General features: G+C 65.0%; 75 protein-coding genes, 2 other RNA genes and 6 pseudogenes (1 of these 83 only partly in view). 50 read left to right on the top strand and 33 right to left on the bottom strand.

Features of this window, described 5'->3' with window-relative positions; genetic code table 11:
* The first annotated feature begins 186 nt into the window (after positions 1–186).
* Positions 187–1,158 (top strand): hypothetical protein, encoded by a 972-nt coding sequence (locus ACCQ00_RS20780; RefSeq protein ID WP_039569895.1) that lies wholly within the window; start codon positions 187–189, stop codon positions 1,156–1,158.
* On the top strand, positions 1,158–3,827 hold the full coding sequence (gene plsB, locus ACCQ00_RS20775; protein ID WP_372354024.1) for a glycerol-3-phosphate 1-O-acyltransferase PlsB: 2,670 nt from the start codon (positions 1,158–1,160) through the stop codon (positions 3,825–3,827). The genes ACCQ00_RS20780 and plsB overlap by 1 nt, the downstream gene beginning before the upstream one ends.
* 4 nt (positions 3,828–3,831) lie before the next feature.
* Here the strand turns inward: plsB and ACCQ00_RS20770 are convergent.
* Positions 3,832–3,905: non-coding RNA, sX9 sRNA (locus tag ACCQ00_RS20770), on the bottom strand.
* Positions 3,906–4,164: 259 nt separating this feature from the next.
* On the opposite strand from ACCQ00_RS20770, the gene ACCQ00_RS20765 reads away from it, so the two are divergent.
* On the top strand, positions 4,165–5,145 hold the full coding sequence (locus tag ACCQ00_RS20765) for a zinc-binding dehydrogenase (RefSeq protein ID WP_039569891.1): 981 nt from the start codon (positions 4,165–4,167) through the stop codon (positions 5,143–5,145).
* 409 nt (positions 5,146–5,554) lie between these two features.
* Here the strand turns inward: ACCQ00_RS20765 and ACCQ00_RS20760 are convergent, their stop codons facing one another.
* A complete protein-coding gene (locus ACCQ00_RS20760) occupies positions 5,555–5,758 on the bottom strand; it encodes a YdcH family protein (protein WP_019300484.1) in 204 nt (67 codons plus the stop codon).
* 152 nt (positions 5,759–5,910) lie between these two features.
* On the opposite strand from ACCQ00_RS20760, the gene ACCQ00_RS20755 reads away from it, so the two are divergent.
* Together ACCQ00_RS20755 and ACCQ00_RS20750 are read left to right on the top strand one after the other, a co-directional pair.
* A complete protein-coding gene (locus ACCQ00_RS20755; RefSeq protein WP_039569889.1) occupies positions 5,911–6,483 on the top strand; it encodes a hypothetical protein in 573 nt (190 codons plus the stop codon).
* Positions 6,484–6,556: 73 nt separating this feature from the next.
* Positions 6,557–6,775: a DUF262 domain-containing protein gene (locus tag ACCQ00_RS20750; RefSeq protein ID WP_372354023.1), complete on the top strand. Its 219-nt coding sequence runs from the start codon at positions 6,557–6,559 to the stop codon at positions 6,773–6,775.
* 103 nt (positions 6,776–6,878) lie between these two features.
* Here the strand turns inward: ACCQ00_RS20750 and ACCQ00_RS20745 are convergent, their stop codons facing one another.
* Complete coding sequence (locus ACCQ00_RS20745; protein ID WP_022557821.1) at positions 6,879–7,862, bottom strand: IS5-like element ISXfu1 family transposase; 984 nt, start codon at positions 7,860–7,862, stop codon at positions 6,879–6,881.
* A 135-nt stretch (positions 7,863–7,997) separates the two neighbouring features.
* Here ACCQ00_RS20745 and ACCQ00_RS20740 point away from each other — a divergent pair, with 135 nt between their 5' ends.
* Both ACCQ00_RS20740 and ACCQ00_RS20735 read left to right on the top strand, forming a co-directional pair.
* The gene (locus ACCQ00_RS20740; RefSeq protein WP_236493575.1) at positions 7,998–8,795 is read left to right on the top strand and encodes a DUF262 domain-containing protein; all 798 of its coding nucleotides are present in this window, start codon (positions 7,998–8,000) and stop codon (positions 8,793–8,795) included.
* Positions 8,796–8,851: 56 nt separating this feature from the next.
* Positions 8,852–9,322, top strand: a complete 471-nt coding sequence (locus ACCQ00_RS20735) for an MAE_28990/MAE_18760 family HEPN-like nuclease (protein ID WP_236493576.1) — start codon at positions 8,852–8,854, stop codon at positions 9,320–9,322.
* A 227-nt stretch (positions 9,323–9,549) separates the two neighbouring features.
* Here ACCQ00_RS20735 and ACCQ00_RS20730 read toward each other — a convergent pair whose 3' ends face one another.
* The 5 genes from ACCQ00_RS20730 to ACCQ00_RS20710 all read right to left on the bottom strand — a co-directional run bounded on the left by ACCQ00_RS20730 (position 9,550) and on the right by ACCQ00_RS20710 (position 13,745).
* The gene (locus tag ACCQ00_RS20730; protein WP_372354022.1) at positions 9,550–10,818 is read right to left on the bottom strand and encodes an XVIPCD domain-containing protein; all 1,269 of its coding nucleotides are present in this window, start codon (positions 10,816–10,818) and stop codon (positions 9,550–9,552) included.
* Positions 10,819–10,895: 77 nt separating this feature from the next.
* Positions 10,896–12,122, bottom strand: coding sequence for an IS256-like element ISXax1 family transposase (locus ACCQ00_RS20725; RefSeq protein WP_011345585.1), 1,227 nt, complete (start codon positions 12,120–12,122; stop codon positions 10,896–10,898).
* A 42-nt stretch (positions 12,123–12,164) separates the two neighbouring features.
* The gene (locus tag ACCQ00_RS20720) at positions 12,165–12,698 is read right to left on the bottom strand and encodes a hypothetical protein (RefSeq protein WP_236493379.1); all 534 of its coding nucleotides are present in this window, start codon (positions 12,696–12,698) and stop codon (positions 12,165–12,167) included.
* Between the two features lie 5 nt (positions 12,699–12,703).
* On the bottom strand, positions 12,704–13,480 hold the full coding sequence (locus ACCQ00_RS20715; RefSeq protein WP_237384810.1) for a hypothetical protein: 777 nt from the start codon (positions 13,478–13,480) through the stop codon (positions 12,704–12,706).
* Between the two features lie 22 nt (positions 13,481–13,502).
* Positions 13,503–13,745, bottom strand: a complete 243-nt coding sequence (locus ACCQ00_RS20710) for an XAC0095 family protein (protein WP_372354021.1) — start codon at positions 13,743–13,745, stop codon at positions 13,503–13,505.
* A 280-nt stretch (positions 13,746–14,025) separates the two neighbouring features.
* On the opposite strand from ACCQ00_RS20710, the gene ACCQ00_RS20705 reads away from it, so the two are divergent.
* Both ACCQ00_RS20705 and ACCQ00_RS20700 read left to right on the top strand, forming a co-directional pair.
* Positions 14,026–15,128 (top strand): IS3 family transposase gene (locus ACCQ00_RS20705; RefSeq protein ID WP_099770619.1). Its coding sequence is split into 2 segments (ribosomal slippage): positions 14,026–14,284 and positions 14,284–15,128, totalling 1,104 coding nucleotides; the frame shifts between segments, so codons are not numbered across the junction.
* 343 nt (positions 15,129–15,471) lie between these two features.
* Entirely contained in the window at positions 15,472–15,825 is a 354-nt protein-coding gene (locus ACCQ00_RS20700) for a ribonuclease E inhibitor RraB (protein ID WP_039575212.1), read from the top strand.
* A 57-nt stretch (positions 15,826–15,882) separates the two neighbouring features.
* On the opposite strand, the pseudogene ACCQ00_RS20695 reads toward ACCQ00_RS20700, so the two are convergent.
* From ACCQ00_RS20695 to ACCQ00_RS20670, 6 genes and pseudogenes are all read right to left on the bottom strand, one after another.
* A pseudogene (locus tag ACCQ00_RS20695) lies at positions 15,883–16,248 on the bottom strand (lipocalin family protein); the annotation flags it as partial.
* A 39-nt stretch (positions 16,249–16,287) separates the two neighbouring features.
* A protein-coding gene (locus ACCQ00_RS20690; protein WP_099770635.1) for an IS3-like element ISXac2 family transposase occupies positions 16,288–17,375 on the bottom strand; the annotation gives its coding sequence in 2 pieces (ribosomal slippage) (positions 16,288–17,123 and positions 17,123–17,375; 1,089 coding nt in all).
* A 69-nt stretch (positions 17,376–17,444) separates the two neighbouring features.
* Positions 17,445–17,615, bottom strand: a pseudogene (locus ACCQ00_RS20685) (lipocalin family protein); the annotation flags it as partial.
* A gap of 339 nt (positions 17,616–17,954) precedes the next feature.
* Entirely contained in the window at positions 17,955–18,989 is a 1,035-nt protein-coding gene (locus ACCQ00_RS20680) for a glycoside hydrolase family 43 protein (RefSeq protein WP_039570631.1), read from the bottom strand.
* Between the two features lie 32 nt (positions 18,990–19,021).
* Entirely contained in the window at positions 19,022–20,509 is a 1,488-nt protein-coding gene (locus tag ACCQ00_RS20675; protein WP_372354020.1) for an MFS transporter, read from the bottom strand.
* A 98-nt stretch (positions 20,510–20,607) separates the two neighbouring features.
* A complete protein-coding gene (locus ACCQ00_RS20670; RefSeq protein ID WP_039570637.1) occupies positions 20,608–23,541 on the bottom strand; it encodes a TonB-dependent receptor in 2,934 nt (977 codons plus the stop codon).
* Positions 23,542–24,001: 460 nt separating this feature from the next.
* Here ACCQ00_RS20670 and ACCQ00_RS20665 point away from each other — a divergent pair, with 460 nt between their 5' ends.
* From ACCQ00_RS20665 to ACCQ00_RS20585, 17 genes and pseudogenes are all read left to right on the top strand, one after another.
* The gene (locus ACCQ00_RS20665; RefSeq protein ID WP_017155201.1) at positions 24,002–25,315 is read left to right on the top strand and encodes an MFS transporter; all 1,314 of its coding nucleotides are present in this window, start codon (positions 24,002–24,004) and stop codon (positions 25,313–25,315) included.
* Between the two features lie 9 nt (positions 25,316–25,324).
* Positions 25,325–26,317 carry an endo-1,4-beta-xylanase gene (locus ACCQ00_RS20660; RefSeq protein ID WP_372354019.1) on the top strand — a complete coding sequence of 331 codons (993 nt, stop codon included), beginning with the start codon at positions 25,325–25,327 and terminating at the stop codon, positions 26,315–26,317.
* A 68-nt stretch (positions 26,318–26,385) separates the two neighbouring features.
* Positions 26,386–26,662, top strand: a pseudogene (locus tag ACCQ00_RS20655) (MFS transporter); the annotation flags it as partial.
* Positions 26,663–26,795: 133 nt separating this feature from the next.
* Positions 26,796–27,776 (top strand): endo-1,4-beta-xylanase, encoded by a 981-nt coding sequence (locus ACCQ00_RS20650; RefSeq protein WP_080950334.1) that lies wholly within the window; start codon positions 26,796–26,798, stop codon positions 27,774–27,776.
* Positions 27,777–27,816: 40 nt separating this feature from the next.
* Entirely contained in the window at positions 27,817–29,235 is a 1,419-nt protein-coding gene (gene uxaC, locus ACCQ00_RS20645; RefSeq protein WP_039570644.1) for a glucuronate isomerase, read from the top strand.
* 84 nt (positions 29,236–29,319) lie between these two features.
* A complete protein-coding gene (gene galB, locus ACCQ00_RS20640; protein ID WP_039583763.1) occupies positions 29,320–32,091 on the top strand; it encodes a beta-galactosidase GalB in 2,772 nt (923 codons plus the stop codon).
* Between the two features lie 47 nt (positions 32,092–32,138).
* Positions 32,139–33,323, top strand: a complete 1,185-nt coding sequence (locus ACCQ00_RS20635) for an endo-1,4-beta-xylanase (RefSeq protein WP_039570651.1) — start codon at positions 32,139–32,141, stop codon at positions 33,321–33,323.
* Between the two features lie 211 nt (positions 33,324–33,534).
* A complete protein-coding gene (locus ACCQ00_RS20630; RefSeq protein ID WP_039570654.1) occupies positions 33,535–34,572 on the top strand; it encodes an SMP-30/gluconolactonase/LRE family protein in 1,038 nt (345 codons plus the stop codon).
* 522 nt (positions 34,573–35,094) lie between these two features.
* Positions 35,095–35,542, top strand: a pseudogene (locus ACCQ00_RS20625) (DUF2147 domain-containing protein).
* An 80-nt stretch (positions 35,543–35,622) separates the two neighbouring features.
* On the top strand, positions 35,623–36,540 hold the full coding sequence (locus tag ACCQ00_RS20620) for a TorF family putative porin (protein WP_039570659.1): 918 nt from the start codon (positions 35,623–35,625) through the stop codon (positions 36,538–36,540).
* A complete protein-coding gene (locus ACCQ00_RS20615; protein ID WP_039570663.1) occupies positions 36,540–38,186 on the top strand; it encodes a xylulokinase in 1,647 nt (548 codons plus the stop codon). Before ACCQ00_RS20620 ends, ACCQ00_RS20615 begins: the two co-directional genes overlap by 1 nt.
* On the top strand, positions 38,173–38,853 hold the full coding sequence (locus ACCQ00_RS20610) for a class II aldolase/adducin family protein (protein ID WP_039570665.1): 681 nt from the start codon (positions 38,173–38,175) through the stop codon (positions 38,851–38,853). The genes ACCQ00_RS20615 and ACCQ00_RS20610 overlap by 14 nt, the downstream gene beginning before the upstream one ends.
* Positions 38,854–38,864: 11 nt before the next feature.
* Positions 38,865–40,313 (top strand): aspartate aminotransferase family protein, encoded by a 1,449-nt coding sequence (locus tag ACCQ00_RS20605; RefSeq protein ID WP_017155212.1) that lies wholly within the window; start codon positions 38,865–38,867, stop codon positions 40,311–40,313.
* A 4-nt stretch (positions 40,314–40,317) separates the two neighbouring features.
* Entirely contained in the window at positions 40,318–40,959 is a 642-nt protein-coding gene (locus tag ACCQ00_RS20600) for a hypothetical protein (protein WP_039570668.1), read from the top strand.
* A 78-nt stretch (positions 40,960–41,037) separates the two neighbouring features.
* Positions 41,038–42,180, top strand: coding sequence for an MFS transporter (locus tag ACCQ00_RS20595; RefSeq protein ID WP_039570671.1), 1,143 nt, complete (start codon positions 41,038–41,040; stop codon positions 42,178–42,180).
* A gap of 102 nt (positions 42,181–42,282) precedes the next feature.
* Positions 42,283–43,719 carry an aldehyde dehydrogenase family protein gene (locus tag ACCQ00_RS20590; RefSeq protein ID WP_039570674.1) on the top strand — a complete coding sequence of 479 codons (1,437 nt, stop codon included), beginning with the start codon at positions 42,283–42,285 and terminating at the stop codon, positions 43,717–43,719.
* A gap of 211 nt (positions 43,720–43,930) precedes the next feature.
* Positions 43,931–44,677 (top strand): TetR/AcrR family transcriptional regulator, encoded by a 747-nt coding sequence (locus tag ACCQ00_RS20585; protein ID WP_039570677.1) that lies wholly within the window; start codon positions 43,931–43,933, stop codon positions 44,675–44,677.
* A gap of 131 nt (positions 44,678–44,808) precedes the next feature.
* Here ACCQ00_RS20585 and ACCQ00_RS20580 read toward each other — a convergent pair whose 3' ends face one another.
* From ACCQ00_RS20580 to ACCQ00_RS20570, 3 genes are all read right to left on the bottom strand, one after another.
* Positions 44,809–45,831, bottom strand: a complete 1,023-nt coding sequence (locus ACCQ00_RS20580; protein ID WP_039570679.1) for a Kelch repeat-containing protein — start codon at positions 45,829–45,831, stop codon at positions 44,809–44,811.
* Positions 45,832–46,381: 550 nt separating this feature from the next.
* Positions 46,382–46,891 carry a hypothetical protein gene (locus tag ACCQ00_RS20575; protein WP_039570712.1) on the bottom strand — a complete coding sequence of 170 codons (510 nt, stop codon included), beginning with the start codon at positions 46,889–46,891 and terminating at the stop codon, positions 46,382–46,384.
* 218 nt (positions 46,892–47,109) lie between these two features.
* On the bottom strand, positions 47,110–47,268 hold the full coding sequence (locus ACCQ00_RS20570) for a DUF2256 domain-containing protein (protein WP_080576160.1): 159 nt from the start codon (positions 47,266–47,268) through the stop codon (positions 47,110–47,112).
* Positions 47,269–47,410: 142 nt separating this feature from the next.
* Between ACCQ00_RS20570 and ACCQ00_RS20565 the strand changes: the two genes are divergently transcribed.
* From ACCQ00_RS20565 to ACCQ00_RS20555, 3 genes are all read left to right on the top strand, one after another.
* A non-coding RNA gene (locus ACCQ00_RS20565) (sX9 sRNA) lies at positions 47,411–47,485 on the top strand.
* Positions 47,486–47,644: 159 nt separating this feature from the next.
* Entirely contained in the window at positions 47,645–48,055 is a 411-nt protein-coding gene (locus ACCQ00_RS20560) for a hypothetical protein (RefSeq protein ID WP_039570715.1), read from the top strand.
* 424 nt (positions 48,056–48,479) lie between these two features.
* On the top strand, positions 48,480–48,869 hold the full coding sequence (locus tag ACCQ00_RS20555) for a bleomycin resistance protein (RefSeq protein ID WP_017155220.1): 390 nt from the start codon (positions 48,480–48,482) through the stop codon (positions 48,867–48,869).
* Positions 48,870–48,951: 82 nt separating this feature from the next.
* Here ACCQ00_RS20555 and ACCQ00_RS20550 read toward each other — a convergent pair whose 3' ends face one another.
* The 6 genes from ACCQ00_RS20550 to ACCQ00_RS20525 form a co-directional block, all read right to left on the bottom strand.
* Positions 48,952–50,424, bottom strand: a complete 1,473-nt coding sequence (locus ACCQ00_RS20550) for a mannitol dehydrogenase family protein (protein WP_039583760.1) — start codon at positions 50,422–50,424, stop codon at positions 48,952–48,954.
* A 221-nt stretch (positions 50,425–50,645) separates the two neighbouring features.
* Complete coding sequence (locus ACCQ00_RS20545; RefSeq protein ID WP_039570685.1) at positions 50,646–53,354, bottom strand: glycoside hydrolase family 3 protein; 2,709 nt, start codon at positions 53,352–53,354, stop codon at positions 50,646–50,648.
* Between the two features lie 2 nt (positions 53,355–53,356).
* Positions 53,357–55,033, bottom strand: a complete 1,677-nt coding sequence (locus tag ACCQ00_RS20540) for a glycoside hydrolase family 43 protein (RefSeq protein ID WP_372354018.1) — start codon at positions 55,031–55,033, stop codon at positions 53,357–53,359.
* 23 nt (positions 55,034–55,056) lie between these two features.
* A complete protein-coding gene (gene manD / locus ACCQ00_RS20535) occupies positions 55,057–56,316 on the bottom strand; it encodes a D-mannonate dehydratase ManD (RefSeq protein ID WP_039570691.1) in 1,260 nt (419 codons plus the stop codon).
* A gap of 11 nt (positions 56,317–56,327) precedes the next feature.
* A complete protein-coding gene (locus ACCQ00_RS20530; RefSeq protein ID WP_039570694.1) occupies positions 56,328–58,292 on the bottom strand; it encodes a sialate O-acetylesterase in 1,965 nt (654 codons plus the stop codon).
* The gene (locus ACCQ00_RS20525) at positions 58,289–60,484 is read right to left on the bottom strand and encodes an alpha-glucuronidase family glycosyl hydrolase (protein WP_039570698.1); all 2,196 of its coding nucleotides are present in this window, start codon (positions 60,482–60,484) and stop codon (positions 58,289–58,291) included. Before ACCQ00_RS20525 ends, ACCQ00_RS20530 begins: the two co-directional genes overlap by 4 nt.
* A gap of 176 nt (positions 60,485–60,660) precedes the next feature.
* On the opposite strand from ACCQ00_RS20525, the gene ACCQ00_RS20520 reads away from it, so the two are divergent.
* Positions 60,661–61,734 carry a LacI family DNA-binding transcriptional regulator gene (locus ACCQ00_RS20520; RefSeq protein ID WP_014091472.1) on the top strand — a complete coding sequence of 358 codons (1,074 nt, stop codon included), beginning with the start codon at positions 60,661–60,663 and terminating at the stop codon, positions 61,732–61,734.
* A 214-nt stretch (positions 61,735–61,948) separates the two neighbouring features.
* Here ACCQ00_RS20520 and xylA read toward each other — a convergent pair whose 3' ends face one another.
* Positions 61,949–63,286: a xylose isomerase gene (xylA, locus tag ACCQ00_RS20515; RefSeq protein WP_017165529.1), complete on the bottom strand. Its 1,338-nt coding sequence runs from the start codon at positions 63,284–63,286 to the stop codon at positions 61,949–61,951.
* Between the two features lie 496 nt (positions 63,287–63,782).
* Between xylA and ttcA the strand changes: the two genes are divergently transcribed.
* The 3 genes from ttcA (at position 63,783) to ACCQ00_RS20500 (ending at position 66,846) form a co-directional block, all read left to right on the top strand.
* The gene (gene ttcA / locus ACCQ00_RS20510; RefSeq protein WP_039574700.1) at positions 63,783–64,700 is read left to right on the top strand and encodes a tRNA 2-thiocytidine(32) synthetase TtcA; all 918 of its coding nucleotides are present in this window, start codon (positions 63,783–63,785) and stop codon (positions 64,698–64,700) included.
* Between the two features lie 63 nt (positions 64,701–64,763).
* Entirely contained in the window at positions 64,764–65,669 is a 906-nt protein-coding gene (locus ACCQ00_RS20505) for a recombination-associated protein RdgC (protein WP_007974628.1), read from the top strand.
* A 391-nt stretch (positions 65,670–66,060) separates the two neighbouring features.
* Positions 66,061–66,846, top strand: coding sequence for a YgjP family zinc-dependent metalloprotease (locus ACCQ00_RS20500; RefSeq protein WP_039574693.1), 786 nt, complete (start codon positions 66,061–66,063; stop codon positions 66,844–66,846).
* Between the two features lie 6 nt (positions 66,847–66,852).
* Here ACCQ00_RS20500 and ACCQ00_RS20495 read toward each other — a convergent pair.
* From ACCQ00_RS20495 to hemH, 3 genes and pseudogenes are all read right to left on the bottom strand, one after another.
* A pseudogene (locus ACCQ00_RS20495) lies at positions 66,853–67,484 on the bottom strand (hypothetical protein).
* Between the two features lie 189 nt (positions 67,485–67,673).
* A complete protein-coding gene (locus ACCQ00_RS20490) occupies positions 67,674–68,525 on the bottom strand; it encodes an alpha/beta fold hydrolase (protein WP_039574691.1) in 852 nt (283 codons plus the stop codon).
* 2 nt (positions 68,526–68,527) lie between these two features.
* Positions 68,528–69,493: a ferrochelatase gene (gene hemH, locus ACCQ00_RS20485; RefSeq protein ID WP_039574690.1), complete on the bottom strand. Its 966-nt coding sequence runs from the start codon at positions 69,491–69,493 to the stop codon at positions 68,528–68,530.
* 153 nt (positions 69,494–69,646) lie between these two features.
* Here hemH and ACCQ00_RS20480 point away from each other — a divergent pair, with 153 nt between their 5' ends.
* From ACCQ00_RS20480 to ACCQ00_RS20460, 5 genes are all read left to right on the top strand, one after another.
* Positions 69,647–70,555 carry a lipid-binding SYLF domain-containing protein gene (locus ACCQ00_RS20480; protein ID WP_017154679.1) on the top strand — a complete coding sequence of 303 codons (909 nt, stop codon included), beginning with the start codon at positions 69,647–69,649 and terminating at the stop codon, positions 70,553–70,555.
* Between the two features lie 72 nt (positions 70,556–70,627).
* The gene (gene tatA, locus ACCQ00_RS20475) at positions 70,628–70,855 is read left to right on the top strand and encodes a Sec-independent protein translocase subunit TatA (RefSeq protein WP_003484969.1); all 228 of its coding nucleotides are present in this window, start codon (positions 70,628–70,630) and stop codon (positions 70,853–70,855) included.
* 15 nt (positions 70,856–70,870) lie between these two features.
* Positions 70,871–71,497, top strand: coding sequence for a Sec-independent protein translocase protein TatB (gene tatB, locus ACCQ00_RS20470; protein WP_022560375.1), 627 nt, complete (start codon positions 70,871–70,873; stop codon positions 71,495–71,497).
* Positions 71,494–72,231, top strand: a complete 738-nt coding sequence (tatC, locus tag ACCQ00_RS20465; protein WP_039574683.1) for a twin-arginine translocase subunit TatC — start codon at positions 71,494–71,496, stop codon at positions 72,229–72,231. Before tatB ends, tatC begins: the two co-directional genes overlap by 4 nt.
* Before the next feature lie 54 nt (positions 72,232–72,285).
* On the top strand, positions 72,286–72,993 hold the full coding sequence (locus tag ACCQ00_RS20460) for a hypothetical protein (RefSeq protein ID WP_236493339.1): 708 nt from the start codon (positions 72,286–72,288) through the stop codon (positions 72,991–72,993).
* Here ACCQ00_RS20460 and ACCQ00_RS20455 read toward each other — a convergent pair.
* Positions 72,959–73,858 (bottom strand): BPSS1780 family membrane protein, encoded by a 900-nt coding sequence (locus ACCQ00_RS20455; protein WP_017154682.1) that lies wholly within the window; start codon positions 73,856–73,858, stop codon positions 72,959–72,961. The genes ACCQ00_RS20460 and ACCQ00_RS20455 overlap by 35 nt on opposite strands.
* Positions 73,859–73,917: 59 nt before the next feature.
* Positions 73,918–74,670 (bottom strand): glutamine amidotransferase, encoded by a 753-nt coding sequence (locus ACCQ00_RS20450; protein ID WP_017159753.1) that lies wholly within the window; start codon positions 74,668–74,670, stop codon positions 73,918–73,920.
* Between the two features lie 469 nt (positions 74,671–75,139).
* Here ACCQ00_RS20450 and xopAD (ACCQ00_RS20445) point away from each other — a divergent pair, with 469 nt between their 5' ends.
* Positions 75,140–83,416: a XopAD/skwp family type III secretion system effector gene (xopAD, locus tag ACCQ00_RS20445; RefSeq protein WP_372354017.1), complete on the top strand. Its 8,277-nt coding sequence runs from the start codon at positions 75,140–75,142 to the stop codon at positions 83,414–83,416.
* A 327-nt stretch (positions 83,417–83,743) separates the two neighbouring features.
* Complete coding sequence (xopAD, locus tag ACCQ00_RS20440) at positions 83,744–91,396, top strand: XopAD/skwp family type III secretion system effector (protein ID WP_082322708.1); 7,653 nt, start codon at positions 83,744–83,746, stop codon at positions 91,394–91,396.
* Between the two features lie 418 nt (positions 91,397–91,814).
* Here xopAD (ACCQ00_RS20440) and ACCQ00_RS20435 read toward each other — a convergent pair whose 3' ends face one another.
* Complete coding sequence (locus tag ACCQ00_RS20435) at positions 91,815–93,629, bottom strand: GspE/PulE family protein (RefSeq protein ID WP_039583926.1); 1,815 nt, start codon at positions 93,627–93,629, stop codon at positions 91,815–91,817.
* A 90-nt stretch (positions 93,630–93,719) separates the two neighbouring features.
* On the opposite strand from ACCQ00_RS20435, the gene glyQ reads away from it, so the two are divergent.
* The 3 genes from glyQ (at position 93,720) to ACCQ00_RS20420 (ending at position 98,656) form a co-directional block, all read left to right on the top strand.
* Complete coding sequence (gene glyQ / locus ACCQ00_RS20430) at positions 93,720–94,628, top strand: glycine--tRNA ligase subunit alpha (protein WP_017156064.1); 909 nt, start codon at positions 93,720–93,722, stop codon at positions 94,626–94,628.
* A gap of 201 nt (positions 94,629–94,829) precedes the next feature.
* Positions 94,830–97,067: a glycine--tRNA ligase subunit beta gene (gene glyS / locus ACCQ00_RS20425; protein ID WP_039567318.1), complete on the top strand. Its 2,238-nt coding sequence runs from the start codon at positions 94,830–94,832 to the stop codon at positions 97,065–97,067.
* The gene (locus ACCQ00_RS20420) at positions 97,067–98,656 is read left to right on the top strand and encodes a tetratricopeptide repeat-containing sulfotransferase family protein (protein ID WP_039583924.1); all 1,590 of its coding nucleotides are present in this window, start codon (positions 97,067–97,069) and stop codon (positions 98,654–98,656) included. Before glyS ends, ACCQ00_RS20420 begins: the two co-directional genes overlap by 1 nt.
* A 253-nt stretch (positions 98,657–98,909) precedes the next feature.
* Here the strand turns inward: ACCQ00_RS20420 and ACCQ00_RS20415 are convergent.
* A pseudogene (locus ACCQ00_RS20415) lies at positions 98,910–101,599 on the bottom strand (TonB-dependent receptor plug domain-containing protein).
* Positions 101,600–101,829: 230 nt separating this feature from the next.
* Between ACCQ00_RS20415 and ACCQ00_RS20410 the strand changes: the two are divergent.
* From ACCQ00_RS20410 to ACCQ00_RS20390, 5 genes are all read left to right on the top strand, one after another.
* Complete coding sequence (locus ACCQ00_RS20410) at positions 101,830–103,611, top strand: autotransporter assembly complex protein TamA (protein WP_039567327.1); 1,782 nt, start codon at positions 101,830–101,832, stop codon at positions 103,609–103,611.
* A complete protein-coding gene (locus ACCQ00_RS20405; RefSeq protein WP_372354016.1) occupies positions 103,608–107,462 on the top strand; it encodes a translocation/assembly module TamB domain-containing protein in 3,855 nt (1,284 codons plus the stop codon). The genes ACCQ00_RS20410 and ACCQ00_RS20405 overlap by 4 nt, the downstream gene beginning before the upstream one ends.
* Before the next feature lie 271 nt (positions 107,463–107,733).
* Positions 107,734–108,162, top strand: a complete 429-nt coding sequence (locus ACCQ00_RS20400; protein ID WP_039567305.1) for a hypothetical protein — start codon at positions 107,734–107,736, stop codon at positions 108,160–108,162.
* Positions 108,163–108,171: 9 nt separating this feature from the next.
* The gene (locus ACCQ00_RS20395) at positions 108,172–108,621 is read left to right on the top strand and encodes a type II 3-dehydroquinate dehydratase (RefSeq protein WP_039567302.1); all 450 of its coding nucleotides are present in this window, start codon (positions 108,172–108,174) and stop codon (positions 108,619–108,621) included.
* Complete coding sequence (locus ACCQ00_RS20390; protein ID WP_005914565.1) at positions 108,602–108,829, top strand: hypothetical protein; 228 nt, start codon at positions 108,602–108,604, stop codon at positions 108,827–108,829. The genes ACCQ00_RS20395 and ACCQ00_RS20390 overlap by 20 nt, the downstream gene beginning before the upstream one ends.
* A 322-nt stretch (positions 108,830–109,151) precedes the next feature.
* Here ACCQ00_RS20390 and ACCQ00_RS20385 read toward each other — a convergent pair whose 3' ends face one another.
* Together ACCQ00_RS20385 and ACCQ00_RS20380 are read right to left on the bottom strand one after the other, a co-directional pair.
* Entirely contained in the window at positions 109,152–110,882 is a 1,731-nt protein-coding gene (locus ACCQ00_RS20385; RefSeq protein ID WP_039567299.1) for an outer membrane protein assembly factor BamB family protein, read from the bottom strand.
* Positions 110,883–111,707: 825 nt separating this feature from the next.
* Positions 111,708–112,292, bottom strand: a complete 585-nt coding sequence (locus ACCQ00_RS20380) for a gluconokinase (RefSeq protein ID WP_039567297.1) — start codon at positions 112,290–112,292, stop codon at positions 111,708–111,710.
* A 156-nt stretch (positions 112,293–112,448) separates the two neighbouring features.
* Here ACCQ00_RS20380 and ACCQ00_RS20375 point away from each other — a divergent pair, with 156 nt between their 5' ends.
* Together ACCQ00_RS20375 and ACCQ00_RS20370 are read left to right on the top strand one after the other, a co-directional pair.
* On the top strand, positions 112,449–113,831 hold the full coding sequence (locus tag ACCQ00_RS20375) for an MFS transporter (RefSeq protein WP_039567294.1): 1,383 nt from the start codon (positions 112,449–112,451) through the stop codon (positions 113,829–113,831).
* A gap of 2 nt (positions 113,832–113,833) precedes the next feature.
* A protein-coding gene (locus ACCQ00_RS20370) for a GH36-type glycosyl hydrolase domain-containing protein (RefSeq protein WP_039567292.1) crosses the window boundary here: on the top strand, positions 113,834–115,343 show its 5' portion. It continues 890 nt past the right edge of the window; the window shows 1,510 of its 2,400 coding nt (coding positions 1–1,510); it begins with the start codon at positions 113,834–113,836; the stop codon falls past the right edge of the window.

The following is a 115,343-nucleotide window of genomic DNA, read 5'->3' as shown; positions in this document are numbered from 1 at the left end:
TTCGCTGGACAAGTTTGTCCGAATAAGACATCAGCAGCCAATGTCGGACACTGGTCGACAACGTGCCAGGAACTACGAAAACGTAACATCTGCACACCATACCGCGGCGCACGGTTCGCGCCCGCCTTGCCGCCAATGCCTCCAGACAGCAAGATGCGCCGATCGATCAGGGGGAACATCGTGCGCATGTCGCTACCTACCGTCCGTGCAGGGCGGTTCCACTTCGCCGCGTGGCTGCTGCTGGCCGCGCTGTGCGTGAGCGGCTGCCAGCGCAACCAGACCGCGCCAGCACTGCCCGGCGCCAAGGCCGAGCCGGCCGCGGCGATGCAGGCGATGACCCTGCCGCTGCGGCGCAATGATCTGGTGGCGTATGCCCGTATTCGGGTCACGCCTGCGCAATACACCCAGCTGGAAGCGGCCTGGCGCAGCGGTGCCAGCCGTTGGCCGCTGACCGAGCTGCCGCTGCCCAATGAAGTCGGCGCGCTGCTCGGGTCGTTGTCGACGCCCGATGCCGAACGCCGCCTGCAGCAGGCCTTCGATGCGCAGCTGGCCGGCCAGGCCCAGGGCATCGCGCAGGCGGCGCAGTCGCTGGGCCAGTTCGGCGTGCAATACCTACGTAGCCGCAACGACTACCAGCCCGAGCAGCGCGCCCATTACGTGCAGTTGGTCGACGCCTTGAGCGCGTGGGCCGCCACCGCGCCGCTGGCCGATCGCCCCCGCGCCAAGGCCAGCATCGCCGACCTGGTGACCGCCGCGCGCGCCACCGGCATCACCTCCGACGCCGACCTGCAGCGGCTGGGCATGGAAGAAAGCCTGCGCCGGCTTGGGCCGTTCTGGGAAACCTGCAAGAAGGTGCTGGAGCGCTACGACCTGTCGATCGACAGCAGCCTGGACGCGCTGCGGACCGGCTTGATCAAGCAGGACGCCGACACCGCCCAGGTACGGCTGCGCTATCCGCTGGCCGCCCACGATATCGATCTGAACGTCGCGCTGATCAAGCGCGAGGGCCACTGGTACCAGCTGCAGACCCAGAACGAAGTGCAGGCGCTGCTCGATGCCCAGGCCGCGCCCTTACCCAGCGCCACTGCAGTGCCCGACACCGCAGCGGCCGCGCCGGTGAAGCCTGCCGACACCGGGCAACGCCCGGCTGGGCGATAATGACCGTGATGCCAGAACAGAATCCCCTGCCGTTCCCGGACGGCCAGCCCAGCCCGCCCAGCACTGCCGCAGCCGACACCACCGGCGCCACGACGGCGGCATTGCCGCTCGCCGAGCCGGTACCGCCAGCGGTTGCGCCCTCGATCGCCCCTGGCGTTGCCGCTGCGCGCAGCGCCAAGCGCCCCTGGTGGGCGCGCCTGCTCGGCCGCCTGGCAGACCCCTGGCTGAGCCTGACCATCGAGCCGGACCAGCCCGGTCGCTACGACGACGGCCGCCCGGTGGTGTACGTGCTGGAAGACTACGGCATGTCCAATGCGCTGATTCTGGACAAGGCCTGTCGCGAAGTCGGCCTGCCGTCGCCGCTGGTGCCGTTGCCGGGCGACCCGCTGGAGCGCAAGCGTGCCTACCTGGCGCTCTCACGGCGCAGCAGCAGCAATTCGCTGATTCCCGAGCAGCGTGGCGGCAAGACCCATTCCGATTCGCTGGCCAAGTTGCTGCAGGCGCACCGCGTGCGCGCCGACCTGGACGTGCACCTGGTGCCGGTATCGATCTTCGTCGGCCGCGCGCCGGACAAGCAGAGCGGCTGGTTCGCGGTGCTGTTCTCCGAAAACTGGGCGCTGGTCGGACGCTTCCGCCGCCTGCTCTCGGTATTGCTCAACGGCCGCACCACCATCGTGCGCTTCGCCCCGCCGATTTCGCTGCGCCAGACCATGGCCGAGGGACTGCCGCCCGAGCGCACCTTGCGCAAGTTGCAGCGCGTGTTGCGCACGCACTTCCGGCGCATCCGCGAAGCGGTGATCGGCCCGGACCTGTCTACCCGCCGCTTGCTGGTGGACCAGGTGCTGGCCGCCGAGCCGGTGCGCGAAGCCATCGCCATCCAGGCCAAGCGCGACAACAGCAAGCCGGTCGATGCCTGGCGCAAGGCGCATGCCTACGCCTGGGAAATCGCCGCCGACTATTCCAGCCCGGTGGTGCGCTCGGCCAGCTTCCTGCTGACCCACGTGTGGAACCGCATCTACGCCGGCGTGCTGGTGCATCACCTGGACAAGCTCAAACAGGCCGCGCCCGGGCACGAAGTGGTGTACGTGCCCAGCCACCGCAGCCACATGGACTACCTGCTGCTGAGCTATCTGCTGTACGAACGCGGCATCGTGCCGCCGCACATCGTGGCCGGCATCAACCTCAACCTGCCGGTGGTGGGCACGCTGTTGCGCAAGGGCGGCGCGTTCTTCATCCGTCGCTCGATCAAGGGCAACGCGTTGTATTCGGCCGTGCTCAGCGAATACGTCGCCCAACTGGTGGCCGGCGGCTATTCCATCGAATACTTCGTCGAAGGCGGGCGTTCGCGCACCGGGCGTTTGCTGCAGCCCAAGGGCGGCATGATCGCGATGACGCTGCGCGCGTATCTGCGTCAGCCGCGCAAGCCGGTGCTGTTCCAGCCGGTGTACATCGGCTACGAAAAGTTGATGGAAGGCAACAGCTACCTGGACGAGCTCACCGGCCGGCCGAAGGAAAAGGAATCCATCTGGGGCCTGCTGTGGTCCATCCCCAAGGTGCTCAAGCAGAACTACGGCCAGGTGGTGGTGAACTTCGGCGAGCCGATCGCGCTCAACGACGTGCTGGCCAAGCACGCGCCCGATTGGGACGGCCAGCCGCTGCCGGAAGACGAAAAACCCACCTGCCTGGCACCGGCGGTGGACATGCTGTCCACGCAGATCCAGACCCGCATCAACTGCGCCGCCGACGTCAATCCGATCAACCTGCTGGCGCTGGCCTTGCTGTCCACGCCCAAGCACGCGATGGGCGAGGCCGACCTGATCGCGCAGATCGAGCTATGCAAGAAGCTGCTGGCCGAAATGCCGTACTCGGACCGCGTCACCGTCACCCCGCATACGCCGGCGCGCATCATCACCCATGCCGAAGAGATCAACGTGCTCACGCGGGTGTCGCACCCGCTGGGCGACGTGCTCAGCGTCAGCGGCGATACCGCGGTGCTGCTGAGCTACTTCCGCAACAACGTGCTGCACCTGTTCACCGCGTCCTCGTGGGTGGCGTGCTGCTTCCAGAACAACCGCCGCATGAGCCGCGCCGGTCTGTTGCGCCTGGGCCGCACGGTATACCCGTTCCTGCAGGCCGAGCTGTTCCTGCCGTGGAGCGAAGACCGCTTTGCCGAGCGCATCGAACAGACCATCGACATGTTCGTGCGCGAAGGCCTGCTGCTCAACGTCACCGACGACGACGGCGGCATCCTGGCACGCAACACCGGGCAGACCGACGAAGTGTTCCGCCTGCGTGCGATCGGCCATTCGCTGCAACAGGCCTTCGAGCGCTATTACATCGCCATTTCGGTGCTGGTGAAGAACGGCCCTGGCGTGCTCGGTGCCGGCGAACTGGAAAGCCTGTGCCAGCAGGCCGCGCAGCGATTGAGCCTGTTGTATGCACCGGCCGCGCCGGAGTTCTTCGACAAGACCCTGTTCCGCGGCTTCATCCAGAAATTGCGCGAGTTGCGCCTGGTGTGGCCGGACGAAAACAGCAAGCTGATGTTCGACGAGCGCCTGGATGCCTGGGCAAAGGACGCCAAGTTCATTCTCGGCCGCGAACTGCGCCACACCATCGAACGGGTCAGCCCGGCGGCGGCCAAGCCGGACGTGGTGGTGCCGCCGCAGTAAGAGCGACTGACAAGACGTAGCGAGCAGTCGTCGGGTGGGTGTGGACGGCGCGCAGGAACCGGGGCGCACGTGGTACATGCCTTACCGGGCACCGGCCGCGCCCGCCTGGGGGCTGCCCAGTCGTTTTGCTGGATGCTCTAAGCCGTTGGCGAATGCCTTCACGTCTTGCAGGGCGCGTGGGTCGCGTGGCGAGGCGTCTGTAGACGAGGCGCCGGCCGCCTTCACGTAACGGTTCCGTTCGCTTCATCGGGCGCTTGCAGCGCTCCCGTTAGCATCGCGGTTTCTTTCACTGTGATCGGCTGCGTTGCACCACCGGCGTGGCCGACAGGAGACTTGCATGCGCGCAGCCATCCACACCCAGTTCGGCGACCCGTTCAAGGTGCTCGAACTTGGCGAACGTCCCACACCGCAACCCGGCAAGGGTCAGGTCCGCATCGCGATGCGGCGTTCGCCCATCCATAACCATGACCTGTGGACGGTGCGCGGCAACTACGGCTACAAGCCCACATTGCCGGCGATCGGCGGCAGCGAAGGGTCGGGCGTGATCGATGCGCTGGGCGAAGGCGTCCAGGGCCTGCAGGTCGGTCAGCGTGTGGTTGCTGCCGGCGTGCACGAGAGCTGGGCCGAGTACTTTCTGGCCGAGGCAACCGGTGTCGTTCCGCTGCCCGATGCACTGGATGACGACCGCGGCTGCCAGCTCATCGCCATGCCGTTGAGTGCATTGATGCTGATCGAATTCCTGCAGGTCAAAAAGGGCGATTGGATCGTGCAGAACACGGCCAACGGCGCGGTAGGCAAGACCGTCGCCATGCTGGCGGCGGCACGCGGCATCAACGTGATCAATCTGGTGCGTCGCGATGCCGGCGTGGACGAACTCAAGGCGTTGGGCATCGGCAATGCGGTGTCGACCGCGCAAGACGGTTGGCAAGACAACGTGCGCGCGCTGGCCGGCGATGCGCCGATCGTGCGCGCAATCGACTCGGTCGCCGGCAAGGCGGCAGGCGAGCTGATGGGGCTGCTTGCCGAGGGCGGCGAGTTGATCTCGTTCGGCTCAATGACCGGCGACCCGCTGGAGATTGCCAGTGGCGATGTGATCTTCAAGCAGGCGACCGTGCGCGGCTTCTGGGGCAGCAAGGTCATGGCCGCCACCAAGTCCGAGGACAAGCGCCGCATGATCGGCGAGCTGTTGAAGGCCGCGCTCGACGGCAGCCTGGCACTGCCGGTGGAAGCGGTGTTCGATCTGGCCGATGCCGCCAAGGCGGCGGCCGCCAGCGCCGAGGCCGGACGCAGCGGCAAGATCCTGTTGCGCGCCGGCTGAGCGCTGCACGCAGGAGTCTGATTGGCTCGCCTTGGCGCTTCCTTCTCCCGCTTGCGGGGGAAGGTGCCCGAAGGGCGGATGGGGGCAAACGCAGTGAGCGTTGGTCAACGTCTGCGGGCGCCCAGTCAGGTGCTCACGTGTGCGCAGCGCCACGCCAACGGCATGCTTGGCTCAACCAGCGATGGCCTGCCCCCGCACCCCATCGCCACTCGCATGTCACGCGGTCTCCGTCCCACCAGTCAGTCTGCTCACCGCCAATGCAGGAGCGCGCCGGAGCGTGCCTGGCCGTGCGGGTAACGCCTCATCGCGCCCAGGTGCGCTCCTACGCAGGGGTGTTGGCGCGCGCAGCAGGCAGATGCGGTGATCAGCGCACGGCCATCACCAAGCGAACGCAAACGCAGGCATGGCCTCACGCCGGCTCGTCGGGCACCAGTTCCATTTCCAACCGCGTAATGCAGTCCTTGAGGTGCAGCTTGCGCTTCTTCAACCGCTTCATCTGCAGCTCGTCGTCCAGGTTCGCGGGCACGCGCTGAATCTCCTCGTCCAACGCGCGGTGGGCGCGTCGCAACTCGGCGATCTGCTCGACGATCTCGGCGGTTGACAGGGTTTCCACCCTCCGAGCATACACAACCCCGGGCTGCGCGCGTCACCCACGCTTGCCAAGCGGCCCGTGGCTGCGACAATGCCCGCGCGCTGCGGGGAAACGGCGGCGCGCCCCGTCCATCATTGCCGCGCGGCTACGGCCGTCGAGAAAGGAGTCTTACGATGCGTCTGTATTCGTCCCTGCTGGCCATGGGCCTGCTCACCGCCGCCAACCTGGCCAGCGCCGCCGACGTCGCCAAATACGACGGTTTTTTGTGCTGCAACCTGCGCACCGACGGCAGCTGGATCAGCGACAGCAACTACGCCGAAGACGGCAAGCGCGTGCTCCCGGTGGGCACCCCGGTCAGCGTCACCGGCTTTGGCCGCAACCGCGTCAACCTCAAGATCGCCGGCGAAAAGCAGTCCATCGGCAACGATTACAGCCGCGACCTGGACAACACCGCCTTCGCTGCGCGCTACGTCGTCACCGCCGACCCCAAGCTCAAGCTCGCCACCTTCCCGCCCAAAATTCGCCAGGCCATTGCCGACGGCAAGCTCACCGGCGGCATGACCCGCGAGCAGGTGCTGATGGCGGTCGGCTACCCGATCAGCAGCGAAAACCCCAATCTGGACGCCTCGCTGTGGCGCTACTGGCGCGACAGCTTCTCCGAGTACCAGGTGCAGTTCGGCCCCAGCGGCAAGCTGGTCAAGGTGACCGCCGATCCGCAGGTGATGAATTTGATCTGGGTACATTGAATGGTCTAAATTTTTGTTGCACTCTGCATGAAAATTTATAAAACCTATAGTTTAAACTAAAAAAAGAGGCTTGATGCAGATGGCAGATACTGACTTTTTGGATAGAGAAATCAGAACAACGGCAGTAGACTTCTCTTTCGGAGAGCTGCTCAATCTGCATAATACTAAAGAAATAGTTATTCGCCCAGAATATCAGCGATTGTTCCGTTGGACGATTGAGCAGCGTTCTCGTCTTATAGAATCGATAGTGCTAGGGCTGCCCATTCCTCCGATCTTCTTAAGGATGGTCTGATCAATGCGGCCAGAGGATGCGTCGACCCGCATCGGTAGCGCTGACTACGCTCACACCTTCGGTTTTTCGCTGTTTCCAGCGCATTCTCGGGGCGTTCTCCCCATTACAGGCACAACTTCCCAACGGCAGGCATCAACTGCTTCCGCTTCAGCCACAGGTTCGACAGCGCAAAGAGCGTCAGCACCTGCGCGGTGTTTTTGACCAGGCCGCGATAGCGCACCTTGGCATAGCCAAACTGGCGCTTGATCACCCGAAACGGATGTTCCACCTTCGCACGCAGGCTGGCCTTGGTGTGCTCCCAGCGCTTGGCCAACTTCAGTTCGCGCTTGTTCTTGATCTGCTTCAGCTTCGAGGGCTTCTCCGCGATCAGGTAGCGTAGCTTGCGCTTGCCCTTGATCTCATCGCGCTTCTCAAGCCCGGTGTAGCCGCTGTCCCCACACACCGTGTCTTCCTTGCCATGCAGCAGCTTGTGCGCTTGCGTGATGTCCGCCACGTTGGCTGCCGTGCATTCCACGTGGTGCACTAGGCCGGATTCATCATCCACTCCAATGTGCGCCTTCATCCCGAAGAAGTATTGGTTGCCCTTCTTGGTCTGGCGCATCTCCGGATCGCGCTCACCGTCCTTGTTCTTGGTCGAACTGGGCGCAGAGATAATCGTGGCATCCACAATCGTCCCGCCGCGCAGGCTCTGACCCTTGCGCGACAGATGCGCGTTCACCCGATTGAACAGCTTGCGCGCCAAATCGTGCTGCTCCAGCAGATGGCGAAAGTTGAGAATCGTCGTCTCGTCCGGCACCTCATCCAGCCCGCCGATCTTGGCGAAACGGCGCATCGACACCGTGTCGTACAAGGCTTCTTCCGCCGATGGATCGCTCAATGCATACCACTGCTGCAAAAAGTGGATGCGCAGCATCGTCTCCAGCCGATACGGCTGTCGTCCCGGTTGCCCCGACTTCGGATAGTGCGGCTCGATCAGCCCCAGCAGCTCCTTCCACGGCACGACCTGCTCCATCTCGGCCAAAAACACCTCACGCCGCGTCCGCTTGCGCTTGCCGTCGTACTCCGCGTCGCCGAAGGTCAGCTGCATCGAAATCGTCTACTCGGGTCGATGATCGATTGTGGCAGATCAGGACGGATTGTTCAGAGTTTCCTTAATAGAGGGTCAGTCTGGGATTCTTGAGTTGATTGATGACTGCAGAGAACAAGTTCCGTCCTGCAGTTTTTGGATCACGCCGCTATTAACGAGCCAGAACTTAGGCTTGCAGGTTGCGACATAGTTAATGAGCTTAATTCAAAGGTATTCTCGGATCTGCCATTAACTGTGCGGTTGAAGATAATAAGGTCTCCAATTAGGGCGACAATCATTAATAAGTCGGGCGACGCTTTTGTAAAATATGAAATGTTCAAACGACTTAATACCGGCGGCTCTTTGCTATCGTCTCAGGAGATTCGGAATTGTAGCTCCCGCATGGTCGAGGGCGGAGATCTATTTTATGATGCTATACAAGAGATGGCCAAGTACCCATCTTTTGTGAAAACCATACAGCGTCTTCCTGACACTTTTAGAGAGAAGCGCGCTGATGAGGAGCTTGTCCTTAGGTTCTTCGCCGTTACGCTATTTCGCGACCACTACCATGGAAACATTGAGGAGTGGCTCGATTCGATTATGGAATCGATATTGTTCAGAAAAGTCAAATTCGATCTGCCAAATCAAAAGTCCTCGTTTGAGAAAGTGTTCGATCTTATCGCAGAGAAGCTTGGAGATAGCGCATTTACGAGATTCACAGAAGACGGTTTGCCAACTGGCCGGCTTGCTCCCGCTTATTATGAAGCGACTGCCTGTACTTTCTCGGATTGTTACAGTGCAATTAAACCCATGAGTGGAGGAGAGGTTAAGAAAAGGCTGATTGCTGCATATACAGATCAACTATTCCTGGACTCAAATGGCCCTGGCGCTAACACGATTCCAAAACTGGAGCAGAGAATTAGGGTGGTTTCTAAACACTTTCTCGATCAATGAGCGTTTTAAGCGCGCTCACTAATGATCTAGACTGGCGAGAGACTGAGATTGCGTCTATGCGAATCCTTCTCTCGTCGGGATCAGCCACGCCATCGCAGCAAACCGTTCTACTGAGAGCGGCTTGGGCATTGCTTTACGCTCACTACGAGGGATTTTGTAAGAACGCATTAGTTATATTTTTTGACGCAGCATGCAAATCAGGGGTGCTGGGTGAAAATCTTCCAAAACCTACGAGGTTATTTGCATTAGCTTCTACACTTAGAAAGCTAAGAAGTCTGCCTGATCACAAAGTTCTGGAAGAGCTAGAAAATTTTGTCCCTTTATACCTCAGAAAAACACCTGTTTTTCCGGATGTAGACACCAAGTCGAATTTATGGCCAAATGTGTTAATAGAGTTAATGGAATCTGCAGACCTATGTGCCGACAAAGTTATAGAAAATAGATCCAAGCTTCATGCTCTTGTGGCTAGGCGAAACAAAATTGCCCACGGTGAGAATAGCATCATCCCGGAATTATCCATATTATAAATCTTATGAGGATGCGGTTTACGAAGTTATCTACGACCTCGCTTATCAAATTGAAGCTAGATTGCAGGGAGCACCCTATGTTTCATTCATCTGAATTTATTGAAGTATGTAGCCTTATTAAAAGGTGCGCCTAAATAACAAAGTGGTTGTTGTCTTCGAGTTGACGAGATTGTCAATTTTTATAAATGCAGGATGGCTGGCAATTCAATTCATGGCCGATCGCATAATCACATCGACCGAGCTTGTGTTGATTGTGTTTGCATGGTCTCTTGCTGTTGAGTCTGCATGATCTCCTGTGCTTTTGTTTGCTGCATCACTTCCACTTGCGCGAGGCGCTGATCCGCAGGAACAGAAAGCGCTTCTTGTGTCGTCATGTGCGCTCGATGCGCGGCGGGATCGGGGGAGTGATGGCCTTCCCGCCAAATATGCATGATTTCTCCACCAGCAAGTTTTTCGGTTGGCGTATTGAACGCAAACTTCAGATCGTCTTTTGATGTAAAGCCCTTTTCTGCGGCCATGAGCAGCAAGCTTGCGCTTAGCCGTTCGCTGCTCTCGTCCCACACCTTGCCGGCTTGTTGATCAAGGCTGCGAACACCACTACGGATTTTCTCCAGCAGCTCATTGTCTGGTTGCTCTTTCTTGCCGGGCGGCATGAGCCCCGGTAGCCGAGGATCGATGTCGGGAATCGGGCTGATGTGCTGGTGAGTGCCCTGCGTATGCTGCAACAGCCCGCGGGTTGGTGGATTTGTACTGGTGTCCCAATACACCTGTGGCGTGGCGGTGGTGCCTGGGGGCAGGGTGATGCCGTTGTGTTCCAATAGATCTTCTCTGAAGCGTAGGCGCTGCATATCAAGCTGCATCTGCGGGGGAATTCCGCCGACCGGATGTGCATACGCCCTGTCGAACGCAATGGCACGGCTGACAGCACCGGCTCCGTAATAGTTGGGGTAGTCCGAGTCACCGTGGAATCCGATGCCTGTTGTTTGGCGTGTCGAAAGTCCCGGCGCGCCTTGGGGCGGTTTGTCGAAGTAGTAAGTTGCCTGCGCAGAAATATTCTGCGGCGTCATGGGAAGCGAACCGTCTTGGTTGAACGTGATTCCCGGCCGTGCCTGGGTCTGCTTTGCGTTGGTCGGACTAGCCTCGATAAAGTCATCCAGGCGAGCGTTTCCGAGGTTTCTCATTGTGTTCAGATCGACAGCCGGATTGGTTTGCCGTTCCCGGTCAATCAAGGCATTCCATCCTGCAATCTGAGCTTTAGCCTCATCTTCCCTGGCGCTGTTGATCAGGTTTTCAACTGGGGACGTGTAATCGTTGACTGGATTGTTGTCTTTCGCAATCGTTGTCACCGCTGCATCGAATTTTCTGTACGAGGAGGCCATGCTCACTTGATTGAAAGCATGTTGTGTCTCATGGCCTAGAACAAATGTTAGGTCATTGGCATTTAGCTGATTAAATTGCCCTTTGGACTTCCCAACCGTGATTGGTGGAATGCTCATGGTCTTGTTTGTTGGATTGAATGTTCCGCCTGCCACAGTGCGAGCGTGTGCAGAATTTTGTGTAACCGTGGTTTGGGTTACCGCTGAGGAAGTCGCCCCTCGAACTGGATCGTAAAGCGGTTCAGCGCAGCCTTCCAGTCGCGGATCGGCAGCGTCCATTTCTTGGTGATGTTGCGCAGAGCCAGGTAGAACAGTTTCATCAAGGCTTCGTCGCTGGGGAACGCGCCGCGGTTCTTGGTCAGCTTGCGCAGGCTCATGTTGACCGACTCGATGGCGTTGGTCGTATAGATCACCTTGCGGATCTCCGGTGGGTAGTCGAAGAACGGGATCAGTCGTGACCAATTGCGCCGCCATGACTGGCTGATGGGCGGGTACTGGGCGTCCCACTTGGCCTCGAACTCGGTCAGTGCCTGCTCGGCCTCCTCGACGGTGGCGCAGGCGTAAATGCGCTTGAGATCGGCGGCAACCTCGGCGCGGCGTTTCCACGAGACGTAGTTCAGGCTGTGCCGCACCATGTGCACGATGCACAGCTGCACGGTGGTCTGCGGGAACACCGCCTCGATCGCCTCGGGAAACCCCTTCAGGCCATCGACGCAGGCAATGAAGATGTCCTGCACCCCGCGGTTGCGTAGCTCCGTCACGACTTGCAGCCAAAACTTGGCACCCTCGGCCTGCGCCAGCCATAGGCCCAGCACTTCCTTCTCGCCGCCCATGGTGATGCCGATGGCCAGGTACACCGCCTTGACCCGCACCGCGCCCTCGCGCACTTTGACGTGGATGCAGTCCAGATAGACGATCGGATAGACCGGATCCAGTGGCCGCGCCTGCCACGCCTTGACCTCCTCGACGACCGCATCGGTGACTGAGGAAATCAGACTCGGCGACACCTCGGTGCCGTACATCTCCTCCAGGTGCGACTGGATCTCGCGCACGGTCATGCCGCGCGCGTACAACGACAAGATCTTGTCATCGAAGCCGGCCCAGCGGGTCTGGTGCTTGGGGATCAGCTGTGGCGCGAAGCTGCCGTGGCGATCACGCGGAATCTCGATCGGCAGCTCGCCGAACTCGCCCTTGAGCGTCTTGCGGCTGCGTCCGTTGCGCGTGTTGCCGGCCGCGTTGGCGACCGGCTCATGCTTGTCATGACCGAGGTGTTCGGTCATCTCCGCGTCCAGCGCCCGCTCCACCAACCGCTTGGTCAGCTGCTTGAGCAGGCCGTTCTCGCCGATCAGATCCTCGGGTTTGGTGTAGTTGACCAACAGGCTGCTAAGCAGCTCGTCGGGTACCTCATGTGTGCGTGGGCTCATGGTGTCTCCGGGTTAGGTGGCAGTCTCCTGCCTGTGGCCCGGTTACACAAAATCTAGGACACGCCCCACAGTGCCGCTGAGAGGTGAAAAATTCTCAAGCAACATCGGGCTTTTCGGGTCCTTGCTGTCAATGGCGGTCGTGACGGCGCGCTTCATCTCGCTGGCCAACGTCGGCGAACTATTGATCGTCGCCTGCAGATTGGTAACCATATCTTGCGTTACAGGCTGGCTTTGCTGGTTTGCATCCATGTACGAACTATTTGCAAAACGCATACCCATCTCTTGCAGCCGGAGCGAACCACGCAAGTTCGTTGTCGGCGCAGATCCTGGCTCAAAAGCCGGTAGGGTGACAATTCCGGATGCCTTGTCGTAGGAGCCTGTTAACGGTTCGGAGCCGCCAACGCCTGGCACAAATGCTTTCAGATGACCGCTGGCTGCTTCCTGATTGAGTCTCTGTGTGAGGTCCGGATCAGAAGCAATAGTCGCGCGTAACTGCGATTCTTGGTCGGGACTGACATCTGACCGACCCGCGAATTGCGTCAAGATGGACTGCAACTGAGTGTTGGCGTTTGCCATTATCGTTAATCCTCAAACTTGTACAGACGTATCGACCTGACGCAGTTCTCTCCTGATTTTCTGTTAGGGTCTACGGAGACAGGGTGCCACGGATTGATCTGGGCGCGTATGTTGTCGCGTAAATATTGAAAAGAAATGACCCGTCCAAACTCATTATAAGACCAGTATCCCGTTTCAGTTTTGAATCCTGCGTCCTTCAAGGCCTGGTCGTATTTCTCAAAGACGAGCTCGCAAGGGGGGACGGTTGAAGCGGGGATACTACTCGGCGGGATAAGTTCCAAGGTGACATTGGAGTACCTTGGAAATTTCTCGTCGAAGTTGTAAGTGGTGGCATATGTTGAATAAGGGGATGGTTGATCAAGCATATGGAATCCAGAGTTTTCACCTGAATTTTTGGTGAAGGGCACCTCTAGATACCTTTCAAGAACCAACGGCGACAGCTCGTCGAAATCTTTGACGTCTCTTATCAAGGAGAGCAAGCGGTCCACCAGGACTTGGGGGAGGAGCTCAGTGCGCGTTGTCATCTTTGTTCCTTGAGGTTCTTCAGTCGTCGGTCTGGCAGTTGCACACGACGTTGCCAAGCAGATGAGTGCGATGCCTAACACTGGATTTGCTTTGGATTTCACTGCGCATGCTCCCTTCGTTTGCCAAGTGTATTGCTGGAATTCTGGTGCCTGCCAGTGTTCGGTAAATTTGCTTTCTCTGTCACAAGAGTTATAGCTTGTAAAAGCAGGAAAAAGTAACCGAGATAACGGTGTAGCGATTGCTGTTGCTTGCGTCACAGGCATGCTATGACGAAGGACATCACTCTGTCATGTCGCCAGGCACTGTGGTCTGCAGCAGTACATTGCTCAATTGCTCAGCCACCATGTCGAAGCAAAACGCCAACGCATCCATTTGTATGGAAAGCCCATTGCCGCCTGAGGTATTCGACATGCAGCGAGGACGCGCCAGCGCGGCCAGAAAGCGTAGATGATCACGCGTCTGCAGTAATCGAAGCTGCGCATCTTCCGGCAGCAGGTAATACCCGAACAGAGACTGCTCCATGCTCGACTCTCCGGAGAGGCTCCCGCCGCACGATGCGGCGGGATGCCGGGAGGTTAGCAACCGCAGATAGCCGGCGGGCTTATTTCCCTTGCGGGTGTTGTATTCGCCGCCCTCCCGACGCGGAAACGCCGAGTATGTGCCCAGACATTCAGGCACAAAAAACTACCGCTTTACGGGGGTGGGCACCGCTATCTGTGGAGTTGCTACGCTCCCGACGTCCCCCCGATTTTGAGTAGCACCGCAGTTTGGAGTCCAATTCCCTACCCCGAGGAGATTGGACGTGAAGAAGCGCTTTTCCGAAGAACAGATCATTGGCTTCCTGCGCGAAGCCGAAGCGGGCGTGGCGATCAAGGACCTGTGCCGGCGCCATGGCTTCAGCGAGGCCTCTTACTACCTGTGGCGCAGCAAGTTCGGCGGGATGAGCGTGCCCGATGCCAAGCGGCTCAAAGACCTTGAAACGGAGAACGCGCGGCTGAAGAAGTTGCTGGCCGAGCAGCTGTTTGAGAACGATCTGATCAAGGATGCGCTGCGAAAAAAGTGGTGAGCGCGCCGGCGCGTCGTGCGCTGGTGCGCGAGTGGATGGGGTGCGGTGCCAGCGAGCGCCGCGCCTTGGCAGCGATCGGCATGAGCGCCAGCGCGCTGCGCTACTGCCCACGCGAAGATCGCAACGTTGAGCTGCGCGAGCGCATCGGTGCGTTGGCGCATCGCCATCGCCGTTATGGCGTGGGCATGATCTATCTCAAACTGCGACAGGAAGGCCGCATCGTGAACTACAAGCGTGTGGAGCGGTTGTACCGCGAGCAGCAGCTGCAAGTCCGCCGCCGCAAGCGCAAGAAAGTCCCGGTAGGCGAGCGTCAGCCGCTGCTGCGGCCATCGCAGGCCAACCAGGTATGGTCGATGGACTTCGTGTTCGACCGCACTGCCGACGGTCGGGTGATCAAGTGTCTGGTGATCGTGGACGACGCCACGCACGAAGCGGTCGCCATCGAGGTGGAGCGCGCAATAGCGGGCCATGGCGTGACGCGTGTGCTGAATCGGCTCGCCATCCGCCGCGGCTTGCCGCAGGTGATCCGCACGGACAACGGCAAGGAGTTTTGCGGCAAGGCGATGGTGGCCTGGGCGCATGCGCGTGGCGTGCAGTTGCGACTCATCCAACCCGGCAAGCCGAATCAGAACGCCTACGTTGAATCGTTTAACGGCCGCCTGCGCGACGAATGCCTCAACGAACACTGGTTCCCGACACTGCTGCATGCACGCACCGAGATCGAGCGCTGGCGCCGCGAATACAACGAGGAGCGACCCAAGAAAGCAATTGGCGGCATGACGCCCTCCGCGTATGCCCAACAGTTGGCCAACGCCGCTATCATCAACCCCGGACTCTAAACCTGGCCGCTACTCAGGGCGGGGGGACGTCGCTCCGTGCAAGAGTGTGCTACCGATGCATGCGGGCAGGCAAGACGCAGGCCTGGAATTCTCGCGCTCCATGGGTCATCAATGGCATGCCTCAAAAGTTTATGTCACGAATTGCATAAATTCCGGATCTCCGGAAAGCAGCGAGAATTAATATCTCAGTCAGGTCGTCGATGAGTATCGATGGCGCAAAAAATAGGTCGCTAAAGCTACCGTCTGTAGTTGACTTTATGGCCGCGACTTAGTTGGGGCACCATACAGGCCGAGGCGGTAAACTTCTTCACCCGCCCACAAAGCGTCGCGGAGCGAATCAACTATGCAGCGAAATCTGGACCTGTATCCCAAAGACGACAACGGCGACACGCTCTGGCATATCGCACAGCAAGGTGTCGACCTTTCAAAGCCGCGGGAAATCGCTTTTTCAGTGGTCTTCCCCAGCAAGGAATCGGCGCTTGAGTTCTCGGTCAAGATGCTGCGTTTCGAACAGAAAGTCCGCTGCTGTCATTACCCGGAAAATACGGCGTTTCCCATGGATGTGACGGTGTATCCGACCATGGTGCCGTCGTACAAGGCGATTTCGGCGTTCGAGGAAGATTTGGCAACCGAAGCCAAGCCGTTGGGCGGCTTGAACGATGGATGGGAATTTTCTGTGGACGCGAAAGACGCCTGAGGCGCTCGACGGGTTCGAGGACCGCACGGCGTGCGGTCCCCGATGGACGCTTTTGCATCAGCGCGCCGACTGCGGCACGCGTCGTAGCGGCGCGACGTCGTAGCCCATCGCCGCGATGAGCTCGACCGCTTGCTGATAGTCGGCATCCGAAACCTGCGGGGTGCGCGCCATGTACCAGACGTAGTCGCGCTTGCTGCGCGCCACGATGGTCTGCGTATACCCCGCATCCCGCCAGGCAATCACGTACTCGGCCTTGAACGGCCAGAAGAACTGCATGCGCCAGAGCGCGCCATTGCCTTCCTTCGCCACCTGGCCGACTGGATGCATCGACTTGAGCGGCGCCTGGAAGCTGCCCTTGCGATACGTGAAGGTGGTCTGGATACGACCATCCGGTCGCAGCGCGTAGCTTTCCACCGCGTCGTAGGGTAATCCCCCCACTTTTAGCGGTCGCCAGAAGTGGAGCTAAGCGGCCATCGCCAACTTCATGGCAGGCGTGATGCCGCCGAGCGCCATATTCGGACGCTCGTGGTTGTACGTCCATAGCCAGCGGGTGGCTTTGTCCTGCACCTGGTCGATGGTGTCGAACAGGGTTTGGGCGAGCCAGGCGTAGCGGATGGTGCGGTTGTAGCGTTCAACGTAGGCGTTCTGCTGTGGCTTGCCCGGCTGGATGTGCTCGACCCGGATACCATGCCGCTGCGCCCAGGACAGCAACGCGCCACTGATGTATTCAGGGCCGTTGTCGCAGCGGATCACGGCGGGCTTGCCGCGCCACTCGATGATCTGCTCCAGCGATCGGATCACACGGGCTGACGGCAGCGACAGATCCACCTCGATCCCCAGCCCCTCGCGATTGAAGTCGTCGAGCACATTGAACAGCCGGAAGCTGCGGCCGTCGGCCAACTGGTCGTGCATGAAGTCCATCGACCAGACCTGGTTGATAGCCTCCGGCACCGCCAGAGGCTCGGGCCGCTCACGCACCAGCCGCTTCCTCGGCTTGATCCGCAGGTTCAACTCCAGCTCGCGGTAGATCCGGTAGACCCGCTTGTGATTCCAGCCAAAGCCCTTCACGTTGCGCAGGTACAGGTAGCACAGGCCAAAGCCCCAGTCGCGATGGGCGGTCGTCAGGCGGACCAGCCAGTCGGCGATCCGGGCGTTCTGCTCGCTGGCCTTGGCCTGGTAGCGGAAGCAGGTCTGGCTCACCGCGAAGGCCTGGCAGGCGTGGCGGATGTTCGTACGCCCGCTCGTGACTGCCGATTGGGCCATCTCGCGTCGCTGAGATGGCCTCACCATTTTTTTGCGAGCGCTTCCTTCAGCAGGTCGGTACTGAGCTGCGCCTCGGCGTACATCTTCTTGAGCCGGCGGTTCTCCTCCTCCAGCTCCTTCATGCGCGCGACCATGGACACGTCCATGCCGCCGAACTTGCTGCGCCACTTGTAGAACGTGGCCGAGCTGATGCCGTGCTCGCGGCACAGCTCCGGCACGGGCGCACCGGCCTGGGCCTGCTTGAGCACGGCGATGATCTGGCTGTCGGTAAAGCGGGACTTCTTCATGGAACCTCCTCGGGAAAGGGGACGAGAAAATTCCACTTCTGGCGTCTGCTAATGGGCGGGGGGATTACCGTAGGCTTTGCGCTCCGGGCGGGTGGGAATATGGGCGATGACGTACCAGTCGCCCATGAAGCGCGGCACATCGACGCTGTCTGCGCGGGGCAGGGCGGCACGCGCCTCGCTGCCACTTGCACTTCCGTAGACCGCCAACGTCAGCAACAACAGCATCGCACCACCTCGCATGGCAACCTCCGCCTGAAAGAACCCGTAGACAGGCCTACGGCGTTGCAGTGGGTCTGGATGCAACCCCATGCGATGCAGTTCCGGACTGGGCGCACGCTGGCTCTTGCCAGTGGGATGACGGTAACGCCCGGTACGTCACGGCGGCGTTCAAGCGCCACGCCGACGCCTGCGCATGCCGGAAACGCGCTCATCGCGCGGTGAGCGCCAGGTCGACGATCAGCCGCAACGACGCTTATGACGCGCTTTGGAAGCGCAGCGATGACAGGACGTGTCGTTCAGCGATGGCGGTCGCGCCATGACGGCTGGCTGGAGTCCAGGCAGCCGGTTGCCCAACGGTACTCACCAAGGCGACACCGCCTCTTCCCCATACGGATAAATCGTCGCGATCGTTCCATCTGCAGCATGCTCCAGCGGTGCCATCTTGATGTTGCGCAGATGTGTCTGGCCGCCCGAGAGCACGCTGTCGTGATAGAACAGATACCACTGCTCCTGGAACAGGCAGATGGAGTGATGCGTGGTCCAGCCGACCACCGGTGCGAGCACCACGCCCTGGTAGGTGAATGGGCCATAGGGCGAGTCGCTGGTGGCGTAGCAGATCTGGTGGGTATCCCCGGTGGAATACGACAGGTAATACCGGCCGGCGTGTTGGTGGACCCAGGGACCTTCGAAGAAGCGGCGGGCGTGGTCGTCTGCGCATAGCGGGGCGCCGTGTTCGTCGAGGATGACGACTTCGCGGCTGGGTTCGGCCAGTTCGGTCATGTGCGCGTGCAGGCGCGCCACGCGTGGGCCGAGGGCGGGTGCGTCGCCCACCGGTTCCTGATGCGTCTGCGCATAGGCATTGTCGCGATAGTGCTGCAGCTGGCCGCCCCAGATGCCGCCGAAGTACAGGTAATGCGCGCCGTCGTCGTCGGCAAGCACGGCCGGGTCGATCGAGTATGTCCCGGCGATGGGCTGCGGTTCGGCGACGAACGGGCCTTCGGGACGATCGCCCACCGCCACGCCGATCTGGAACATGCCATCGGCGCGTTTTGCGGGGAAGTACAGATAGGTCTTGCCGTTGCGTTGTGCCGCATCCGGTGCCCACATCTGCCGCTGCGCCCAGGGCACATCGCGCACATGCAGCACTTGCCCGAGATCTTCCACCGCTGCACCCGGGTGCGCCATGCGCAGCACGTGGTAGTCGGCCATGTCGAAATGCGAGCCGTCGTCGCTGAAGGCCACGCCGGCATCGAGGTCGTGCGAGGGATAGATATACAGCGCACCGTCGAAGACATGTGCCGATGGGTCGGCGGTGTAGAGGTGGGTCACCAGCGGTGCGGAAATGGCGGTGCGCGCCAGCGCCTGCAGATTAGCGGCTTGCAGTTCATCGGACATGCGCGTACCTGTGCATGAAGTGGGAGGGGAGGTCAGACAGTGGCGAGCGGGGCGGCCTGTCGGCGCACGCCCAGTTCGTGTTCGATGCGGGCTTCCAGCGTCTTGTCGATTTCGTACAGCGCCAGCAATGCGGTGCCGAGCAGGAACGGAAGCGAGGCGTACACGCTGATGGCCAGGCGAATGCCGTTGGTGACCGCCGCGCCTTGCTGCGGCAGCGCGGCGTCATAGCCATAAAACGCCAGGATGCCGGCGACCAGTGCGCCGCCCACGCTCAGCCCGATCTCCAGGCCGCACAACATCGCCGAGAAGATGATCGCGGTGGCGCGGCGGTGGTTCTTCCACTCCGAGTAGTCGGCCACATCGGCGATCATCGCCCACAGCAACGGAATGGTGATGCCGTAGAAATATCCGTGCAGGACGTAGGAGGCGAACACCCAGCCGATCGCATTCGGTGGGTACAGATAGAACGCCAGCAGGAACAGCGTGGAGATCAGCAGCGCGCCGCCGAACACATTGCGCTTGCCATAGCGGTCGGCCAGGCGTTTGGAAAAGCCGATGCCCACGATCATCGCCAGGATGCCGCCGGCGCTGAACACGCTGAATGCCGAAGTCGGTGCGTCCTGTGGCCACTGCAACGCGCTCATGCCGGCGCCGGTCAGGACGCTGTTGATGCCGGCGATGAAGCGGTTGAAGCCGGCATGGTCGAGAAACTGCGTCAACGCATTCGCGTCGAGGTAGTACTTGAAGTAGTAGATATACATCCCGCCCTTCATCGCCAGATTGATGAAGACCAGGATGGTGAGCGCCAGCATCACCAGCCAGGGTTTGTTGCGGACCAGGTCGGTCAGGTCCTGGCGCACGCTATTGCGTTGTTCGCTGATCGGCAGCACCCGCTCGCGCGTGGTGAAAAAGGTGATCAAAAAGCACAGCGTGCCGATCGCAGCGAACAGCGCCATGGTGTTGCGAAAGCCCTGCGCCTTGTCGCCATTGCCCAGGATCAGCACCAACGGCAGCAACAGCACCTGGATGATGAACTGCGCAAAGGTCACTGCCAGAAAGCGATACGCCGACAAGCTGTTGCGCTGCTCCATGCTGCCGGTGAGCACGCCGCTCAAGGCCGAATACGGCAGGTTGTTGGCCACGTACACCAGCATCAGCAAGGTGTAGGTGGCAAAGGCGTAGGCGATCTTGCCCTGCTCGCCGAGCGTGGGCGTATTGAAGGCGGCCAGCGACAACGCCCCGAACGGCAGTGCGGTCCACAGGATCCACGGGCGGAACTTGCCCCAGCGGGTGCGGGTGCGATCGGCCAGGATGCCGATGACCGGCGTAAACACGAATGCGCCCAGCATGCCGACCACAAAGATCAAGGTCGCTGCCACGCTTGCAGGAATGCGGAACACATCGGTGTAGAAGAACGCCAGGAAAGTGACCAAGGTCTGGAAGATCAGGTTGGCGGCCAGGTCGCCCAGGCTGTAGCCGATCTTTTCGCGCAAGGAGAGCTGCTGTGACCGATCGTTCATGAGGTGGGGCGGACTCGAAGAATGCTGCGGAAAACGCCGCGGCGCGCATTGCGCCACCGGTCGCCGCTGGGAGGAACGGCGACCGGTGACGACAACACTCAAAAGGTACCGCGGATGCCGAGCATGACGGTGCGCCCGGGCTCGTACAGGTCGTAGGTGGCGTTGGGCCAGGCGAAGGTCGTGCGCAACGGTTCGTTGGTGATGTTGGTGACGTTGAGCGTGATCTGCGGCTTGGACGGCAGCCAATCCAATGCGTAGCTCGCCGACATATCCAGCTGGCCGCGCGCGTCGGCGTTGAGGCGCGCATACGGAATGCCGTTCTGGTTGGCGCCGGAGATCACCATGTCGTCGTTCCAGGTGTAGGACAGGCGGATCGAGGCGGCATTCTTTTCCCAGTAGACGGTCCCGTTCCAGAGATTGGGTGCGACACCGACGGCCACCGCCGGCACGCCTTCGCCTTCGGACTGCTGGTTGACGTGGGTGTAGTTGAGGCTGAAACCCAGGCCGTCGAACAGCTTGTCCAGCGGTTGGACCCAGATGGCTTCGGTGCCGCGGATATTGAGCACGCCATCGGCGTTGACCTGCGTCTGCACATCCACGGTGGCTGCGTTGGGGCCGCCGCGCTGAGCCAGGCCGGCCTGCTGGATCGGCAACAGGGTGTCGTAGTTCACGCCCAGGTCGTTGAACGGAATGCGGCGGATGCCGTTGACGGTGAAGCCGGTGATGCGCTTGTTGAACAGGGTCAGGCCCACATAGCCTTCGCCGCCGGTGTACCACTCGCCGCCGAAATCCACGTTGGTCGACAGGTACGGCTTGAGGTTCGGATTGCCCTGCGTGGCGGTCTGCGCGGAAGGGTCGCTGAAGTTGGTGTTGGGCAGCATCGCGCTGGGATCGGGGCGGGTCAGCGTGCGCGAGCTGGACAGGCGCAAGACCACCTTGTCGGCCACGTCCCAGGCCACGTTGAACGAGGGCAGGGTTTCCTTGTAGTCCGAATCCAGCACCTGCACGCTGCGCACGCCATTGATGGTGACCGGGCCGGTAATGGTCTGGTCGGTGGTCACGTAGCGCACGCCGGCGTTGAAGCGCATGGTGCGGTTCCAGACATCGGCTTCCGCATTGGTCTCGATGTAGAAGCCCAGATTTTTTTCGCGGATGCCGCCGGTCGAAGCGCCGGTGTTGGCCGAGTTGCTCTCCGGTGCGGAATCGCGCAGCGCGTAGTAGTTGGTGTCGGCCAGGAAGCGGGAGAAATCGGCCGTGATGAAGCCGCCTGGGCCGGGTTTCAGATAGCTGGCCAGGGCCGAGTTCGGGATCGCCGAGCCGGCGCCGCCATTGCACACGTTGCCGCCATTGCCGCGGCACACCACCTGTTCCCACGCGGTGCTGTTGTCGAAGCCACGGATGGTGCGCTCGGCCATGTCGTAGGACGCGCCGATCTTGACGTTGCGCTTGTCCTCGCCGAACTGCAGGTCGGCGCGCGCGCCGCGCGTTTCGGTCTGGCGCTTTTCGTTCTGGATATTGACCCGGCCGCCGGTCCAGCCCCAGCCCAGGTTGGGGTCGTTGAGATCGAGCGGGCTGGTGATGCTGGGGCGGTCGCCGCCTTCATTGCGGTAGTCCACGGTCGTGAACGGCGAGGTGACCAGGATGCTGGGCGATTCGCGTGCCAGCCAGCTACGGGTGGCATTGGCCTGCACATTGAGCTTGATGTCCTGCTCGGCGCCAAACAGCAGTTCCGCACCGGGATTGACGCTCCAGAACTTGACGTTTTCGTGGTACGGGCGCGCTTCCAGAAAGTACTGCGCGTTGGCGAAGGTGGCGCTGGTCACCACGTTGTTCTGATCCAGCTGCATGCCGAGCGGGATCATGTTGCCGTTGCGGCCGATCAGATTCATGCTGATCCGCTCGGTGGTGCGCTCGGCTTCGGAGTACAGCGTGTCCAGGTAAAAATGCATGCTGTCGGAAGGGCGCCATTCCAGCGACATCACCGACGCATCGCGGTCGCGATCGCCACTCATGTAGACGCTGCGGCCCAGCCGCGGGATCAGCGCATCGCTGATCTGGTCGATGCTCAGCCCCGGGTTGCGCGCCAGCAGCCAGGCGGCGTCGATGGTTTCGCCGGTGGTGAGGCCGCTGCCGGCAGTGGCGGGCACCGTGTCGGGAATGCGCCAGTTGCCGCCGCCATTGACGTTGCACGCCGCCGGTTGGTTGGTGGCTGGCGTGCCTGCCGGCGGCGCGAGGCCGCACTGGGTGTAGGTGAGGCCGGGGTTGGTCCAGCCCACGCTTTCGAAACCGCGCACGCCGAGTTTGCTGCGGACCGACGCCACGCCGAACAAAGCGCCGAAGGTGCCTGCTTCATTGGTCCAGCTGCCCATGAAGGCCCCGCGTGGGGTGGTTTTTTCGCTGGTGCTGTTCCAGTCGGCCTGCGCCTGATAGGTGAAGTGCACGCCGGGGCGATCGAATGGGCGCGCGCTGCGCATGTCCACGACGCCGGAAACGCCACCTTCGAGCATGCTCGCGGTGGGTGTCTTGCTCACCGTGAGCTGGGTGAAGAATTCGGTGGGGAACAGATTCAGATCGACTTCCCGGTTCTGGTTCTGCGCATTCAGGCCGATCGAGGCGGTGGCGATGCTGGCGCCGTTGAGCGTGGTCTTGGTGAAGCTGGTGCCCAGGCCGCGGATGGCGATATTGAGGCCTTCGCCATTGACGTCGCGCGCCAGCTGCACGCCGGGAATGCGGTTGAGCGACTCGGCGATATTCATGTCCGGAAACTTGCCGATGTCTTCGGCGAACACCGTGTCGGCAAAGCCGACCGAATCGCGCTTGGCGTCGGTGGAGAACTGGATGCTGCGCCGGTAGCCGGACACGGTGACGGTATCCAGCTGGGTCACCGCATCATTATTGCCGGCAGTGGCGGGTGGGGTTTGCGCCGTGCCCTGGGCATCGGCGGACTGTGCCCAGGCGGCAGTGCCGGACATGCCCAGCAGGATGGATCCCAACGCGCAGGACAACGCGGTTCGTGCGTAGCTGTTCTTCACCGTAATCCCTTCCCTAACAGGTAGCAGATGTCCCACGCATCGCCCCTGCGCAGGGAGTGTCGCTGCCGCTGCGCGGCGCGACGATGGTGCGATGGGGGAGACGGACGATCAGTGCATTTGATGTTAGCGCTAACAAATTCGGAACATCACGCTGCAGGGCAGCATGGAAGCGTGGACGTGTCGGCAAGCCGCCGGCCAACCCGCGCCGTCGCGACAGAGGCGCTTGCGTACGGGGGCGCAGTGCTGCACTGCGCGATGGATTTATCGCGATGCCGTGGTAATGGTAGCGCTATCATCCGTGGCGCAAGGCCACCTTCGTGCAGGTGCAGTGGTCGATGAATCGAACCGAAGAACACGCCAGCGACGGGCCCGGCCGGCACCTGACGGGTGCACGCACGCACCACATCGGCCAACCCGTGCAACACGCCGGCGCGCTGGCGCGCCTGCACAGGCCACGCGCATGAGCGAGCTGCCCGCCGCGGCGCCGGAGGCTGCATCGGCAAGACTCGGCCGGGTGCGCTGGCGGGTCTGCGCCTTGCTGTTGGCCGCCACCACCATCAACTACGTGGACCGCCAGGTATTGGGCGTGCTGGCGCCGTTCCTGCAGACCCAGATCGGTTGGAACGAAATCCAGTACGGCTATATCGTCACCGCATTCCAGGCGGCGTATGCGCTGGGCTTGCTGTGCAGCGGTGCGGTGATCGACCGCTTCGGCACTCGGCTCGGCTATGCGCTCGCGATCGGCCTCTGGAGCCTGGCGGCGATGGGGCACGCCCTGGCCACCAGCGTGGTGGGGTTTGCGATTGCGCGGTTTTTCCTGGGCCTGGGCGAATCGGGCAACTTTCCTGCAGCGCTCAAGACGGTGGCCGAATGGTTCCCGCGCCGTGAGCGCGCGCTGGCCACCGGCATCTTCAATTCCGGCTCCAATATCGGTGCCATCGTCGCCCCATTGCTGGTGCCGTTGATTGCCACCGCCTGGGGCTGGCAGGCGGCGTTCCTGTTCACCGGCGTGCTCAGTGCCACCTGGTTGGCGGTGTGGTGGTTCAGCTATCACCCGCCGGAGCAGCAGCCCCGGTTGTCTGCCGCAGAACTGGCGCATATCCGCAGCGATGCGCATGAGCCGGTGCAGCGCCGGCTGTCCTGGTTACAGGTGCTGCGGCATCGGCAAGCCTGGGCGTTTGTGCTGGGCAAGTTCATCACCGACCCGATCTGGTGGTTCTTCCTGTTCTGGCTGCCGAAGTTTCTGCATGCCGAATATGGCTTGAGCCTGCTGCAATTGGGCGTTCCCCTGATCGTGATCTTCGTGCTGGCCGATATCGGCAGCATTGCCGGTGGTTGGGTGGCCGGACGTTTCATCGCGCGTGGCTGGAGCGTCAATCGCGCACGCAAGAGCGCGATGCTGATCTGCGCGGTTTCGGTGGTGCCCATCGTCTTTGCCGCACGCGCCGACAACCTGTGGCTGGCGGTCGCGCTGATCGGGTTGGCGACCGCCGCGCATCAGGGCTGGTCGGCGAACCTGTTTACGCTGCCTTCGGACATGTTTCCGCGCCACGCGGTCGCCACCGTGGTGGGCATCGGCGGCTTTGCCGGTGCGGTGGGCGGCATGTTGATCGCCACCTTCATCGGCTTCCTGTTGCAAGCCACCGGCAGCTATGTGCCGGTGTTCCTGATGGCAGGCTCTGCCTACCTGCTGGCATTGGCCGTCGTGCACACGCTGGTGCCGCGGCTGGAGCCGGCGCAGTTGCCTGCCGATCCAGCGCCGACATCATCCTGAGGTGAGCTTATGCATATGCGCGCAGTAACACTGGGGCTGTTGATGGCGGCGAGCATGGCTGCGCCAGCACACGCGGCACCGCTGGCAGCGACCGCGTCCAAGTTCCTCGGAAGTGCGTACGGCGCGCAGCAGGCACCGGGGTTTGCGCAGTACTGGAACAAGCTCACCCCGGAAAACGGCGGCAAATGGGGCAGTGTGGAGGCCGTGCGCGACCAGATGGACTGGAGCACGCTGGATGCGGCATACCGGTTCGCGCAGGCCAATCAGATGCCATTCCAGATGCATGTCATGGTGTGGGGCAACCAGCAGCCGGAGTGGATCAAGACCTTGCCGCCGGCCGAGCAGCGCCGCGAGATCGAGCAATGGTTTGCCGCCGTTGCGCAGCGCTACCCGGATATCGCGCTGCTGGAGGTGGTGAACGAGCCCCTCAACGACCCGCCCAGCAAGGCCGATACCGGCGGCGGCAATTATCTGCAGGCGTTGGGAGGCAGTGGCGACAGCGGCTGGGAATGGGTGCTGCAATCGTTTCGGCTTGCGCGCCAGCATTTTCCGCACACCAAGTTGATGATCAACGACTACAGCATCACCAATAGCGCGCAGGCGACGCAGAAGTATTTGCAGATCGTGCGGCTGCTGCGGGGTGAGAAGCTGGTCGATGCCATCGGTGTGCAGGAGCATGCCTTCGAGACCACGTCAGAGGTGACGATGTCGGTGCATCGCGACAATCTGGATGCATTGGCCGCCACCGGCCTGCCGATCTACATCACCGAGTTCGATCTGGACGGGCCGACCGATGCGCAGCAACTGGCCGACTACAAGCGGGTGTTCCCGCTGTTCTGGGAACACCCGGCCGTGCATGGCATCACCTTGTGGGGCTTTCGGCCCGGCTTGTGGCGCAGCAAGGAAGCGGCGTATCTGATCCGCGCCGACGGCACCGAACGTCCCGCGCTCACGTGGCTGCGCGATTACGTTGCGGCCCATCCCGGGACACCTGCACCATGACAATGGCCGATGCGCGCCGCGCTCACAGAGGTTTGCGTGGTGTCCCGGCCTCGTGCCGATGGCTTCACGTTGGCGCGCGGGCTGCATGCACTACGTGGCTGGTCGTCGTGCTGATCGGGCTGACCACTGCCGCACGACAAGGCTATTGGGCGTGTCTTTTGACGCCGCTGTCCGACCCGCCTGCCTGTCACGCAGGTGCAACAGTCGCCGGCCTCGGCGGCATGGCGATCGCCCTTTTCATTGGTTTCGTTTTGCAGGCCATCGGCAGCGACATTCCGATATTTTTTTGCGGCGGGTGCGGCCTACTTCCTGGCGCTGGCGGTGGTGCACCGCCTGGTGCCACGGGGCAGCCGGCGCGAGTGGAGCAACCGGCCTAGACGCGGTTCACAGGTGTCTGCGCACTTTGGCGTCGATCCGGCGCACGTCAGCGTACCTGGCCTTTCCGTGACTGCCTTGCTCACTTATCGAGGATGCAAACATGTTGAAACTCCGTTACCCACTCACGCTTGTGCTGTTGCTGGGCGCTTGTGCGTCCGCTGTTGCCGGGCCGATCGCTGCCGGCAAGCAGCGCGCCCTGGGCAGCGCCTACAGCCCACAGCAAGCGCAGGGCTTCACCAACTACTGGAACGCCGCCGTTCCCGAAAATGCGGGCAAATGGGGCAGCGTCGAAGCGGTGCGCGGCCAGATGAATTGGGGCCCGCTCGACGAGGCCTATCAGCTGGCCAAGCGCAACCATATGCAGTTCCAGTTCCACGTGGGTCTTTGGGGTGCACAGCAGCCGACGTGGGTGCGCACCCTGCCGCCAAACGAGCAGCTTGCTGCGATCGAGCACTGGTTTGCCGCGATTGCGCAGCGCTACCCCGACATCGATCTGATGCAGGTGGCCAATGAGACGCTGCCGAACCACAATCAGCCCGACAACCGTAACGCCAATTCGGGCAATTATCTGCAGGCGTTGGGCGGTACCGGGGCGACCGGCGTGGACCGGGTGCTTGAGGAATTCCGCCTGGGACGCAAGTATTTCCCGCATACCAAGCTGATGATCAACGACTACGGCATCACCGGCGATACCGCCGCTGCCAAGCAGTATCTGCGGACCATCCAGCTGTTGCAGCAAGAACACCTGATCGATGCGATCGGCATCCAGGGACACTCCTTCGAGACGTCCTATGCATCGGTGTCGGTGCAGCGCGGCAACCTGGACCTGCTGGCCACCACCGGGCTGCCGATCTACATCACCGAGTTCGACCTGGACGGGCGTACCGATGCAGAGCAGTTGGCCGCTTACCAGCGCATCTTCCCGCTGTTCTGGGAGCACCCGGCCGTGCGTGGGGTGAACCTGTGGGGCTTCCGTCACGGTCTGTGGCGCGACAGCGAAGGTGCGTATCTGATTAATTACGATGGCAGCGAACGCCCGGCATTGACCTGGCTACGCAGCTACGTTGCCAGCAAGCCCTGACCAGGCTTCCTCCTCACTGTCCATAGGGCTGATATCGATCATGCGTTCTTCCGTGTTGTCCTTGCATCCCGATCGTTTGCTGCCGGCCGATCCCGGCACGCGCGCGATCGCCCGCCGCCTGTACGCACAGGTGGCAACGCTGCCGATCATCAGCCCGCATGGCCACACCGACCCCGCCTGGTTCGCCACCAATGCAGCGTTCGCCAACGCGACCGAACTGTTGTTGGTGCCGGACCACTATGTATTCCGCATGTTGTACAGCCAGGGCATCGACCTCGATGCCCTAGGCATCCCGCGCGCAGATGGCACCCGCGCAGCAGTCGACCCGCGGGCGGCATGGCGCGTGTTTGCCGAGCACTACGCGTTGTTGCGCGGCACGCCGTCGGCACTGTGGCTCAATCATGTGTTCCACGACGTTTTCGATTTGCGTGTCCGCCTCGATGCCGGCACCGCCGATCACTATTACGACCACATCACCGCCGCGCTGCAAACGCCGGCATTCCTGCCGCGTGCGCTGTTCGAGCGCTTCAATATCGAGGTGATCGCCACCACCGAATCGCCGCTGGATCGGCTGCAGCACCACGCGGCCATTGCCGCCAGCGGTTGGCAGGGGCGGGTGGTGACGGCGTATCGCCCTGACCCGGTCGTGGACCCGGAGCACGAGCAGTTTGCCGGCGCGCTGGAGCAGTTCGGCGCGCTCACCGGTGAGGACGTGCTGACCTGGGACGGCTACCTGCGTGCGCATCGGCAGCGGCGCGCGTTCTTTGCCGCGCATGGCGCCACCTCGACCGATCACGGGCACCCCAACGCCGCGACCGCCGATCTGTCGCCGGCGCAGGCGCAGCGCCTGTTCGATACGGTGGTGCGCGGTGCGGCCACGCCGGAGCAGGCGGAATTGTTTCGCGCGCAGGTGCTGACCGAAATGGCGGCGATGAGCCTGGACGACGGCCTGGTGATGCAGCTGCATCCGGGCTGCTTCCGCAATCACAACCGGCAGCTGTTCGAGCGGTACGGACGCGACAAGGGTGCCGATATTCCGATGCGCACCGACTATGTGCATGCGTTGAAGCCCTTGCTGGACCGGCATGGCAACGATGCACGCTTGCGCCTGATCGTATTCACCCTGGACGAAACCAGCTACAGCCGCGAGCTGGCGCCATTGGCCGGGCACTATCCCTCGTTGCTGCTCGGCCCGGCGTGGTGGTTCCATGATGCGCCGGAAGGCATGTGGCGCTTTCGCGAGCAGACCCTGGCCAGCGCCGGCTTCTACAACACCGTGGGCTTCAACGACGATACCCGCGCATTCCTTTCGATTCCGGCGCGGCACGACGTGGCACGGCGCGTGGACAGCGCCTTCCTGGCCAAACTGGTTGCCGAGCATCGGCTGGACGAGGACGAGGCAACCGAGGTGGCGATCGACCTGGCCTACCGCCTACCCAAGCAAGCGTACAAGCTGTGAGGTGGCGCAAACGGAGGGCGGCAGCGCCGACGTGTGCGCACGCCGCGTGCCTGCATCCCGCGCAGCGGCAGGGTCGGTGAACTGATGCGTGTACATGCGATGCACAACATCACGCGACTACGGCGCGTGGCTGACGCAGCCCGTGCCTGCACGGCCATTATCTTGCTCTGCAGCACATTACCCATCATCGCAGCACCGCACGCTGCCAGCGACGCCTCGCGCGAACGTATTTCGCTCAATGCGCAGTGGCGCTTCCAGCGCGGCGACCCACCCGCAAACCATGAAATCCTGGACTACGATGTGCGGCCACAGGTGGTGCGCAGCGAGGACGGCAAGGTGGCCGATGCGCAGCCGGAGCAAGCGCAGCTCACCGAAGCGTCGGCCGTGCGCGTGCTCAAGCCGTGGATCCTGCCCACCGCCAACGGCTTGATCGCAGACCCGGCTCAACGCCACACACCCCCCCCAGGCAACCCGGGCAGCACGGTGGCGTATGTGCAGCCGCACTTCGACGACAGCGCGTGGGAAACCGTGGACCTGCCGCACGACTGGGCCATTGCCGGGCCGTTCCTGGCAGACGGGCCTTACGGTGGCATGGGCCGGTTGCCGAGCTGGGGCATCGGCTGGTATCGCAAGAGCCTGGACATCCCGGCCAGCGATCGCGGCCGCGCGTTGTTTCTGGATCTCGACGGTGCGATGTCCTACGCCACGGTCTGGCTCAACGGCAACCTCGTCGGCGGTTGGCCGTACGGCTACAGCTCCTGGCGCGTGGACCTGACGCCGTATGCGATTGCAGGCAAGCGCAATCAACTGGTCATTCGGCTGGATAACCCGCCCGAGTCGGCGCGCTGGTATCCGGGCGGCGGGCTGTATCGCAACGTGTGGCTGACCAAGACGGCGCCGTTGCATATCGCGCACTGGGGCACGCAGCTGACCACGCCGTACGTCTCGGCCGATGCAGCGCAGGTGCAGCTGACCGTCACCTTGGATAATGCCGCCCGCAGCGCTGCCCAGGCGCAGGTGAGCACAGCGATCTATCTGCTCGACGATGCCAGCGACCAGCCCAGCGGCGAGGCGGTCGCACGCATTCCAGCGCAGCCGATCACCGTCGCTGCCGGCGGCACGGCGCAGCTGCAAGGCAGCACCCGGATCGACGCACCGCGGCTGTGGGGGCCTCCACCCACGCAGCAGCCGCATCGCTATGTGGCCATCACCGAAGTCGGTCAGCAGGGGCGCGTGGTGGATCGCTACGAAACCCGCTTTGGCATTCGCAGCATCGTGTTCGACGCCGACAAGGGCCTATTGGTCAATGGCGAGCACGTGCCGATCCGCGGGGTGAACAATCATCACGACCTGGGCGCGCTCGGCGCGGCGTTCAACAGGCGCGCCGCCGAGCGGCAGTTGCAATTGCTGCAGCAGATGGGCGCCAACGCCATTCGCATGAGCCATAACCCGCCTGCGCCCGAATTGCTCGACCTGACCGACCGCATGGGTCTGCTGGTGGTGGACGAGGTGTTCGACAGTTGGGAGATGAAGAAGACCCCGCTGGATTTTCATCTGGTGTTTGGGCAGTGGCATGCCGCCGATCTGCGCGCGATGCTGCGCCGCGACCGCAATCATCCCTCGGTGATGTTGTGGAGCGTGGGCAACGAGGTTGGCGAGCAATACACCGGCGAACAGGGCGCGGCGATTGCGCGCACGCTGCGCGCCATCGTGCATGCACAAGACCCGACGCGCCCGGCTACGGTGGCGATGAACTACGCCTCGCCCGAGATGCCGCTGCCCGCTGCGCTGGATGTCGTCAGTCTCAATTACCAGGGGGAAGGCATCCGTGATGCAGCCGAGTTCGAGGGTACCGAGCGCATCCGTAAACCGCCGCAATACCCCGCGTTTCATGCACGGTTTCCACACACGGCCATTGTCAGCAGCGAAACGGCCTCGGCACTGAGCAGCCGTGGCGTGTACCTGTTTCCGGTCACTGCCGACAACAGCGCACCGGTACGCGATGGCCGTGGCGGCGATTCTGTGGCGCACCAGGTCAGCGCGTACGAACTGCATGCGGTGGACTTCGGCTCCAGCGCGGACAAGGTGTTCGCTGCGTTGGATCGGCACCCGTACGTGGCCGGCGAGTTCGTCTGGACCGGTTTCGATTATCTGGGCGAGCCCACCCCGTATTACAGCTCGCGCAGTTCGTACTCGGGCATCTTCGATCTGGCCGGCTTCCCGAAGGACCGTTACTGGCTCTATCAATCGCGCTGGCGTCCGGAAGTGCCGGTGGCGCATCTGCTGCCGCATTGGAGCTGGCCAGGGCGCGAGGGACAGGTCACGCCCGTGCATGTGTTCACCTCCGGCGACGAGGCCGAGCTCTTCGTCAACGGCGTCTCGCAAGGGCGCAAGCGCAAGGCGCCACTGCAGTACCGGCTACGCTGGGACGCGGTGGTGTACCAACCGGGCGAATTGCGGGTGCAGGCCTACAAGGACGGCAAGCCGTGGGCCAGCGAGCGCGTGCAGACGGCAGGCCGCGCCGCGCGCATGCAGCTGACGCCGGATCGGGGCAGTATCCGCGGCGACGGACAAGACCTGAGCTTCATCACCGTGCGCCTGCTCGATCGCGATGGCCGTCCCGCACCGACCGCGGGCGACCGCCTGCGCTTCCGCATCGAAGGCCCCGGCGAGTTGGTGGCCACCGACAACGGCGACCCTACCAATCTGGAAACGTTCGCCTCTTCGCAGCGTCATGCCTTCAACGGGCTGTGCCTGGCGATCGTGCGTGCCAAGGCCGGGGCGCGTGGCACGATCACCGTGCATGTGGAATCGGACACGTTGCAAGCCGCACAGACACAGGTGGCGGTGCAGTGATGCGATCCAGTGCAATCGAAACCTGTGGCCTCTCAAAGGACCTGCACATGCACATCAACCGCGCCAACCTCACCAAACGCCTGGGATTGCTGATCGCCGGGCTGAGTGCAGTGTGCACACTGCAGGCCTTCGCCGCGTGCGGGACGCCCGGCAGCTCGCTCAAGCAGGCGTATGCGCAAGGGTTCCTGCTCGGGACTGCCGTCAATGCCGATATCGTCTCCGGCAAGGACGCAGCCGCTGCTGCGCTGGCGGCCTGTCACTTCAATGCGGTCACCGCGGAAAACGTGATGAAGGCCGAAGTGGTGGCGCCGCGTCGTGGCGTGCAGGATTTCAGTGCAGCCGATGCATTCGTGGCCTACGCACGGCGCAATCGGCAGTTCGTGGTCGGTCACACCCTGGTCTGGCACAACCAGACACCGGAGTGGTTCTTCACCACCGCCGATGGTCGGCCCAATACGCCGGCGCAGCAATTGGAGCGCATGCGTGCGCATATCGCAGCGGTGGCCGGGCGCTACACGGGCAAGGTGCAGGCCTGGGATGTGGTCAACGAAATCATCGACGAAGACGGCAGTTACCGTTCGACCAACTGGGTGCAGCGCGTGGGCGACGGCGACACGGTGGTCCGCAATGCCTTCACCTTCGCGCAGCGCTATGCACCGGATGCGCAGCTCTACTACAACGATTTCAATGCATGGCGGCCGGCCAAGCGCGAGGGCATCGTGCGCATGGTCAAGATGCTGCAGCAGGCCGGTGTCCGCATCGATGGCGTGGGCATGCAAGGCCATTGGGGACTGAACTACCCCAGCCTGCGGGATATCGAAGACGCCATCGATGCGTACGCTGCGCTTGGCGTGAAGGTGATGATCACCGAGCTGGACATCGATGTGTTGCCGCTCACCAAGGAAGGCCAGATCATCGGCACCGGCATGGCGCACAAGCAGTTTCAACTGCCGGAATTCAAGCGCTTCCTCGACCCCTATCGGGATGGGTTGCCTGCCGACGTGCAGGCGCAATTGCGCGACCGGTATGCCGAATTGTTTGCGCTGTTCTGGCGCAAGCGCGACAAGATTGCGCGCGTCAGCGTGTGGGGCGTGAGCGATGACATGTCGTGGAAGAACGATTACCCGGTGCCTGGACGCACCAACTATCCGTTGCTGTTCGATCGCAATCATCAAGCCAAACCGGCCTTGGATGCGGTGTTGGCGGTGCCCTCCGCGGCCGCTGCACGCTAGCGGCTGCCGGCCGACGCGCTGCCGACAACCACGCCCAGGTGGCAGGCGAGCACGGCCGATGTTCATGCGGCATGGATGGCTCGACACACCGCATTCCTGCGTGCCGTGCACGTCACAGCTGCATGCGCGCGAAGCGGTGTGGGCCGCGATCGGCAGTTGCCTGCACACGCATGATGGCATCATGCACCCAACCACGAGACAGGACTGACCGATGCGCTTGCCGCCTTATCTGCTGTTGGTCGTGCCGTTGCTGGCGGTGCTTGCTGCTTGCACCAAGCAGACGCCACCGGCGCCGCGTTTTGCCACCATCGGCCAGCTGCAGACATTGGACCGCCGCTTCAGCGATGTGGTGGCAAGCGATGCGCGCATCGAGAAGCTCACCGAGGGCTTCACCTGGTCCGAAGGCCCGGCATGGGTGCGCAACGGCGGCTATCTGCTGTTTACGGATGTGCCGGAAAACAAGCTGTATCGCTGGTCCGAACAGGACGGCCTGTCGGTCTTGCTGTCGCCCTCCGGCTACACCGGCCCGGAGCTGCCCACGCTGCGCGAAGCCGGCGCCAATGGCCTGTATGCCGAGCCCGACGGCACGGTGTTGCTGGCCGATTCCGGCACGCGCATCCTGGCCAGGCTCGATCCGGTCACGCGCAAGAAGACACCGCTTGCGACCACCTTCGAGGGCCACCGCTTCAACAGCCCCAACGATGTCGTGCGGCGCAGCGATGGCGTGGTGTTCTTCACCGACCCGCCCTACGGGTTGAAGGACCTGGATCAATCGCCGGTCAAGGAGCTGCGCTTCAACGGCGTCTATCGCCTGGACACCGATGGCAGCGTGCATCTGCTGGACGATGGCCTGAGCTTTCCCAACGGCATTGCCCTGTCGCCGGATGCGCGCACCTTGTACGTCTCCAACTCCGATCCGCAACGGCCGATCTGGATGGCGTATGCACTGGATGCGCAGGGCGCCGTCACCGGCAAGCGCGTGTTCGCCGATGCGTCCGACCTGATTGCCAAGGATGTTCCCGGCCTGCCCGACGGCATGGCCGTGGCCGCCGACGGCACGCTGTTTGCCACCGGCCCTGGCGGCGTGATCGTCTTCGATCCCGCCGGCCAACGCCTGGGCCGCATCGCCACCGGCGAGGCCGTCTCCAACTGCGCCTTCGGCAACGATGGCCACACGCTGTACATGACCTCGCACGCGATGCTGGCGCGCGTGCGCGTGAAGTCGCTGGGCCTGCAGTTCGCGCGCTAGACGATCGCGGCGACGCCGCGGCATCGCTGCGTGCTGGACACGCACCCGTCTGGCCGCGTGCGTGTCTGACCGCAGCGCCGATCGCTTCGTGCGGCCGCTGCATCGGTTGCGCTGCGCATTGCGCGGCCAGTCGTTGAGCCGCCACGCACCGCAACGGCGCAGATAACCTCAGCATCATGACGCGTGTCCGCACTGCGCTTGCTCGCCCGTCGCGCCACCCTCGCTGCGGCCTCACGGGGCAGGAACACGTTACCCGCGTGCCCGCAGCTCCGACCGCCGGCCGCAGCGCCCGCGAGCCAGGCCTTGCATCTGGCACGCCACCACCGTTAGCGACCGCAACCGTGGTGCGGCGCGTCAAAACAGGCATGCACCGAATCGGTCCGACACCGCGCAGCGCCTGCTGCGCCAAGGCGTGCCGCTGTCCAGGCAATCGCCATGCTTGAGCCTGTTGCAAAAAGGTAATCATCGCTATACGGTAGTTTTCACTACTGTCATGAGCGGGTTGCCCGCAGGGTTGCGGCAATGAACGAAGCTTGCGTTTCCCGGTTGCTGCGCACACTGGCGTGCGTGGTCGTCGCGGCGCTGCCGCTGATGCCTGTGCTGGCGGCAGCGTCCTCGCCGGTACAGGGTCTATGGCTGACTGCGGCCAAGGACGCCGTCATCGCCTTTGCGCCATGTAGCGATGCCGCCGGCGCGATGTGCGGAAAGGTGGTGTGGGACAAGGACGCCGGCACGCCAAAGGACACCTGCGGTGTGCAGATTGCGCGCCTGGAGCGCGACGACAACGGCACCTGGCGCGACGGTTGGGCATTCGATCCGCGCAGCGGCAAGCGCTACAAGCGCCACGCTGCGCAGCAAGGGCGACAGCTTGACCCTGCGCGCGTTCATCGGCGCCGAAGTGCTCGGCGAAAACATGCTGTTCACCCGCGTGCAGGCCTTGCCGTCCACGCCGGTGTGCGCCAGCCACTAGTTGCGGTCAGCGCCACGAGCGCGCAGCACCGACCGCCGCGATCGCGGCGGTTCTCACTCACATCCACCGGGGGACTCCAGATGGCGAAGATCCATGTCGGCGCGGTTGTCGCGTGCGGGTTGCTGCAAGCTGCGGCCTGCCTAACGGCGCAGGCCCAGCAAGCCGACCCGGCCAGCGAGGGCAGCGTGGCGACCTATCAGTTCGACAACCAGATCAAGCTGATGAGCGAACAGCGCACGCGCGGCATCTCCGATTCGTTGCTGCGGCCCTCGGCCAAGTGGAGCACGCAGTTCGTGCATGCCAGCGGACTGGTCGCGTTGCTGGAAGTGGCCGGGGTCAGCAAGAAGCAGTTCGTCAATGGCGACGGCCTGGGCGTCACCCTGGCGGGTGGTTATCGCTTCGGCGATCCGGACCGCTGGCACGCCGGCGTGGGCTTGGCCACCGAGCGATTCCCGGGCGCGCGCTTCATGGCGCCGCATGGCATCGACCTGGAAACCGGCACGCCGACCGACGTGCGCACGACCAACTACAACAGCGATTTTGCGGTGATGGAGCTGGGCTACGGCATCGTCGAAGGGCGCGTGCTGTATGTGGTGTCCAAGACCTACCGCGGTGCCGATACCGGCGGCGTGTGCGGGCAGATCCTGCGCTTCTCGATCGATCCGACCGCCGCATTGCAGTGCTACGCGCGCGGCGAACAGGATTCGCGCGGCACCGTGTTGGCCGACCTCAATACCCAGTTGCCATTGCTGCCTTCGGTGCTGCCGTCCACGACGCTGCGCCTGCATGCCGGCTACCAGAAGCTGGCCAACTTTCGCGAAGGCAACTTCGCCGACTACCAGATCGGCATCACCCATCGGCGTTGGGGCCTGGACTGGAACCTGGACTGGCTGACCACCAACACCAACGCGCATCAGTTGTACTGGGTGCAGGACGGCGAGCGTATCCGCAAGACCGACGGCGATGCGCTGGTGTTCTCGATCGGCTACACGTTCTGATGCGCACGCAAACGCTCGCAGACGATACCGGCGGCAATGCGCCGCTGGTGCTGGCGGTGGATCTTGGAACCTCCGGCTGCAAATGCGCATTGGTGACGCTGGACGGCAAGGTGCTCGCCTGGGCGTTCGAACCTGTGCAACTGCACGTGCAGGGCGTCGCTGCCGAACAGGACCCGCACGCGTGGTGGGACGCGTTCTGCGCCACCGCCGCTGCCGTGGTGCAGGGCGATGCGGCGCTGCGCCGACGCGTGGTGGCCGTATGTTGCTCGACCCAGGGCGAAGGCACCGTCTGCGTGGACCACAACGGGCAGGCGCTCGGGCGCGCCATGCTGTGGCTAGATATGCGCGGCCAGGCGGCCATCGCCCGGCGTTTGCAGGGGCGTTGGCTCACTGTGCGCGGCTACGACCCGTTGCGCCTGTGGCGATGGTTGCGCCTGAGCGGCGGTGCGCCTGCGCGCAGCGGCAAGGACTGCGCCGGCCACATCGCCTATCTGCGCGACCACCAGCCCGTGCGGTATCAGCGCACGCACAAGTTCCTCAACGTGCTCGATTACATGAACCTGCGCCTGACCGGCCGGTTCTGCGCCACGCCCGATTCGATGCTGACCACCTGGGTCACCGACAATCGCGACCCGCACCATATCCGCTACGACGCCGGCCTGCTGGACATGGTCGGGGTGGAGCGCGACAAGTTGCCGGACCTGGTGCCGTCCACTGCGGTGCTGGGGCCGCTGCTGCCGCAGGTGGCCCAGGCGCTGGGGCTGTCGCCGCAGACCGTGGTGGTGGCCGGCGCGATCGACACCTCGGCAGTGGCGGTGGCCGCGGCGGTGGAGGATCACGCCGCGCACCTGTACCTGGGCACCTCGTCATGGCTCGGCGCGCATGTGCCGCGCATGAAAACCGACGTGCGCAGTACGATCGCCGCGGTGCCGTGCGCAGTGGAAGGGCGCTATCTGGCGATCGCCCTGCAGACCACCGCCGGTGCCAACCTGTCCTTCCTGCGCGACCGCATCCTGTTCCATGCCGACGAACTGCTCAGCGACGAGCAGCGCCCGGACGTCTATGAAGTGCTCAATCGCATCGCCGCGCGCGTGCCCGCAGGGTCCAACGGGTTGATCTACATGCCCTGGCTGTTCGGCGAACGCACGCCGGTGGAAGACCCGAGCCTGCGTGCGGGCCTGATCAATCTCTCGCTGATGCATAGCCGCGAGGACATGATCCGCGCGGTGATGGAAGGGGTGGCGTTCAACACGCGCTGGATGATGGAGCCGTTCGCGCGCCTGCTCGGCTGCGACCCAGGCACGATCGCTGCGGTCGGCGGCGGCGCCCAGTCGGACCTGTGGTGCCAGATCATTGCCGATGTCAGCGGCCGGCCGATCCGGCAATTGCACAATCCGATCCAGGCCAACGCAGTGGGTGCGGCCTTCATCGCCGGGGTCGGCCTGGGCCGGCTCGGCTTCGGCGACCTGGCGGCATTGCAACGTCCCCGGCGGGTCTACGAGCCGGATGCGGGCACGCGTGCGCTGTACGACGACCGCTACGCGGTATTCAAGGACCTGCAGCGCACCTTGGCGCCGATCTACCGACGGCTCAATCCCTCCACGCCTGCTCCCGCCCCGGAGGTCGCCGCGCATGTTTGCCCTTGAACAACGCCAGCGCGTGGTCGCGCTGTGCATCGAACTGTCGCGCCGCGGCTATCTGGCCGGCACCGGCGGCAATGTCGCCTTGCGTATCGATGCCGAGTGTTTCGCGGTCACTCCCTCGGCGATCGACTACCTGAGCATGCAGGCCAAGGATATCTGCATCGTCCGCACCAAGGACCTGCACCAGCTCGACGGCACGCGCACGCCGTCGGTCGAAACCGGCCTGCATGCGCAGGTGATGCGGCGGCGCCCGGACGTGGGTTGCAGCATCCACACCCACCAGCCGGTCGCCAGCGCCTGCACACTGCTGGGCGCGCCGTTGGAGGTGACGCAACCGGCGTTGCGCCGGCTGCTTGGTGCACGGATTCCGATCGCCGGCTACATGCCGTCGGGCACCGGCCTGCTGGCCCGCTTGTTGGCCCGGCAGCTGCGGCCCACCGTCAACGCCTATCTGCTGCGCAATCACGGCGTGGTCTGCTGCGGGACCAACCTGGAGGCGGCCGTCACCGTGGTCGAAGCATTGGAACTGGTCGCGCGCAGCCACCTGCAGGCGCAGATCCAGGCACGTGCGGCGCGCGCGCCCGACCTCGCTGCGGGCCTGCAGCGGGTGCTGACGGCGCTGGATTCCAGCCGGCACACGTCCGGCGCGTCCTTCCTTTCCCAGACATGATGGCACCGACAATGAGCGTGACTTCCGCGATTTCGCAATGGCCCGACGTGGACCAGCTGTATCGCCGCTTCGATGCGTTGGTCAAACAGCCGATGCGGCCGGTCCGGCGCGAGGGCATGGACAAGGTGATGCGCTACTTCGAGCAGCGTTGCCAGGGCTCCAAGCAGTTGGGCGACGCCGCGCAGCGGGTGATTCCCGGCGGCGTGCAGCACAACCTGGCGTTCAATTACCCGTTCTCGCTGGCGATGCGCAGCGCCGAGGGCGCCTACCTGACCGACGTCGACGACAACCGCTACATCGACTTCCTGCAGGCCGGGGGCCCGACCTTGCTCGGCTCCAACCCGCCGGCCCTGCGCGCACGCGTCAACCAGGTGCTGGACCAGTGCGGGCCGGTGACCGGACTGCTGCACGAATACGAGGTCAAGCTGGCCGAGCTGGTCTGCGCCAGCATGCCGGCGGTGGAGATGGTGCGCCTGCTCGGTTCGGGAACCGAGGCGGTGATGGGCGCGGTGCGCCTGGCGCGCGCGTACACCCGCAAGCGCTGGATCATCAAGATCGGCGGGGCGTATCACGGCTGGAGCGACCAGTTGGTATACGGCCTGCGCCTGCCCGGCACCGGCCGCATGGAAGCGATCGGCATTCCGCGCGGCGCCACCGCACATACCCAGGAATGCCTGCCCAACGATCTGGACGCGCTGCGCCGCAAGCTGCAATTCAATCGCCTGCGTGGCGGGACCGCTGCGGTGCTGCTGGAGCCGCTGGGGCCGGAGAGCGGCACCCGCCCGGTGCATGCGGACTACAACCGGCAGGTGCGCGCGCTGTGCGACGAGTTCGGTGCGCTGCTGATCTTCGACGAAGTGGTGACCGGTTTCCGGTTGGGTCCCGGCGGTGCGCAAGGCTACTTCGGTGTTGCACCGGACATCACCGTGCTGGGCAAGTGCCTGGCCGGCGGCTACCCGATGGCCGGCGCGATCGGGGGCCGCCGCGAGGTGATGATGAGCCTGGTGGGCGGCATCGGCACGACCGCACGGCGCGCCTTCGTCGGCGGCACGCTTTCGGCCAACCCGCTGTCTTGCGTGGCCGGCTATTACGCGTTGCTGGAAGCCCAGCAGCACGATGCCGCCGGCCGCGCCGGCCGCGCCGGCGATCGCCTGCGCGCCGGACTGGAGGCAATCATCCAGCGCCGCGGATTGCCGTACGTGGTCTACAACATGGGCTCGATCGTGCATCTGCAGACCTCCGGCGTGCTGCTGCTGGACACCGGCAACCTCTACAAACTCTGGCGCGTGCGCAACGAAGCCAAGGCGCGCAAGCACATGATGGAAGAGATGGGCGCGGCGTATTCGGCGCACGGCCTGATCACCCTGGCCGGCAGCCGCATCTACACCAGCATGGCCGACACCGATGCGGTGATCGACGAGGCCCTGAACCGTTTCGACGATGTCTTCGCACTGGTCTGAGCCGATGAACGCCACCGATGCCCTGCGCGACACCTGGCTGCAGACCCGCGAACGGCTGCAGGCCTCCCGCTTGCTCGGCGACGATGAGGCGGCCTTGTCGGTGCGTTGCCCGGGCGCAACGCAGATGTGGATCGGCAGCGCCACTGCGTCGACGCCGCGGCTGCTGGACTGGCGCGAGGATGCCGCGCTGGAGGCGGCACAGCGCCTGCATGCGCAGGTCTATGCGCAGCGTGGCGACGTGGGGGCGGTGGCGTGGTCGGCCGGTGCGTTCGGCCACTGCCTGGCGGAGGTCGGCGGCGTGTTGCCGCAGGTGTTCGACGAACAGGCGCGGCATCTGGGGCCGATGCCGCCGCCGGTGCGCGCGGCCGACGCGGCGGCCGCGCTGGCCAGCGGGATCGGCAACGCCGTGCTGGTGGCGCGGCGGCCGCTGTGCCTGGGCACCAGTGCGCGTCGCCTGGCGCTGAACCTCGGGTTGTTCGAAAAGTGCGCCAAGGCGTATGTGCTGGCGGCGGCCACCGGAGGACCGACCCGGCAGCTGCCGTGGTGGGTGCGTCGCATCGCCAACGGGCGTCTGCGCAAGGACCAGGTGCGTGCGGCGGCCGCATTCGCCGATGGCGCCCTGCCCACCGAAAGCACGGCTTACTGAAGGCACCGCATGCGCAGCCCTCATCCACCCGCAGTGTCCGCCGCGGCCGTTCCCGCCTCGCAGGGGTTGCCGTCCGGTTTGTCGATCGGTTCGATCGCCCTGCTCATCCTGGGCGTGCAGCCGATCCTGCTGGGAACATTGGTCGAGCAGAAGCTGATCACGCTCTCCGGCGTGGGCATCGTGGCGATGGGAGAGATCGTCGCGCTCGGCCTGGGCGTGGCGCTGGGCGATACGCTGTTGCCGCACCGCTGGCAGCGTCAGGTCGCGGTGCTGGCGGCGCTGGTGGCGGCGCTGCTGGATCTGGCCACCACCCAGGCGGTCGGCGACACCGCATTCGTGCTGGTACGCGCCGCTGCCGGCCTGGCGGAAGGGCTGCTGCTATGGGTGGCGACCCTGACCATCGTGCGTGCGGCCAAGCCGGATCGGGTCACCGCGGTGTTCATGCTGACCCAGGCGGTGGCGCAGATCGCACTGGCGAACCTGCTGGCGCTGTGGGTGCTGCCGTCCACCGGCTGGAAAGGCGGCTTCGTGGCGCTGGGCGCGGTGACGCTGTGCGCGGCGCTGCTGGCACCGTTGCTGCCGGCAAGGTTGTCTGCCGTGAGCGCAACCGCGCCGGCGCGCCGCGTGCGCTGGTCGCCGACAACCCTGTTGCCCTTGCTGATTGCCTTCGCGCAGATGGCCGCGACCGGCGCGCTGTGGGCGTACCTGGAGCCGTTGGGGCTGCGCGCCGGCCTGGATGCCGGGGCGGTGCAGGCGCACACCTCGCTGGTGCTGGCGATGCAGATCGTCGGCGCGCTGGCGGCGATCTGGTGGGTGCGCCGGCTCGGTCACGCGCGCACCCTGGTGGTCGGCAGCCTGGTGCTGGCAGCGGTGGCGGCCAGCATGGCGCGCGCGGCGCCGGCCGGCACTGCCGCGTTCACGGTTGCCTGCGTGGGCTTGGGCCTGGTCTGGATGTTCCTGATGCCGTTCCACGTGGGTCTGGCGTTCGGTGCCGACGCGCATGGCCGGGTGGCGGTGCTGGTGCCGGCGGTGCAGTTGCTGGGATCGGCCGCCGGCCCCTTGCTCGCTTCGCTGCTGCTGCAGCACGATGATCCGGCTCCGGTACCGGTGTTCAGTCTGGCCGCCGCATTGCTGGCGGCGGTGCTGGCGGCGGCCGCCGGCCGCGACCAGCGCCGCCGGGCGCCGCCGACCGCAGCGCAGCCGAACAGGGGGGATCGATGATCGACAGCGTGTGCGGGATGGTCCGCAGCGTGCCGGCGCGTCTGGCACGCCGGTCGCGGATGCGTTTGCAGTGTTTGCGCGTGCAGCGGGGGCGTATGCGTCATGCACGCTGACCTGGACGCGTCCGCCGAGGACATCGCGGCAGTCTTCGCCGCCCAGCAGCCGGTGGCCGCGGCCTGGCGCAGCTCCACCGCCGCACAGCGGCGCGAGCGCCTGCGCGCGTTGCGCAGCGCGCTGCTGGCACGGCGGCAGGCCCTGTATGCCGCCTTTGCCGGCGACTTCGGCAAGCCGGCGCTGGAAGTGGAGCTGAGCGAGCTGTTGCCGGTGGTCGACGAAATCGCCGCCGCCATCGCCGGGCTGCCGCGCTGGATGCGCCCGCGCAAGGTGGCGCCCACGTTGCTCACGCTGGGCACGCGCGCGCAGATCGCCTACCAGCCCAAGGGGCGCTGCCTGATCATCGGGCCGTGGAATTATCCGGTTGCCACCGTGCTCGGGCCGCTGGTCTCGGCGCTGGCGGCAGGCAACACCGCCATCCTCAAGCCGTCCGAATTCACCCCGCAGGTCAACGCGGTGCTGCGCGCGCTGCTGGCCGAGGCATTCGACCCTTCCGAAGTGGCGATGGTGCAGGGTGGCGTGGCCACTGCGCAGCGCTTGCTGGCTTGCCCGTTCGACCATGTGTTCTTCACCGGCTCGCCGGCAGTGGGGCGTCAGGTCATGGCCGCCGCCGCCGCCCAGCTGGCCTCGGTGACGCTGGAGCTGGGCGGCAAATCGCCGGCCATCGTCGACCGCAGCGCCAACCTGGAACGCGCCGCGCAGGTGCTGGTGTGGGGCAAGCTGGTCAACGCCGGGCAGACCTGCATCGCGCCCGATACGCTGTTCGTGCATCGCGAGGTCCGCACGGCGCTGCTGCAGCGGTGTCGCGAACTGCTGGCGCAGCGCTACGGCAACAGTGCTGCGGCGGTGGCCGCCAGCCCCGATCTGGCGCGCATGATCCATGTCGGCCATGCGGCGCGCCTGGCGACCCTGATCGATGAAGCGCGCGCGGCCGGTGCCGAGCTGGTGGCCGGCGGCGAGCATGACGTAGCGCAGCGTTTCATCGCCCCGACGGTATTGGCCGATGTCCCGGAACACGCGCGCATCGCGCAGGAAGAAATCTTCGGCCCGGTGCTGCCGGTGGTGACCTTCGACCACATCGACACGGTGCTGGCCGGGCTCGACGCCGCCGCCAAGCCGTTGGCGCTGTACCTGTGGAGCAACGATGCCGCACAGGTCGCCCACGTGCTGGCGCGCAGCAGCTCCGGCAGCGTGGTGGTCAACCACTGCCTGCAGCAGTTCATGCACACCGGCTTGCCGTTCGGCGGCATCGGCCAGTCGGGGATCGGCAGCGCGCATGGCGTGCATGGATTCAAGGCGTTTTCGCACGAGCGTGCGGTGTTGCGCGGCGGCCGCCTGCTGACCGCGCGCGCCTTCTTTCCGCCGTATCGGGGCTGGCAGCACCGTGTGGCCACCGCATTGACCGCCTGGCTGGCCCGCCGATGACGCGTGCGGCACAGATCGCCCGCGACGCAGCGCGTATGATGTGGCCCTGGCAAACACCGGCCGTGCAGGCGCATGGCGTGGCGGTGGCATGGCGCTACTGCAGACGATGGACGCCGCCTGGCCGGCGCGATGCAGTAGCGACGCAACGGCGCAGGTGCAGTCGCGGTGGTCTGGCCGACGCATCACTCCGTGTTCGAGGAATCCCCCGCCCATGTCCACGACCAAGTCCCGTCCGCGCGCGCCGCTCAAGGCGCCCGCGCCCAGGCTGACCGGCAACAAGCTCCCGGCCCAGCATCGCGCGACCGAGACCTACGAACATATCTTGGCGGTGACCGCGCAATTGCTCGGCGATGTCGGCGTGGAACGGCTGTCCACCAATCTGGTCTGTGCGCATGCCGGACTGACGCCACCGGCGTTGTACCGCTACTTTCCCAACAAATATGCCTTGTTGTCCGAACTCGGCACGCGCCTGATGCAGCGGCAGAACGCGCTGGTGCCCAAGTGGATCACGCCGCAGGCGATGTCCGGTTCGCGCGACCAGGTGCAGCAGGCGCTGACCGGGCTGGTGCTGGACACCTACCGGGTGACCAAGGCCACCGAGGGCGGGGTCTGGATCCTGCGCGCGCTGCGTGCGGTGCCGGCCTTGCAGCAGGTGCGGCTGGACTCGCATGCGCAGGTCAGCAAGGCGCAGGTGCGCATGCTCGCCGATTTCTTTCCCGATGCAGATCCGCGCCAACTGCGTCTGGTCAGCCGCATCGTGGTGGACCTGATCTATGCGACCGTGGAGCTGCTGTTCGATGTGCGGCTGAGCAGCCGCGCGGTGGCCGAGACAGTCGGCACGATGATCGCCGGCCACGTCGAGCAGTTGCGCGATGCAACGGCCGACGTGCCAAAAGGCAGTGCTGCGGAGCATCGGCGGCGTGCGTCACAGGCGCGGCGTTCGACACGCGCCGGGTGATGGGCCGGCAGCGACCGCGTCGTCAGGTCAGGGATGGACGCACTTTCAAGGCGCATGGGTAGCTGGCGGGTTGTCATGGGACTGCCTGCAGGCGCTGGATGGCGCGGGCAGGCACGCGCCACAGGCAACGCTCAGGGCACCGGTGGCAGCACCAGCAGATCCTGCAGTTCCGGTCCGCCGCCGCGGTTGCCGCTGCCTGCGGCGATGTAGAGATCCTCGCCCACCTGTGCCGCCTGCGTGCCGTGCCTGCCGCGCGGCAAGGCCGGACCGGTGTCCCATCGCGCGGTGGCCGGGTCGTAGAACTCCACCTCGGCATGGCCGCCGACCTGGGCCGTGCTTTCGCCGCCCAACAGCATGACCCGGCCGTGATACGCGATGGCCGCCGCGCCCGCGCGCGGGGTCGGCAGCGTGGCATCGGCCACCGACCAGGTGGCCTGGCGCAGATCGTAGATATCCAGCTGCGGAATCGTTTGCGACAGCGTGTCGCCGGTGTCGTGCGAAGAGCGGCGCCCGCCGCCCGCGTAGAGCTTGCCGTCGAGCACCACGGCCTGGAAGTGGTCGCGCGCATGCGGTGCATCGGGCAGGCGCGTCCAGCGCTGGGTCCGCGTGTCGAAGGCATCCAGCCAGGGCACATAGCCGCTGTTGTGGCCGCGCGTATTGCCGCCCACCAGATACAGCACTCCGTCGTGCGCGACGGTACCGGCCGAACCGCGGCGGCGATCGGCAGGAATTTCTGCGCCCACCTGCCAGCGGTCGGTGGCCGGGTCGTAGATCAGCAGATGCGTCAACGCCGCTTCGTCGGGATAGTCGCCGGTAAACGCGCCCACCAGATAGAGCTTGCCTGCCCAGACCGCCGCCTGGGCGTGGTTGACGGCCAAGGGCGGCGCGCTGCCGCGCGACCAGCGCCGGGTGCGGGTATCGAAGATATCCAGCGGGCGTTCACCGCGACCGCCGAGCACATACAGGCGCTCGCCGATGGCGGCCATGCTGTTTTCGTGGCGTGCATGCGGCTCGCCCTGCGCCTGTACCGCGCGCCATTGCTGCTTGCTGGTTGGCCCGGCTGTTTCGAGGTCACTGGTCTGCCCGCGGGCAGGCACGCTTGCGGTCACCACGAGCAGGAACACCACGCAGAACGAAATTGCCAAGCGATGCATCGGTGTTCCTTCGGTTGCCCAGAGCCGCCAGTCTACGCACCGATCGACGCACCGCCACGGCAGGAAGCGGACGCAGCCGCGCGCATCTAGCGATCACGACAGTGCAGCGCTGCCATGGTCGGCGATGGCAGTGGTCGATCAACTGCACTGACGCAGTGCCGCCGTAGGCGCAGCGCGCTTCATCAAACGCAGCGTCTTGGCCGCATGCGAGTGACCAGATGGGCGCCGCCTCTTCACGTCCGACAGCACCGCGTATGCAAACACTACCGCTACCGCAATGACAGGAGACCTGCGTGACGCGTTCCTCGACAACTTCCCGTTCGGCGACAACGCCGCCCAAGAGCGTCGCCGCTGCAGCGGCGCGTGGGCTGCGCCTGCGCGCGCAGCACGGCCGTGGCGGTACTGCCGTTGGTGTGGCGCGTGCGCGCGACCTGTCGGCGCAAGCCTCGCTGTCTGCACAGACCATTGGACGCATGCATGCGTACTTCGCGCGACACAGCGTGGACAAGCGCGGCAAGGGCTGGGCGGATGCCAAGGCGCCATCGGCCGGCTATATCGCCTGGCTGCTCTGGGGCGGCGGTGCAGGCCAGCGCTGGGCAGCGCGTGTGTACGCGCGCCTGCACCAGGCAAGCGCGACCAAGGGCGCCAGCAGTGGCGGTGGCTCGAAAAAGACTGCTGTAAAAAAGACCGCAACCAAGCAAGCGGCGGCAAAAAAAACGGCGACCAAGACGTCGGCAAAAAAGACAGCTGCGAAAAAGACCACGCCGACCAAGCGCGCCACGAAAAAAACGGCGGCTGCAAGCGCCTCCGCCAGAAAGACTGCATCGTCCAGGGTCGCAAGCAAGGCAACCAAGAAAGCTGCAGCAAAGAGCCGCGCGGCTGAGAAGAAAGGCGCGACCAAGAACGCGCCATCAAGGCGCACTGCGGCGAAGAAGAGCACCTCCACAGCAAACGCTGCGAAAAAGCGTGCGGCCAAGCCGGCGCCCTGGAACACGTCCAGCCCGAAGGGCGCTTCGCGCTCCAAGCCACTGTCGCCATCGCAGAAGACCCAGGCACGCAAGCGCGCAAAGGCCGCGGGCCGCCCATATCCGAATCTGGTGGACAACATGGCCGTCGCCAGCAAGCGCAGCACGACCAAGCGAGCGAACAAGTCCAGCGGCACGAAAAAGCCTGCGGGAAAGAAATAGCGGTATCGGTCGCGCGCCTTTGTGCATGCTGGGATCAGAGGTGTGCGGCACATGCCCGACTTTGCATGCCGCTGGGTCTGAAGAGTGCCGACTAGACTATGGGGCGGTGACGCTTGCTGTCGCCCCGGCATCGGTCCGAGCAGTACTTCACCGCATCCCACACACGCTCCCACTTCTTGCGCCAGCGGAACGGCCGCCCGCACTGCACGCAGACCTTCTCTGGTAGATCCTGTTTTTTTCGCATCGCCATAGGCTGGGAGGAACTGGGAAATACGTCGATGAAGCGGGATGCAAGCATAGCGATCTCCAATGCAAAACGCCGTCTCGACTCGGGCGGTCAACACAACTACGGCGCAGCCGCTAGGCGGGTGCGGTGTGTGCTCGGAATCGGCATGGCCCACTCCTACACTGCGGTCTGAAGGCCTCGTCCGCACCACCGGGCGACCGCTCGCTATGTTTTGCTAGCCGCTCTTCATGCAGGCAGCTGCCCAGAGCACGGTAGTACATAGCGTGGGAAGACCGGCGCATACGCTTTGCTATAGTGCGCAGCAAGCGGTGTGGCGGCACGTCTCCGGCATCGCAAGGCGCCACGCTCACACTCTCAGACAAGGATGTTCGTGAAAGCATTGTTGCTGGTCGTGTCGGCGCTCTTGTACGTTGCCGCACTCTGCCTTCCTGCACTGCATGGCGGTGCCGAACATGTGAGCGGTGTCGTGCTGCTCATGCTCGGCTGGATCCAGGTGCTCGATGGCCAATGCGTCGCCTGGTTAGCCAACCTGTTGTTCTTCGGTGCGTGGCTCTGTTGCCTCTTCAAATCCGATAGGACGGCATTGGGCCTGCTGCTGTCGGCATGCCTGATCGGCATGGATACCTTTCGTGCCACCCGCTATCTGAAAAACGAAGCCGGGCACGAAGTGATGATCGACCGGGTAGGCGCAGCCTTCTACGTGTGGGAGCTGAGCTTTCTGGCACTGGTAATCGTGGTGCTAATGCGGCTGTCGAAGAAACCTGGCGTCAAGCGACCGAAGACGGTTTGATCCTGCAATCGCGTTCAAAGGCGAGTGTGCGAACGAATCTGCCACTCCCATTGAGCGCCCACACGTGTGGCAAGCAAGTGCAACCGCACGTTGCTCTTCGCGCTGACTGCATTGGTCATTGCCTGTATCGCTTCGAATGCGGGAACTGGCATCGCTGGTGCCAGCGTTGGACACGCTGGGTCTGGATGTAGTGGCGTCTGCGCTGGCAGGCCAGTTTGGCGTGGTGGTGTTTGGTCGGCTGCTACTGGTTGCCGCCCGGGGTACATGCGGTGGGGCGGCAAGCTGGCGCTGGCGTTGGGTTGCCTCTTCAAAAGCTGCGTTGGCCGCTATCTGCGCCTGCCGAGCTGGTAGGTCAGACACGCTGGCGGTGCAATTGCCGTCGCCGGCGTGCGATTCTAGGGCCCAGACCCGACGGAGGTTGGTCATGGACACCAGCACCAACGTAGACACGCAAACCATCCCGACCCTGCCGAGCCGTTCGATTCCGCAGACAGTAGCGTTCTATCGGCAGCTGGGCTTTGTCGGCGATGCGCATCCGCACGATGCAGGTTACGCAATCCTGCGACGTGGCGAGGTGGAACTGCACTTCTTCGCGCATCCGGATCTGGATCCGGCCGCCTGTTATGCAGGCTGCTACATCCGGGTAGGCGATGTGGATGCCGTCCATGCAGCGATGAAGCACGCCGCCTTGCCCGAGCGAGGCATTCCCCGGCTCGACCCAGTTGGCGACAAGCCCTGGGGCATGCGTGAGTTCGCCATTGTCGATGAGAGCGGTAATCTGCTGCGGATTGGCCAAGTGCTCGCGTCAGGGTGATGCATTGCATGCGCGAGGTGACGGCAATGGTCGCCCGCCTGATCGCACCCGCGCGTGCAATGAGATAGTGCGGTGCAGCGTCTTACACCTCACCCATCGACCCAAGTGCCCGTGTCACTTCCGTCGGGGTGGCCGTACCGAGCGCGGCATAAGCCGCCTGCAAGGACGCACAAAAGCGCGCGTCTGCAGACAGTGATCCGAACACCGCCTCCAGTGTCAGGAAGGTAGCGACATCATGACCGGCATCGCCAGTGGCGTTGCGTCCAAGCGCGCTGAGCGCATCGTGCATTGGGTCGGTCAGCGGGACGCCTTTGTGCGCCTGCCTGCGGACGAAGTGCAGCCACGCCGCAACGGCCAGGCATAGGCGCTGGATCGGTTGGCCGGTAGCGAGTGCATCGCCGATCGTGCCGAGCAGTCGCACCGGGATTTTCTGCGAGCCATCCCAGGCAATCTGCGCGAGCAGGTGACCGATGGCAGGATTGCGAAAACGGGCCAGGATGGCGTCGCTGTAGCGTTGCGCATCGAAGCCCTGCATGGCCTGCAGGGTGGGCGCGATCTCCGCGCGCATCAAGGTTTCCGCGTACGCGGCAAGTTCGCGGTGACGCATGGCCTCGGCCACGGTTTCCAGGTCCAGCAGGCTGCCGAGATACGCCAGCGCCGAGTGCGGCGCGTTCAGCAGACGCAGCTTGGCGCGCGCGTAGCCGGCGATGTCTTCGCTCAGGGTGACGCCTACGCGCTCGAATGGGGGGCGCCCATTGCAGAAGCGGTCTTCGATCACCCACTGGCTGTAGCGCTCGCGCTGGATCGGCCAGGCATCGTGCACGCCAAGCTGATCATGTACGCGCGTGCGCAGCGCGTCATCGGTGGCAGGCGTGATGCTGTCGACCATCGAGCGCGGGAAGGCTGCGTGCTGCGTGATCCATTGCGCAAGCGCCGGGTCACGCTGCGCGGCGAGCCGCACCACCGCGCGCTGCAGCAGCGTGCCGTTGTCGGTCAGGTTGTCGCAGCTCAGCGCGGTGAACGGCGCGGTACCGTCGTGCCTGCGTTGCTGCAGCCCGGCGACGAGGTAGCCGATGGCGCTGCGCGGGCGCGCGGGATGGGCGATGTCGTGCACGATGTCCGGATGCGAGAGGTCCAGCGTGTCGCCGGCCAGGCAATAGCCTTTCTCGGTGATGGTCAGCGTGACCAGGCGCACTGCCGGGTCGGCAAGGCGCGCGAGCACGGCGGCGTGTTCGTCTGCGGCGCAGAGCACCTCGCCGATGGCCCCGATGACGCGTAATTGCGGGTGTTCGTCGAGCAGGGCGAGGGTGTACAGACCATCCTGTGGGCGCAAGGCATCGCGCACCTGCGGGCGATGCAGCGAAACGGCGCTGATGGCCCAGCTGGGGTCTTCGGCAAGCAGCTCATCGATGTAGACGGCCTGGTGAGCACGGTGGAAGGCACCTGCGCCCAGATGCACGATGCCGATGGTGGGGCTTGCCGGGTCATAGCTGGGCCTTGAAACCACCGGCGGCAGGGTGGCCAGGGTGTCGAGCGAAAGACGTGGTGCTTGCATCGTGTCGCCTGCGAGGTAGGGGTGTTTGGAGGGGCTGCGCCGAACCATCGCCCTGACCCGCCCCGCGCCCCGGCCCGCGTCGTGCGACGAGGGCGCTCCAAGGCACGCGCGCCCAGGCGCGCAAGCGGTGCCTCTTCACCCCGGGAGGAGAGCGGCTTTCGGGCAATCGCGGCCGAAGGAATTGTCGATCCACGGCCGCATGGCGAGCGTGTCGGCGGCTGTTACTTGTCGGTCACGGTAAAGCGCTGCCTGGCGCGGATATCTGCACTGGAGGCACCGATCTGCACTTCATAGGCGCCCGGGTCCACCGCATACGCCTTGCGTTGCGCGTCGTAGATGCGCAGCGCGTTGTTTGCGTTGAAGGTGAAGTGCAATTCGCGCTGCTCGCCCGGTTGCAGGGCGATCCGTTGGAATCCATGCAATTCCTTGCCGGCACGTTCGCGTTGCGGGGCGAGCGGATGCAGATACAGCTGCACCACCTCGTCGCCCGCGCGTTGGCCGGTGTTCTTGACCGTGACGGTGGCAGTGAGCGCGCCATCGGCTGCGATGGTGGTGCGGTCCAGGCGCAGACCGGAATAGGCGAACTGCGTGTACGAAAGGCCGTGGCCGAACGGATACAGCGGCGTGCCGCCGAAGTAGCGGTAGGTGCGGCCGCGCATGGCGTAGTCGTCGAACGCCGGCAGGGTTTCGCTTTGCTTGTAGAACGTCACCGGCAACCGGCCGCCCGGATTGGCATCGCCGAACAAGACGTCGGCCACTGCCGTGCCGCCGCGCTGGCCCGGATACCAGGCCAACAGGATCGCCGGCAGGTGCTGCTGCGCCCAATCGATGGCCAGCGCCGAGCCGGTGGTCAGCACCGCCACCACAGGCTTGCCGGTGGCTTGCAAGGCTTCGAGCAGGTCGCGCTGCGGTTTGGGCAGGCGCAGGTCGGTACGGTCGCCGCCGGCAAATCCGGGGTAGTTCACCTTCATCTCTTCGCCCTCGACATCGCCGGTCAGGCCGCCGACGAAAACCACCACGTCGGCGCTGCGTGCCACGTCCAGCGCCTCCTGCAAGGGCGGCTTGGCGCCGGGTTGCCGCCAGGCCAGGCGCACGGCGGCATCGCGCTCGGCTTCGAAGTATTCCAGACGCACCTCGTAGGCACGGCCGGCCTGTAGCTGCACATCGACGCCATCGGCGTGCAGGCGGTCGGTGGTCGCCCAGCGGTCGATCACCGGCTTGCCGTCCAGGTAAAGGCGCACGCCGTCGTCGGCCGCCGCTTCCAGGTGGTAGGTGCCGGTGGTCGGCGGGACCAGTTGGCCGCTCCAGCGGATGCTGAAGTTGTCCGCCGGCACCGCTTCGCCCGGGCCGGCTTCGCCACGCGCCAGCAGGTTGTCGGTCGGCGAGCCGCGGTCCCATTTGAAGCCGATTTGCGCATCCACGCGCACCAGGGCCGGCTTACCGGACAAGTCGCGATTGCGGAAATACTCGCCACGCAAACCGCGCTCGGGCGAGGTGGCCGACGGCCGCAGGTATTGCGGCTCGATCAGCGGCGTGGCGGCCGGATCGTCGCGCCCCTCGACCAGGTCGGCGCCGCGCGCGTACAGCACCTGCGCATTCGGGGCCGCGGCTCGGATGCCTTGCAGCACGGTGACCGGCGCGGCCGGCGTGCCGTAGTAATTGCCGAGCAGCGCCATGGTGTCGTCGGCGGTGGGGCCGATCACCGCGATGCGCTTGAGCTTGGCGCGCGACAACGGCAGCAGGCCATCGTTCTTCAGCAGCACCAACGATTCGCGCGCGGTGCGGCGTGCCAGCGCATCGTGCGCCGGCGATTGGTTCACCGAGGCGGGAATCTTCGACCACGGCAACTGCCCGGGCGGATCGAACATGCCAAGGCGCATGCGCGCGGTCATCAAGGTCGTCAACGCGGTGTCGATCTGCGCTTGGTCGATCAGGCCCTGGCGGACCGCCGCCGGCAGGGTGGAATACTCCTCCCCGCATTCCAGTTCGGTGCCGTGCTTGACCGCCAGCGCGGCGGCCTGTTCGCGGGTGGCGACGATCTTGTGGTGCTTCCAGATATCCACGATCGCCCAGCAATCGGACACCACGTAGCCCTTGAAGCCCCATTGCTGGCGCAGCACATCCTGCAGCAGGAACTTGCTGGCGCTGGCCGACTCGCCATACACGCGGTTGTAGGCGCCCATCACCGCATCCACCTTGCCGTCCTTGACCAGCGCCTCGAACGCCGGCAGGTAGGTCTCGTACAGGTCGCGCTGCGACGGACGCGCATCGAAGTGGTGACGATCGGCCTCCGGGCCGCTGTGCACGGCGAAATGCTTGGCGGTGGCGTCGAGCTTGCGGTAGCGCTGGCCCTGCGCGTTCTTCGGCGCATCGGCGCCTTCGCCCTGCAGGCCCTGCACGAAGGTCACGCCCATGCGCGCGGTGAGGAAGGGATCCTCGCCGTAGGTCTCCTGGCCGCGGCCCCAGCGCGGATCGCGGAAGATATTGATGTTGGGCGACCAGAACGTCAGCCCTTGATAGCGTTCGTGCTGGTTCTGGCGCAGGAATTGATGGTGCTTGGCACGCGCCTCGTCGCTGATCGCGGTGGCGACCTCGTGCATCAGCGGCAGGTCGAAGGTGGCGGCCATGCCGATCGCCTGCGGGAACACCGTCGCCCCGCCGGCGCGCGCCACGCCATGCAGCGCCTCGTTCCACCAATCGTAGGCCGGCACGCCCAGGCGCGGAATCGCCGGCGCGGCGTTCTGCATCTGCGCGGCCTTTTCTTCCAGTGTCATGCGCGACACCAGATCGGCCGCGCGCGCCTCGAAAGAACGCTGCGTGTCCAGATACGGTGGCGGCGTGGCGGCCTGGGCAGCGCCTGCAGCGCACCCCACTGCGAGCAGGACACCGTGCGCGAGCGAACGAAGCGGGGCGGGCGGATGCGAAGGCATGGTCAGTCCTGTTGAGGGCGGTCGGGGTGCGATTGGGCGAACGGCCCGATCGTGCTGCCGACGAAGCCGCCGGCCTGTGCGGTGCTGAGAAAGCTGGCGTCGTCGTTGCGGCGTAGCGATTGCCAGCCGCGGCCATCGGCATCGAAGGCGAAGCTGTAGGCACCGAAATCGCCGCTGATTTGCAGCCGCAGCTGCGCAGTGGCCGGGATGCGGGTCTGCGCCAGCGTGGTGGTGACCGCGCCATCGCGCTTGTCCAAAAACACCTGTACGGCGTTGCCATCGCGACGAATGCCGAGTGCGTACCACGCGGTGGAATTCTGAAATGCGGCCAAGCCTGCACTGATGCCTGCCTGGGCCGGCACCTCCAGTGCGGTGCTGGCGGTGAAATGCTGATGTTGCTGGCGGCGTGCGAGAAACGCGGGCGTGCCGCTACCGTCCAGCCCTTGTGCGTTGGCGTGCAGCGTCAACCAGCCTGCCCGCGTACGCAGGTCGGCCACATCCTGCTTTGGCACGCGCACGGTCAGCCATTCGCGCTGCAACGTGGCCTGATCGAAGTCGTCGTGCCAGAAGAAGTTGCCCGACAACGGCGCCTGCGTGGCACCTGCCTTCATGCCAGTGGGCGCCTTGGCGATGTAGGGGATTGGCTGCCCGGCCGGCAGGATCGAGGGCCAGCCATCGCGCCACTGCACCGGCAGCAAAAACGTTTCGCGCCCGGTGTTGTAGCGATCGCCCGCGTAGGGGCGGCTTGCGAGAAACACCGCCCACCACTGCCCGTCGGGCGTATCCACCAGATCCACGTGGCCGGCATTGCTGATCGGGTGCGCGCGCTCGGCCGGCAGATCGCGTTGGGTCAGGACGGGGTTGTTCGGTGCGGGGACATACGGCCCCCATACGTTGCGGCTGCGCAACACCACCTGCGAATGCTGCGGCCCGGTGCCGCCCTCGGCACACGAGAGGTAGTACCACCCGTCGCGTTGATACAGGTGCGGGCCTTCGATCCAGATCGGCTTGCTGGCCAGATCCACGCCGCCATTGAGCAGCACCTTGCGCGGACCGACCGGCGCATTCTTTGCGATATCGAAACGCTGCATCCAGATCGCACGATGCCCCTCGTACAACGGCGTGCCCTCCGGCGGGCCGTTGTTGAGCAGGTACGCGCTGCCATCGGTATCGAAGAACAGGGACGGGTCGATGCCGTCGATGCTGGGCAACCAGGTCAGTGCCGACCATGGGCCCGCCGGATGGCTGGCACTGGCGATGAAATTGCCGCCGCTGTCCACCGAGGTGCCCACCACGTAGAAGCCCCCGTCGTGATGGCGGATGCTGGCGGCATACATCCCGCGCGACATGCGCAGCCCGTCGTAATCGAGCTGCTCGCGGCGTTCGACCACGTTGCCGATCTGCGTCCAATGCACAAGATCGGTGCTCTCGAACACCGGGATCGCCGGAAAGTACGTAAACGTCGAATTGACCAGGTAATAGCGCTCGCCGACGCGGGTGATACTGGGATCGGGATAGAACCCGGCCAGCACCGGATTGCGGTAGTGCCCGGCCGGCAGCGGCGTGGCGAACACCGCATCGTCGCCGCGGTACTCGAACCAGTCGAACGCGACATCCGCAGACGTTTGCGACTGCGCCTGCGGGTTCGCAGGCGCCGCCAAGGCCACCAGCAGGGCCATACACGTGGCAGATAACGCGCGCATCACCAGTCCCACATCGCGCCGTCTTCCAGTCGCGCGATCGGCAGCTGCTTGGGCACGTAGGGATACTTCGCTGCAAGCGCTTCGTCGATGTCCACGCCATGCCCCGGTGTCTCGCCGCAGTGCAGGCGGCCATCGCGGAATTGGTAGTCGTGCGGGAACACCGCATTGGCCTCGTCGGAATGGAACATGTATTCCTGGATGCCGAAGTTGGGCACCCAGGTGTCGAAGTGCAAGGCGGCGCCCATGCACACCGGCGACAGGTCGGTGGCGCCGTGAAAGCCGGTACGCACCTGATGCAGCGCGGCGAAATCGGCCAGCCGGCGCACATGGGTGATGCCACCGGCGTGGACGATCGTGGTGCGGATGTAGTCGATCAGCTGCTGCTCGATCAGATGCTTGCAGTCCCAGATCGAATTGAACACCTCGCCCACTGCCAGCGGCGTCACGGTGTGCTGGCGGATGAGCTCGAACGCACGCTGGTTTTCCGCAGGGGTGGCATCTTCCAGCCAGAACAACCGGTACGGCTCCAGGTCGCGGCCCAGCCGCGCCGCTTCGATCGGGGTGAGCCGGTGATGCGCGTCATGCAGCAGTTCGATCTCGTCGCCATGGTCGGCGCGCAGTTGCTCGAACAGGCGGGGCACGACACCGAGGTAACGCGGCGTGGACCACACGGTTTCGGTGGGCAGCTCGCTTTCGGCCGGTTCGTACGGCTTGCCGCCGACAGAAATGCCGTAGGTCTTCTTGATGCCCGGCACGCCGCATTGCGCGCGGATCGCGATAAAGCCCATCTCGCGGAAGCGGCCCACTTCGTCGCTGGTTTCGGCAATATCGCGCCCGTTCGCATGCCCATATACCAGCGCCCCTTCGCGTGAGCGCCCGCCAAGCAGCTGATACAGCGGCATGCCGGCCATCTTGCCCAGGATGTCCCACAACGCCACATCCACTGCGGCAATCGCGCTCATCGTCACCGGCCCGCGCCGCCAGTACGCGCCGCGGTAGAAGAACTGCCAGATGTCTTCGATGCGTCCGGCATCGCGACCAATCAGGTTCGGCACCAGGTGTTCCTGCAGGTAGGCGGCCACTGCCAGTTCGCGCCCGTTGAGCGTGGCATCGCCTACGCCGGTGATGCCCGAACGCGTGCGGATCTTCAAGGTGACGAAATTGCGCCCCGGGCAGGTGACGATGACGCACGCCTCGACGATCTCGCGGTCGCGGGCAGAACCTTGCAGCGGTGCAGGGGAGTCGGAAGTCTGTGACATCGTGATCTCGCTCAGGGGGAAGAGGTGGCAGTGATGGGAAGTTCGAACGGGCCAGCCGGCAGGCCGCTGCGGTCGTACAAGGTGCACACCGGGCTGTCGGCCCAGCAGTAACGCACCCGGGTGGCCTGCACGCCGGCGGGAACACCCAGGCGGATCTCGCGCCCGGATAGCGTGGCAGCGGCATAGCGGCAGCTGCCGGCCGCATCGCCGCAGAGCTCGAAGCCGATCGGCGCGTCGTTGCCGTAACTCACCAGCGTGGTGTCGACATCGTCGAAGCCGATGCGCACGCTCTCGCCGGCGCGACGTGCGCTGCGCGGCACCGGCCCGGAAGGCGCAATCGCCTCGCCGTACACGACATGCCGCGCCACGCGCGCCAGGCGCCGGCCCAGCTCCTGCTTGTTGGCCGGATGGATGTCGTAGCGGTCGCCGATATCGATCGCCACCGCCAATCCTGCGTGCGCGTCGTTGGCGACGAAACGCCGCTGCGCCTCGCGCAATTGCGCCCAGCCGCTGTCGGTGGGCTGGGTAGGCGGTGCGCCGTAATTGGCCAGCTGCACCACCAGCAACGGCAGGTCTGCGCCGAAGCGCTGCCGCCAGTCGCGCTGCCAGGCAGTGAGCAAGGCCGGATAACGCGCCGCATCGCCGGTATTGGATTCGCCCTGGTACCACAGCACGCCGCGCAGGCCCAGGTGTTCCAGCGGCGCGATCATGCCGTTGTACAAGGTGGTCAGCCCGGCCGCCGACGACCACGGTGCGCGCGGAGGCATGCCCACTGCCTGCGGCACGATGCGGTATTGCCAGGGCGCGTCCAGCGCCACGGTGCTGCCATCGGCAAATTGCAGTGCGCGCGATGGCGCGTCGCCCAGCAGCCCGCCGCGGCGATAGGTATTGAGCACATTGAGCACGATGCTGTTGCGCCCGGCATGCAGCCGTCCGCGCGGCAGCGCGTAGCGACGCGGCTGGTCCGCGCCATAGCTGCTGCCCACGCCGCGTCCGTTGACCCAGGTCTGATCCAGCTCGTCCACTGGCCCCAGCAACAAGGTGGCGTCCTGCGCGGCCTGTGCCGGTGTCAGCTCGACGCTGGTGCGGTACCAGACCATGCCGTTGAAGCCGACCAGTTGCGGCACGCCCCAGTCGTCCCATGCGCCCAGGGCCGGCGGCGCGTCCTGCCAGTCGCCGGGCGCATCCGGCTGCCACGGCTCGCCTTGGCCATGCGCGTGCCACCAGGTTTCCCACAGCGCGGCCCAACGCGGTGCGGCCGCGACCGGATCGGTTGCATAACGTGCCAGTACATCCAGTGCCGGACCATCGTCGCCAGCGGCACGCAGGGCCTTGTCGCCGATCCAGGCCTGCAGTTGCGAACCGCCCCATGACGCATTGATCAGTCCCATCGGCACGTCGACCTGCTTCTGCAATTCGCGTGCGAAGTAGTAACAGGCGGCGGAAAAATCCTTCACCGTCTCCGGTGTGGTGCGCTGCCAGGTTGCGGTGCCGCCGAAACCGCGTTGCGGTGTCGGGCTGGATTGCGCCGGCACCTTGAACATGCGGATGCTGGGGTGGTCGGCATCGGCAATCTCGCTGCGCGAATCCAGCGTGCGATGCACCTGCAATTCCATGTTCGATTGCCCCGAACACAGCCAGACATCGCCGATCAGCACATCATCGATTTGCTGCATCGCACCGTTGCCCGTGCTGGCCTTCAGGCTGTAAGGGCCGCCGGCAGCGTGCGCGGGCAAGCGCGCTTCCCAGTGACCTTGCCGGTCTGCGCGCGCCTGCACCTGCGCACTCTCCAGTTGCACGGTGACCCGCGTGCCCGGCGCCGCATCGCCCCACAGGCGGATCGGCGCATCGCGCTGCAGCACCGCATGGTCCTGAAACACCGGATGCAGCAGCGGCGCATCCGCTGCGCTGGCAAAGTATGGCAGCAGCAACGCCGACAGCGTGCCGATCACTCTCTTTACGCGACATGCGCTCACTTCGGATTCCCCGGTGCATACGGAAATGTCAGTGCCTGGTAATACGCCAGCGGCTGCGCCGGCGGGCTGACGCCTGCAGGCAGCGGGCGCCCGGACACGCTCTGGAAATAGGCGATGCTGGCATCGCGCCACCACTTTGCCTCCCGTTGCTGGATCGCCAGGAAATCGGCGACCTGCTGGTAGCGCTGTGCATCGATCTTCCCGGCCAGACCCTGCCAGGTCGTGCGCATCGCAGTCACCTCGGCCACGCCATGGTCGTAACGCCACGCCAGTTCGTCCCACAGCGGCCTGCCGGAGGCCATGCGGTGATCCCACGGCACATGATGGAACCACAGCAACAGCTGCTCGGGTACGCGCTGCACGTCGCCGAACACGCGCGCCACCGGCGGGGCATATTGCGCAACGGCATTGCTGCCGCTGGCACTGCGGTCGAAGCCAATGCCATTGCGGTCGGCGCGGTGGTAATACACCGGATCCCAGTCCGGACGTTCGCTGCCCGCATCCCACGGCGCCGGGCCGTAATGGTGGCCGCGCCCCATCAGGTGGTGCAGGCCGAGCGGGGTCATGTAATCCACCACCGCCTCGCGCGAGCGCAGCATCATGGAAACCACCGGCTCGACCACCGCCGGATCGTCGGAAAACGTCATGCGCGCCCATTCCTGCGCAATCGCGCGCGGCGACAGCTGCGGGTCCCATGCCAGCCGCCCGTATGCGTACCAGTTGGCCTGATCGAAGATCGAGCCGCTCCAGTTGCGATCGGCGCCGATATTGGCCACGCCGGCGATCCCGGTCAGTCGTGTGCGTTTGCTGTCGGTAAACAAGCGGCCATCCACCGTCTTTGCAACGGTCGAGCCCTTGCCGCGCGCATAGGTGTCCGCTTGCAAGGTCTCGGAAAACAGCGGGCCCAGATAGGCCAGGTGGGTGGAAAAGCCCAGATATTCCTTGGTGATCTGGAATTCCGGCATCAATGGCGTCTTGCGCATCGCACCGAACAACGGGTGAAACGGCTCGCGTGGCTGGAAATCGATCGCCCCGTTTTTCACCTGCACGATCACGTTGTCGCGAAAGGCGCCATCCAGCGGCACGAACTCGCTGTAGGCCTGCTTGGCGCGGTCGTCCGGCTGCTCATGCGAATAGACGAAGGCGCGCCACATCACCACCCCGCCGTGCGGCGCCAGCGCATCGGCCAGCAGGTTCGCGCCATCGGCGTGGCTGCGTCCATAGTCCTGCGGGCCGGGCTGGCCTTCGGAGTTGGCCTTGACCAGAAACCCGCCGAAATCCGGAATGCGTGCGTAGACGGCGTCGGCGGTGTCGCGCCACCAGCGCTGTACCTGCGGGTCCAGCGGGTCGGCGGTGTTCAGGCCACCGATTTCGATCGGCGCACTGAAGCGCGCGCTGAGGAACACACGAATCCCGTACGGGCGAAACACCTTCGCCAGGGCGGCCGCCTTGTCGAGGTAGTCCGGCGTCAGGCTCCAGGCCTTGGCGTTGACGTTGTTGAGCACGGTTCCATTGATGCCCAGCGATGCATTGGCACGCGCGTAGTCGGTGTAGCGCGGATCCAGATAGCCGGGCAGCGTCTGCCAGTTCCACAGCGAAGCGCCCGCATAGCCGCGTTCCACCAGACCATCGAGATTGTCCCAATGATTGAGCATGCGTAGCTGCAAGCGTGGCGATGCGCGCACATCCACCGCTGCGAGCGACTGCCCGGTCTGCAGCAGACGCAACAGATGGAATGTGCCGTACAACACGCCGATATCGCTGCCGCCGACAATGGCGGTGACCTGATGCCCATTTACCTCGGCGCGACGAATCAGGTAGCCATCGCGGCCCAACTGGCCTGTATCGAGCCGCAGGGCGGCAATCTGTGGCGCGCTGGCGGCGCCCAAGACGATGGCGCCATCTTGCGTCACCGCGTCCACGCGTGGCGGTGTGCTTCCCAACAATCCCTGCAGGCCGCGCGCCAGTTCATCGCGTGCTGCGTGCACGGTGGGCGATTGGCCGACGATGACCAGCTCGCTGGCGTTCTGGCGCAATTGCGCGGCATTGGCCAGCGGTTGGTAGCGCAACCATAGATCGTAGCCATCTTCTGCGTGCGCGTTGATGGTGACCAACACGCCGCTGCATAACAGTGCCAGCCACATGACGGCCTGCAGCGTAAATGCGCCGACACCTGTGTCATGCCGCGGCATTGCAGACCGGCTCATGCGGCATGCTCGAGCGTCACCGGCGCAGGCAGGCGCATATCGCCGCTCTGCCTGCTTCCCGGTACCATGGCTCGCACCGGCATACCTGCACTCGGCGTCCGCGTTACCGCAGCAGCGCCCGTGCATCCCGCAGCTTTCGCACGCATTTGAAGAGGCCACGCTTGGAGAAGGTCAGGAAATCGGTCCGCCGCACCAGCCGCGCGACCACCATCGACGAGGTGGCAGCGCTGGCAAAGGTCTCGCCGATGACAGTCTCGCGCGTGGTCAACAACACCGGCAGCGTGCGCGATGCCACCCGCGAACGGGTCATGCGCGCGGTCGACAAGCTGGGCTACACGCCCAATCTTGCCGCCAGCGCACTGGCGGCCGCGCAGAGCACGCGGATTGCGCTGATCTACAGCGATCCCAGCGGCGCCTACCTGCGCGAGTTGTTGCTGGGCGTGTTGCGGGTGGCATCGCGTACGTCGATCCAGCTGGTGATCGACTGCTGGGACGACCTGGACGCCGATGCCGAACGCAAGGCAGCGCGCAAGCTCGCCAAAGGCGTTGCCGGTGTGATCCTGCCGCCGCCGTTGTGCGAATCCAGGGCCGCGGTGCTGGAGCTGGTGCGCGCCAAGGTGCCGGTGGTGGCGATCGCCTCCAACCATTTCAGCCCGGATGTGGCGTGTGTGCGCATCGACGAATTCGCTGCTGCCAAGGAGATCACCGAGCACCTGATCGCACAGGGGCATACGCGCATCGGCTACATCGCCGGGCATCCGAATCTGTCGGCCAGCACGCGGCGCTTCGAAGGCTTTCAGGCGGCCTTGGCCGACGCCGGTTTGCGCCTGGATCGGCACCTGGTGCAGCCGGGCGACTACACCTACAAGTCCGGCCTGGTTGCCGCGGAAAAATTGCTGGCGCGCAAACGTCGCCCCAGCGCCATCTTCGCCAGCAACGACGACATGGCCGCCGCGGCAATCTCGGTCGCGCACCGGCGTGGCCTGGATGTGCCGCGCGATCTGTCGGTGGTCGGGTTCGACGACACCTCTGCCGCCACTGCGGTGTGGCCCGAAATCACCACCGTGCAGCAGCCCATCGCCGCCATGGCCGACGCCGCGCTGGACATCTTGCTGAAGACGATTCGGGCCAAGGAGCGTACGGCAAGGATGGTCGATCATGTGGTCGCGCACCTGCTGGTCAAGCGGGATTCGGTGGCCGCACCGACAGCGGACGATGCGGCCGAGTCAACGTAGCGATCAGACCACTGCATGCCGCAAGCCGGATGTGGTCGCCTCGCAGGCTTGCACGCAACACACCAGAATTGCCGGCGTGCGCTTATGTGTCTGGTGAGCACGCATCACGTCGGCAGCCAGTGCTGGCCGCCGCAGTGTGGTCGCTGGCTCACCGTCGCCATGCAGATAGTCATGGCACGCGCCAGGTAATGCCAAGCGCGTGCAGCGGCAATGCTCAACGCGTCAGATACTGATTGATCAGGTTTTCGTACGCTTCCTGGCGGCCGCTGATCTGCTGGGGCGCATTGCCGGCCGCATGCTTGGCCAGGTCCGCCAGCGTGGTCTTGCCTGCGGCAAAGTCAGCGCCCGCGCCGCTGTCGAAGCTGGCGTAACGCTCGGCGCGCCATTGCTCCAGCGGCGAAGACGTCAGCAGTGCGTTGGCCACTTCCAGCCCGCGCGCGAACGCGTCCATGCCGCCGATGTGCGCCAGGAACAGGTCCTGCGGGTCGGACGATTCGCGCCGCACCTTGGCATCGAAGTTCAAGCCGCCCGGTGCCAGCCCGCCCTGCCGCAGCACCACCAGCATCGCGCCGACGGTGTCGTACAGGTCGGTCGGGAACTGGTCGGTGTCCCAGCCGTTCTGCGGGTTGCCGCGGTTGGCATCGATGCTGCCGAGCAGGCCGGCATCGGAGGCCACCTGCAGGTCATGCTCGAAGCTGTGGCCCGACAGCGTGGCGTGGTTGGCTTCGATGTTGAGCTTGAAGTCCTGATCCAGGCCATGCTGACGCAGGAAGCCGATCACCGTGGCGCTGTCGAAGTCGTACTGGTGCTTCATCGGCTCCATCGGCTTGGGCTCGATCAGGAAGTTGCCCTTGAAGCCGATCGCGCGGCCGTAGTCGCGTGCCAGGGTCAGAAAGCGCGCCATGTTGTCCTGCTCGCGCTTCATCTGGGTGTTGTGCAGGCACGCATAGCCTTCGCGGCCGCCCCAGAACACGTAGTTTTCGCCGCCCAATTCAACGGTGGCATCGATCGCGGCCTTGACCTGCACCGCCGCACGCGCCACCACGTTGAAGTCCGGGTTGGTCGAGGCACCATTCATGTAGCGCGGATGCGAGAACAGGTTGGCCGTGCCCCACAGCAGCTTGATGCCGGTGTCGGCCTGGCGCTGCTTGGCGATGCCCACCATGTGCTTGAGATTCTTTTCGTACTCGCCGATGTCATCGGCATCCGGCGCCAGATCGATATCGTGGAAGCAGTAGTACGGCACGCCGAGCTTGGTGAAGAACTCGAATGCTGCATCGGCCTTGGCTTCGGCACGGTTCAACGCGGTAGTGCCCACATCCCACGGATACGCACGCGTGCCCGGGCCGAACGGATCGGCGCCATTGCCGCAGAAGCTGTGCCAGTAGGCCACGGCAAAGCGCAGGTGCTCGGCCATGGTCTTGTCGCCGATCTTCTTGTTGGCGTCGTAGACCTTGAATGCGAGCGGGTTGTCCGAATCGCGGCCTTCGAAACCGATCTTGCCGATGCCGGGGAAATATTCTTTCGCGCCGATGTACACGGTGTTGCTCATGGGTGAAGCTCCTGCGTCAAGGGGAGGGGGGCAGTGGAAGGCATGACCACGCGCGCGCAACACAAAATGTTAGCGCTACCAAAATCGCGTCTGAAAAAAGCCGCGCCATGGAGCGAAGCTGGAGATGCCATGCCTATCCGAGGGGACACTGTCTTTGCGACTTTACCCAGCCCGGCGCGGAAAGGCTTGCTGCGCTGCGAGATACGGGCTGGTCCGTGCTCGCCGGATGAAGGATACCGGTGAGGCGCCAATTGTGCCGCCCTCACCCGCCCTTCGGGCCCCCTCTCCCGCGTGCGGGAGAGGGGGTAGGTGGATCAACCGCTTGCGTCATCGTACCCAGCTCGCACGCTTCCGCGTGCAGGAGAGGGAAGTGCTTGGAGCAGGCGCGTGCGCTTCCCGTCGACAGCGGCTCGCTCCCTTCCCCCGTTCACGGGGGAAGGTGCCCGAAGGGCGGATGGGGGCCGTCCCGTCACCCACCAGCTACAATGGCCGGCTCATGACCGCTGTCCTGCCGCTGCCGCAACCCCTGGCCGACCCCGCGCCGCGCGACCCGCGCCAGCGGTTGCAGCGCGAACAGCTGCGCCTGGGCAAACGCCTGCAGCGCCAGGTGGGCCAGGCGATTGCCGATTTCGGCATGATCGCGCCAGGCGACAAGATCATGGTCTGCCTGTCCGGCGGCAAGGACAGCTACACCTTGCTGGACATGCTGCTGCAGTTGCAGCGCAAGGCGCCGGTGCCGTTCAGCCTGGTGGCGGTCAATCTGGACCAGAAACAGCCCGACTTCCCCGCCCATGTGCTGCCGGCCTACCTGCGCGGGTTGGGCGTGCCGTTCGATATCGTCGAGCAGGACACTTATTCGGTGGTCAGCCGGGTGATTCCGGCCGGCAAGACGATGTGTTCGCTGTGCTCGCGGCTGCGGCGCGGCGCGCTGTATGCCTACGCGCAGGCCCATGGCGTGACCAAGATCGCGCTCGGCCATCACCGCGACGACATCGTGGCCACGTTCTTCATGAACCTGTTTCACCACGCGCGGCTGGCAGCGATGGCACCCAAGCTGCGCAGCGACGACGGCGCGCATGTGGTGATCCGTCCGCTGGCCTATGTGCGCGAAGCCGACATCGCCGCGTACGCGCAGGCGCGGCAGTTTCCGATCATTCCGTGCAACCTGTGCGGCAGCCAGGAAAACCTGCAGCGCCAGCAGGTCGGCAAGCTGTTGCAGCAATGGGACCGCGAGCAACCCGGGCGCGTCGAGCAGATCGCCCGCGCATTGGGCGATGTCCGCCCCGAGCAATTGGCCGACCGCACGCTGTTCGATTTCCTGGCGCTGGGCCGCAGCGGCGATGCGCCGAGCGGTCTTGATCCTGATCCCGGCGCGTGGCTGTCCGCCAGCCACGCCGCACACGACAGCGACTGACGCGGCCGATCCGGCTGCCGGCAGTCTTTCACCCTCCACGCTTTTCTTTATTCGGTCCAACGCATGTTCTTTCGCAATCTCACCCTGTTCCGTTTTCCCACCACGCTGGATTTCTCCGAGATCGACACGCTGCTGCCGCAAGTGCAGCTCAAGCCGGTCGGCCCGCTGGAAATGAGTTCGCGCGGTTTCATTTCGCCGTTCGGCCGCGACGAGCAGGAAGTGCTTTCGCACCGTCTGGAAGATTTTCTGTGGCTTACCGTCGGCGGCGAGGACAAGATCCTGCCCGGCGCGGTGGTCAACGACCTGCTCGAGCGCAAGGTGGCCGAGATCGAGGAAAAGGAAGGCCGCCGCCCCGGTGGCAAGGCACGCAAGCGCCTCAAGGACGACCTGATCCATGAGCTGCTGCCGCGCGCCTTCGTCAAGAGTTCGCGCACCGACGCCATCCTGGACCTGCAGCACGGCTACATCGCGGTCAACAGTTCCAGCCGCAAGAGCGGCGAGAACGTGATGAGCGAGATCCGCGGCGCGCTGGGCAGCTTTCCGGCGCTGCCGTTGAATGCCGAAGTGGCCCCGCGCGCCATCCTCACCGGCTGGATCGCCGGCGAACCCTTGCCCGAAGGCCTCAGCCTGGGCGAAGAGTGCGAGATGAAGGACCCGATCGAAGGTGGCGCGGTGGTCAAGTGCCAGCACCAGGAACTGCGCGGCGACGAGATCGACAAGCACCTGGAAGCCGGCAAGCAGGTCACCAAGCTGGCGCTTGTGCTGGACGACAACCTGTCGTTCGTGCTCGGCGACGATCTGGTGATTCGCAAGCTCAAGTTCCTCGACGGCGCCCTGGATCAGCTCGAACACAGCGAAGACGACGGCGCACGCGCCGAACTCGACGCGCGCTTTGCGTTGATGAGTGCCGAGATCCGCCGGTTGTTCCTGTTGCTGGAAACCGCGTTGAAGTTGAGCAAGGCCGAGTAACCGGTTTTCCAACTGTGGCGGCGTTGTCAGGCGCGATTCGATACGTGAGTGAAAAAGCGGTGAGTCGACGGTGCGGTGGGCTCACGGCGTAGGACACGCCGTGAGCCGTCTCTGAGAGTCGATGGCGGCGTCCGCACCGCCATCGCTCCCGCCAGCGGTCAGTACACCGCGCCAAAGCGTTCTTGCGCTGCTTTCGTGAAGGGCATACGTGGGATGTGTCCTGCGACGGTGGCGGAGACGGACCGGGCGCGACGCAGATCGGCTGCTCTGCGACTGATTTATCGGTTGGCCAATCGCGCCCAGGCAGGGCACCGATCACGGTCTGGCCATCACTGCGTGCGGCAGTCAACGCGTCTCACCGCCTGACACATCGCGGCGGTATCCTGTGCGCATGTTCAAGCCCGTCCGCCGCCTGATTGTTCCGCCCTCGCAGGTTGTCGAACGCGACTGCGTGCACGTGCAGCTGGACGGCCGCGACATCGCGGTGCTGCGCGTGCGCGACCCGCGTGCGCGACGCATCAAACTCAGCGTCGACGAGCGCGGCGCACGGCTGACCTTGCCGCTGCGCGCAAGCCTGATTTCCGGCGAACGGTTTCTGCATGCGCATCTGGACTGGCTGACCACGCAGCTGTCGCGGTATCAGCAGGTCGATGCGTTTCCTGCGCTTGAGCGTGGCGTACCCGGGCAACTGCCCTTGCGCGGTGCGTTGCTGCCGTTGAGCTGGCACGAAGGGCGCTACGCACGCATCGATATCACCGACGACGGGGCGCAGTTCCATGTGCCCACCCGTGTGGGCGATGCCGGCTTGCGCCGCACCTTGAAGGAATTCTACGAAGCGCAGGCGCGCGCCGATGTCGGTCGCTGGTTGCCGGGTTATCTGCCCGGCCTGCCGCGCGCACCGGCACGACTGCGGCTGAAGGTGATGTCATCGCAGTGGGGCTCGCTCGCGCCGGATGGCTCGATGGCGTTGGACCTGGCGCTGGTGCTTGGTCGCCCTTCCGCGTTCGAATACGTGCTGGTGCACGAGCTCTGCCACCTGGTACAGGCCAACCACTCGCCCGCGTTCTGGGCCGAAGTGGAGCAACGTTTTCCCAACTGGCGCGAAGAGCGCAGTTACTTTCACGAACACGGCCGCCAGCTCAAGGCGCAGCTGCGGCGGTTGCTGCATTCAGGCTAACACTGATCAAAGCGAGCGGTTACGTACGATAATAATTTCTCTCGTGGCACTCCGGCGAACAGCGCTCAAGGAGGCGCCGTCCTTGATCGGTGTGATATATGCATTCTCTGGGGAAAGAAAGATCAGCTTCCCCCTCGTCGTCTCACCGTTTTGATAGACAATCTGTACTGGCAGTTCACCGCCGACGCCATAGGCGCGAAGACCGTTGGCGAGTAAATTCACCATTGGCTTTGGGTATATGACCGCAAAAGCAATCAGCGTTGCAATCATTCCAATGGCAGCCCTTATCTTGAGCTTGCGAGGTGCGTGCAGTGCAGCGGCAATGTAAAGGGCGGCCAATCCGGAGATTATGATTGGCAAAAAGTGACGTTCCATCTCCCATCCCCGACTTAGGGATAAAGTAATTAGTAGCAATCCGCAGAATGTATTTAGCAGGATAAAGAATCCCAGTTCGGACAAGGTATTTTCCTGTTCTTCATGCCCGATGCTAGTGGAATCACGAATCCAAAGAGGGCTAGGCCGGATACGACTATCATGAGTTCGGCCGTCGCGTAGAAGACCGTCATGCCGAATCCTCCGGCATCGAAGATGTCGTAAGAGAAGAAATCGTATTCGGACATCAGGATGACGAACAGCATCCTGGAATAGGCAAGAATGAAGACGAAAAGTGCAAGTAGCCAAATTGCAGTTAGTTTTGCTGTTTCTAGCCAATTACGGGACGTATGCTGGAGAGGCTTGATCATTTGTTTATAGGGTTCCTTTCCGTGTTGGGTTCCCGTCTTCCTTTACTGCAGGCTGGCGAGCTTGGAAGATAATTGGCAGCGCTCTCAATTGTGATCCAGAAAGTCATCGATCACCGCTGCCACCGCTTCCGGCATTTCCATGTGCACGTGGTGGGTGCCGGGCAGCAGCTGCAGGCGTGCATCGCGCATCATCGCCACGCGGTGGTCGCGCAATGCTTCCGGGAAATACGGCTGTGCGGGCGTGGCGAAGATCGCCTGGGCGGGGCACGCGATGGAGGCCAGCAGCACGTCGATCTGCGCTTCGGTCATGCGGATGGCGGTGGGCAGGGTCAGGCGCGGATCGCTGCACCAGCTGTAGCCACCTTCCACCACGCGGACGCCGCGTTCGACCAGCAGCCGTGCAGCCGGTTCGGTGAGTTGGTTGGCCATCATGCGCGCGCGCACCGGCATCTCCATCGACGGGAACACCCGCAGCGGCCGCTCTGCCAACGTGCGTGCCGAGGCGACGGCATCGCGCAGGCGGGTGGCGGTGTTTTCCACCGGCTCGGCCAGTGCGCCCAGCGCCTCGATGGCGATCAAGGCCTCCACGCGCTCGGGCGCAGCGGCGGCCAGCAGGCTGGCAATGCCGCCTCCCATCGAGTGGCCGAGCAAGGTGAAGCGCTGCCAGCCCAGGCCATCGGCGACCTGCAACAAGATGGCGATCGCGCTGCTGAGCGTGTATTCGGCGCCTACCGGCAGCCAAGCGCTGTGGCCATGGCCCGGCAGATCCAGCAGCACCAGATCCAGCTCCTGCGCGGGTAGATGCGTGCTCAGCGGCACGAAGCTGGCCGCATTATCCAGCCAGCCATGCAAGGCCAGCACCCGGCGCGGGCCGCGATCTTGGTTGCGCAATCCGGTGACCCGGCCGATGGCAAGGTCGCACGCAAACGGCTCCAACCTCACGCGCGGCGCGCCACGGCGGCCAGCGCGTGCGCGTGCGCGTCGCTGGCGTTGAGGCAGGGGATGTAGCTGAGCGTGGCACCACGCTCGGCCAGCGTTTCGGCAAAGCCCAGCGCGACTTCTTCCAGCGTTTCCAGACAGTCGGTGGCAAAGCCCGGGCAGACCAGGTCGAAGCTGCGCACGCCGCCTTCAGCCAGTTTCCACAGCGTGGGTTCGGCGTACGGCTGCAGCCAGCGCTCGGCGCCGAAGCGCGACTGGTAGCCCATCTGCCACTCGTCCGCGCCCAGCCCCAGCGCTGCCACGATTGCCTGCGCGCTGCGTTCGCACTGCTGCGGATACGGGTCGCCGGCATTGGCCACGCGCTGCGGCAGGCCGTGGAAGGAGAACATCAGCTTTTCGCTGCGCCCATGCACCTGCCAGTGCGCGCGGATCGACTCGGCGATCGCTGCCACCCAGCCGGTGTCCTCGCAGTAGTCTTGGATCACCTCCACCGCAATCTCCGGCGCGCTAGTGCGCCATGCATCCACCACGTCCTGGATCGAAGCGGTGGTGGTGGTGGAATACTGCGGATACAGCGGCAGCACCACGATGCGCTTGATGCCGCGTGCGCGCAGCCGGTCCAGCGTCTTGCGCAACGCCGGCTCGCCGTAGCGCATGGCCCATTCCACGTGCCAGTCGGGCATGACCGCTTGCAGGCCTTCGGTCAGGCGGCGCGTGTAGACCGCCAGCGGCGAGCCCTCCGGCAACCACACCTTGGCGTATTTTTCGGCCGATTTCGGCCCGCGGATCGGCAGGATCACCCCGTACAGCAGCGGCTTCCAGAACAGTGGCGGAATCGCGACCACGCGGCGGTCGCTGAGGAACTCGGCCAGGTAGCGGCGCACGGCCGGGGCGGTCGGCGATTCGGGAGTGCCCAGGTTGACGACCAGCAGGGCGGTATCGGGTGTTGTGTTCATGCGCACCATTCTGGCAGAGCCGGGCAGCGCTGCCGACAACAGCGCAACGATCGCTGCGATCGGCCCTCTCTTGGATGCCGGTTGCGCTCACCACCGATTCATTGCGCCGGCACTAACGTCGCGGCATTGCTATCTTTAACGGATTCTTCCTTGGAGCTTGTCATGCCTCGTTTGTCGCGCCTGGCCCTGTTGTTGTCGCTGACGTTGGTCGCCGGCCATGCTGTCGCCGGCCCGGAAGAAGACCAGCGCGCACGCAATGCGGTGCGGGTGCTGACCGAGATCATGAAGATCCCCGAGCAGGCCATTCCGGACAAACTGCTCGACGAGGCGCGCGCCATCGTGGTCATTCCCGACACGCTGAAGGCCGGCCTGGTGATCGGTGGCCGCCGCGGCCACGGCCTGATGTCGATGAAGAATCCCGACGGCAGCTGGTCGCAGCCGGTGTTCGTCAAGCTCACCGGCGGCAGCATCGGCTTCCAGGCCGGCGTGCAATCGTCCGACGTGGTGCTGGTGTTCCGCAATGACCGCAGCCTGGACAACATCGTCAACGGCAAGTTCACACTCGGCGCCGACGCCGGCGTGGCCGCAGGCCCGGTCGGGCGCAACGCCGCCGCGGCCACCGACGGGCAGCTCAAGGCCGAAATCTGGTCGTGGTCGCGTGCCCGTGGCCTGTTCGCCGGCGTTGCGCTGGATGGTGCGGTCCTGCAGATCGACGATGCGGCCGACCTCAATGCCTACGGCAGCGGCGCGACCCCGCGCATGATTTTCGAAGGCCGTACCAACGAACGTCCGTCCACCGATGTGATCGCCTTCCGCGACCGGCTGGAAGAGGCGACCTACACCGCACGCGCCAATCGCAGCACCGATGCCGCCGCCGATGACGCGCCGCCGGCACCGCGTCCGCAGACCCCGCCACCGGCGCAGGCACAGCAACCGGCCAACGTGCCGCCGCCGGCCAGCGAAGCCAGCACCGTACCGATGCAGCCCAGCACCACGCCGCCCGCCCAGCAAGGCTTCCAGCCGGTTTCGGAGGGCGAAATCCGCACCGAATCCCTAGACGGCAACCGCTGACGCACTGTCATCCCCCTGCGCGGTGCGCTGGGGTATCCTGCGCGTTCCATCTTTCAAGCAAGCGAGCAGATCATGGGCGGTTTCAGCATTTGGCACTGGCTGATCGTGCTGGTGATCGTGTTGCTGGTGTTCGGTACCAAGCGGCTCACCAGCGGTGCCAAGGATCTCGGCAGCGCGGTCAAGGAATTCAAGAAAGGCATGCACGACGACGACAAGCCGGCCGGCAAGCTCGGCGACGACTCCCGCACTGCCGAGCAGGCGCGTGAGGCGCAGGCCGAACGCGACCGCGACGCGCGCTGATCCGGAGCGGCGTCGGTGTTTGACATAGGTGTTGGCGAACTGACGCTCATTGCGGTCGTCGCCCTGGTGGTGCTCGGCCCCGAGCGTTTGCCCAAGGCGGCCCGATTTGCCGGATTGTGGGTGCGCCGTGCGCGCATGCAGTGGGACTCGGTCAAGCAGGAACTCGAACGCGAACTCGAGGCCGAAGAGCTCAAGCGCAGCCTGCAGGACGTGCAAGCCTCGCTGCGCGAGGCCGAAGACCAGCTGCGCAACAAGCAACAGCAAGTCGAGCAGGGTGCCCGCGCGCTGCACGACGACGTCAGCCGCGATATCGACATCCGCGCCAGCGCCACGCCGGTGGCAACGTCGCTGGAACTGGCGCATGCGGATTTGTCTGCCGGCCCCGATGTCGATACGGCAGCAGGCGCAACCGATACGGCTGGAGCTGCACACACCGCGCCGGTCATTGCGCAAGCTCAACCCATTGCGCCAGCGCCGCATCACACCCTGGTTCCGGCTCCCCACGACACGAGAGTGCCCGCGCCGCACGCCGCGCATCTGGCCAGCGCGCCCGAGGCGGTCGCCGTCGCGCCAGTCGATGCGGGCACACCGGACGCGTCGATGCCGAGCGCGCCCGCCAGGATCCAGGAGAAACAGCCGTGAGCCTGTTCGACGACGCACAGGCCGAAAGCAGTCTGATCGAGCATCTGGTCGAATTACGCGCCCGCCTGGTCCGCGCGCTGATCGGGCTGGGCGTGGTGTTGCTGGCCCTGCTGCCGTTTTCGCGGGCGATCTATTCGTGGCTGGCGGCACCGCTGATCTCGCAGCTGCCGCTGGGGCAGACGATGATCGCGATGAATCCGGCCGGCGCGTTCTTCGCCCCGCTCAAGCTGACCTTCTTCGTGGCGGTGTTCTTCAGCGTGCCGTGGCTGCTGTATCAGGCCTGGGCGTTCGTGGCGCCGGGGTTGTACCAGCGCGAAAAGAAGCTGGCGTTTCCACTGCTGGCCTCGGCGGTCGCACTGTTCTACATCGGCTGCGCGTTCGCCTATTTCCTGGTGTTGCCGGCGGTGTTCCACTTCCTGACCACGTTCAAGCCGGACGTGATCGCCATTACCCCGGATGCCAATTCGTACCTGGATTTCGTCCTGGCCATTTTCTTCGCCTTCGGCGCCAGCTTCGAGCTGCCGGTGGCCTTGGTGATTCTGGTGCTGCTGGGCTGGGTCAGCCCCAAGCAGCTCAGCGAAGGCCGCGGCTACGCCATCGTCGGCATCTTCATCCTGGCTGCCGTGCTCACCCCGCCGGACGTGGTCTCGCAGCTGATGCTGGCCATCCCGATGTGCCTGCTCTACGAGCTGGGCATCATGGCGTCGCGTGCGGTAGGGCCGAAGAGCGCCTGATTCGCGCTCGGTCTGCGAGCTGATCTGGGAATGCAAAGAACTATATCAGAGCAGTTGTTCGAAACATTCTGCGCGCATCATCGGCTGGACTGCCAGCGGATTGCCGAGACATCCAGTCGTACGCCCGACTATCACGTGTGGTTTGGCAGCACGTTGGTGGCGGTGGAGATCAAGCAGATCGAGAGTGATCGCGGAATCGATCCGGATGGCGTGTGGTCCAGGACGATCGGTTGGCATGTGCGCCAGAAGATTGTTGAAGCGCGGGGGCAGCTACGCGCGGCTGCCGGTGCCGGTGTGCCGGCGGTGTTGCTGATTTACAACACCGTCGATCCGTTCCAGCTATTCGGCACCGAACAACACGACTTCCTGAGCGCAATGTATGGTGAGCTGACGGTCCGGGTCGATACATCCGGCCGTGCGGCAAGCGGCCCTTTCCACGGCCGGAATGCAGCCTTGAGAGAGAATTTCAACACGTCCTTCAGCGGCGTGGGACACCTGCGCGAAACCTGCTCCGGTGCAGAGGTGATCATTTACGAGAACGTGTTTGCAGCGCATCCATTGCCGTTTGGCGACATACCCGACTGCATCACGGCCGTTCGCGTGGAGCTCAATCGGACGGACTTACACCACGCAGACAGATCGAATTGCGTAAGAGCGCGCCCGGGCGCAACGGGCGTTCCCGGGAAAGCTTCGTCGCGCCCAGGTGCGCTCCTACGGCTGCGCGAAGTCAGGCCGCAAACACATCCGGCCGTGCGGGCTTGATCGGTTGGGCGGCGGCGCCGTCGTGGGTGAACATCTGCTTCCATGCGGCGTAGACCGAGCCGGCGAATACCGGCATCAGCACCGCCATCAGCAGCAGCTGGGCCAGCCACATCGCCACGGTCTGGCCGGCGATCAGGCCGACGATCAGCGCCACGATCATGACCGCGAAATAGATCGCGAAAATGGCGATGAAGGCCAGCACGAAGAACACCAGCATCGCCGGCAGGTTGTGCAGGCTGGCGCGCAGGCTTTCGCGCAGCGCGTGACCGCCGGTGCTGCGGTCGAACATCACCTGCGGCGGCATCACGAATAGCGCCAGCGTCATCGCCGCGAAGGTGGCGATGGTCAGCAGCAGCCACAGCAGGATGCGCCCGGCCGGCAGGCTGGCGGCCAGCTGCTCGATCTGCACCGGATCCGGCTGCGCGCCGGACTGGCTGATCTGGTTGATCTTGACCATCACTTCGGACAACTGCTGCAGCCCGCTGGCGCCGATCATCGCCAGCAGCAGCACGCCCAGCAGCAGGCCGGCGATCAGCTGCGGCAGCAGCGACACCAGCAGATGCGGGGCGCGGCCGTCCTGCAGGCCGTGCAGCAGGTGCGACGGTTTGGCGATGCGGCCTTCGTCCACTTCACGGATGGCCCACAGCAGGCCGCCCATGAACAACGGGCCGGCCAGCACCAGCAGGAACTGCAGAGCCGGACCCAACAGCGGCACCAGCACCGAGAGCGACACCACCAGCGAGGCGGCCACGCTCCAGATCACCCCCATCGAGCCAAGCGCCAGCGGCGCCCGCTTCAACAGCGAGAAACCGGTCAATAGCCACTCTGCGCCGGCAGATGCCGGCACCTTACGAATTTCGCTCATTCCCATTCCGGATCGATACGCGCGCCGGACCATCCGGCGTCGCGCGATTATCGCTGCTTTTACGTGTGCGCGGCGGGACGAGCGCTCACGGTTTGCAACCGGCGTGCATGATGCACGAAGCGGCGCAACAGCTTGCGGGCGATGGGGGCGGCGGTGACCTCGCGGGCGACCGTGCGGGCGCAACGTCCGTGGCGGGCGATGCAGTCGGCACGCGCCTGCACATAGCCGCGCATGTGGTGGGTGGCGAATTCGGGGTGGAACTGGACGCCCCAGGTGGCCCGGCCCCAGCGGAAGGCATGGCAGCGGTCCTGCCGGGAATGCGCCAGCACGACGGCGCCATCCGGGGCACGCACGACCGTCTGCAGATGGGTGGCATGGGCCGGGAACTGCGGCGGAAGGCCTGCGAATAAAGGATCCTGCTCAGCCGGCGGGTGCAGCTCCAGCGCGATGGTCCCGGATTCGCGCCCGGCCGGGTTGTAGTCGACCTCGCCGCCCAGCGCGTGCGCCAGCAACTGGTGCCCGTAGCAGATGCCCAGCAGCGGCATGCCCTGATGGGCGGCATGGCGCAGCCATTGGGCACTGCGTTCGCTCCAGTCGGCGCGGTCGGTGACGAAGGCCGCCGAACCGCTGACGATGATGCCGGCAAAGTCGGCCGGATCGGGCAGCGCGTCGCCATTGGCCACGTCGATGGCCACCGTTTCCTGCTCGGCCAGCCCGGCCGCCACGCGGATCCAGTGCGGAAAACGGCCGTATCGCCTCATCTCCGGCACGGGCTGCCCGGTTTCGATGATCAGGAACGGCAAAACGGACATGCGCGAAGATCCGGACACGACAGATGCCCTCGATTGTAGGCGGCAGCGACGCGTTTTTTTCAAGCCGCGCTCCAATACGCGCGCTGCCGGTCATTGCCGAATGACATGTGCTGATTCCCTCGCAGCGAGATGCCGATGATGGTAGCGGTGGTCGCCGACGGGTGCATGCATTAGATATCGGCCGAAAAACGCACGGCTGCAATGACGGTGCCCGTGTGCCGTCGCTGCGGTCAGGTCGAGGCAAGGTTCGGCTGGATTGGTATGGAAAAACATCGAATCGTGCATAACCACCCGAAGACGGTGCTTGACGGCTGCGCAGCATGTCGCCGCGCCGGCGTGCTGCATCCCATGCGTTCAATCCCTCAATGCGTCGGGGCCATCGGCCCAACGCGCAGCGCGCGTCGCACACGTCGTCGATGCTTCGTATCGAACAAGTCGTTCGCGGGTAGATTGACTAAAAATTTCGGGCATGAAGACCCATGCCACCAATCCAAATTCGTTCCGCACAAACTCGCCTTTCGCTCATGCCGAAAAGCCCAGGCTAACGGAGGATGAGACAGCAGCCGGCAGTAGCGGCACGCATCAACCGCTTGGACGGCCGCCTAGAAAACGGCAGAGGATAGAGCCGGAGAACCCAGGGGCATCGACGCGCGACAGGCAGCCGTTGACCGCAAGCGCCGTCAAAAAAGAGCAACGCGATGCCAGCGAAGGCGCACGCGACAGGCGCTTTCGGCCCTGGCAGCCGGTTGCCGTCAAAAACGAGTGCATCGAGACCGAGCGGTACACGGACAAGGTGAACGCCGACGTCGGCGCCTCTTCGTCGCATCGTCGGCCGCAACGACCGACGCAGCATGGTTGGGTCGCGCGGGAAAATGTTCGACCGACCGAACGGCAACCCGACCGAATCGGAGGAAAACGATCGCGCGAAGAGCAAGAACCCGCTCGGCAGTCGAAGCGGTCAGCCCATGGCACTAGGCTGACATCCGAACTGCGCAGGGCCGAAGAGCATCTGGACGCGGCGGCACAAAAACGGCTACAGGCGCAGCGACAGCAACAGCAGCGGCAGTTGAGCGAGCTCCATGGAATCGGGCGTAATCACAACGCCAGCCTGTGCGTGTCGATGGCATACGACAACGAGCTGGCGCATCGCATGCGTGACGGGATGGCGTTGACCTTCCTGGAAGAGAGCGTCAACGCGCAACGTAACGCGCAGCGGCTGGACAAATACCTTCAGCTGATTGCCACTGCACGGCGCGCCAGGGCAGGCGTGACGCTCCGCGATCTGGATCGTTGCACCGAGCTCGCGGCGCAGTACCTGTCCGGGACTGGATGGTTTGAAGGGGCATCGCTGGTGCAGCTGGCGCACGTGGGCAACAAGCTGAGCAAGCACGCGAACCAGCCCTCATGCATGGAGGCAATCGGGTGGATCGCCGGAGAACTTACGCAGGCCGATGATCTGGTGGGGCTGGAAGGTTACCCGTTAGTTTTGCTTCTGAATGCCTTCTCGAAGAATCTCGACAGCGGCCGGTGTGAACGGGCGGTGGCGTGTTTGGCACGTTACCTTGCACGTGATGACCGTGCCTGGCAGTCTCTAGACGCGCAGAGCATCAGCCTGGCACTCAATACATTCAGCAAGTGGCCCGATCATCCGGACTGCCAAGTCACGGCGCATCGGCTCGCCGCGCTTGTTGCCAGCGACAAGCGCCTGCGCCATGCAATGGATGCACAGAGTGTGGCAAATGCGCTCAACGCTCTGTGCAAATGGCCCGACAACACGGCCTGTGCGGTCGCGGCCAGCGGGCTGGCCGCGGGGCTTGCCGCCGAGAGGAGATTGCGCAAGGACCTCAAGCCGCAAGAAGTGGGCAATGCGCTCAATGCCCTGAGCAAATGGTCCGACAACACGGACTGTGCGGCCGCTGTCAGTGCGCTGGCCGAGCGGCTGGCCGATGAGAGCAAATTGCGCAAGTCCCTGGACGGACAAGGCGTGGCCAATGTACTCAATGCCCTGAGCAAATGGCCCGACACGCTGGACTGTAAGAATGTCGCCAGCGCGCTGGCCGAGCGGCTGGCGGACGAGAGTAGGATGCGCAACGACCTTATCCCGCGAGAAGTGGCCAACACGCTCAACGCCCTGAGCAAATGGCCCGACACGCCTGACTGTAAGAATGCCGCCAGCGCGCTGGCCGCACGGCTTGCCGCCGACAGCAGATTGCGCGACGGCCTCGATGCTCAAGGCGTGGCCAATACGCTCAACGCCCTGAGCAAATGGCTCGACAACACGGCCTGTGCGGCCGCCGCCAGCGCGCTAGCCGTACGTCTGGCCGCCGAGAGCAGATTGCGCAACGACCTCAAGCCCAAACACGTGGGCAATGCGCTCAACGCCCTGAGCAAATGGTCCGACAACAAGGACTGTGCGGTCGCCGCCAGTGCGCTGGCCGGGCGGCTGGCCGCCGAGAGCAGATTGCGCGAGGATCTGGAACATATCGACGTGGCCCAAGCGCTCAATGCGCTGAGCAAATGGCCCGACAACGCGTTGTGTGCGGCCGCTGTCATTGCGCTGGCCGGGCGGCTGGCCTCCGAGAGCAGATTGCGCGAGGACCTCACTGCGCAAGGCTTGGCCATGGCGCTCAACGCCTTGTGCAAATGGCCCGACACGCCTGACTGTAAGAATGCCGCCAGCGCGCTGGCCGCACGGCTTGCCGCCGAGAGCAACTTGCGCGACGGCCTCGATGCGCAAGGCGTGGCCAATGTGCTCAACGCCCTGAGCAAATGGCTCGACAACACGGCCTGTGCGGCCGCGGCCAGCGCGCTGGCCACGCGGCTTGCCGCCGAGAGCAGCTTGCGCAAGGACCTCAAGCCGCAAGAAGTGGGCAATGCGCTCAATGCCCTGAGCAAACGGTCCGACAACACGGCCTGTGCGGTCGCCGCCAGCGCGCTGGCCGAGCGGCTGGCTGATGAGAGCAGATTGCACAACGACCTCAATGCGCAAGGCGTGGCAAATACGCTCAACGCCCTGAGCAGATGGCCCGACAACGCGTTCTGTGTGGCCGCTGTCATTGCGCTGGCCGGGCGGCTGGCCGCCGATCCCGGGTTGCGCGAGGACCTGGACCCCAGCCACGCGACCCAAGCGCTTAATGCTCTGAGCAAATGGCCGGGCAACACGGTGTGTGAAGCCGCTGTCAGTGCGCTAGCCGAGCGGCTGGCCGCCGATCCCGGGTTGCGCGAGGAACTGGACCCCAGCCACACGACCCAAGCGCTCAATGCGCTGAGCAAATGGCCCGACAACACGGTGTGTGAGGCCGCTGTCAGTGCGCTGGCCGAGCGGCTGGCCGCCGATCCCGGGTTGCGCAAGGACCTCGACCCGCAAGGCGTGACCAATGCGCTCAACGCCGTGAGCAAATGGCCCGACAACACGGTGTGTGCGGCCGCTGTCAGTGCGCTGGCCGGGCGGCTGGCCGCCGATCCCGGGTTGCGCGAGGACCTGGAACCCATCGACGTGACCCAAGCCCTCAATGCGCTGAGCAAATGGCCGGACAACACGGCCTGTGTGGCCGCCGCCAGCGCGCTGGCCGCACGGCTGGCCGACGAGTCCAGATTGCGCAACGACCTCAAGCCCACACACGTGTGCAATGCGCTCAATGCGCTGAGCAAATGGCCCGACAACACGGTATGTGCGGCCGCCGCCAGCGCGTTAGCCGCACGGCTGGCCGCCGAGAGCGGTTTGCGCGAAGACCTCACTGCGCAAGGCGCGGCCATCGCGCTCAATGCCTTGTGCAAATGGCCCGACATCACGGCCTGTGCGGCCGCTGTCAGTGCGCTGGCCGCACGGCTTGCCGACGAGAGCAGATTGCGCAACGACCTCAATGCGCCAAACGTGGCCAATGTGCTCAATGCCCTGAGCAAATGGCCCGACCACATGATGTGTGCGGCCGCCGCCAGTGCGCTGGCAGCACGGCTTGCCGACGAGAGCAGATTGCGCAACGACCTCAACGCGCAAGGGGTGGCCGTCGCACTCAACGCCCTGATCAAATGGCCCGACGTGCCTGCCTGCGAGGCGGTCATCGATCTGTTGGCTGCGAGGCTGGCTGAGGACCACAAGCTGCGAGACCTCTTTGGAGGGCAAGACGTTGCCATGGCGCTCAATGCGATGAGCAAATCTCTCGCCAGGCCGGTGTGCCAGTCGGCATGCGTGCTGCTCGCCGAGCGCGCAGGCTCGGCCGAGCTGCCGTGGCGGCGGTTCCAGATGCGTGGGATCGCGGTGATGGCCAACGCGATGTCCCGGCTGTTGCACCTGGACGATGAGGACGATGGGCCGTTGCGGACCTTGGCTGTCGCCAAGCTGCAGGCGATGGCCGGGCACCTGGACCTGCACCGCGAGCGGTTTGCGTCCGCCTCGGCCGCCGATATCGGTGTGCTCTTCAAGGCCCTGGCATCGGCGCGGCTGCAGCGCCAGATGCGTCCGCTGGGACGGCCCGCGCTGGAGCGGGTGTCGGCCCTCATCGGGGACGATGGATTACGCCAGACCAGCCTTGAGGGGATCGGCAGCCTGTGCATGGGACTGTTGCCGCTGATCCGCAGTCCGGAGCTGATCCCCCGGCATCGGGTCCAGGCATTGCGCGTGTTCGATACGTTGCAGCCCATCGTCGCGCGCAAGATCGACCTGTACCTGCGCGGCGACGGCGCGCGCGCTTCGGCCGACATCGAACAGCATGCAACGCGCTGCCCGGCGTTGACCTTCTACCAGGTGCTCAAGGCCTACGCGGTGGTGAGCCGGCAATGGAAAGCGCGCCATCTTGACGGCCCGCGGAAGGAGTTGCGCCAGCGCCGCGATGAACTAGTGACGTGGGTGGACCTGACGCTGGCGCGCACGCGCGAGGCGATCGAGGCGGACCTGGGCGAGACGAGCTGGAACCTGATCGCGCAGATCGAGGCCGGCGAGCAGGTGTTCGACGCCCTGGACCTGCGCATGGCCAAGGACGCGCCGACGATCACCCAGGCCCATCCACCGACCCGCTTCGACCTGGACAGCGGGCGCTTGAGCATGTCCACGGTTCCCGGTCGGCCGGTGGCGCCGGCTCCGGGCCGCGGCAGCACGACCCATGTGGTGGTCGATCTGGTGGGCAAGGAGCTGTCGACCAATCGGTCCGAATCGGACAAGCCGTACTCGCTGTTTGCACGCCTGACCGGGCTGCCGCTGGTGGAGGTGCAATTACCTGGTGAGCTATCGACCTTCATGCTCGCGCGGACGTTCAACTACAACGGTGAGCCCTGGCGCTTCGACCTGTTCGGCGGCAGTCGCGCCGCGCGCAGCAAATCCGGTAGCAGCAGTCTGGTGATGTCCCAACGCAAGGAATCGGCGTCGCTGTTGCCGGCCTTCCGCTATGCCGACACCGCCCCGGGCAGCAGCCTGATGCAGCTGGCCGCCAAGCTCGCTCCGCAACGCGAGGACTGGTCACGCATGCAGCGCTCGCTGCTGGAGATGGTGCCCAGTGACCATGTCGTGGAGGGCACGCTGCGCCTGGGCGTGTTCGATGACGTCGAGGGCCCTGCGCATCCGTTCAAGCCGTTGGCGGTGGATGGCACTGCCCTGGCACTGTGCCCCAACGATGGCTGCGGTTTCCTGAAACTGGAGGTGGCCTTGGCCATTCCGGCCTTCCGCAAGCACTACGAGGCCTGGCACGCAGTGCAGGCCAACCAGGCCACCGAGGAGCAGCGCGACCTGGTGGCCAAGGACAAGGGCCCTTCGCTGATGCCACCGCAGGCGCTGCACCATTACCCGCGCGATGCGGCGGCACTGGAAGAGGCGCACGCGGCGATGCAGGAGCGGTTGCAGACACTGGAGCCGACGGGCGATGACCCGTTGTGGGTGTACAGGCCGCTGGTCAGCGGCGGCTACCAGGGCCAGCGGGTGCGGGCGGTGCCGTCGGCCGACGACAAGGTGCATCTGCCGCAGCAGCGCAGCCAGGCCTTCGACCTGGCCGATGGCCCGTTGCTGCTCGGCAAGCCCCCCTACGACAAGGAGAATCTGCTACCGGTGCCGGAGCAACGCATCGCCACCGTGGCCAAGGGCGACGCTACCGCCGCGTTCCTCTCCCAGTGTTTCGGCATCCAGTACAGCTACACCGGTTTCGACGATCGCTCCGGTGTCGATCCGCAGATGCTGCACAGCAAGGGCATGCTGGTTGTCGTGCCCGAGAAGCAATGGCCGGCCGCGTTTGCCGACACCGACCTGGCCTGCTCCAAGGAAGATCTGAAGACGCTGTCGTGCTGGACCAACGGCCGCGACCGCGGTGCCTTGCCGCGCGATATCCTCAGCACCGGCAGCCTGCGGCTCAAGGACATCGTGGAGCCTGGGCGCCTGGGCGCACTGCCGATCGACGAGTTGCGCAAACGCAACATGGACACCGACGGGGACGATGCGTTTGTCTACGCAGGCTACCCCAAGCTGGCGGCGCTGATTTCGCGGGTGATGGTGGATCGCCAGGCCCGGCGCGGTCGGCAACAGTCCTTCAAGCCGCCGAAGACGGCCACGCCGGCCATCGACCCGGTCAGCGGCCGCTACCAGCCCGGGCGGCTGTCGGAGATCATGTCCCTCAAGCGCGGCCAGCGCATCACCTCGGCGGCTGCCACGTTGGCGTCGCGTTTCATGGCGCAACCGGACGCGCTGCGCGAAGCGATGGCGCGCGACATGATGTTCGGCACCTACGATGGCATCGAGCGTGAGTTGCGCACCGGTTTGCGCGAGCTGCTCGAAGAGCCGGCCCGCGATCCGGTGGTGTTGGCCACGCTGCGCGTGCAGGCGCGCGAAGCGATCGAGCGCGCGCATCTGCCCGAAGCGCGGGAAGCGGCCGCATTGCTGCATGCGCAGCTGCTTGCGCTTGAGACGGACCCGGCCGCCGACAGCGCCGCGCCGGCGTTGCCCGAGGCCGTGGCCGAGGCGTTTCCCGGCCTAGCCAAGGCCTACGCGGCCGCCTCTGACGTCGAGGCGCGCATCCACGCCATCCTGGACAACTACCCGGTGCGCCGGCTATCGCATGCGCAGTTCCCCGACGGGCAACCCGGGCTGGTCCCCGGCGAACCGGAACTGACCATGCGCAACCTGTTCACCATCGCGGTCAAGGTCGGCACCGATGCGCTGAAGTCCGACACCGGCACGGCGTTGTTCGCCAAGATCGTGGAGGCCTGCGAACGGGCCGAGCGCAGCTTCGCCGAGCGGGTCCGCGTCCCGCCGTACAGCAGGGCGACCGCCCGGGCCATGCAGGACGGGCGCTTCGATCCCGAACAGACCAGGCTGCTGCTGCAGCGCATGCCGTCGATGGCCGCTGGCGTCATGGAAGACGCGCTGGAGGCGCTACAGCAGGCCGGCTGGATCGCCCGCTCGCAGCCGCCGGCCGAGCGGCTGCGCGCCGTGCAGCCGCAGGACATTGCGGCTGAGGCACAGGCCTTGCTGCGGCGCGCTCGCCAGATGGAGCCGCAGGTCACCGACATGCTGCAGCGCATTGCCGCCCGCCATGGTGGGCAACTGGCCGGCACGCAGCATCAACTGAAGTCGTACGGCTCGCTGCAGGAAAAGCTCACGCAGCGGATGGCCCTGAAAAAGCAGACGCTGCAAGAAGCGGCGGCGGGCGTCAACGATGCGCTGCGCTACAGCGTGGTGCTGGAACCGCAGGACTTCACCGCCGGTCTGCGCGCCACGCTGGCTGCACTGGACGACCAGGGCCATGCACGGGTCAAGCTGACCAATCAATTCACCGATTACCCGCCAGTCTTCAAGGCCATCAATGTCACGCTGCGCAGCCCGGAGGGTGCGCTGTGGGAGATCCAGTTCCACACGCCGGAGACCTTCGCGCTCAAGGAGCGCTTCCACGATCTGTACAAACGCGCCCATGCGCTGGCGCTTGGTGGTGCGTCGCGGGCCGAGCAACGCATCCTGCAAGCGCCTGCACTGGAGGCCTTCAAGCGCGTGGCATCGCCGCCAGGATGCGAGGAGATCGATAACTGGCAGGAAGAGCCCGTGACGGCGTTGCCAAGCGCCACGCCCACGCCCGGCGCCGAGCAGGCTGCCGGCACTGCAGACCCATCGTCGGCATCCGCTGTGTTCGACACCGCCGCAAGCAAGCAAGCGGCGCTGACCCCGGTGCTCGACACGCTGGCCAAAGGCTTGGGCGCGCGGCTCTGGGGCAACGTGCGCTACGACGCCAAGCAGGGTCGGATCGAGCAGGCGCAACAGGCCCCGTTCCAGAAATCGGTCGCCTCGATCAAGGACAAGATCCGGCGCCATCTGCGCGCCGGCATGACTGCCGAACAGGCCGCGCAGAGCGTGGGCGATGCGCTGCGCTATGCGCTTGAGCTGCCGTCCGAGCGTTTCGTGATCAAGGTGCTGGCGGCACAGGACGCCCTGCGTCGGCAAGGAATCACGTGCGTGAAGCTGAAAAATTACTTCACCTCGGGAGACGGCACCTACCGGGGCATCAATGCCAGCTTCACCGACGCCGAGGGCTACGCGTTTGAAGTGCAGTTCCACACGGCCGAGAGCTTCAACGCCAAGGCGCAAACGCACCTGCCGTACAAGCGGATGCAGTTGGCGCAGACACGACTGGACAGGGAGCGGCAAAAACCTCAGCCCGATCCGGTCAGGCAGGCAAAACTGACGCAGGAGATCGCAGCGCACCAAAAGGCCATGCACGAGATGACCGCCAAGGTGCGCAAACCCGCCCACATCGAGCGCCTCGGAGTCCGCGCATAAGGACGCGTCAATCGCCCGAGCCGTCATCGCTGAGTTTCACCGATGCGTGAACACCAAGCGCGTGCGGCGCACAGTGACGGGCAAGTGAGTCGATCACCGCCAAGGTGATCGACCGCTGGGCATACGAGAACAGCGTGGAAACCGGATTTGTCTCGACCCACCTCCCGGCTGGGTCTGACGGCCGCCGAGCCCCGAGCCCTGCAGGCGCGTTGCACCATGATGTCCAAGCGCCGCAACGCGTCGTGGGCCATCGAGCGAGCGTCGCACGCGTCGTTGAAGCTTCGTATTGCAGAGGTCGCGCGCGCGCGGATTGGCTAAATTTCGCACATGAAAACCCATGCCGCCAATCCAAATTCGTTCCACACGAACTCGCCTTACGCTCATGAGGAGACGCCCAAGCTAGCGGAGGGTCCGGCAGCAGCCAGCACCAGCGGCACGCATCAACCGCTTGGACGGCCGCCCAGCAAACGGCGACGGGTAGAGTCGGATGACCGTGGGGCGCCAACGCGATATGGGCAGCCATCTGCGGCAAGCGCCGTAAAAAAAGAGCAAACCGATGCCAGCGAAGGCGCGTGGGACGGGCGCTTTCAGCAGTGGCAGCCGGCTGCCGTCAAAAACGAGCGCATCAGAACCGAGCGGTATCCGGACAGGGTCACCGCTGACGTCGGCGCGTCGTCAGCGCATCATCTGCCAAAACGATCGTCGCAGCAGCATGGTGTGGAGGCAAGAGCATCTCTTCGACCGCGCGAACAACCGTCCGAATGGTCCGCCAGAAAGCGACCACGTGAAGAGCAGGCGCCATCTCGGCAGTCAAAGCGGCTATTCCATGGCATGGGGCTGACGACCGACGACCTGCGCAGGGCCGAACATCAGCTGGACAGTGCGGAAAAAAAACGGCTACAGGCACAGCGACAGCAACAGCAGCGACAGTTGAGCGAGCCCCACGGAATCGCTCGCAACCACAATGCGGGCCTGTGCGTGTCGATGGCATATGACAACGAGCTGGCGCATCGCATGCGTGACGGGATGGCGTTGCCCTTCCTGGAAGAGAGCGTCAACGCGCAAGTCAACGCGCAGCGGCTGGACAAGTACCTTCAGCTGATTGCCACTGCACGGCGCGCCAGGGCAGGCGTGACGCCCCGCGATCTGGATCGTTGCACCGAGCTTGCTGCGCAGTACCTGTCCGGGACCGGATGGTTCGAAGGGGCATCGCTGGCGCAGCTGGCGCACGTGGGCAACAAGCTGAGCAAGCACGCGAACCAGCCCGCATGCATGGAGGCCATCGGGTGGATCGCCGGACAGCTCAATCAGGCCGATGATCTGGTGGGGCTGAGTGGCTACCTGTCGGCGCTTCTCCTGAACGCCTTGGCAAAGAATATCGACAGCGGCCGGTGTGAACGCGCGGTGGCTCGCTTGGCACGTCACCTGCTGCGTGACAACCAAGTCCGGCAGTCTCTGAACGCGCAGAGCATCAGCCTGGCACTCAACACCTTCAGCAAGTGGCCCGATCATCCGGACTGCCAGGTCACGGCGCATCGGCTTGCCGCGCGTGTCGCCAGCGACAAGCGCCTGCGTCATGCGATGGATGCGCAGAACGTGGCGAACACGCTCAATGCGCTAAGCAAATGGCCCGACGACGCGGTCTGTGGGGAGGCTGCCAGCGCGCTGGCCGAGCGGCTGACCGACGATCCTGGACTGCGCAAGGACCTCAATCCGCAAGGCGCGGCCACTGTACTCAACGCCCTGAGCAAATGGGCCGACATCCCGGTCTGCGCTGCCGCCGCCAGTGCGCTGGCGGCACGTCTGGTCGACGATCCCGGATTGCGTAAGGCGCTGGACGCGCAGGGTGTGGCGAATGCGCTCAATGCCCTGAGCAAATGGCCCCAAACAGAGGTCTGTGCGAAAGCCGCCAGCGCACTGGCCGAGCGGCTGGCCGCCGATCCCGGGTTGGGCAAGGCCCTGGACCCCATCAACGTGTCCCAAGCGCTCAATGCCCTGAGCAAATGGCCGGACACGGCGGTTTGTACCGGTGCCGTCAACGCGCTGGCCGCACGGCTGGCCGACGAGAGCAGCTTGCGCAACGATCTCACTGCTCAAGGCGTGGCCAATGCGCTCAATGCCCTGAGCAAATGGCCCGACAATGCGGTCTTTGAGGCCGCTGCCACCGCGCTGACCCAGCGGCTGGCCGAGGATCCTAGCTTGCGCAAGGACCTGGGTCCGCTAGATGTGGTCACTGCGCTGAATGCCCTGAGCAAGTGGCCCAACAATACGCACTGTGCGGCTGCCGCCAGCGCGCTGGCGGAGCGTCTGGCCGACGATCCCGCGTTGTGCAAGGCCCTCGAACCTGTCCACGTGCCCCAAGCGCTCAACGCGCTGTGCAAATGGCCCGGCACACCGGTCTGTGCGTCCGCTGCCAGCGCACTGGCCGCACGGGTGGCCGACGATCGCAGGTTGCGCAAGGGCTTGGACGCTCAGCAAGTGTCCACTGCGCTCAACGCCCTGAGCAAATGGCCCGACAACGAGATCTGTGCAGCTGTCGTCAGTGCGCTGGCCAGGCGTCTGGCCGACGAGCCCGAGTTGCGCAAGGACCTCGACCCGCAGGGCGTGGCCACCGCGCTCAACGCCGTGAGCAAGTGGCCTCACATAGGGGTCTATGAGGCCGCCGCCAGTGCGCTGGCAGCACGGGTGGCAGACGATCCCCAATTGTGCAAGGCTCTCGAACCTGTCCACGTGGCCCAAGCGCTCAACGCGCTTTGCAAATGGCCGGACAACACGGCCTGTGCGGCCGCCGTTGGCACGCTGGCCGCACGGCTGGCCGACGAGTCCAGATTGCGCAAGGAACTGAAGCCGCAAGAAGTGGCAAACGCGCTCAACGCCCTGAGCAAATGGCCCGACAATACGGCCTGTGCGGCCGCCGCCAGCGCGCTGGCCAGGCGTCTGGCCGACGATCCCTGGTTGCGCAAGGCTCTGAACCAACAAGAATTGACCAATGCATTGAATGCCCTGAGCAAGTGGCCCGACAATGCGGTATGTGCTGTCGCCGCCAGCGCGTTTGCCGAGCGGCTAGCCGACGATCCCTGGTTGCGCAACGACCTCACTGCGCAAGGCGTGGCCAATACGCTCAACGCCCTGAGCAAATGGCCCGACAACGCGGCCTGTGCGACCGCCGCCGGTGCGCTGGCCGCACGGCTGGTCGACGATCCCCGGTTACGCAAATCTTTGGACGCGCAAGGCGTGGCCAATGCGCTCAACGCCCTGAGCAAACGGCCCGATATGCCGGTCTGTGCGGCTGCCGTGGACGCGCTAGCCGAGCGGCTGGTCAATGATCCCGGCTTGTGCAAGGCCCTGAGCTCACAAGGCCTCACTACCGCGCTCAACGCGCTGAGCAGATGTCTCACCAGGCCGGTGTGTCAGTCGGCATGCGTGCTGCTCGCCGAGCGCGCAGGCTCGGCCGAGCTGCCCTGGCAGCAGTTGGACATGCTTGGGATCGCCATGCTGGCCAACGCCATGTCGCGCCTGTGGCACCTGGACGATGAGGACGATGGGCCGTTGCGGACCTTGGCTGTCGCCAAGCTGGGGGCGATGGCCGGGCACCTGGATGTGCACCGCGAGCGGTTTGCGTCCGCGTTGGCCGACGAGATCGGTGTGCTCTTCAAGGCCCTGGCATCGGCGCGGCTGCAGCGCCAGATGCGTCCGCTGGGACGGCCCGCGCTGGAGCGGGTGTCGGCCCTCATCGGGGACGATGGATTACGCCAGACCAGCCTTGAGGGGATCGGCAGCCTGTGCATGGGACTGTTGCCGCTGATCCGCAGTCCGGAGCTGATCCCCCGGCATCGGGTCCAGGCATTGCGCGTGTTCGATACGTTGCAGCCCATCGTCGCGCGCAAGATCGACCTGTACCTGCGCGGCGACGGCGCGCGCGCTTCGGCCGACATCGAACAGCATGCAACGCGCTGCCCGGCGTTGACCTTCTACCAGGTGCTCAAGGCCTACGCGGTGGTGAGCCGGCAATGGAAAGCGCGCCATCTTGACGGCCCGCGGAAGGAGTTGCGCCAGCGCCGCGATGAACTAGTGACGTGGGTGGACCTGACGCTGGCGCGCACGCGCGAGGCGATCGAGGCGGACCTGGGCGAGACGAGCTGGAACCTGATCGCGCAGATCGAGGCCGGCGAGCAGGTGTTCGACGCCCTGGACCTGCGCATGGCCAAGGACGCGCCGACGATCACCCAGGCCCATCCACCGACCCGCTTCGACCTGGACAGCGGGCGCTTGAGCATGTCCACGGTTCCCGGTCGGCCGGTGGCGCCGGCTCCGGGCCGCGGCAGCACGACCCATGTGGTGGTCGATCTGGTGGGCAAGGAGCTGTCGACCAATCGGTCCGAATCGGACAAGCCGTACTCGCTGTTTGCACGCCTGACCGGGCTGCCGCTGGTGGAGGTGCAATTACCTGGTGAGCTATCGACCTTCATGCTCGCGCGGACGTTCAACTACAACGGTGAGCCCTGGCGCTTCGACCTGTTCGGCGGCAGTCGCGCCGCGCGCAGCAAATCCGGTAGCAGCAGTCTGGTGATGTCCCAACGCAAGGAATCGGCGTCGCTGTTGCCGGCCTTCCGCTATGCCGACACCGCCCCGGGCAGCAGCCTGATGCAGCTGGCCGCCAAGCTCGCTCCGCAACGCGAGGACTGGTCACGCATGCAGCGCTCGCTGCTGGAGATGGTGCCCAGTGACCATGTCGTGGAGGGCACGCTGCGCCTGGGCGTGTTCGATGACGTCGAGGGCCCTGCGCATCCGTTCAAGCCGTTGGCGGTGGATGGCACTGCCCTGGCACTGTGCCCCAACGATGGCTGCGGTTTCCTGAAACTGGAGGTGGCCTTGGCCATTCCGGCCTTCCGCAAGCACTACGAGGCCTGGCACGCAGTGCAGGCCAACCAGGCCACCGAGGAGCAGCGCGACCTGGTGGCCAAGGACAAGGGCCCTTCGCTGATGCCACCGCAGGCGCTGCACCATTACCCGCGCGATGCGGCGGCACTGGAAGAGGCGCACGCGGCGATGCAGGAGCGGTTGCAGACACTGGAGCCGACGGGCGATGACCCGTTGTGGGTGTACAGGCCGCTGGTCAGCGGCGGCTACCAGGGCCAGCGGGTGCGGGCGGTGCCGTCGGCCGACGACAAGGTGCATCTGCCGCAGCAGCGCAGCCAGGCCTTCGACCTGGCCGATGGCCCGTTGCTGCTCGGCAAGCCCCCCTACGACAAGGAGAATCTGCTACCGGTGCCGGAGCAACGCATCGCCACCGTGGCCAAGGGCGACGCTACCGCCGCGTTCCTCTCCCAGTGTTTCGGCATCCAGTACAGCTACACCGGTTTCGACGATCGCTCCGGTGTCGATCCGCAGATGCTGCACAGCAAGGGCATGCTGGTTGTCGTGCCCGAGAAGCAATGGCCGGCCGCGTTTGCCGACACCGACCTGGCCTGCTCCAAGGAAGATCTGAAGACGCTGTCGTGCTGGACCAACGGCCGCGACCGCGGTGCCTTGCCGCGCGATATCCTCAGCACCGGCAGCCTGCGGCTCAAGGACATCGTGGAGCCTGGGCGCCTGGGCGCACTGCCGATCGACGAGTTGCGCAAACGCAACATGGACACCGACGGGGACGATGCGTTTGTCTACGCAGGCTACCCCAAGCTGGCGGCGCTGATTTCGCGGGTGATGGTGGATCGCCAGGCCCGGCGCGGTCGGCAACAGTCCTTCAAGCCGCCGAAGACGGCCACGCCGGCCATCGACCCGGTCAGCGGCCGCTACCAGCCCGGGCGGCTGTCGGAGATCATGTCCCTCAAGCGCGGCCAGCGCATCACCTCGGCGGCTGCCACGTTGGCGTCGCGTTTCATGGCGCAACCGGACGCGCTGCGCGAAGCGATGGCGCGCGACATGATGTTCGGCACCTACGATGGCATCGAGCGTGAGTTGCGCACCGGTTTGCGCGAGCTGCTCGAAGAGCCGGCCCGCGATCCGGTGGTGTTGGCCACGCTGCGCGTGCAGGCGCGCGAAGCGATCGAGCGCGCGCATCTGCCCGAAGCGCGGGAAGCGGCCGCATTGCTGCATGCGCAGCTGCTTGCGCTTGAGACGGACCCGGCCGCCGACAGCGCCGCGCCGGCGTTGCCCGAGGCCGTGGCCGAGGCGTTTCCCGGCCTAGCCAAGGCCTACGCGGCCGCCTCTGACGTCGAGGCGCGCATCCACGCCATCCTGGACAACTACCCGGTGCGCCGGCTATCGCATGCGCAGTTCCCCGACGGGCAACCCGGGCTGGTCCCCGGCGAACCGGAACTGACCATGCGCAACCTGTTCACCATCGCGGTCAAGGTCGGCACCGATGCGCTGAAGTCCGACACCGGCACGGCGTTGTTCGCCAAGATCGTGGAGGCCTGCGAACGGGCCGAGCGCAGCTTCGCCGAGCGGGTCCGCGTCCCGCCGTACAGCAGGGCGACCGCCCGGGCCATGCAGGACGGGCGCTTCGATCCCGAACAGACCAGGCTGCTGCTGCAGCGCATGCCGTCGATGGCCGCTGGCGTCATGGAAGACGCGCTGGAGGCGCTACAGCAGGCCGGCTGGATCGCCCGCTCGCAGCCGCCGGCCGAGCGGCTGCGCGCCGTGCAGCCGCAGGACATTGCGGCTGAGGCACAGGCCTTGCTGCGGCGCGCTCGCCAGATGGAGCCGCAGGTCACCGACATGCTGCAGCGCATTGCCGCCCGCCATGGTGGGCAACTGGCCGGCACGCAGCATCAACTGAAGTCGTACGGCTCGCTGCAGGAAAAGCTCACGCAGCGGATGGCCCTGAAAAAGCAGACGCTGCAAGAAGCGGCGGCGGGCGTCAACGATGCGCTGCGCTACAGCGTGGTGCTGGAACCGCAGGACTTCACCGCCGGTCTGCGCGCCACGCTGGCTGCACTGGACGACCAGGGCCATGCACGGGTCAAGCTGACCAATCAATTCACCGATTACCCGCCAGTCTTCAAGGCCATCAATGTCACGCTGCGCAGCCCGGAGGGTGCGCTGTGGGAGATCCAGTTCCACACGCCGGAGACCTTCGCGCTCAAGGAGCGCTTCCACGATCTGTACAAACGCGCCCATGCGCTGGCGCTTGGTGGTGCGTCGCGGGCCGAGCAACGCATCCTGCAAGCGCCTGCACTGGAGGCCTTCAAGCGCGTGGCATCGCCGCCAGGATGCGAGGAGATCGATAACTGGCAGGAAGAGACCGTGACGGCGTTGCCAAGCGCCACGCCCACGCCCGGCGCCGAGCAGGCTGCCGGCACTGCAGACCCATCGTCGGCATCCGCTGTGTTCGACACCGCCGCAAGCAAGCAAGCGGCGCTGACCCCGGTGCTCGACACGCTGGCCAAAGGCTTGGGCGCGCGGCTCTGGGGCAACGTGCGCTACGACGCCAAGCAGGGTCGGATCGAGCAGGCGCAACAGGCCCCGTTCCAGAAATCGGTCGCCTCGATCAAGGACAAGATCCGGCGCCATCTGCGCGCCGGCATGACTGCCGAACAGGCCGCGCAGAGCGTGGGCGATGCGCTGCGCTATGCGCTTGAGCTGCCGTCCGAGCGTTTCGTGATCAAGGTGCTGGCGGCACAGGACGCCCTGCGTCGGCAAGGAATCACGTGCGTGAAGCTGAAAAATTACTTCACCTCGGGAGACGGCACCTACCGGGGCATCAATGCCAGCTTCACCGACGCCGAGGGCTACGCGTTTGAAGTGCAGTTCCACACGGCCGAGAGCTTCAACGCCAAGGCGCAAACGCACCTGCCGTACAAGCGGATGCAGTTGGCGCAGACACGACTGGACAGGGAGCGGCAAAAACCTCAGCCCGATCCGGTCAGGCAGGCAAAACTGACGCAGGAGATCGCAGCGCACCAAAAGGCCATGCACGAGATGACCGCCAAGGTGCGCAAACCCGCCGGGGTCGAGCGTCTGGGAGCGCGCGCATGAGGGCCAATCCATCGTCCGGAACGTGGACAAGTGCGGCAGTTGGAAAGATCAAGCTGCGGGCCAGATGGCGTCCGCACCATGACGGCATGAGCGCCGAGTTGCACTGGTGCGGCAACATCGAGCGCGTGCGGCACGCAGTTGCGGCCGGGTGCGGGTGCGTCGGTCGCCGTCATGGCGATCGAGCGCTTGGCGTACGAAACGGCGTGGAAAACGGACGTGTGTCTGCGTGCGTGCCCACCGACAACGTGCCTGAGCGAACGGGCGATCGGCAGGGATCGGTCCCACCGTGCGCAAAAAATTTTCTACGCAATCCCCCGCCCCTCGATGCCTTGCGGCCTCGGGAATCCCCCCGATCATGCACGCGCGTGCCGGCCGCCAACCACGCCAAGCGGCGTGCTCACCAGCACGGAGGATCCGCTCACTCCCGCGGCGGCAACACCGACAGCACTTCCTCGATGGTGGTCAGCCCGGCGGCGACCTTCTCCAGGCCGGTGCGGCGCAGCGTGCGCAGGCCTTCGCCGCGGGCCGCCTGGCTGAAGCTGGCAAGTTCCGTGTCCGGGCGGATCAGGGTACGCAGGCGCGGGGTGACCGGCAGCAGTTCGTACAGGCCTACCCGGCCCAGGTAGCCGGTGCGGCGGCATTCCAGGCAACCGACCGGAGCGTGCACGTTGAGCGTCTCCGGCAGCGCTTCGCCCGGTTCGCGAATCGCCGCCCAGTCGGCGTCGCTGAGCGTGTGCGGGCGCTTGCAGTGCACGCACAGCGTGCGCACCAGCCGCTGCGCCAGTACGCCGTTGAGGGTGGAGGCCACCAGGTAATGCGGCACGCCCAGATCGAGCAAGCGGGTGATCGCCGAGGCGGCGTCGTTGGTGTGCAGCGTGGACAGCACCAGATGCCCGGTGAGCGAAGCCTGCACCGCCATCTGTGCGGTTTCCAGGTCGCGGATTTCGCCGATCATGATGATGTCCGGGTCCTGGCGCAGCAGCGTGCGCACGCCGCTGGCGAAATCCAGGTCGATGTTCTGCTGCACCTGCATCTGGTTGAATTCCGGCGCGATCATCTCGATCGGGTCTTCCACGCTGCACACGTTCACGTCCGGCGTGGCCAGGCGCTTGAGCGTGGAATACAGCGTGGTGGTCTTGCCCGAGCCGGTCGGGCCGGTGACCAGCACGATGCCGTGCGGTCGCTCGACCAGCGCGTTCCAGCCGGCGGCTTCTTCGGGGCTGAAACCGAGCTGCTCGATGCTCTTGAACGCCGAATCCGGGTCGAAGATACGCATCACGCACTTTTCGCCGAACGCGGTGGGCATCGTGGACAGGCGCATTTCCACTTCGCGCCCGCCCGGCGAGCGGGTCTTGATGCGGCCGTCCTGCGGGCGGCGGCGTTCGGCCAGGTCCATGCGGCCGAGCACCTTGATGCGGCTGACCACGGCGGTCATCACCGACGGCGGCACTTCCAGCACCTTGTGCAGCACCCCGTCGATGCGAAAGCGCATACGCCCGGCCTCGCGCCGCGGTTCCAGATGGATGTCGCTGGCCCGCTGTTCGTAGGCGTATTGCAGCAGCCAGTCGACGATGTGCACGATGTGGTGGTCGTCGGCATTGACGTCGCCCGCGCGGCCCAGTTCCACCAGCTGTTCGAAGCTGGGCAGGCCGGCATTGGGTTCGGTGCTGCGCGCATCGCTGCGCGCGCCGCGCACCGATTGGGTCACGCCGAAGAACTCCATCGTGTAGCGATGCAGGTCCAGCGGGTTGATCAGTGCCAGCTCGATGCGGCGCCGGCTCAGGTGTTGCACGTCGGCCAGCCACTCCAGCGCCAGCGGCTCGCTGGTGGCGATCAGCACGCGCTCGGCATCCAGCGCCAGCGGCAGGATGCGATGGCGTCGCGCATACGCATGCGAGACCACGCCGGTGACGGCGGCCACATCGATGCGGGTGGGGTCGATGCGCAGATAGCGCAGCCCGGTGCGGGTGGCCAGCCATTCGGTCAGCCGTTCCAGGCCCAGCTCGCCGGCCGGCGGCTGGGCGGCATGCAATTTCAGATTGGCCAGCAGCACCAGCGGATGCACATCGCTGGCGGTGCGCGCGCCGCCAGCGGAGAACTGCACGCGCTCGTGTTCGTGCGGTACCACCATGCCGTCGGCCAGCAGGGCCGCGGCGACCGGGTCGAACATCAGCCGGCCGCCCGGCAGCAGTGCCACGGCGTTGTCCGGATCGGCGGTGCGCCGCTGTTCCATGCGTGTTCTTCCCCAGCAGCGGTGCTGCGCGGCAAAGCGCCGCGGGTCGGCCGGTATACTAGCGCACCCCTCCCGTACGGCCCTTGCTGCATGTCCGATTCCCGGCGCGTTCCAATCACTTTCCAGGGCCTGATCCAGACCCTCAACCAGTACTGGGCCGAGCAAGGCTGCGTGCTGATCCAGCCGCTGGACCTGGAAGTGGGTGCGGGCACGTTCCACCCTGCCACCTTCCTGCGCGCGCTGGGACCGGAGCCGTGGAATGCGGCCTACGTGCAGCCCTCGCGCCGCCCCACCGACGGCCGCTACGGCGAAAATCCCAACCGCCTGCAGCGTTATTACCAGTACCAGGTGGCGATGAAGCCCAACCCGGACAACATCCAGGACCTGTACCTGGGCTCGTTGAAGGCGCTGGGCATCGACCCGTTGGTGCACGACCTGCGCTTTGTCGAAGACAACTGGGAATCGCCCACGCTCGGCGCCTGGGGCCTGGGCTGGGAGGTCTGGCTCAACGGCATGGAAGTCACCCAGTTCACCTACTTCCAGCAGGCCGGCGGGCTGGAGTGCAAGCCGGTGCTGGGCGAGATCACCTACGGGCTGGAACGGCTGTGCATGTACTTGCAGAGCTGCGACAACGTCTACGAGCTGGTGTGGACCTACGGCCCGGACGGCGCCGCAGTGACCTACGGCGATGTGTACCACCAGAACGAGGTGGAGCAGAGCACCTACAACTTCGAACACGCCAACGTGGCCGAGCTGTTCCATCGCTTCGACGCCTGCGAAGCCGAAGCCAGGCACCTGGTCGAGGTCGGCCTGCCGCTGCCGGCGTACGAGCAGGTCACCAAGGCCAGCCATGCCTTCAACCTGCTGGATGCGCGCCGCGCGATCAGCGTCACCGAACGCCAGCGCTACATCCTGCGCGTGCGCGCGCTGGCGCAGGGCGTGGCGCAGGCGTACTACGCGCAGCGCGAGAAGCTGGGGTTTCCTGGTGTCAAACGCTGATGCCGGCGCCTTGCTGATGCAATGCCCTTCCCCCGCATGCGGGGGAAGGTGCCCGAAGGGCGGATGGGGGCGGTACGCCATCCGACCTGGCACCACCCTCATCCGGCGCTGCGCGCCACCTTCTCCCGCCAGCGGGAGAAGCACATCCTCCAGTCACCTTCGTCCGTTGACGGCAGAAGGAACAAGCAAGGTCCACCTGACATGAGCGAACACTTTCCCCTGCTGATCGAACTGGGTACCGAAGAGCTGCCGGTCAAGGCGCTGCCGGGCCTGGCGCAGGCCTTTTTCGATGGCGTGCTGAGCGGTCTGGAAAAGCGAGGCGTTGCCATCACCCGCGGCGATGCCAAGCCGTTGTCCACGCCACGCCGGCTGGCGGTGCTGTTGCCGGGCGTGGCCACCGAGCAGCCGGAGCAGCGCTCCGAAGTGCTGGGGCCGTATCTCAACATCGCCCTCGACGCCGAGGGCAAGCCGACCAGGGCGCTGGCCGGTTTCGCCGCCAAGGCCGGGATCGACTGGACCGCGCTGGAGCGCACCAGCGATGCCAAGGGCGAGCGCTTCGTGCATCGCGCGGTGACGCCTGGCGCGCGCACGGCCGAGCTGTTGCCGGAGATCCTGCGCGAGGCCATCGCCGCGATGCCGATCCCCAAGCCGATGCGCTGGGGCGCGCACGAATATGCCTTTGCACGGCCGGTGCAGTGGCTGGTGCTGTTGTTCGGCAGCGAAGTGATTCCGGCCGAATTGCTGGGCGTGCGCGGCGATCGCATCACGCGCGGGCATCGCTTCATGCATGAGGGCGCGGTGTCGCTGGCGGCGCCCGGCGAGTACATCGATGCGCTGCGCAGCGCGCATGTGCTGGTGGATCCGGACGCGCGCCGTGCCCGCATCGTCGACGAAGTGCAGGCGGCCGCCACGCAGGCCGGCGGCAGCGCACGCATCAGCGACGACAACCTGGAGCAGGTGGTCAACCTGGTCGAATGGCCGGCGGCAGTGCTGTGCAGTTTCGAACGCGATTTCCTGGCGGTGCCGCAGGAAGCGTTGATCGAAACCATGGAGATCAACCAGAAATTCTTCCCGGTGCTGGATGACGGCGGCAAGCTCACCGAGCAGTTCATCGGCATCGCCAACATCCAATCCAAGGACGTGGCCGAAGTGGCCAAGGGCTACGAGCGCGTCATCCGCCCGCGTTTTGCCGACGCCAAGTTCTTCTTCGACGAAGACCTCAAGCAGGGGCTGCAGGCGATGGGCGAGGGACTGGCGAGCGTGACCTACCAGGCTAAGCTGGGCACGGTGGCCGACAAGGTCGCGCGCGTGGCGGCGCTGGCCGAGGCGATCGCACCGCAGGTCGGTGCCGACCCGGTGCAGGCGCGTCGCGCCGCGGAACTGGCCAAGAACGACCTGCAATCGCGCATGGTCAACGAATTCCCGGAATTGCAGGGCATTGCCGGCCGCCATTACGCCAAGGCCGCCGGCGAGCCCAGCGAAATCTCGCTGGCCATCGACGAGGCCTACCAGCCGCGGTTCGCCGGCGACGACATCGCGCTCTCGCCGTTGGGCAAGGTGCTGGCGATTGCCGAGCGGCTGGATACCTTGGCCGGTGGGTTTGCGGCGGGGTTGAAGCCGACCGGCAACAAGGATCCGTTTGCGCTGCGGCGGAATGCGTTGGGGTTGGCGCGGACGGTGATCGAGAGTGGGTTTGATCTGGATGTGCGCGGCGCACTGGCTGCCGCTGTCCATTCTTCCAGTACTGCGATCTTGTTTACCAAGGCAGCCAAGCAACAAGCTGACGCCGCCGTTGCCGAAGGTAAGGGTGTCAAAGTTGCAGAGGTACAGGTTGGGGGCGGTCACATGGCAAATGACCACGAAATCGCGGACGAAATCTTCGACTTCATCCTCGACCGCCTACGCGGCTACTACGCAGACAAAGGCGTCCCTGCCACGCACTTCAATGCCGTCGCAGCCTTGTTCTCCGCCGCGCCCGAAGGCGCTCCTGCACCGCACGGCGTAGGAGCGCATCTGGGCGCGACCCACGGCTCCCTCTACGACTTCGACCGCCGCATCGATGCCATCGGCATCTTCGCCCAGCTGCCCGAGGCCGAGGCGCTGGCCGCAGCCAACAAGCGCATCCGCAATATCCTGCGCAAGGTCGAGGGCGAGATCCCCGGCGACATCGACACAAGCTTGCTGCGCGAACCGGCCGAAGAAGCGCTGGCCGAAGCGGTGGAAGCGGCCATTGGCGACACCGGCGATGCCTTGCATCGTCACGACTACGTTGCCGTGCTCGCACGCCTGGCGCGCCTGCGCCCACAGGTGGATGCGTTCTTCGACGGCGTGATGGTCAATGCCGAAGACCCGCAGCTGCGCGCCAACCGCCTGGCGCTGCTCAAGAAGCTCGGCGAGCGTCTCGGCAGCGTGGCTGCCATCGAGCATCTGTCCAGCTGATGTCCAGGCCGGCGGGCGCGCTGCACTGGCAGACCGCCCAGGCCGCGCTGGCGCGGCGCGATCTTGGCGTGGCAGCGTCTGCACTGCAGGCGCTGCTGGAGGCCGAACCGACGCATGTGGCTGCACGCGTGTTGCTGGCCGGCACCGTGTTGGCCAACGGCCGCATGCGCGACGCGGTGACTCAGCTGCAGCTGGCCGCCCGCGATGTAGGCGACGACGTGGCGATGCGTTGCCGTGTGGCGCAGGCCTTGTTGCGCGTGGGCGAACATCGCGTGCTGCACGCGTTGCTACGGCATCCCTCGGTGATGCAGTGCCGCGACGGCGCGACCTTGGCCTTGCTTGCCCACGTGCACCAATCCCTGGGCGAACACGTCGAGGCATTGGCGATGATGCAGCGCGCGCAGGCGTGCGGATTCGATGGCCCGGACTTCCGGTTTTTTCTTGCCGTGCAACTGCAGTTCAACGGTCGCCTGGATGACGCCGCGCAGGCGCTGGAGCAGACCCTGGCGCTGTCGCCCGGCTACGGCCGTGCAGCGCTCACGCGTGCGCGGCTGCGCCGCCAGACCCCCGGCAGCAACCATGTCGCGCCATTACGTCAGCAATTGCAGCTCGCCAAACCCGACAGTGAAGATCGCGCCGGGCTGGCCTTTGCGTTGTACAAGGAGCTGGAAGACCTTGGCGACACCGCTGCCGCCTGGGACGCGCTGCAGCACGGCAATGCGGTGATGCATGCACGTCTGCGCCACGATGCCGATGCCGAAGCCGCGCTGTACGCGCAACTGGGTGCGTTGGCTGCGCGGGGTGTGTTCGCAGCGCAGCAGGCCGATAACGTGCAGGGTCCGCAGCCGATTTTCGTGCTCGGCCTGCCGCGTTCGGGCACCACGGTGCTGGAGCGCATGCTGGGCAATCATTCGCAGATCGTGTCGGCCGGCGAGTTGAACGACTTCGGTCATCAGCTGCGCTGGGGCGCCGACCAGGCCGGCCGCAGTCTGCTCGACGCGCAGTTGCTGCAGGCGCTGCCCACGCTGGATTACGCACAGGTCGGCGCGCGGTATCTGCAACAGACCCAGTGGCGTGCCGGAGCGGCGCGCTGGTATATCGATAAATTGCCGGCCAATGCGGTGGCGATCGGCGCGATTGCGCGCGCACTGCCGGGCGCGCTGATCGTGCACCTGGTGCGCGAGCCGATGGCGGTATGTTTTTCCAATTACCGCGCGCTGTTCGGCGATTCGTATGCCTACAGCTACGACCTGCACACGTTGGCACGTCACTATCAGGCGTATCACGGTTTGATGGCGCAATGGCGCGCGGCATTGCCGGGCCGGGTGATCGATGTGGACTACGCGCAGATGGTGCGCGATCCCTCCACGGTACTGCAGCAGCTGATGGCACATTGCGGGCTGGACGTCGAGCCGGGGCAGATCGACATCACGCGCAATGCCGCAGCGTCTGCCACGCTGAGCAGCGTGCAGGTGCGCGAGGGCGTGCACAGCCGCAACGTGGAGGAATGGCGCCGCTATGCAGTCCAGCTGGAGCCTTTGCGGCAGGCGTTGTCGCAGGCGGGCCTGCTCGATGCTGGCGTGCATTGACAGCGGCCATTAGGTCTTGGGCGGCGCACCAGGCGCGCTGCGAGCACGTTTCATCGGCCTCCAGTTCGATGCGCACCGAAGCACTCGCCCCGATGGACGGCGGTTGCGCCAGCCGGGTCTGCTTGCGCAACGCCATCACTGCATGCTCTGGCCTGCAGGCGGGCAACACTGCCGCAGCTGCCTCGCAAGTCCAAAAACGCCAGCGGCAGCCATGTTGGCTGCCGCTGGAGATACGCATGCACAGTGCAGTGAATCAATGCGCGCCGAAGCGCCAGTTCAATTCCAGCATGTAGGCGCGGCCGTAGCCGGTGTAGTTGAAGATGTTGTAGTACGGGTAGCTGGTGTAGGTGCGGTCACGCGGCGGGCGTGTATTGGCGATATTGTTGACCGTTGCCGTCAGCGAGATATCGTCGCTGATCGCGTAGTCCAGCGTTGCATTGAACGTGGTCCACGCGCCGACCTTGCGTGCTCCTTCCACTGCGTAGCCGTCGGTACTCTGCTGCGACAGAAAGTTCGGGGTGCGGCCGTAGCGCTGGCCGAACAAGGTGGTCGTCCACGCATCCTTCTGCCAGGTGACCGAGGCATTGGCGATGGTGCGAAACTCGGAGGAGAAGAACGGTTCGCTGAGCAGGTCGCGTACCGGGTCCTGCGGGAATTGCTGGCTTTCGTGCTTGAGGGTCACGTTGTACTGCGCGTCGAACACGAACAGGCCCCAGGATTCGGTCGCCAGGTTGTACGTCGCCTTGGTGAGCACACCGGAGATTTCCTCGTTGGAAATATTCACCGGATTGATGCGGATGCTACTCAGGCGATTGGGCACCGGTGCATCGGGCCCGGTCCGATCGATCCGCGAAAGCGCGTCCACGCAGGTAGGCGAATTGATGTCCAGGCTGCCCAGGCGGCACGCCGATTCGGTTTGCAGCAGATTGTCGGTGCTCAGATCGCTGACCTTCTGGTCGATCTTGATGTTGTAGTAGTCGGCATTGACGCTGAAGCGTGCGCTTGGGGACCACACCACGCCGGCGCCCCAGGACTTGGCCGTGATCGACTTCAGATCGCGATTGCCGGCGCGGCGTCCTGAAATCGTGGTGCCAGCGTAGGTGCAATCGGCGATCGGCACGCCCGGTTCTTCCACCGCGCAACGGTAGTAATCGTTGACGCCCTGGAAGAAGCCGCTGTCGCCGGCAAAGCTGAAGGCCATGTCCGGCGCCTTGAAGGCGGTGGCGTAGTTGCCGCGGAACAACAGCGAGTCGATCGGGCGGAATTCCAGTGCCGCCTTGTAGGTGAATTTGGAATCCCCACCGCCTCCCTGGTTCTTGTAGTCGTCGTAGCGACCAGACAGGTTGGCGGTCAATGTGCTCAGGATCGGGATCCGCGTTTCAAAGGCTGCCGCCCAGTTGTCGCGCTTGCCACTGCCTTGGGTGCCGGTCAGCTGGTAGAAGTCGCCGGCGATGACGCGCGGGTCGGTCGGGTTGGTCCAGTACTGATTGCCTGCCTGCAACACGCCGGCGATGCCCACAGCGCCGGCAGGCAGGTTGAACAATTCGGTATTGGTCAGCTGCAGGTTGACGTTCTGGGTCCAGGTTCTGGACTTGGTACGGATTTCGTCGTTGAAGCTGCGGTACTGCGCCGGCGTCAATGCGCGATAGAAGTTGGCATCGTTGGGCGAGTAGATCGGGTAGCCGTAATACTCGCCCTGCGGTGCGCCAAGGAATTGTTCGCGGAAGAAGTCTTCGATGCGATCGGCCAGCGGCCATTGCTGGCGGCTGTCGATGCGGTATTCCGAACGGGCGTAATAGGCGTCGTAGGTCCAGTTGCTGGCGCCCAGGCCGCCCTTCAGGCCAATTGCGATGTTGTAGGAATCGGCGGTCTGGCGCTGATTGTTGAAATTCAGATTGCCGGTTTCTTCCGGCGCAAAGATGCGCTGATAGCTTTCCAGCTGCTGGCTGTCCTGGTTGTAGAACAGACCGCCGGTGTCAGAAGAGGACTGCCAGAACTGCGAGCCACTGTTGACTTCGACCTTGGTGCGGTTGAGCAGCAGGGTCGAATACAGTTCGGCATTGTCGTTGAATGCATAGCTCAGGTTGGCGTAGCCGCTGGCGCTGCGCTCCTTGTTGAGGATGCTGGCATAGCCAGGCTCGGCACGACTGCTGCAGAAATTGCCACGGTTGGCACGGTTGTCGTATTGCACCGAGCCGTTGAACAGCGCGCCCAGCGCGGCGCAGTTGTCGGAACCGGGGTCGATGTAGGTGCGCGGTGTGTTGTGCAGCGCGATGCGCGAGCCGTAGCGCAGGGTCGGGTCCGGGTTGTCGTTGGTGGAATCGAAATCGCGCCGCTGAAAACCGTAGATCGGGTCCTGATTATTGAGCTGCAGCCCCACACGATATTGGCGCCGCCGATCTGGTTGCCGCCAGTGAGCTGAAAGCGTTGGTTGTTGCCGCCGCCACCATCGTAGGTGCCCATGCGGTAGTTCATCTGCACGCCGTCCATGCGCTTTTTCAGGATGATGTTGACCACCCCGGCAATCGCGCTGGAACCGTAGATCGAGGACTGGTTGCCGGGCGCCACATCGATACGCTCGACCATGCCGACCGGCACGCTGGCCAGATCGACGAAGTTGCTTTGGCCGTTGTAGAGCAGCGGGTAGTCGGCCATTGGCCGGCCATCGATCAGCACCAGGGTGAAGCCGGGATCCAGCCCGAGCAGGCTCAACGACTTGGCGCCCGGAGTAAAGCCGCCGCTGAACTGACTGTCCTGCACGGAGCCAGTGGCCATCGGCTGCGAGCGCAGCACGTCGTAGACGTCCTTGAAGCCGCGGCGCTGGATGTCCTGGGCAGTGATCGAAAACACCGGGGTCGCGGTTTCGATCTGGGAGCGGGGGATCAACGAACCTGTCACGGTGACCTTGTCCAATTGGGTCACGTCACCTTGGTCCTGCGCCATCGCAAGCGATGGCATCGTTAAGGCGGTGCATACGGCGGTAACCAGCAGACGACGCTTCATGAAACGAACCTCTCTCTCAAGGTGTAAACGGGCAAGCAGCAATTGGGGGGCCGCTCGCAATCAGTGCCAACGAAACGTTAACAACACGCCGAATGTAACCACGTCACCCGTATAGTCGGGTTTGCTTAGATTTTTTGTCCCTTCACGCCGAGGCTGGGTATCCTTTGATGATGCTTAAAGTCGCGTTTGCTCTTTCCTTGCTGTGCACCCTGTTCGTTCCGCTGCAAGCGGTTGCTCGGGCAACCATCGATAAGATCGAAATCAAGGGCTTGGATGGCGGCGGCGACGCCGAGATGATCGAGAACATCCAGGTCTCCCTGTCTCTGTATGAGGCCGTGGGCAAGGAGCAGGGCGAGTCGCGTCTGGAATATCTGTTGGCACAGGCCGAGCGGCAAACGCGTGAGGCGTTGGAGCCGTTTGGCTACTACTCGCCAACCATTACGCTGGCCGCACCGCGCGCCGGCGACAAGGTGACCGTGGTGATCACGGTGGATCGCGGCGAGCCGGTGCGGGTACGCACCTCGCATATCTCCATCACCGGCTGGGCCGAGCAGGACCGCTACCTGGGCCAGGACCTCAAGCAGTTCGAGCCGCGCGAGGGCCAGGTCTTCAGCCATCCGCAGTACGAAGCCAGCAAGGTGCGCATCACCCGGCGCCTGGCCGAGCGTGGTTACTTCGATGCCGACTTCACCCAGCGCCGCGTTGCGATCACGCGTGCCGAGCATGCGGCCGACATCGATCTGAACTGGGACAGCGGTCGCCGCTACGACATGGGCAAGGTGCGCTTCGACTACGACTACTTCCGCGACGGCCTGTTCGACCCGCTGGTGTACTGGGAAGAGGGCAGCTACTACCACGAAGGCAAGCTGGACCGATTGCGCGAGTCGCTGACCAAGCTGGATTACTTCAGCACCATCGACATCCAGCCCAAGCCCGAAGAAGCCGACGACCAGGGCCGCGTGCCGGTGGACGTCAAACTTACCCGCGCCAAGCGCACGGTCTACACCGCCGGCCTGAGCTACGGCAGCGAGAGCGGCGCCGGTGTGCGCGGTGGCGTGGAGCGGCGCTATGTGAACGCGCGCGGCCACAAGATGGACACGCAGCTGGACTACGCACAGAACCGCAAGAGCCTGACCACCAGCTACCGCGTGCCGGCGTTCCGTTGGCTGGATGGCTGGTACACCGCCTCGGCGCGGCTGTACGACGAGCAGACCGAGTACATCGACCTGCGCAACGTCAAACTCACCGGCAGCCGCAGCGGCCAGATCAACGAGCGCTGGAGCGCGATCGCCTCGATCAACGCCTTGCGCGAGCGTTGGCGTTTCAGCAGCGGCGACGATTTCGAAGGCGCGGTGTACGAGACCTCCACACTGATCTATCCGCAACTGCAGGCCAACTACGTCAATGTCGACGACCGGCTGTTTCCGCGCAGTGGCGTGTCGGCGCAGATGTTCATTCGCGGCGGCGCCGAGGGTGCCGGCTCCGATACCAACTTCGGCCAGCTGTATGGCCAGCTGCGCTGGTTTCTGGGTGCTGGCGACAATGGCCGGTTGATCCTGCGCGGCGAAGGCGGCACCACCTGGACCAGCGATCTGGTGGCGATGCCGCCGAGCCTGCGCTTCTTCGCCGGTGGCGCCAACAGCATTCGCGGTTATGCGTTCCGCGAAGTCGGCCCGCGCACGCCCAAGCCGGACGAATTCGCGCTGGGTGCCAAGAACGTGGCCACCGCCAGTGCCGAATACGAGCATTACCTCAAGGGCGGCCCCTGGGGCGGGGCGGTGTTCGTCGATGGCGGCAGCGCCTTCGATGACCGGCCCGACTGGCATACCGGTGTCGGCTTCGGCCTGCGTTGGCGCTCGCCGGTGGGCCCGGTGCGCGTGGATATCGCGCATGGCTTGAACGACCCCGACTCGCAGTTTCAGCTCTACATCGACATCGGGGCCAACCTGTGAGCACGCCCACGCCGCCCTCCGCGCCGCGCCGCGCACGCTTCTATCGCCGGCGCCGCTTCTGGGTGGGCTCGGGCCTGACCGTGCTCGGGCTGGTGCTGCTGGCCTTGATCGCGATCTACTGGCTGCTGCAGACCGTGGCCGGGCGCGATGTGTTGCTGGCGCAGGTCACCGCGCGCCTGCCGGTGGGCGCCACCTTTACCTACGGCACCGTCGAAGGCCCGGTGGCCGGCCCACTGACCCTGCGCAATGTCGACTTCAAGTATCAGGACATCCACTTCACTGCAGAACGGGTGTATCTGGAGCCGGACCTGCGCCCGTTGCTGGGGCGCAAGCTGCAGCTGGACGCGGTGCAAGTGAGCAATGCCACGTTGAACCTGGGCAAGAGCGAGGAACCGTTCACCCTGCCCAGCTGGCCCGAGTCGCTGCCGCAGATCAACGTGCCGCTGGCGATCCAGGCCGACAAGATCGATGTGCAGAACCTGCGCATCACCCAGCTGCAGCAGCCGATGATCGTGCTGCACACCGTGCAGGGCGGGCTCGAGGTCGCCACCGGCGAGCTGCGCACGCGTGACCTGGTGATCGACACCGACATGGGCGACTTCCGCCTGCACGGCGATTACCTGCCCAACGACGACTACCGCGCCGACCTGACCGCCACTGCCGTGCTACCGGCCGCACGCGGGCGCACCCCGGCCAGCCTGGGGCTGGTGGCCCGCGGGGATCTGGACAAGATGGAAGTGGCCATTGCCGGCCGGGCGCCGGCGCCGCTGCAGGCCAGCCTGGTGTTCACCGGTCGCGACGACCCGACCTGGGCGTTCAAGGCGGTGACCGAGGCGCTGGATACCTCGCTGTTGATTCCGGCTGCGCAGGGGCAAGCCAACCCGCCTGCCACGCCGATCGCGCTGAACCTGGAAGCCTCCGGCAAGGGCGGCAACGCCGATCTGCACGGCAGCATCAAGCAAGGCGAACTCAGCGCGACGCTGCAACCCTCGCATGTCCGCCTGGCCGAGCAGGTCCTCACCGTCGAACCGTTGGTGATCGACACCTTCGAAGGCCGCACGCAACTGCGCGGCACCGCCGATTTCCGCAATACCCAGAATCCGAGTTTCCGCTTTGCGGTCAACGCCAGCGGCCTGCGTTTCACTCCGGCCGCGGATCCGGCCACGCCGGACGCGCCGCTGGTGCCGGTGGAGTTGAAAGACGCACGCCTGGGCGTGGCCGGTACCTTGAAGGCCTGGGCTGCGATCGGCCACGCCGCGCTGGAGCGCGATGGCCAGCAGGCCGAGCTGGTCTTCGACAGCCGTGGCAACGACCAACGTGCACAGCTCAAGCAGGTGCAGGCGAAAACGCCGGGCTGTGCGCTGGATCTCACCGGTGAAGTGGCCTGGGCGCCGGAGCTGCAATGGGATGTCAGCGCGCAACTGGCCAAGTTCGACCCGGGCTATTTCGCGCCGGGCTGGAACGGCAACCTGTCCGGCAAGATCGCCTCCAAGGGGCGGCAATTGCCGGCTCCTGCCGGCGGTGTCTCGCCGGGGTTCGAGGCCACTGCGGACGTTCCCAGCCTGGCCGGCCAGCTGCGTCAACGCGCGCTGTCGGCCAACGGCAAGTTCGCGTTGCGCGGCGAACAGGGCGAAGGCGAGCTGCAACTGGCGCTGGGCAATAGCCGCATCACCGCCAAGAGCAAGGTGGGCGACCAGCTCGATATCGCCGCGCAGCTGCAGCCGTTGCAACTGGACGATGTCTTGCCTGGTGCCACCGGCGTCGTGCGTGGGCAGCTGCAGGTCAGCGGCAAGCGCGACGCACCCGACATCACCGCCGACATTGCCGGCAACGGCCTGCGCTGGGACACCTATAGCGCCCAGAGCATCAGCCTGCGCGGCCAGCTGCCGTGGCGCGGCAGCGATGGCCAACTGGCCTTGCAAGGTACCGCCATCGAAGCCGGTGTGGTGCTCGACAGCGTGCGCGTGCAAGCGCGCGGCGCGGTGGAGGCCCTGCGGCTGGATGCGGACATCGCCAACAGCATGGCGACTGTCGCCCTGCAGGGCGATGTGCGTCGCAACGGCGAGCGGTGGCAGGGTCAGCTCGCGACCTTGCGCATTGCCCCAGCCAAGGGCGATGCCTGGGCACTGCGCCAGCCGGCGCAGTTCGGCACCGATGGCGCGGCGTTTACCTTGTCCGACACCTGCCTGGGTGCGGCCACCGGCGGCGCGCTGTGCGCCAGCGCCAACTGGCCGCGCGAGGGCATGGTGGTGCATGGCGACGCGCTGCCGCTGTCGCTGGTGCAGCCGTGGCTGCCCAAGCAGGAAGGTCGGCAGATCTATCTGCGTGGCGAGCTGTCGCTGGACGGTAGCTTCAAGCCGCGCGGCAACGCCTGGGAAGGCAGCCTGCGCATCGCCTCGCCCGAAGGCGGCATTCGTTTGGGCGAAAGCCGCTACGCCGCAGTGGCCGGCAATCCCAATCGCGGCGAGTTGCTGCGCTACGACCAATTCAGCGTGCAGGCCGATTTCAGCCAGCAACAGATCCAGGGCAAGCTCGGTATCGGCTTCCAGGGCGCCGGCTTTGTCGATGCCAAGTTCAATACCGGCTGGGATGCGTACGCGCCGCTCAACGGCGAGCTGTATCTGAATATGTCGCGGCTGTACTGGCTGGAGCTGGTGATTGCCGACGTGGTGCGGCCGAAGGGGCTGGTCGAAGGCCACGTGAGCCTGCGCGGCACCCGCGACAAACCGCTGCTCGGCGGCGACGCCACTCTGAGCGATTTCACCGCCGAATATCCGTCGATGGGTTTGACGCTGAGCGAGGGCAAGGGCCGCTTCGATGCGCTGCCGGATGGCTCGGCCAAGATCACCGCCTCGGCCAAGTCCGGCCCCGGCACGCTCACCGTCGATGGCGGGTTGTCGTGGTTCGGGACCAGCACGCCGTTGCTGCTCAATATCCGCGGCGACAACGTGCTGGCCTACAACACCAGCGAGTTGCGCATCATTGCCAATCCGGACATGCAGTTCGGCATTAGCGACAACACCATGCAGTTGCGCGGCAAGGTCACCGTGCCCGAAGCGGACATCGACCTGGAACGCCTGGACCGTGGCACCTCGGTGTCCGAAGACGTGGTGGTGCTGGACCCGGTGGACCCGGAACAGACGCCCGCATCGCCATTGGATATGGACCTGGCGATCGTGCTCGGCGACAAGGTCAACATGAGCGGCTTCGGCCTCAAGGGCGGGCTGAGCGGGCAGATGCAGATCCGTGCGCGCCCGGGCCGCGAAATGACCGCCAATGGCGGGCTGGATGTGCGTGGGCGCTACAAGGCCTATGGCCAGGACCTGACCATCACCCGTGGCCAGCTGACCTGGAACAACAACATCGTCTCCGACCCACGCGTGAGCCTGCGCGCCGAACGCAAGATCGGCGATGTCACCGCCGGCATCGATGTCAGCGGCCGCGCCGAATCGCCGCGTGCCGATGTGTGGTCGGAACCGGCGATGTCGCAATCCGAAGCGCTGTCGTACCTGGTGCTCGGCCGCGGCCTGTCCACCGCCAGCAGCGACGAAACCCAACAGGTCAGCGCCGCCTCGGCCGCACTGTCGGCCGGCAGCAGCCTGATCGCCTCGCAGATCGGCGCCAAGCTCGGCCTGGACGACGCCGGCGTCAGCCAATCCAGCACGTTGGGCTCGGTCGTCGGTTTCGGCAAATATCTCTCGCCCAAACTCTACGTTGGCTACGGCGTGTCGATGGTCGGCGGCGGCTCGGTACTGACGCTGAAATACCTGCTCAGCCGCGGCTTCGACATCGAAGCCGAATCCAGCACCATCGAGACCAAGGGGTCGGTGAACTGGCGGCGGGAGAAGTAGGCGGCTTCGCGCTGGCAGAAACTGCTGGTCGTTCTGCTGCGTCTGCGGCCGTTAGCGTGCAGCGCTTGTTGCATGGATAGACGATTAAGCCAGCTGCATTTGCTTTACTTGCGCTGTGCATCGGCATCGATGGCGCGTTGGATTGTTTCGACTGATGGAAAACGCGCCATTACGCACTCTTTATGCACGCGCACTGGCGTGCGAATAGCGCCTTTATGCCCGCCAGTCCTACCTTGGCACTCCCGCACAGCAGTGCGTTGAGCCAAACACGATGTGTATCCTGATTTTGCGCGGCCCTCGGGCCGATCCGGCGCCGTTGATGCCGATGCCATTGCCTGCGTGTGCCGGGCGTGCGTTGCGCACGTTGGCGTGTGCCGATGTGGATAGCTTGATCGCCGAATTGCATGCGGCCGGTGGCGATGCCGAGGTGGAGCTGGTGTTGCTGGATTCGGGCGATCTGCCGTTGTCCGAGCGCAGTTGCGCGCGCGTCTTGCGCGCTGCCGTGGACGCGTTGCCCACGCCGTATATCGAGCTGCATTCCGATGCGGCGCAGGAGTTGGAGCCGTGGCTGCATGCGCAGCATGCGCCGTTGGCGGTGGTGATTGCCCCGCACGATGCGCCGCGTGCATATGCGATGTCGCTCGGCATTGCCGCGCGGTGTCTGGGGCCGATGCACGCGCCGCTGCGCGTTGCTGCCTGAGGAGGCGCGATGTCGATCATGATCATGCGTGGGCCGGAGGCGGCGATGCCGCTGGTGCGTGGGCCGCAGCCGTTGCCGCGCGCCGTCATTCGCCAATTGGTGGCGTGTGCCGGGGACGCGGGCAAGACGGTGGCATTGCGTGCCTGTGGCTCGGAACAGGAACTGCTGGATGCGCTGCGTGTGGCCGGCCAGGCGCGGATGGAGATCGCGCTGATCGATCCGGGCAGTTGCGTGGACAGTGCGCGGTTGCATCGCGCGCTGAGCGAACTGCCTTACCCCTATGTCGAAACGCACGACGACAGCGTGGACCGTCCGGAACGCTGCCTGCCGCACGGTCTGGGGCAGTGCATCGCCACGGTGCGTGGGTATTGTGCGCAGAGCTATCTGCTGGGGCTGGAGATCGCGCTGGAACATCTGGGCTGCACGGAGATTCAAGGCGATGTCCACGTCGGGACCTGAGCGGCGCCAGCTGCATTACTTCGCCGATTACGAGGGCTACTGCGACGGTCGGCCGGTGCTGTGGGGGCAACTGGCACACAGCGTGGACGTACCAGCCGATGGCGAACTGGACGCAGCCGCGCTGGTGCGCGCACTGCGCCGGCGTGCGGCCGAGGCGCACGGCCTGGAAGCGGGGCAGATTCGCTTATGCCAGGTCACGCGACTGTAGTTGCGAGCCTGGAGCAGAAAAAGCTACGCGCACCGACAGGCGCGCGCAGCGTGCTCGGCCAGCATGTGCCACGCGGGCACGCGGTTCCAAGCGCGCCATTGGCGCCGGCCAGATGGCGGCTGGCTGTCGGTGGGTCGCCACGTTGCGTTCAGCGCGAGGACGTCTGTTGATCGCTGTAGATGATGCGTTGCCGCGTTGCCGCCGACTGCGTGGCACGCCTGCAGTTGCACCTGAGCAACGGCAGCGCCCACGAAGACACCGCCGCCCGAAGGCGGCGGTGTCGTGCTGACAGGAACCGGTTATGGCCGCCTGCAGATCCTGCTTACTTGGCTGCTGCGTTATCCGGCACGAACTTGGTCAGCTGGTTGGCTATTGCTGCGACACCGAAGTTGTTTCGCGCATAGCCGGAGCCCCAGTACAGCGCACCGTTCACGATTGCCGGCGCGCTCATCACCGAGCCACTGGCCTTGTAGTTCCACAAGGTGGCACCGGTATCGCTGTCCAGGGCAACCATATTGCCTGCCATCGATCCGGCGAACAGCAGGTTAGGTGAGACGGAGATCGGACCCTGCGCGCCGGCCGGCACCGTCGGATTGACGGGGTTGATTCCCGGTGCCTTCACTTGCCACAGGATCTTGCCGGTACCCGCATCCAGTGCCGCCCACGAACCGGCGTTGTGGCTGACGGTGTTGTCTGGGCCCAGCGTGTAGGTGGTGTTAAGGTTATTGTTGATGCCGACATAGATGCGCGACTTGTAGGGATCAAACGCGGCGCCCCACTCGATACCACCGGTGGTGCCGCCCGGACCAACTTGGGTGGACCATACCTTGGCACCGGTCTTGGCGTCGAAGGCCCAATAGATGCCACTCTTCTGTCCGGCGCCGACCAGTTGTTGCAGCTTGCCGTTGCGCGGCACCGCAAACAGTTGCACGCCCGCACCGCCAAAGTCGTAATCGGGGCCGGTTAGGTTGGTTGCCTGGGTGTTCGGGCACAGGCCATTGGTCGGGGCAAGGATGCACGACAGATTCCAGGCATCGTAGCCCTGGTTGCGGTTGGCCCAGACCAGCTTGCCGGTGTCCAGATTGAGCGAAATCACCGAATCGACGTAGTTGTCCGGTGCCATGCAGTTGAGTTCATCCTCGACGGTCAAATCACCGCCGCGATAGGAGCGCGCATTGGACACGCAGTTACCGACGCTGGCGGGAATGTTGTAGTTGTTGCCGGTGCCGAAATAGATGCGGCGCGCGATCGGGTCCACCGCGACCTGGCCCCATGTCGATGCACCCGTATAGCCTTCGGGCGCGTTGTAGAACTGCCAAACCTTCTTGCCGGTGTTCACGTCCAGCGCCACCACACTGCCGCGGAATGAGAACCGATGGGTGGGATCGAGACTTTCATAATCCCTGGAGGACACCCCCAGGTACACGCGGTTGCCGTACACCACCGGGGACGAGGTGATCTGTGCCTGTGGATTGGTCTCTACCTCGCTCTTCCACAACAACTTGCCGGTTTTTTTGTCCAAGGCCAGCACGGTGCCGCCGGCCATGTCGCCCAGGATGATGCTCTTGGGGGTGATGGCAGGCGTGGTACGCGAGAGCGAATTGCTCTTGTTCGTATAGTCCGACAGCTTGGCCTGCCAGTTCGGCTTGCCGGTTTGCGTGTCCACGCTATACAGCGTGCCGCCCCAGTCGGGCACGTACAGGGTGGCGCCTTCGATGCTGGGCGTGGCCGAGATGTCGCCGGTGGTGGTCAGCGTCCACGCCGGCTTGAGCGTCTTGGCAGTGGTGCGATTGATCTTCCATTCGCCCGGTGCGAAACGCGAGTTCAAGTAGCCGCCACCGGCCACGGTCCAGTTGCTGGGGCTGGCGAAGGGAAGGTCTTGACCGAAGCTGCGCCAGACCTGGCCGGAGCGTGCGAATGCCTCGGTATCCAGGGCCGATACCGGCTGCTGCGCGGTGGTGGCGCCAGACTGCGCGAAAGCCACGGCACTGACGAGCAGGCAAGGAACGAGCGTCAAACTGCGAAACCGCAAACGGCGTTTGGGATTGATCATCACGGCATGTCCTAGATGGAAGGAAGCGTTGGATCCCCCCGGATCTGCCGACGAACGATGGACGATTGACGTGACCGTGCAACACCTGCGCGGCGCTGCATTCAGACAGCGGTCGGGTCCGTTTGCATCTGGTGCGACCAGCTTGAAAAATTTGCGTTCAATCGGTTCGTTATTCGCACTAATCGTGATGATTCATCACTATTTCCCGTGTTGCGATAGAAAATTTGATTGATGCGGTCTTGAACCGAGATGCGCCGATGACGGCGGTTTGCAAGAAGTAACCAGGAGATATTGCGCAACCTTGTGTGGGTGCTTTGCCACGGATGGGCGCGATGGGGAAGTGCGCCAGGAACACCCGGTGCGCGATGTCGGCGGTCGATTGCCGCGTCCTGCGGTATGTAGCCAATGGGGCTGAGGGGCTCGGCGCTGTGGCCGATTGCGCTGCGCGTTGCGTGTCGTGCGGCGTGTGGAGGCGGCGAGATGAGCAGTGCGGGTGTGGTCGCACCCTCATCCGCCACTTCGGGGCACCTTCTCCCGGGGAGAAGGGAATGGCGCGTTGCCGATGCGGGCACCTTGCGGCGGCATACGGCCATGCGGATGCGCGCTGGATGCGCAGGCGAGCGCGACAGCAGGTGTTCGCGCTGCGCCGTGCGGGCATTGCCGCTGTGACTGCGCTCAGGCTGCGCGTCGCGCGATCGGGATGGGGCATCCATCCCGGCACGGAAGCAGCAGCCTCGCGATGCATGACGCATGACGCATGACGCATGACGCTCGACGGCCTAGACGACACCCACCGCGTGCCTCACGCAAATCGTCTGCGTACGCCTACACCCGCTCCGATGCGCGCGATGCATGTTGCACTGCAGCGGCATCGATCGCCGCCAATTGGGCGATCGCATCCTGCACGACCGCAGGCACGCTGGCATCCACGTCCACCGACACCACGTCCGCTTCGTCCAACGGCAGCTCCAGCGTCTGCAGCTGGCTGTCGAGCAACGTGGCTGGCATGAAGTGGCCTGCGCGGGTGCTCAGGCGTGCGGCGATCACGTGCGGGGCCGCATGCAGGAACACGAAGCGCATCGGCACGCCGCTGTTGCGCAGCAGCTGGCGATGCGCGCTGCGCAAACCGGAAAAGGCCAGCACCACCGATTCGCCGGCCTGTACGCAATCGCGCAGCGTGGCCGACAGCAGTTCGACCCACGGCAGGCGCATCGCGTCGGTGAGCGGTTGACCGGCTGCCATCTGCGCGCGTGCTGCCACGCTGTGGTAGTCGTCGGCATCCAGAAAACGGAAGCGGTAATGCGCTGCCAGCGCCTGTGCAATTGTGGTCTTGCCGCTGCCCGACACGCCCATCACCACGATGGCAAGCGGCGAAGCGGACGCGGGCGTGGCATGTGTGGCGGTGTCCATCACGTCAGGTTATATCTCTGGATCGATTCGGCATTCGAATGGATTTCACGTTGGCGACAGCCGACGCGTGGTGTAGCGTCGGCGCTCCTCGCCAGGTGCGCGGGCACCCAGCGTAACGGCGTGCTCGGCCGGGTACAACGCATTGAAGGTGTGTCGATGACGTCATCGCCCGCAACGTCTCCTGCATCGGCGCGCCTGCGCTGGCGCGAAAAGCTGGGCTATGGCGCCGGCGATCTGGGCCTGAATCTGTACTGGGCCAACATCTCGGCGTTCTTGCTGATCTTCTACACCGACACCATGCACCTGCCGGCGGCTGCAGTCGGCACCATGATCTTGTTGACCAAGATCGCCGATGCGATCGCCGACCCGGCGATGGGCGCACTGGCCGACCGCACGCGTAGCCGGCTTGGCAAGTTCCGCCCGTATCTGCTGTGGGGTGCGCTGCCGATGGCCGCTGCCGGCGTGCTTGCCTACACCACGCCGGATCTGGATCAACATGGGCGCATGTGGTGGGCCACGATCACCTTCCTGGTGATGATGCTGGCCTACACGATGGTGAGCATTCCGTACTCGGCATTATCCGGCGTGATCACCGCCGACAGCCAGCAGCGCACCGGCCTGATCAGCCTGCGTTTCATCGGTGCGTTCGCAGGGACCACCTTGGTCAACTACTTCACGATGGACCTGGTGCGCTGGTTCGGCGCAGGCAACGATGCGCTGGGATGGCAGCGCACGATGATGCTGTACGGGGCGGTGGCGCTGGCGTTGTTCGTCACCGTGGCGCTGACCACGCGCGAACGCGTGCAACCGCCGCCGCAACAACGCACACCGATTCGTCGCGACATCGCCGACCTGCTGCAGAACAAACCGTGGTGCGTACTCTTTGTGCTGTCGTTGATCATCATGATCACGATCACCATGCGCGGCGGTGCGGGCGTGTACTACCTCAAGTACTACGTACAACGCCCGGATCTGGTCGGCCTGTTTCTGGGCAGCTACTCGGTGGCCCTGGGCGTGGGTGCGGCCATCACGCCGCTGCTGACGCGGCGCTGGGACAAGCGCCAGCTGATGTTCTGGCTGATGGTGCTTGTCGGCCTGCTGAGTTGTGCGATGTTTTTCGTACCGGCCGATGCGGTGTGGGCGGTGTTCGTCTTGAACATGCTGATCGGCCTGGCGCTTGGGCCGAAATCGCCGTTGGCGTTTTCGATGTATGCCGATAGCGCCGACTACACCGAATGGCGCACCGGCCGCCGGGCCACGGCGATGACGTTCGCCGCTGCGACGTTTTCGCAAAAGCTCGGTGGGGCGTTGGCCTCGGCCGGCATTGCCTGGGTGCTGGCTGCAATGGGCTATGTCGCCAACACCGCGCAGTCCACCGGGTCGTTGACCGGCATCGTGCTGCTGCTGACAGTGATTCCGGGTGCGGTTGCGCTGTTGGCGGCCTGGACCATGCGTTTTTATCCGCTGGACGACGGACTGTTGAACCGCATCCAGCACGAACTGGCCGCGCGCAAGCGCGACGAACCGGAGCACCCCTGACCGTGTCTGCAACGCCCCACGCCTCGTCCGATGCGCTGTCCAGCTTGATGGCGCCCAGCGCCGATGGTGCGCGCTATACGCTCTACAGCCCCACCGCAATGCCCAATGCCGGCGGCTTCCTGTGGAACCGCCGCATGATGGTGCAGCTGACCTGCCGCGGTTATGCCACCGGCCAGTTCATGCAGCCGGAACCATCGAAATACGCGCATGCACCGATGCTGGAAGCGCGCAATTTCATGATGCCGGAGCAGCCGTACTACGCGCATCATCCCGGTCGGTTCTTTTATCTCAAGGACGAAGACACCGGCGCGTTGTATTCGGTGCCGCACGAACCGGTGCGCGCGCAGCCGCAGGCGTTCGAGTTCTCTGCCGGCAAGCACGATGTGCGCTGGCGGGTGCGCCATGACGACATCGTGGTGGAATTGTGCGTTTCCCTCCCCACCGACGATGCGGTGGAACTGTGGGAATGTCGTGTGCACAACGTGTCCGGGCGCGCGCGCAGGCTGAGCCTGTATGCCTATTTCCCGGTCGGCTACATGTCGTGGATGCATCAGTCCGGCGGTTACGAGCCGGGCTTGGGCGCAATTGTCTGCCGTAGCGTGGCGCCGTATCAGAAGGTGGATGACTACTTCCGCCAGCGCGATTTCAAGGATTGCACCTTCCTGCTGCACGAGCAGACGCCGGTGGCCTGGGACGCGCAGCAGATGGCATTCGAAGGCGAGGGTGGCCTGCACGCACCCTCGGCGGTGCAGGCCGAGCAGCTGGGCAACCACGATGCGCATTACGAAACGCCGGCCGCTGCGTTGCAATACCGGCTGACACTGGAAACCGAGGCGGCCAGCGTGTATCGCTTCGCATTCGGGCCGGCCAAGGACGATGCCGAAATTGCCGCATTGCGGACGCGCTATCTCTCCGAAGCCGGTTTCGCCCAGGCGGCGCGTGAATATGCGGACTATCTGCAGGCCGGCCGTGGCTGCGTGCAGATCGCCACACCCGACGCGGCGCTGGACAACATGGTCAACCACTGGTTGCCGCGCCAGGTGTTCTATCACGGCGACGTCAATCGCCTGACCACCGATCCGCAGACGCGCAATTATCTGCAGGACCACATGGGCATGGCCTACCTGCAGCCTGCCACCGCACGCGCGGCGCTGTTGCATGCCCTGTCGCAGCAGGAGCCCAGCGGCGCAATGCCGGACGGCATCCTGTTGGTGGAAGGCGCCGAGCTCAAATACATCAACCAGGTGCCGCATACCGACCACTGCGTGTGGTTGCCGATCTTCCTGAGCGCGTATCTGTCCGAGACCGGCGATATCAACATCCTGGAGGCGATCGTGCAAACCCATGACGGGCAGCGCCTGAGCGTGGCCGAGCGCCTGGACGCGGCCATGCAGTGGCTGCTGGACGCGCGCGATGCACGCGGGTTGAGCTTCATCGCCCAGGGTGACTGGAACGACCCGATGAACATGGTCGGCTGGCGCGGCAAGGGGGTGTCCGGCTGGCTGACCGTGG

Origin of the sequence: Xanthomonas sp. NCPPB 3761 (genome assembly GCF_041475705.2) — a bacterium.
GTDB lineage: Bacteria > Pseudomonadota > Gammaproteobacteria > Xanthomonadales > Xanthomonadaceae > Xanthomonas > Xanthomonas phaseoli.
Note: the sequence above shows the minus strand (reverse complement) of the source record. Positions and strands in the feature narration are given on the sequence as shown.

Excerpts from the sequence above, each read along its gene's own strand:
- ACCQ00_RS20380 (WP_039567297.1), bottom strand. The coding sequence starts at position 112,292 with ATGGACACCGCCACACATGCCACGCCCGCGTCCGCTTCGCCGCTTGCC.
- hemH (WP_039574690.1), bottom strand. The coding sequence starts at position 69,493 with ATGGTGCGCATGAACACAACACCCGATACCGCCCTGCTGGTCGTCAAC.
- ACCQ00_RS20375 (WP_039567294.1), top strand. The coding sequence starts at position 112,449 with ATGACGTCATCGCCCGCAACGTCTCCTGCATCGGCGCGCCTGCGCTGG.
- ACCQ00_RS20700 (WP_039575212.1), top strand. The coding sequence starts at position 15,472 with ATGCAGCGAAATCTGGACCTGTATCCCAAAGACGACAACGGCGACACG.
- ACCQ00_RS20570 (WP_080576160.1), bottom strand. The coding sequence starts at position 47,268 with ATGGCGATGCGAAAAAAACAGGATCTACCAGAGAAGGTCTGCGTGCAG.
- ACCQ00_RS20480 (WP_017154679.1), top strand. The coding sequence starts at position 69,647 with ATGCCTCGTTTGTCGCGCCTGGCCCTGTTGTTGTCGCTGACGTTGGTC.
- ACCQ00_RS20725 (WP_011345585.1), bottom strand. The coding sequence starts at position 12,122 with ATGAGCCCACGCACACATGAGGTACCCGACGAGCTGCTTAGCAGCCTG.
- xopAD (WP_082322708.1), top strand. The coding sequence starts at position 83,744 with ATGAAAACCCATGCCGCCAATCCAAATTCGTTCCACACGAACTCGCCT.
- ACCQ00_RS20385 (WP_039567299.1), bottom strand. The coding sequence starts at position 110,882 with ATGATCAATCCCAAACGCCGTTTGCGGTTTCGCAGTTTGACGCTCGTT.
- tatA (WP_003484969.1), top strand. The coding sequence starts at position 70,628 with ATGGGCGGTTTCAGCATTTGGCACTGGCTGATCGTGCTGGTGATCGTG.
- ACCQ00_RS20505 (WP_007974628.1), top strand. The coding sequence starts at position 64,764 with ATGTTCTTTCGCAATCTCACCCTGTTCCGTTTTCCCACCACGCTGGAT.
- ACCQ00_RS20750 (WP_372354023.1), top strand. The coding sequence starts at position 6,557 with ATGCAGATGGCAGATACTGACTTTTTGGATAGAGAAATCAGAACAACG.
- uxaC (WP_039570644.1), top strand. The coding sequence starts at position 27,817 with ATGCGTTCTTCCGTGTTGTCCTTGCATCCCGATCGTTTGCTGCCGGCC.
- galB (WP_039583763.1), top strand. The coding sequence starts at position 29,320 with ATGCGTGTACATGCGATGCACAACATCACGCGACTACGGCGCGTGGCT.
- ttcA (WP_039574700.1), top strand. The coding sequence starts at position 63,783 with ATGACCGCTGTCCTGCCGCTGCCGCAACCCCTGGCCGACCCCGCGCCG.
- ACCQ00_RS20735 (WP_236493576.1), top strand. The coding sequence starts at position 8,852 with ATGCGAATCCTTCTCTCGTCGGGATCAGCCACGCCATCGCAGCAAACC.
- ACCQ00_RS20605 (WP_017155212.1), top strand. The coding sequence starts at position 38,865 with ATGAGCGTGACTTCCGCGATTTCGCAATGGCCCGACGTGGACCAGCTG.
- ACCQ00_RS20675 (WP_372354020.1), bottom strand. The coding sequence starts at position 20,509 with ATGAACGATCGGTCACAGCAGCTCTCCTTGCGCGAAAAGATCGGCTAC.
- ACCQ00_RS20720 (WP_236493379.1), bottom strand. The coding sequence starts at position 12,698 with ATGGCAAACGCCAACACTCAGTTGCAGTCCATCTTGACGCAATTCGCG.
- ACCQ00_RS20395 (WP_039567302.1), top strand. The coding sequence starts at position 108,172 with ATGTCGATCATGATCATGCGTGGGCCGGAGGCGGCGATGCCGCTGGTG.
- glyS (WP_039567318.1), top strand. The coding sequence starts at position 94,830 with ATGAGCGAACACTTTCCCCTGCTGATCGAACTGGGTACCGAAGAGCTG.
- ACCQ00_RS20665 (WP_017155201.1), top strand. The coding sequence starts at position 24,002 with ATGAGCGAGCTGCCCGCCGCGGCGCCGGAGGCTGCATCGGCAAGACTC.
- ACCQ00_RS20555 (WP_017155220.1), top strand. The coding sequence starts at position 48,480 with ATGGACACCAGCACCAACGTAGACACGCAAACCATCCCGACCCTGCCG.
- ACCQ00_RS20615 (WP_039570663.1), top strand. The coding sequence starts at position 36,540 with ATGCGCACGCAAACGCTCGCAGACGATACCGGCGGCAATGCGCCGCTG.
- xylA (WP_017165529.1), bottom strand. The coding sequence starts at position 63,286 with ATGAGCAACACCGTGTACATCGGCGCGAAAGAATATTTCCCCGGCATC.
- plsB (WP_372354024.1), top strand. The coding sequence starts at position 1,158 with ATGACCGTGATGCCAGAACAGAATCCCCTGCCGTTCCCGGACGGCCAG.
- ACCQ00_RS20780 (WP_039569895.1), top strand. The coding sequence starts at position 187 with ATGTCGCTACCTACCGTCCGTGCAGGGCGGTTCCACTTCGCCGCGTGG.
- ACCQ00_RS20600 (WP_039570668.1), top strand. The coding sequence starts at position 40,318 with ATGAACGCCACCGATGCCCTGCGCGACACCTGGCTGCAGACCCGCGAA.
- ACCQ00_RS20450 (WP_017159753.1), bottom strand. The coding sequence starts at position 74,670 with ATGTCCGTTTTGCCGTTCCTGATCATCGAAACCGGGCAGCCCGTGCCG.
- ACCQ00_RS20710 (WP_372354021.1), bottom strand. The coding sequence starts at position 13,745 with ATGGAGCAGTCTCTGTTCGGGTATTACCTGCTGCCGGAAGATGCGCAG.
- xopAD (WP_372354017.1), top strand. The coding sequence starts at position 75,140 with ATGAAGACCCATGCCACCAATCCAAATTCGTTCCGCACAAACTCGCCT.
- ACCQ00_RS20610 (WP_039570665.1), top strand. The coding sequence starts at position 38,173 with ATGTTTGCCCTTGAACAACGCCAGCGCGTGGTCGCGCTGTGCATCGAA.
- ACCQ00_RS20730 (WP_372354022.1), bottom strand. The coding sequence starts at position 10,818 with ATGAGCATTCCACCAATCACGGTTGGGAAGTCCAAAGGGCAATTTAAT.
- ACCQ00_RS20400 (WP_039567305.1), top strand. The coding sequence starts at position 107,734 with ATGTGTATCCTGATTTTGCGCGGCCCTCGGGCCGATCCGGCGCCGTTG.
- ACCQ00_RS20455 (WP_017154682.1), bottom strand. The coding sequence starts at position 73,858 with ATGAGCGAAATTCGTAAGGTGCCGGCATCTGCCGGCGCAGAGTGGCTA.
- ACCQ00_RS20525 (WP_039570698.1), bottom strand. The coding sequence starts at position 60,484 with ATGCCGCGGCATGACACAGGTGTCGGCGCATTTACGCTGCAGGCCGTC.
- ACCQ00_RS20540 (WP_372354018.1), bottom strand. The coding sequence starts at position 55,033 with ATGGCCCTGCTGGTGGCCTTGGCGGCGCCTGCGAACCCGCAGGCGCAG.
- ACCQ00_RS20680 (WP_039570631.1), bottom strand. The coding sequence starts at position 18,989 with ATGTCCGATGAACTGCAAGCCGCTAATCTGCAGGCGCTGGCGCGCACC.
- glyQ (WP_017156064.1), top strand. The coding sequence starts at position 93,720 with ATGTCCGATTCCCGGCGCGTTCCAATCACTTTCCAGGGCCTGATCCAG.
- ACCQ00_RS20550 (WP_039583760.1), bottom strand. The coding sequence starts at position 50,424 with ATGCAAGCACCACGTCTTTCGCTCGACACCCTGGCCACCCTGCCGCCG.
- ACCQ00_RS20755 (WP_039569889.1), top strand. The coding sequence starts at position 5,911 with ATGCGTCTGTATTCGTCCCTGCTGGCCATGGGCCTGCTCACCGCCGCC.
- ACCQ00_RS20635 (WP_039570651.1), top strand. The coding sequence starts at position 32,139 with ATGCACATCAACCGCGCCAACCTCACCAAACGCCTGGGATTGCTGATC.
- ACCQ00_RS20420 (WP_039583924.1), top strand. The coding sequence starts at position 97,067 with ATGTCCAGGCCGGCGGGCGCGCTGCACTGGCAGACCGCCCAGGCCGCG.
- ACCQ00_RS20585 (WP_039570677.1), top strand. The coding sequence starts at position 43,931 with ATGTCCACGACCAAGTCCCGTCCGCGCGCGCCGCTCAAGGCGCCCGCG.
- ACCQ00_RS20500 (WP_039574693.1), top strand. The coding sequence starts at position 66,061 with ATGTTCAAGCCCGTCCGCCGCCTGATTGTTCCGCCCTCGCAGGTTGTC.
- ACCQ00_RS20410 (WP_039567327.1), top strand. The coding sequence starts at position 101,830 with ATGCTTAAAGTCGCGTTTGCTCTTTCCTTGCTGTGCACCCTGTTCGTT.
- ACCQ00_RS20580 (WP_039570679.1), bottom strand. The coding sequence starts at position 45,831 with ATGCATCGCTTGGCAATTTCGTTCTGCGTGGTGTTCCTGCTCGTGGTG.
- ACCQ00_RS20765 (WP_039569891.1), top strand. The coding sequence starts at position 4,165 with ATGCGCGCAGCCATCCACACCCAGTTCGGCGACCCGTTCAAGGTGCTC.
- ACCQ00_RS20650 (WP_080950334.1), top strand. The coding sequence starts at position 26,796 with ATGTTGAAACTCCGTTACCCACTCACGCTTGTGCTGTTGCTGGGCGCT.
- ACCQ00_RS20435 (WP_039583926.1), bottom strand. The coding sequence starts at position 93,629 with ATGGAACAGCGGCGCACCGCCGATCCGGACAACGCCGTGGCACTGCTG.
- ACCQ00_RS20590 (WP_039570674.1), top strand. The coding sequence starts at position 42,283 with ATGCACGCTGACCTGGACGCGTCCGCCGAGGACATCGCGGCAGTCTTC.
- ACCQ00_RS20545 (WP_039570685.1), bottom strand. The coding sequence starts at position 53,354 with ATGCCTTCGCATCCGCCCGCCCCGCTTCGTTCGCTCGCGCACGGTGTC.
- manD (WP_039570691.1), bottom strand. The coding sequence starts at position 56,316 with ATGTCACAGACTTCCGACTCCCCTGCACCGCTGCAAGGTTCTGCCCGC.
- ACCQ00_RS20745 (WP_022557821.1), bottom strand. The coding sequence starts at position 7,862 with ATGCAGCTGACCTTCGGCGACGCGGAGTACGACGGCAAGCGCAAGCGG.
- ACCQ00_RS20390 (WP_005914565.1), top strand. The coding sequence starts at position 108,602 with ATGTCCACGTCGGGACCTGAGCGGCGCCAGCTGCATTACTTCGCCGAT.
- ACCQ00_RS20620 (WP_039570659.1), top strand. The coding sequence starts at position 35,623 with ATGGCGAAGATCCATGTCGGCGCGGTTGTCGCGTGCGGGTTGCTGCAA.
- ACCQ00_RS20630 (WP_039570654.1), top strand. The coding sequence starts at position 33,535 with ATGCGCTTGCCGCCTTATCTGCTGTTGGTCGTGCCGTTGCTGGCGGTG.
- ACCQ00_RS20660 (WP_372354019.1), top strand. The coding sequence starts at position 25,325 with ATGCATATGCGCGCAGTAACACTGGGGCTGTTGATGGCGGCGAGCATG.